At 41.0% G+C, this 115,343-nt stretch carries 74 protein-coding genes (1 of these 74 running past the window's edge); 35 read left to right on the top strand and 39 right to left on the bottom strand.

Features of this window, described 5'->3' with window-relative positions:
- From JWQ54_RS10410 to JWQ54_RS10380, 7 genes are all read left to right on the top strand, one after another.
- A protein-coding gene (locus JWQ54_RS10410) for an ABC transporter permease (protein WP_299584142.1) crosses the window boundary here: on the top strand, positions 1–129 show its end. Its footprint begins 2,274 nt before the window's first position; only the last 129 of its 2,403 coding nucleotides appear in the window; the start codon falls outside the window, past its left edge; its stop codon occupies positions 127–129.
- Positions 130–229: 100 nt separating this feature from the next.
- Positions 230–2,611 (top strand): ABC transporter permease, encoded by a 2,382-nt coding sequence (locus JWQ54_RS10405; protein WP_299584139.1) that lies wholly within the window; start codon positions 230–232, stop codon positions 2,609–2,611.
- A gap of 125 nt (positions 2,612–2,736) precedes the next feature.
- Positions 2,737–5,205: an ABC transporter permease gene (locus tag JWQ54_RS10400; protein ID WP_299584137.1), complete on the top strand. Its 2,469-nt coding sequence runs from the start codon at positions 2,737–2,739 to the stop codon at positions 5,203–5,205.
- Positions 5,206–5,259: 54 nt separating this feature from the next.
- Positions 5,260–5,952: a hypothetical protein gene (locus tag JWQ54_RS10395; protein ID WP_299584134.1), complete on the top strand. Its 693-nt coding sequence runs from the start codon at positions 5,260–5,262 to the stop codon at positions 5,950–5,952.
- 105 nt (positions 5,953–6,057) lie between these two features.
- Complete coding sequence (locus JWQ54_RS10390; RefSeq protein ID WP_299584131.1) at positions 6,058–6,705, top strand: hypothetical protein; 648 nt, start codon at positions 6,058–6,060, stop codon at positions 6,703–6,705.
- Between the two features lie 92 nt (positions 6,706–6,797).
- Positions 6,798–9,206, top strand: a complete 2,409-nt coding sequence (locus JWQ54_RS10385; RefSeq protein ID WP_299584128.1) for an ABC transporter permease — start codon at positions 6,798–6,800, stop codon at positions 9,204–9,206.
- Between the two features lie 187 nt (positions 9,207–9,393).
- Positions 9,394–9,807, top strand: coding sequence for a DUF5655 domain-containing protein (locus JWQ54_RS10380; protein ID WP_299584126.1), 414 nt, complete (start codon positions 9,394–9,396; stop codon positions 9,805–9,807).
- Between the two features lie 57 nt (positions 9,808–9,864).
- Here the strand turns inward: JWQ54_RS10380 and JWQ54_RS10375 are convergent, their stop codons facing one another.
- Both JWQ54_RS10375 and JWQ54_RS10370 read right to left on the bottom strand, forming a co-directional pair.
- The gene (locus JWQ54_RS10375) at positions 9,865–10,173 is read right to left on the bottom strand and encodes a pentapeptide repeat-containing protein (RefSeq protein WP_299584123.1); all 309 of its coding nucleotides are present in this window, start codon (positions 10,171–10,173) and stop codon (positions 9,865–9,867) included.
- Between the two features lie 206 nt (positions 10,174–10,379).
- Positions 10,380–10,937 (bottom strand): arylesterase, encoded by a 558-nt coding sequence (locus tag JWQ54_RS10370; protein WP_299584120.1) that lies wholly within the window; start codon positions 10,935–10,937, stop codon positions 10,380–10,382.
- Positions 10,938–11,114: 177 nt separating this feature from the next.
- Here JWQ54_RS10370 and JWQ54_RS10365 point away from each other — a divergent pair, with 177 nt between their 5' ends.
- Positions 11,115–12,104, top strand: a complete 990-nt coding sequence (locus tag JWQ54_RS10365; RefSeq protein ID WP_299584117.1) for a hypothetical protein — start codon at positions 11,115–11,117, stop codon at positions 12,102–12,104.
- Positions 12,105–12,118: 14 nt separating this feature from the next.
- Here the strand turns inward: JWQ54_RS10365 and JWQ54_RS10360 are convergent, their stop codons facing one another.
- The 4 genes from JWQ54_RS10360 to JWQ54_RS10345 all read right to left on the bottom strand — a co-directional run bounded on the left by JWQ54_RS10360 (position 12,119) and on the right by JWQ54_RS10345 (position 18,070).
- Positions 12,119–12,889, bottom strand: coding sequence for a TlpA disulfide reductase family protein (locus JWQ54_RS10360; protein ID WP_299584114.1), 771 nt, complete (start codon positions 12,887–12,889; stop codon positions 12,119–12,121).
- Between the two features lie 73 nt (positions 12,890–12,962).
- Entirely contained in the window at positions 12,963–13,691 is a 729-nt protein-coding gene (locus tag JWQ54_RS10355) for a c-type cytochrome (protein ID WP_299584112.1), read from the bottom strand.
- Positions 13,692–13,789: 98 nt separating this feature from the next.
- A complete protein-coding gene (locus JWQ54_RS10350; protein ID WP_299584109.1) occupies positions 13,790–15,289 on the bottom strand; it encodes an FAD-dependent oxidoreductase in 1,500 nt (499 codons plus the stop codon).
- Positions 15,290–15,505: 216 nt separating this feature from the next.
- Positions 15,506–18,070 carry a BamA/TamA family outer membrane protein gene (locus JWQ54_RS10345; RefSeq protein ID WP_299584106.1) on the bottom strand — a complete coding sequence of 855 codons (2,565 nt, stop codon included), beginning with the start codon at positions 18,068–18,070 and terminating at the stop codon, positions 15,506–15,508.
- 210 nt (positions 18,071–18,280) lie between these two features.
- On the opposite strand from JWQ54_RS10345, the gene JWQ54_RS10340 reads away from it, so the two are divergent.
- Positions 18,281–19,141 (top strand): AraC family transcriptional regulator, encoded by an 861-nt coding sequence (locus JWQ54_RS10340; protein WP_299584103.1) that lies wholly within the window; start codon positions 18,281–18,283, stop codon positions 19,139–19,141.
- A 68-nt stretch (positions 19,142–19,209) separates the two neighbouring features.
- Complete coding sequence (locus JWQ54_RS10335) at positions 19,210–19,860, top strand: HD domain-containing protein (protein ID WP_299584100.1); 651 nt, start codon at positions 19,210–19,212, stop codon at positions 19,858–19,860.
- A 248-nt stretch (positions 19,861–20,108) separates the two neighbouring features.
- Here JWQ54_RS10335 and rhaM read toward each other — a convergent pair whose 3' ends face one another.
- Entirely contained in the window at positions 20,109–20,423 is a 315-nt protein-coding gene (rhaM, locus tag JWQ54_RS10330; protein ID WP_299584097.1) for an L-rhamnose mutarotase, read from the bottom strand.
- A gap of 187 nt (positions 20,424–20,610) precedes the next feature.
- Entirely contained in the window at positions 20,611–21,492 is an 882-nt protein-coding gene (locus JWQ54_RS10325) for an NAD(P)H-binding protein (protein ID WP_299584094.1), read from the bottom strand.
- A gap of 76 nt (positions 21,493–21,568) precedes the next feature.
- On the opposite strand from JWQ54_RS10325, the gene JWQ54_RS10320 reads away from it, so the two are divergent.
- Complete coding sequence (locus JWQ54_RS10320; RefSeq protein ID WP_299584091.1) at positions 21,569–21,931, top strand: helix-turn-helix domain-containing protein; 363 nt, start codon at positions 21,569–21,571, stop codon at positions 21,929–21,931.
- Here the strand turns inward: JWQ54_RS10320 and JWQ54_RS10315 are convergent.
- The 3 genes from JWQ54_RS10315 to JWQ54_RS10305 all read right to left on the bottom strand — a co-directional run bounded on the left by JWQ54_RS10315 (position 21,928) and on the right by JWQ54_RS10305 (position 24,073).
- A complete protein-coding gene (locus tag JWQ54_RS10315) occupies positions 21,928–22,701 on the bottom strand; it encodes a DNA-formamidopyrimidine glycosylase family protein (RefSeq protein WP_299584088.1) in 774 nt (257 codons plus the stop codon). The genes JWQ54_RS10320 and JWQ54_RS10315 overlap by 4 nt on opposite strands.
- A gap of 13 nt (positions 22,702–22,714) precedes the next feature.
- The gene (locus JWQ54_RS10310) at positions 22,715–23,404 is read right to left on the bottom strand and encodes a hypothetical protein (protein ID WP_299584085.1); all 690 of its coding nucleotides are present in this window, start codon (positions 23,402–23,404) and stop codon (positions 22,715–22,717) included.
- Positions 23,405–23,506: 102 nt separating this feature from the next.
- The gene (locus JWQ54_RS10305) at positions 23,507–24,073 is read right to left on the bottom strand and encodes a dihydrofolate reductase family protein (RefSeq protein ID WP_299584082.1); all 567 of its coding nucleotides are present in this window, start codon (positions 24,071–24,073) and stop codon (positions 23,507–23,509) included.
- A gap of 276 nt (positions 24,074–24,349) precedes the next feature.
- Between JWQ54_RS10305 and JWQ54_RS10300 the strand changes: the two genes are divergently transcribed.
- Complete coding sequence (locus tag JWQ54_RS10300; protein WP_299584080.1) at positions 24,350–25,558, top strand: aminotransferase class V-fold PLP-dependent enzyme; 1,209 nt, start codon at positions 24,350–24,352, stop codon at positions 25,556–25,558.
- Between the two features lie 62 nt (positions 25,559–25,620).
- Here JWQ54_RS10300 and JWQ54_RS10295 read toward each other — a convergent pair whose 3' ends face one another.
- On the bottom strand, positions 25,621–26,691 hold the full coding sequence (locus JWQ54_RS10295) for an aminoglycoside phosphotransferase family protein (protein ID WP_299584078.1): 1,071 nt from the start codon (positions 26,689–26,691) through the stop codon (positions 25,621–25,623).
- A gap of 74 nt (positions 26,692–26,765) precedes the next feature.
- Complete coding sequence (locus JWQ54_RS10290) at positions 26,766–27,809, bottom strand: LacI family DNA-binding transcriptional regulator (protein ID WP_299584076.1); 1,044 nt, start codon at positions 27,807–27,809, stop codon at positions 26,766–26,768.
- A gap of 209 nt (positions 27,810–28,018) precedes the next feature.
- On the opposite strand from JWQ54_RS10290, the gene JWQ54_RS10285 reads away from it, so the two are divergent.
- The 5 genes from JWQ54_RS10285 (at position 28,019) to JWQ54_RS10265 (ending at position 37,198) form a co-directional block, all read left to right on the top strand.
- Entirely contained in the window at positions 28,019–29,086 is a 1,068-nt protein-coding gene (locus tag JWQ54_RS10285) for an aldose epimerase family protein (RefSeq protein WP_299584073.1), read from the top strand.
- Positions 29,087–29,205: 119 nt separating this feature from the next.
- Positions 29,206–30,525 carry a sugar MFS transporter gene (locus JWQ54_RS10280; RefSeq protein ID WP_299584070.1) on the top strand — a complete coding sequence of 440 codons (1,320 nt, stop codon included), beginning with the start codon at positions 29,206–29,208 and terminating at the stop codon, positions 30,523–30,525.
- Positions 30,526–30,546: 21 nt separating this feature from the next.
- Complete coding sequence (locus tag JWQ54_RS10275) at positions 30,547–31,881, top strand: Gfo/Idh/MocA family oxidoreductase (RefSeq protein WP_299584067.1); 1,335 nt, start codon at positions 30,547–30,549, stop codon at positions 31,879–31,881.
- Between the two features lie 831 nt (positions 31,882–32,712).
- Entirely contained in the window at positions 32,713–35,661 is a 2,949-nt protein-coding gene (locus JWQ54_RS10270) for a TonB-dependent receptor (RefSeq protein WP_299584064.1), read from the top strand.
- Between the two features lie 10 nt (positions 35,662–35,671).
- Positions 35,672–37,198, top strand: a complete 1,527-nt coding sequence (locus tag JWQ54_RS10265) for a RagB/SusD family nutrient uptake outer membrane protein (RefSeq protein WP_299584061.1) — start codon at positions 35,672–35,674, stop codon at positions 37,196–37,198.
- Positions 37,199–37,290: 92 nt separating this feature from the next.
- On the opposite strand, the gene JWQ54_RS10260 is transcribed toward JWQ54_RS10265, so the two are convergent.
- Positions 37,291–37,431: a hypothetical protein gene (locus JWQ54_RS10260; RefSeq protein WP_299584058.1), complete on the bottom strand. Its 141-nt coding sequence runs from the start codon at positions 37,429–37,431 to the stop codon at positions 37,291–37,293.
- Here JWQ54_RS10260 and fucP point away from each other — a divergent pair.
- Positions 37,430–38,665, top strand: a complete 1,236-nt coding sequence (gene fucP, locus JWQ54_RS10255) for an L-fucose:H+ symporter permease (RefSeq protein ID WP_299584055.1) — start codon at positions 37,430–37,432, stop codon at positions 38,663–38,665. The two genes, JWQ54_RS10260 and fucP, sit on opposite strands and share 2 nt — an antisense overlap.
- A 242-nt stretch (positions 38,666–38,907) precedes the next feature.
- Here the strand turns inward: fucP and JWQ54_RS10250 are convergent, their stop codons facing one another.
- From JWQ54_RS10250 to JWQ54_RS10210, 9 genes are all read right to left on the bottom strand, one after another.
- Positions 38,908–40,524 (bottom strand): RagB/SusD family nutrient uptake outer membrane protein, encoded by a 1,617-nt coding sequence (locus JWQ54_RS10250; RefSeq protein ID WP_299584053.1) that lies wholly within the window; start codon positions 40,522–40,524, stop codon positions 38,908–38,910.
- A gap of 26 nt (positions 40,525–40,550) precedes the next feature.
- Positions 40,551–43,760, bottom strand: coding sequence for a TonB-dependent receptor (locus JWQ54_RS10245; protein WP_299584050.1), 3,210 nt, complete (start codon positions 43,758–43,760; stop codon positions 40,551–40,553).
- Between the two features lie 548 nt (positions 43,761–44,308).
- Positions 44,309–45,283, bottom strand: a complete 975-nt coding sequence (locus JWQ54_RS10240) for a family 43 glycosylhydrolase (protein WP_299584048.1) — start codon at positions 45,281–45,283, stop codon at positions 44,309–44,311.
- Between the two features lie 13 nt (positions 45,284–45,296).
- Positions 45,297–47,723: a TIM-barrel domain-containing protein gene (locus JWQ54_RS10235; RefSeq protein ID WP_299584045.1), complete on the bottom strand. Its 2,427-nt coding sequence runs from the start codon at positions 47,721–47,723 to the stop codon at positions 45,297–45,299.
- 372 nt (positions 47,724–48,095) lie between these two features.
- Positions 48,096–50,567, bottom strand: a complete 2,472-nt coding sequence (locus JWQ54_RS10230; protein ID WP_299584042.1) for a glycoside hydrolase family 95 protein — start codon at positions 50,565–50,567, stop codon at positions 48,096–48,098.
- A 139-nt stretch (positions 50,568–50,706) separates the two neighbouring features.
- Positions 50,707–52,068 (bottom strand): glycoside hydrolase family 27 protein, encoded by a 1,362-nt coding sequence (locus JWQ54_RS10225; protein WP_299584039.1) that lies wholly within the window; start codon positions 52,066–52,068, stop codon positions 50,707–50,709.
- A 49-nt stretch (positions 52,069–52,117) separates the two neighbouring features.
- Positions 52,118–56,290, bottom strand: coding sequence for a hybrid sensor histidine kinase/response regulator transcription factor (locus tag JWQ54_RS10220; protein WP_299584036.1), 4,173 nt, complete (start codon positions 56,288–56,290; stop codon positions 52,118–52,120).
- A gap of 352 nt (positions 56,291–56,642) precedes the next feature.
- The gene (locus JWQ54_RS10215) at positions 56,643–59,315 is read right to left on the bottom strand and encodes a TonB-dependent receptor (RefSeq protein WP_299584033.1); all 2,673 of its coding nucleotides are present in this window, start codon (positions 59,313–59,315) and stop codon (positions 56,643–56,645) included.
- A complete protein-coding gene (locus tag JWQ54_RS10210; RefSeq protein WP_299584030.1) occupies positions 59,312–60,265 on the bottom strand; it encodes a GLPGLI family protein in 954 nt (317 codons plus the stop codon). The genes JWQ54_RS10215 and JWQ54_RS10210 overlap by 4 nt, the downstream gene beginning before the upstream one ends.
- 199 nt (positions 60,266–60,464) lie before the next feature.
- Between JWQ54_RS10210 and JWQ54_RS10205 the strand changes: the two genes are divergently transcribed.
- The 5 genes from JWQ54_RS10205 to JWQ54_RS10185 all read left to right on the top strand — a co-directional run bounded on the left by JWQ54_RS10205 (position 60,465) and on the right by JWQ54_RS10185 (position 64,602).
- The gene (locus JWQ54_RS10205) at positions 60,465–61,535 is read left to right on the top strand and encodes a sensor histidine kinase (RefSeq protein WP_299584027.1); all 1,071 of its coding nucleotides are present in this window, start codon (positions 60,465–60,467) and stop codon (positions 61,533–61,535) included.
- On the top strand, positions 61,535–62,230 hold the full coding sequence (locus JWQ54_RS10200) for a LytTR family DNA-binding domain-containing protein (protein ID WP_299584024.1): 696 nt from the start codon (positions 61,535–61,537) through the stop codon (positions 62,228–62,230). The genes JWQ54_RS10205 and JWQ54_RS10200 overlap by 1 nt, the downstream gene beginning before the upstream one ends.
- A gap of 127 nt (positions 62,231–62,357) precedes the next feature.
- Entirely contained in the window at positions 62,358–62,948 is a 591-nt protein-coding gene (locus tag JWQ54_RS10195) for a TetR/AcrR family transcriptional regulator (protein WP_299584021.1), read from the top strand.
- 142 nt (positions 62,949–63,090) lie between these two features.
- Entirely contained in the window at positions 63,091–63,315 is a 225-nt protein-coding gene (locus JWQ54_RS10190) for a hypothetical protein (protein ID WP_299584019.1), read from the top strand.
- 6 nt (positions 63,316–63,321) lie between these two features.
- On the top strand, positions 63,322–64,602 hold the full coding sequence (locus tag JWQ54_RS10185) for an MFS transporter (protein ID WP_299584016.1): 1,281 nt from the start codon (positions 63,322–63,324) through the stop codon (positions 64,600–64,602).
- 76 nt (positions 64,603–64,678) lie between these two features.
- Here JWQ54_RS10185 and JWQ54_RS10180 read toward each other — a convergent pair whose 3' ends face one another.
- From JWQ54_RS10180 to JWQ54_RS10135, 10 genes are all read right to left on the bottom strand, one after another.
- On the bottom strand, positions 64,679–67,147 hold the full coding sequence (locus JWQ54_RS10180) for a glutaminase family protein (protein ID WP_299584013.1): 2,469 nt from the start codon (positions 67,145–67,147) through the stop codon (positions 64,679–64,681).
- 169 nt (positions 67,148–67,316) lie between these two features.
- Positions 67,317–69,707 carry a GMC family oxidoreductase N-terminal domain-containing protein gene (locus tag JWQ54_RS10175; protein ID WP_299584010.1) on the bottom strand — a complete coding sequence of 797 codons (2,391 nt, stop codon included), beginning with the start codon at positions 69,705–69,707 and terminating at the stop codon, positions 67,317–67,319.
- A gap of 100 nt (positions 69,708–69,807) precedes the next feature.
- Positions 69,808–70,365, bottom strand: a complete 558-nt coding sequence (locus JWQ54_RS10170) for a hypothetical protein (protein WP_299584007.1) — start codon at positions 70,363–70,365, stop codon at positions 69,808–69,810.
- Between the two features lie 130 nt (positions 70,366–70,495).
- Complete coding sequence (locus JWQ54_RS10165; RefSeq protein WP_299584004.1) at positions 70,496–71,962, bottom strand: metallophosphoesterase; 1,467 nt, start codon at positions 71,960–71,962, stop codon at positions 70,496–70,498.
- A 266-nt stretch (positions 71,963–72,228) separates the two neighbouring features.
- Positions 72,229–72,870, bottom strand: a complete 642-nt coding sequence (locus JWQ54_RS10160) for a response regulator transcription factor (protein WP_299584001.1) — start codon at positions 72,868–72,870, stop codon at positions 72,229–72,231.
- Between the two features lie 12 nt (positions 72,871–72,882).
- A complete protein-coding gene (locus tag JWQ54_RS10155) occupies positions 72,883–74,964 on the bottom strand; it encodes an ATP-binding protein (protein WP_299584000.1) in 2,082 nt (693 codons plus the stop codon).
- A 220-nt stretch (positions 74,965–75,184) separates the two neighbouring features.
- Positions 75,185–82,582 (bottom strand): cadherin-like beta sandwich domain-containing protein, encoded by a 7,398-nt coding sequence (locus tag JWQ54_RS10150; RefSeq protein ID WP_299583997.1) that lies wholly within the window; start codon positions 82,580–82,582, stop codon positions 75,185–75,187.
- Positions 82,583–83,059: 477 nt separating this feature from the next.
- The gene (locus tag JWQ54_RS10145; RefSeq protein WP_299583994.1) at positions 83,060–90,475 is read right to left on the bottom strand and encodes a cadherin-like beta sandwich domain-containing protein; all 7,416 of its coding nucleotides are present in this window, start codon (positions 90,473–90,475) and stop codon (positions 83,060–83,062) included.
- A gap of 281 nt (positions 90,476–90,756) precedes the next feature.
- Complete coding sequence (locus JWQ54_RS10140) at positions 90,757–91,404, bottom strand: response regulator transcription factor (RefSeq protein WP_299583991.1); 648 nt, start codon at positions 91,402–91,404, stop codon at positions 90,757–90,759.
- A 57-nt stretch (positions 91,405–91,461) separates the two neighbouring features.
- Entirely contained in the window at positions 91,462–94,440 is a 2,979-nt protein-coding gene (locus JWQ54_RS10135; protein WP_299583988.1) for a sensor histidine kinase, read from the bottom strand.
- Positions 94,441–94,684: 244 nt separating this feature from the next.
- Here JWQ54_RS10135 and JWQ54_RS10130 point away from each other — a divergent pair, with 244 nt between their 5' ends.
- Positions 94,685–95,278, top strand: a complete 594-nt coding sequence (locus tag JWQ54_RS10130) for a hypothetical protein (RefSeq protein ID WP_299583985.1) — start codon at positions 94,685–94,687, stop codon at positions 95,276–95,278.
- Positions 95,279–95,425: 147 nt separating this feature from the next.
- On the opposite strand, the gene JWQ54_RS10125 is transcribed toward JWQ54_RS10130, so the two are convergent.
- Positions 95,426–95,833: a response regulator gene (locus JWQ54_RS10125; RefSeq protein WP_299583982.1), complete on the bottom strand. Its 408-nt coding sequence runs from the start codon at positions 95,831–95,833 to the stop codon at positions 95,426–95,428.
- A 278-nt stretch (positions 95,834–96,111) separates the two neighbouring features.
- On the opposite strand from JWQ54_RS10125, the gene JWQ54_RS10120 reads away from it, so the two are divergent.
- On the top strand, positions 96,112–96,504 hold the full coding sequence (locus JWQ54_RS10120) for a hypothetical protein (protein ID WP_299583980.1): 393 nt from the start codon (positions 96,112–96,114) through the stop codon (positions 96,502–96,504).
- 148 nt (positions 96,505–96,652) lie between these two features.
- The gene (locus tag JWQ54_RS10115; RefSeq protein ID WP_299583978.1) at positions 96,653–98,779 is read left to right on the top strand and encodes a TonB-dependent receptor plug domain-containing protein; all 2,127 of its coding nucleotides are present in this window, start codon (positions 96,653–96,655) and stop codon (positions 98,777–98,779) included.
- Between the two features lie 222 nt (positions 98,780–99,001).
- Here JWQ54_RS10115 and JWQ54_RS10110 read toward each other — a convergent pair whose 3' ends face one another.
- Both JWQ54_RS10110 and JWQ54_RS10105 read right to left on the bottom strand, forming a co-directional pair.
- The gene (locus tag JWQ54_RS10110) at positions 99,002–99,715 is read right to left on the bottom strand and encodes a LytTR family DNA-binding domain-containing protein (protein WP_299583975.1); all 714 of its coding nucleotides are present in this window, start codon (positions 99,713–99,715) and stop codon (positions 99,002–99,004) included.
- On the bottom strand, positions 99,712–100,722 hold the full coding sequence (locus JWQ54_RS10105; protein ID WP_299583973.1) for a sensor histidine kinase: 1,011 nt from the start codon (positions 100,720–100,722) through the stop codon (positions 99,712–99,714). Before JWQ54_RS10105 ends, JWQ54_RS10110 begins: the two co-directional genes overlap by 4 nt.
- 255 nt (positions 100,723–100,977) lie before the next feature.
- On the opposite strand from JWQ54_RS10105, the gene JWQ54_RS10100 reads away from it, so the two are divergent.
- The 8 genes from JWQ54_RS10100 (at position 100,978) to JWQ54_RS10065 (ending at position 107,998) form a co-directional block, all read left to right on the top strand.
- The gene (locus tag JWQ54_RS10100; RefSeq protein ID WP_299583970.1) at positions 100,978–101,640 is read left to right on the top strand and encodes a DUF4395 domain-containing protein; all 663 of its coding nucleotides are present in this window, start codon (positions 100,978–100,980) and stop codon (positions 101,638–101,640) included.
- Between the two features lie 27 nt (positions 101,641–101,667).
- Complete coding sequence (locus tag JWQ54_RS10095; protein ID WP_299583967.1) at positions 101,668–103,251, top strand: aminotransferase class V-fold PLP-dependent enzyme; 1,584 nt, start codon at positions 101,668–101,670, stop codon at positions 103,249–103,251.
- Between the two features lie 127 nt (positions 103,252–103,378).
- Positions 103,379–104,302, top strand: coding sequence for a trypsin-like peptidase domain-containing protein (locus JWQ54_RS10090; RefSeq protein WP_299583964.1), 924 nt, complete (start codon positions 103,379–103,381; stop codon positions 104,300–104,302).
- 536 nt (positions 104,303–104,838) lie between these two features.
- Entirely contained in the window at positions 104,839–105,417 is a 579-nt protein-coding gene (locus JWQ54_RS10085) for a Crp/Fnr family transcriptional regulator (protein ID WP_299583961.1), read from the top strand.
- Positions 105,418–105,511: 94 nt separating this feature from the next.
- Positions 105,512–106,585, top strand: coding sequence for a nitronate monooxygenase (locus JWQ54_RS10080; RefSeq protein ID WP_299583958.1), 1,074 nt, complete (start codon positions 105,512–105,514; stop codon positions 106,583–106,585).
- 68 nt (positions 106,586–106,653) lie between these two features.
- On the top strand, positions 106,654–106,989 hold the full coding sequence (locus tag JWQ54_RS10075) for an RNA-binding protein (protein WP_299583955.1): 336 nt from the start codon (positions 106,654–106,656) through the stop codon (positions 106,987–106,989).
- Positions 106,990–107,034: 45 nt separating this feature from the next.
- Entirely contained in the window at positions 107,035–107,211 is a 177-nt protein-coding gene (locus JWQ54_RS10070) for a histone H1 (protein ID WP_299583952.1), read from the top strand.
- Between the two features lie 532 nt (positions 107,212–107,743).
- Positions 107,744–107,998, top strand: coding sequence for a hypothetical protein (locus JWQ54_RS10065; RefSeq protein ID WP_299583949.1), 255 nt, complete (start codon positions 107,744–107,746; stop codon positions 107,996–107,998).
- 51 nt (positions 107,999–108,049) lie between these two features.
- Here the strand turns inward: JWQ54_RS10065 and JWQ54_RS10060 are convergent, their stop codons facing one another.
- A complete protein-coding gene (locus tag JWQ54_RS10060; protein WP_299583946.1) occupies positions 108,050–109,141 on the bottom strand; it encodes an SAM-dependent methyltransferase in 1,092 nt (363 codons plus the stop codon).
- 296 nt (positions 109,142–109,437) lie between these two features.
- On the opposite strand from JWQ54_RS10060, the gene JWQ54_RS10055 reads away from it, so the two are divergent.
- A complete protein-coding gene (locus tag JWQ54_RS10055) occupies positions 109,438–110,049 on the top strand; it encodes a hypothetical protein (RefSeq protein WP_299583943.1) in 612 nt (203 codons plus the stop codon).
- A gap of 114 nt (positions 110,050–110,163) precedes the next feature.
- On the opposite strand, the gene JWQ54_RS10050 is transcribed toward JWQ54_RS10055, so the two are convergent.
- Entirely contained in the window at positions 110,164–111,321 is a 1,158-nt protein-coding gene (locus JWQ54_RS10050; protein ID WP_299583940.1) for an ankyrin repeat domain-containing protein, read from the bottom strand.
- Positions 111,322–112,028: 707 nt separating this feature from the next.
- The coding region (locus tag JWQ54_RS10045; RefSeq protein ID WP_299583937.1) for an ABC transporter permease at positions 112,029–115,343 on the bottom strand (3,315 nt) is incomplete at its 5' end.

Here is a 115,343-nt window from a genome sequence, read left to right as displayed (position 1 = left end):
ACCGAAATAAGTGGCTGGGTCTTCGCTATCGCAGCAATTGGCGCAATGGTAATTACCCTGTTAACAGTTAGCTACCAAAGTATAAAAGCAGCATTGGCAAATCCGGTGAGAAGCTTGAAGAGTGAATAGTCATTGGTCATTGTGTCATTAGTCATTTGGATAACCACTACAAATAGCTAATGCCCAATGACACAATGACTAATGACGTAATGACTAATGACCAACAACAATGATAAAGAATTATTTAAAAATCGCGTTCCGCAATCTTGTTAAAAACAAGGTACATTCCTTCATTAACATTGCGGGGTTATCTGTTGGTATGGCGGTAGCTATGCTGATAGGATTATGGATCTGGGATGAGCTATCATTCGACAAAAACTTTAAAAACTACAGCAGTCTTGCGCAGGTGAGGCAAAACTTTAACATTAACGGCGAAACCGGCACAGGCACAAGTGTACCCTGGCCTATAGGCGCCGAAATCTTTAAAAACTATGGCAGCAATTTTAAGGCTGTCAGCATGGCCTCGTTTACCTATAACCACATACTTACGCTTGGTGATAAGAAGTTAACCAAAAGCGGTACATTTTTGGAGCCCCAGGCGCTTGATATGTTTTCGGTAAATATGCTGAAAGGCAGCAAAACTGCCCTTAATGACCCTTCATCCGTTATTCTCTCCGCGTCAACAGCCAAAATCTACTTTGGCGATGCCGACCCGATGAATAAGGTAATGAAGATTGATAATAACCTGGTGGTAAAAGTAACCGGTGTTTACCAGGATTTTCCTTATAGCTCAACTTTTGCCGATGTAAACTTCATTGCGCCGTGGGAGCTTTTATCGACCGTGCAGGGAATGAAGCAGCAAAAGGATACCTGGCGGTGCAACTGCTACCTGGCTTTTGCACAGGTTGCCGATAACGTTGATATGAAAACGGCTTCGGCAAGAATAAAAGATGTAAAGCTTAGCAAAGTAGATAAAAGCGAACTGAAACAGAAACCGCAGATTTTCCTCGATCCGATGAAGAACTGGCATCTGTACTCGGATTTTAAAAACGGCAAAATTGTAGGCGGGCGCATCCAGTATGTTTGGCTGTTTGGCATTATCGGTGTTTTTGTGCTGCTGCTGGCCTGCATCAATTTCATGAACCTGAGCACCGCCCGGTCTGAAAAACGGGCAAAAGAGGTAGGCATCCGCAAGGCTATAGGCTCCTTACGTGTGCAGCTCATTTACCAGTTTTTAAGCGAATCGTTGTTGGTGGTTGTTTTTGCCTTTGCGCTGGCTCTCCTGTTTGTACAGCTTGGGCTTCCATTTTTTAATGATGTGTCCGGTAAAAAAATGTCTATCCCCTGGGGCAGTCCTTTGTTCTGGCTAATGGGGATTGGTTTTAGTTTGATAACAGGGCTTATTTCCGGAAGTTACCCGGCGTTGTATCTGTCATCATTTCAGCCGGCAAAGGTATTGAAAGGCACTTTTAAGGTAGGCCGCCTGGCAGCTATTCCCCGCAAAGTATTGGTGGTAACACAATTCACTGTTTCAGTTACTTTAATTATTGGCACCATTATAGTTTACCGGCAAATTCAATTCGCCAAAAACCGTCCCGTTGGTTATACAAGGGATGGCCTTGTAATGCTGCCAATGGTTACGGGCGACGTACATAAACAGTTTGCTGCGGTTAAAGATGAGCTATTTAAATCCGGTACTATTACCAGCATAGCCGAAACCGGCAGCCCTACAACCGGTGTGTATTCAACAAATGCCGGTTTTGACTGGAAGGGCAAAGATCCATCGCTCGCCGTTGATTTCCCCAATATTGATGTATCGCCCGATTACGGCAAAACCGTAGGCTGGCAGTTTAAAGACGGACGCGATTTCTCTGCGCAATTTTTAACCGACTCTGTTGCTTTTGTTATTAATGAAACGGCTGCAAAATTTATGGGACTTAAAAAACCGGTAGGCGAAACCATCCATTGGGATGGTGTACCGTTTAAAGTAATCGGAGTAATTAAAGATATGGTTGTTGAATCACCATATGAGCCGGTGAGACCCATGCTTTATCACATGGCAAAAGGAGGTGAAGATTTTGTGATCCTCAAAATAAATTCAAAAATAAGTGCAAGCGAGGCTATTGATAAAATAGGCCGGGTGTTTAAAAAATATAATCCTGCCCAGCCATTTGATTATCAGTTCGCAGATACTGAGTATGCCAAAAAATTCGGCAACGAGGAGCGGATAGGCAAGCTGGCTAGCGCTTTTGCAGGCCTGGCTATATTTATCAGCTGCCTGGGGCTGTTCGGCATGGCATCGTTTATGGCCGAGCAACGCATAAAGGAAATTGGTGTGCGCAAAGTATTGGGTGCAACCGTATTTAACCTCTGGCGTTTGTTATCAAAAGACTTTGTGGTACTGATCGCTATTTCACTACTGATTGCAACACCAACCGCTTATTATTTTATGCATAGCTGGCTGCAAGGCTATACTTACCGGTCGGAGATAACCTGGTGGATCTTTGCCATAACCGCACTTGGCGCAATGGCAATAACATTATTAACGGTTAGCTATCAAAGTATAAAAGCAGCGCTTATGAACCCGGTGAAGAGTTTGAAGAGTGAGTGATTAGAGATTAGAGACCAGAGATTAGTTAAGAATTGATCCGGCTATCGTCATGAATCAAAAGACACTAATGACTCAATGGCCAACAAACTCCGGCTATGAACCATGAACTATTAACCATGAACTAAATGATATCAAACTATTTTAAAATCGCGTGGCGCATTCTGATCCGCCAAAAACTTTTTTCGCTCATTAATATAATGGGACTGGCCATTGGTATGGCAGCATGCCTGCTTATTGTGCAGTATATAAGCTTTGAATTAAGCTATGATAACTTCCATAAAAACGGTGCTAACATCTACCGCATAAAGCATCAAAACTATAGCCAGGGAAACCTGGTAGAAAATATGCCTAAAACCTACTCAGCAGTAGGTCCTGCTTTAAAATCCAGCTTTGCGGAGGTGCAGGAGTTTACCAGGATTTCAAAACTTGATGGGTTGGTAACTACCCAGCAACCCAATGGTTCTGTAATAGCTTTTAACGAAAGTAAAGTGTACCAGGCTGATGCTTCATTTCTGCGGCTATTCTCCTTCCCAATGGTGAAAGGCACAACTACGGCACTTAATGATCCAAATACGGTTGTTATTAGCGAAAGCACGGCAAAAAAATATTTTCCCGGCCAGGAAGCGACCGGTAAAACTATTCGTATCCAGCAGCAGATATCGGGCACTGATATTAAGGTTGTGGTTACGGGCGTTTGTAAGGATGTTCCTTCAAATTCGCACCTGCAGTTTGATTTCCTGGTATCTGGCGATGCAAAGGCAGGCGATTGGGTATATCCGGATTCATATACCTATGTTTCTTTATCGCCACAAACAAATCCTAAAACCTTTGAGGCAAGACTGCCGGCTTTTATAAAAAAATACGCCACTCAAAGCGGGCAGAATGCATCAAGTCCAACACAAGGAAAAACCAATATCAATAGCATTACGCTTTCCTTACAGCCGCTGCGCGATATCCATTTATACTCCAACCTCTCAAACGAGATCAGCAATGGCGGTAATGGCAATTTGGTTTGGTATTTGGGCCTCATTGCAGTGCTTATCCTGCTCATTGCTTATATCAACTATGTAAATCTTTCAACCGCCAAGGTAATTGAGCGGGCAAAAGAGGTTGGCATCCGTAAGGTACTGGGCTCACAACGCGCTCAGCTTATAAAGCAGTTTTTGTTTGAATCGTTGCTGCTGAATGTTATCAGCGTTGCTGTGGCTGTATTTATTGTACTGCTTTGTATGCCATGGTTCAGCGCGCTTTGCGGCGTGCAGATAGGTTTTACCTTATGGAAAGACCCTTATTTTGCATTTGGGTTTATTGGGCTTTTAACAGCAGGCATTTTATTATCGGCCACCTATCCAGCTCTTATCCTGTCAGATTACAAACCTGTACAGATCTTAAAAGGCAAATTCATGAACAATGCCCAAAGTATCCCACTACGGAAGGCCCTGGTTGTTTTCCAGTTTGTTGCCACCATTGCTTTTATGATGGGCACATTGGTAGTTTACCGCCAGGTTAACTATATGAAAAACTCAAACAGCGGGATGGATATGAAACAAACCCTGGTTGTTTTAGCGCCGCAAAACATAAGGGCTACAGACCAGGATGCCATGAATTTCGCAGCGAAGGACAGTGTTTTTCAGAATGAGCTTTTGCGCGATCCACGGATTAAAAATGTCACCTCATCATCCAGCATTCCGGGTGAGAGTATCGGCTACATTATGTCATACACCCGCCATACACAAGCAGGCGAAAAAAGCCTGAGGCTATCAACCCTTGAGATCGGTAACAGGTTCCTGGACCAATTTAAAGTAAAAGTAATTGCAGGTGAAAAAATTACGGCAAGAACCAATTTTTCAAAAAGCCCCATGATGCTTAACGAGGCAGCCGTTATTTCCCTTGGTTTTAAAAACGCACAGGACGCCGTTGGTAAATTTGTAGAAACAAAAAACGGCCGTGGCCGGGTGTTTGAGAATGAGGTGATAGGTGTAATCCAAAATTTCCATCAAACCTCATTAAAAGATGATTATACCCCGCTTGTTGTTCGCGCGATAGACCCTTCAAGTGTAACGCATTACGAGGTAAAGTTTAACAGCAGCAATTTGCCGCAAACTATTGCACAGATAGAAAAAACGTATAAAAATGTATTCCCAGAGGCTGCATTCCAATATTTCTTTTTAGATGAATTTTTTGATCAGCAATATAAGGTTGAGCAACATTTTGGCCAGGTATTCAGCCTGTTTTCGGGCTTTGCAATTTTTGTTGCCTGTCTTGGCCTCTTCGGTTTAACATTGATCACCATAACACAACGTATTAAAGAAATAGGCATTCGCAAAGTATTGGGTGCATCGGTATCAAATATATTGCTGCTCATTTCAAAAGACTTTATAGGACTGATCCTTATTGCCAACGCGATAGCCTTGCCGCTGGCTTACTGGGGTTGCTACAAATGGCTGCAGAACTATAAGTTCCGCATTGATTTTAGCGCCTGGTTTTTTATAATGCCAATGGTTATGGTGTTTTTAATTGCCATACTAACGGTAAGCTATCAAAGCATAAGGGCTGCGCTGGCTAATCCGGTGAGGAGTTTGAGGAGTGAGTGATTAGAGGTTAGGTAAGAAATTCAATTCGGCTATGAACCATAAACCATGATACCAATGAACAGATACCTAAAAACAGCGTGGAAATTCCTTATTAGTAATAAGGGATTCTCTTTAATTATCGTTTTGGCAAATTGCAATACGCCGGCTTATAGTCAGCAGGCAAAATCGTATGACCTGGGGAAGATGCTTACCGAAAAGCAACTTGTAATATACCCGGGTAAGAAAACCGCGCCAATAAAAGATGGCAGCAAAAATGGTATTACCACAAACGGTATCACCTGGTTAAAGGACATTGATTTTAGTACGGGCACAATTGAGCTTGATTTACGTGGCCGGAATGAATTTTTGAAAAGTTTTTTGGGGATTGCCTATCATGGAGCAGATACCCTTAACTATGAAACGATTTACTTTAGGCCGTTTAATTTTCAATATCCCGATACAGCCCGAAGAAAATGGTCGGTGCAGTACATGAGCATGCCTGATTATCCTTACGACCGCTTAAGAAAAGAGCAGACGGGTAAGTTTGAAAACGATATTCGACCCTATCCTAAACCTGAAGACTGGCTGCATGCACGCATAGTTATCACTAAGGATAGCACTATAGTGTACGTAAATGGTAATACAAAACCTTCGTTAAGTATAAAAAACATCAGCAAAAAAACTAACGGGCTCATTGGCTTATGGGCAGGGAGCGGCCCGGTTATGAGTGATTTTGCAAATTTGGTTGTGACAAAAGATAGAGATTAAAAGATAGAGACTAGAGATCAGAGATTAGTTAAGACAGAAGTCGGAAAGACATGCTCCGGCTATGAATTATTAATCATGAACAATTGAACCAATAAACTACCAGGAATGAAAACATACATTATAACCTTATTAAGCATTACAACCACTTGCTTGTTTGCACAGCAAAAGCAGGTGGTGCATAATTACACGCTAATTAAACCATCAGAATGGGTAATACCCAAAACCGATACCCTTGATTATGCTTTTGATTCCTATTCGGGTGCAAAAGCATTGTTGCTGAAACGGAAATTCGGAAACGCTAAAGGAGCCAGTGTTGCTTATCCAAAAGCCTTGAACTTTAAGGATGGTACAATCGAAATGGATCTGGCATCACCAGGCGGAAAGCATGGCTTTGTGGGTTTTGCATTCCGGATAAAGGATGCTCATCATTATGAAACGCTTTACTTCAGGCCGGGCTCTTCGGGCACTATCAACGCAGTGCAATACATGCCCGAAAAGAAAGCAGAATTTAACTGGTGGGATTATGAAGCTGATAAATACCAGGCAAAAGCAATCCTGCCGCTAACAGCCTGGTTTCATGTAAAAGCCATTGTTAAAGGCCGTGAGATAAGTGTTTTTGTAAACAATCAGCCTAAACCTGTAATGTTCTATAAAGATCTTGATCCTGCACTAAAAACCGGGTCGGTAGGCTTCTGGCTGGGAAACTGCTCATTAGGGGCATATAAGAATTTGGTAGTAAATAGTAGTGATTAGAGATTGAAAATCAGAAACGTCAATTAGATATAATCCGGCTGGAAGCTATTAGCTAAGCCACTAATAAACAAGTGAATTAATAAACCAATATCATGATAAAAAACTTTTTTAAGATCGGCTGGCGGAACATCATTCGCCATAAAACCCACACCGCAATAAATGTGGTTGGGCTTGCTTTAGGCATGACCTGTTGCCTGTTTATTTACCTGTGGGTACAGGACGAGCAAAGCATCGATAATTTTCACGCTAACGGGAATAGTTTGTACACCGTTTATAAAACGGTTGCTGCAAACGGGCAATTAACGGGCAGTTATGAAACCCCCTCATATATGAGTAATCAAAACGTCTTTGTTTTGGAGAATCTTAAAACTGCTATCTCCGAAGTAAAGAACGTCGCGTTATATACTACCGGTTATGAGCTACCCTGGGGGCATTTGGAAACGCTGCAGGCGGGCGAAAAGAAAATGAAGCTGGAGGGCTCGCGTGCCGGGGAAGATTTCTTCAAGATGTTTAGCTATAAGTTGGCAGCCGGTAACCCGCAAACCATTTTGAAAGACATGAAGGGGATTGCCATATCCCGCAAACTGGCCGAAATATTTTTTGGAAGTCCTCAAAAAGCCATGGGTCAAAGCATGCGTTTTGAAAACAAGCTAACCTTTTTAGTGACCGGCGTTTTTGAAAATATCACGGCGAAAAGCTCCTTACAATTTGATTTTCTTTTAAACTGGGAAGCCCAGAAAAAACTGCTCGACTTTCCTTCATCCAATATCCGGACTTTTGTCCAGCTTTCAGAAACGGCTGATGTTGCAAAAACTGAAGCTAGGATCAACAGCTACATGCAAACCAGCCTTTTTCAAAATCAGAATATTAAAACCAAGGTTGGCCTACAGCGTTTTGGTAACCAATATCTGCACAATATTTTCGTAAATGGTAAACCTGCAGGCGGCAGAATTGAATATGTAAACATCTTTAACGAGGTAGCTATTTTTATACTGATAATAGCCTGCATCAATTTCATGAACCTGGCAACCGCCCGGTCTGTAAAGCGCGCAAAAGAGGTTGGCGTACGCAAGGTTGCTGGTTCAACCCGCGGCAACCTCATTGCTCAATTCTTTGGCGAATCGCTGTTATTTTCTTTTTTGGCGATGCTGCTATCCGTGGTGCTGTTGTACGCACTTCTACCAGCATTTAATAATTTCACGGGTAAACAGTTTGAGTTTCCCGCAGGGCAGGTATCCTTTTGGGCTGCATTAACGGGATTAATGATAATTACCGGGCTTATTGCCGGCAGTTATCCGGCGCTTTACCTGTCATCATTAAAACCGGCAAGCGTTTTAAAAGGTGTTTTGCGTTTTACACAGGGGGCTGTTTGGTTTCGCAAAGGGCTAACGGTTTTTCAGTTTGCACTTTCCATCATATTGCTGATTGCTACTATTGTAATTACCCGGCAAACAAACTATGTTCAAAATGCACACCTGGGTTATAATCGCGAAAACCTCATTTATATACGTGTGGAAGGCAATCTTATTGATAAAAACAAATACTTATTATTTAAGGAACAGGCGATGAAGATGCCGGGCATTACAATGGTTGACCGCAGTTCAGAGGCCCCTCATGCTATGGATTTTGTGGTTAACTGGGATGCTATTAAATGGCAGGGTAAAGAAAAAAATGCAGTTGTCAGCATCAAGCCTGCCTCAGTTGGGTTTGATTTTGTTAAAGTGATGGGGCTGCAGATTGTACAGGGCCGCGATTTTTCGCATACTTTCCCAACTGATTCAATCGATGCATTTTTGGTGAATGAAGCCGCCGTAAAGCAGATGGGAATGAAAAACCCTATCGGTCAATGGGTATCTGCCTGGGATAAAAAGGGTCACATTATTGGCGTGCTAAAAGATTATCACACCCAATCACTCCATGAGGCTATTTTACCGGTAATGATAGATGTTAAGGAGGGCGAAAATTTTGGCGTTTTCCTGATCCGCACAAAACCAGGGCAAACCAAACAAGCATTGCAAAGCTTGGAGACGCTTTACAAAAGTGCCAACCCGGATTATCCCTTCTCGTACCAGTTTGTTGACGAGGAATATAAAAAACTTTACAGCAGCGAGTTGATCATTTCGCAGTTGTCAATCATATTTGCAGCAGTGGCAATTATTATTTCCTGCCTGGGCTTACTTGGGTTAGTTATGTTCTCGGCTGAGCAGCGCATCAAAGAGTTAGGGGTTCGCAAAGTATTAGGCGCATCAGTAAACCAATTGGTGGCCCTTTTTGCACAGGACTTTTTAAAACTAATTTTAATTGCCTTTTTAATTGCTTCGCCGCTTGCCTGGTTTGCTATGAATAGATGGATGCAGAGCTTTGCTTATAAAACCGAAATCTCCTGGTGGATCTTTGCATTATCAGGTTCCATATCGTTAATAATTGCTTTTGTAATTATGAGCTATGAGGCATTTAAAGCGGCGCTTACAAATCCGGTGAAAAGTTTGCGAAGCGAGTGATCAACGGGTTGGGGATTAGTGATTAGTCCCGAAAATTTATTCTATGAACTATCAACCATGAACCATCGCTATAAAGAGCTTAGATCTGCACACATGTGATCTGAGGTTTAGTTGAAAGCGTTCCGGGGTGAGATCCGGGACGCATTTTTTATATATTTGGCTAACTGAACTCTAACCTCCTACCGCCATGTGGATCTGTCCTTTATGCTCACAGGAATTTGTAAATACCAACCAGGTGCACTCGTGCAGGGATAAGGACCTTGCTGATTTCCTGAACGGCAAAACACAGCATACCATTGATCTTTTTGATCACCTGGTAAACGAATACAAACAAATTGGCAATGTGCGGCTGCATCCTGCAAAGTCAATGATCAGCTTTGCTGCGCGAAAAAGATTTGCGTATATTATACAGCTTGGTAAAAACTTTGTAGATGTTGTATTCCCCTTTAAACAGGCTTATGAAGATAATTTATGCTTTAACAAAATAAAGCCCGTACCCGGCAGCGACGATTACAATCATCATTTCCGCATGTATTTTAAAGATGATATTAACGATGAAGTGAAAATGTACATGAAGATAGCTTATGAAAGCGGATGTTGATCGGATCGTTTGGATATAGCTTTAAAGTTTAAAACTTTAACCTTGTGAAATTCTGGTTCAAATCTTTTTCAGCAGATCTTCCACCAAAATCCCGTTTATCTTCATTCCCGTTAAATTACACTCGGTAATATTTACATTGCTGAGATCACAATTTATTATGTTGCTGCCATTAAGATCGCAATTCTCAAACTTTAAGGGCCTTTGTTTGGCGGCAGGGTCATAAGCGGGGTGACCTTCAGGAGGCATTCCGATATTATGGATATAGGCGCCGCCAAGTTGTGCGCCTTCAATTTCCAGGTCGCTTAAATTGGCGTCCATTATTTTTACGCCTGTTGCACTTACGTCTTCAATACTTGCATTGTTCATGCAGAACTCTTTAAATTTTGAATCGTCAGATTTGACCATTTTACATTCAGTATCTTCCTGGCTTCAAGGATTTCCAAATGTTCATTAGCTGGTTCCGTTTGTGGTGATTTGCTTTCCATAACTTTTTGATTTTATCAAAAATAGCAACAAAATCTACGTCAGTAGAAGTGCTATAATGCCTTTATAGCGGTGTGTTTGTGCCATGTTTATATCATAAATTTTTGAATAACCGGCCATACATTGTCTGCAATAACCTTATAGCCTTCGGCATTGGGGTGCAGGCGGTCGGACAGGTTTAGGTTGAGCTTTCCGGCGACACCATCCAAAAAGGAAGGCACAAGACTCATTTTATTGGAATTTGCCAGGCTATGGAAAAGATCTCTAAACTGTGTTGCCACCGGACTATGGATAAAAGCCGGAATTTGCATCCCCATTAAGGCAATTTTAACCTGCGGATACTTGGCCTTAACTTTATCTGCTATTGCCTGTAAGTTTTTTAAAGTTGTTGACGGTGCTATACCACGAATAATATCATTAATGCCCAATTCAAGCACAAAAATACTTACTGGCTGGCTCAGCCAGTAATCAATTCTCCGCAGACCGCCTGCAGATGCGTCACCGTTTAAGCCAGCATTTATAATTTTATAATCAAGCTTTGCCGCTTCAATTTTTTGCCCAATAAGCGCCGGGAACGATTCTATTGCTGCATTGCGCAGACCATAGCCGGCGGTAAGGCTATCGCCAAAAAACAAAATATTTTGCATAAGGGTTTAACCTTGATCAAGGAGCTTATGTTCTGAACTAAAAAATTTATTTTTAAAACCGCGGACTCTTACCTTACGTCAGATACCCTTAAAAGGTTGACAAATATCAATTCCTTCTATTATATACGTTTCAAATAATCGCAAATTGGCTGCAGACTATTATCTTTAGACCCTAATATGAAGCACTATAAACCTTACCTTAAGTTACCTGTTTTTTTGTTGATGTTATTTGTTTTACAAAGCTGTGTAACCAAGCCCGGAACCTGGAAGAACGAAAAAATTGAAACCGGCATAAGATCGGATCTTCATGACCTTAGTAACGAGGCATTAACATACCTGAAAGTCAATAATTTTAAACGTTTAAAATTTATGATGTCGAAGGACTTGAAGGAAGACACTTACACAGAGCGGGTAGTAGAGCATATAAGCAATCATTTAAATGATTACAAATACAACCTATTCGACGAATATTATATTATCAATAAATACCATGATGCTGATACCATAAGCCCGGCCGGCAGCGGAATAAAAAGCTATGGCCTTATTTATAAGGGTACTGAAAAAGAAATGTATATAGCTTTCTTTTTGCCCAATAACTCCGAAAATGAATTTTTGATCAGTCTTGTCTTTTCCAAGTTCAACTACGGCTGGAAAATCAGCGGATTAGATGTTGAGCCTTATACCGTTAATGGGAAAACCGGTCCGGAGCTTTTTAAAATGGCTAAAGAGGCCTATAGCAAAAGCTCCCTTATTGATGCGGTAAATACCGCAGCTTTAGCTAATATCTGTAACAAGCCGGTTGACATATGGCAATACCCCGATGAAGCCGATCTTCACTCCTTTTATGAGCAAATTGTAAATGAGGCAAATGAGAAGTATAAGTTTCCCTTCATTCTTAAGGACGTACCTACAAAACCCCGGATAATAAGGATCTTTAATCAAACAGATGAGAAAGGCAGTTTCCCTATGGTCCAGTACTTATCTGCCATTAATTTAAAAGATACAACTGCAATTAAAAACGAGAATATGCAGATCAGGAAAGTGATAGGCAAAGTGATGCCCGGACTCGACAAGAATAAAAAATATGTGTTCTATGCTGCATTTAACAAAAAGCCATCGAGCCGAAAAGAAGTTGACCGTTTTGAAATGACCGATAAGCTTCAATAAAAATTATCAGTTGGTTATTTTGAAGCCTCGTTTTTTAACGCAATGGATAGTTCATCCGCATTGCCAACTACCTTGGCAATTAGGCCTCGTTTATTAACCAGATAATGGGTGGGGTATTCATTTGTACCAAGATCTTTTTCTATATATGATTCTTTAACATGAACAAGGGCATACTTAAAAACATGTGCTTTCATAAAGGCTTTTAGCTTGTCTTCAGGATCAAAAGCCAGGCTCACAAAAACTATGTCTTTACGATTTTTATATTGATCAACAACTTGGTTTAATGCAGGGATCTCTTCATTACAAGCCTGGCAATGTAAAAACCAGCATTTTATTACTACAATTTTCCCTTTTGTATTTTCATGATTATAAACTTTGCCATTAATATCTTTATAATTTAAACCCGGAAACTCTTTGCCTTCCATTTTATAATGCGCATAGCCTGTTTTTCCATAATATGCGAGCGTTGACCAAACATGATCTCTTACTTTAAGGCTTACCTTATATAGCTGATAACTATTACCCGATCCTGACAGCCGCATGGGGAGATAGCTGCCAGTAGCAAAAAGCTGGAAAAATTTCTTTTTACTTATTGCTTTTGACGAGGCATCGAAAGCAGTAAAATCCTCAGTGGTTTTTAAGTAGTCCCGGTTATAATAGGCCAGGCTTAAACCATCTTTTAAAATTTTGCCGGGGTCGCCAAGCGGTTTCCCGGGAAGTAAGCTTTGGGCGAAAACTGTATTAATTATAAAAAACAAAGGGAGGCAATAAAATATTTTCTTCATAGCTAAGGAATTGGTTAATTAAATATAGCGCTTATAAATTTAAATCCATCAATAGCTTTTTTCGTATCGCGAGTTATCTTAATACCACTACATCCTGCCCTTTTAAATGCTTAACCATTTTCAATCCATGGTCCATATAACTGGCAGTAAGCATATAAACACCTTTTTTGCCGGCCGCAGCAGATAATTTTGTACGAAAGGTACCCGTGGTGCCAACGTAATAACTTACATCTGTATCCTTCGCGTATTTAAAGATCCACTGAACAGTACGTTTCACTTCTTCTGCCGATAGTTCCGGGTGAGTTGGCATAGTTTCCTTGCCCCAAATACCTGTTGAGCCTTCCCGGATGTGTTTTACCAGCAGATCAACATTTGACGCAGTTGTAGTGTACTTAACAGCAATCTCGTTAAAAGATGGACCAATAGCCTTGCTATTAAAGTTATGACAATTAAAACAATTGGATGTTCGTAACACAGCCAAACCCGGCGGGTCATTTTGAACTCCTTTATTTAGTATAGCCTGCACTTTGGCTTTATTGCCGGCATATCTTACTTCCAGCAAAACTTCCTTAGCATTTAGCTCATCATATTTTGTATCACCATCTTCTTTGTCAGCAACACTAATCTCGTAATTAACCTGTGTATCCCAATCAAACGTACTGTTGTTTTTAGGGTTAATGATCTTCACTACGGGCAGATGATTTTCCTGCCGGATTATGGAAGTTGCAGAAAAATTTATTGCTACAAATAATGTTAACGGAACTAAAATATTCAAATAGACCAGTTTGGATCCTTTTTTCATTATTGTTCTTTAAAATTCAAAACCAAATAATTCCGAAATCGGCATTCCAACTTCCGCATTGAAAAACATTCCGACTTCCGCATTAAGCAAATCCGACATCAGACTGCATTTATCTCCTTAACCACCCTTTGCGCCGACCGGATACATGATTCCATCCCACGACTCATGTTGTCGGCATAGGTGCCGGCAAAATAGATCCTGCCTTCTGGCATCATCAGCTGCGGCCAAAATTTGTGCATTTCACCTATCGGGAAGGATTCCATTTCACATGCGGGGGCATACTTATCTTTTGTCCAGTCTTTTGTTAAGGCTTGCTCAATGGTATCATGCTTGCCAGGGTAAACTTCTCTGAAAGCCGCTAATACCCGCTGTGGACTTAAGCCGCCCGGTCCGTAAGCCTTTAAAATAATTCGCTTTGTATCCACCTTATTTGTTTCCTCCCATATGGAAGATATATCCGGGTGCTCAAATTCCATATTGATACTTTTTATGCCTTCATCAAGCCAAAACCGGCTGCTGGCCTCAAACACATAAAAGGGGTGGGATGAGTAGCGCATGTTATCCACTACGTATTGTTTTTCGGGTGATAAAGCAGGTGTAACCGGGATATTTTTAAAAATGGGCAGGGTGATGCAGTTAACCAAAAAATCAGCGGATATTTCCTTTTCTTCGTCAAAACCAAAAGCCTTATACTTTACAGCAATGCCATTTTTATCATGCTTAATAGAAGTTATAGGATGATTTAGTTTAACCCGCACTCCAAGGCGTTTGGCAAAGGCCATTGGGAGCTGCTCGTTGCCATCTTTTAAATGATATGTATCACCCTCCGACATCGGAATGCTACGAAAATCCATTATAGCCTCCCGCCACAAATAATAAAGTGCGGACGTATGTCCTCCGCCCAAAAACTTCAGCGCAGCAGCCGAAGCACCCTCCTTTTTAAAAACATCCGCAATAGGGATCTTATCCAGGTCGTCAAGCCCAACGCCAAAAGGCTTATAAGGGTCTGTAAACTTACTTGTGTAAGGCTTAATATATAATGAGCTTAAAGCATAAAATGGATTTTGCGAAAGGAATTTTACCTCTTTTTCATTAAAACCAAACTTGGTGAGTACAACAGGATCTCTCAGCATATCAACAGTATAAAACTTGCCGCCAATCATTTTTTGTGCATTCCCATCATGTGCAGCCTCCGAGCCCTCTGCATTTGGATATGGGATTGCCTCCAGCTTAAACTCATCACCGTACTCAAAAAACTTTTCGTAGCCTGGTTTGGTAATATGGTCTGCACCATAATCAGCATACAATCCATCCGAAAGGCCATCCCTGCCCGTAAACACATGACCACCATACCTGCCCGATGCTTCAAGCACTGTTACGTCATGTCCGCTTTTCATTAATTCATAAGCACAGCACAAGCCGGTAATCCCGGCACCGGCAACAATTACCTTCTTACCTGTTACCAGGTATGATCTGTCAGCCGGGGTAGCATTTTGAGTTAGTGTTTCATGTGCCTGTAAAACTTGCGGCACCAACGCGGCACCTGCCCCCGCAATTAGCGTGTTTTTAATAAATGCTCTTCTTTTAATACCACTCATATTTTTAGCGTACAGGTTTTAAAATGATAGGGTTAAGAAATTTCCGTTATGCAATATAAATAATTAGGTGATGAATCTACACCGACTGGTGAAACTTACCGGGATGGTTTTTTTGAGGATGATAAGGGAGAAGGAGATTTAAGGATTGCCACGACTCGTCAATTTAAAGGATCAGGAAATCCAAAAATCAATCAATCATGGTTCAAAAAAAATTTCCTAAAACCTAAACCCAACAGATATATACGGCAACGAACCCTCTTTTGAAAAACCTACAGCAGCCTGGATCAGTACCAGCTCGGCCGGGATAACATAAATACCGCCGCCATAACCATCATGCCAGGCGTTGGAACTATCCGTTGCCGACCATACCCTGCCGATATCATTAAACCCGATAATCCCCACGCTGCCCGGTAGCAGGTACGAGGTAAAATCCAATACTTTTAATCGCAACTCAAGGTTATTGTAAAGCATGCTGCGCCCGGTAAACCGCCAGGTATGGTATCCCCTTAAAGTTTGCGGGCCACCGAGTTTGATCTGCTGAAAATAATCGGCATTGCCAAAGTAAGTGCCTCCGCCTGTACGGTTAGCGATGATGAGTACAGAATCTCTATCAGGATTAAGATAAAAACTAAATTCCGATAGCACCTGCGTATAGGCATTGTGCGATCCGTTTAGTGCTTTCATTGAAGTTACCGTGGTGTTCCAATAAACACCGCTGCTGGTAATAGTACCTTTATTGCGGGTATCATATGCAGCGCCGGCCACTAAACCAGCCGACCATTTTGTAGAAAATACATCTTCACCCGGATGTGCTGCATCATAATCATTCAGGAACCTAAGCGTATTATTATCCGCCTTGCTGTTATAAAACTGCCCGCCTATTCCTGCATTTAAAAGCCAGTTACCGTATCTGTGATATAATGAAACATCGGTAGTAACCAGGTCATAGCGGTTGCGGTAATACCTAATATCTTTATCCCCCTCATTTACAAATGGTGTTCCGTTACCTATCCCAAAAAAGTTACTCACGTTATTTGGCCCTCGTGACAGCGCGTTGATGCGGATATCATTATTACCAATAGCGTTTTTAAAATCGGCCATATAGGTAAACAAAAGCGACTTACGCGAAAGCGAATAATTGGTCAGGAATTCCTCCCTGAATGAATACGGCTCACCCCTGAAGCCATGCTTTTCGTACGAAAAGCCACCTATCAGCAAAATGCCGATATCTGTATTATAATTAGCCAGTACAATTGGTTCAAACCGGTCATATTTAAAACTGGTTTTGTTATAACTGTTTACACTTGTATCTGTGCTGGTTCTTAACCTTGCCTCAGATGATAGAGGAATAATATTGGTTGAGTCCGACCTATCATAAACATACAGTTTGCCCCTGTTGTTCAGTTTTTTATCTACATAAAAACTATCCACGCCCGCACCGCCAATCATCCGTACTTTTATAGGCGATGGGGTGTCGCCGCTTACCGAAAAAACATCATTGCCATCAAAACCATAAAGTCGCACCTCTTTGGTAATATCGGGTTTAAACACGCGGTGATAGGTGGTTTTATCCAGGTCTCCGCCCTTATTTATTTTTTTAACAGTTACTTCCAGTTCTCCGCCTTTTTGCTCATTAATGCTGAAATTATCGCGTTTATCGGTAGCCGGCACCTCAACATAAATGGAAATAAAACGATAATATTCCAATGCCTGCTTCATCAGGTTATTACGCCTGGCTTTCATTTTGGTAATTATCTGGTTGCCTGAAAGTTTAAAAATTGGATCGGGCATCAATTTGATCGCTGCAGTTATCAAACTGTCAGTCAGTGTTTTTTGAACATAGGTTATCTGTTGCCGCCAGTCATCCTCACTCAACTGGTTTAAAAAATAGCGATCGAAATATCGCGCATTAAAGTTCCAGCCATCAATGTCCCTTATCTCATCACCATACCCCTGGAACTTTGATTTTAGCCATTGGTGTGATACTATCCACGGGAACACGCCTGATGTTCTATAATATACCTGGTCACGGTCGCGTGGTACCGGTTCATACAGATTCCCTTTTTTTTCGTCTATTTTCTCCCAACGCCATTGGTCTTCATGACGGTCCCAGTCGCCAAGCACCATATCCAGCAGGCGTGCTTTCAGTACTGTTTTTTGATCAACACGGTTATCATTATCTTCCTTTAGCTTGCGCTGCACCTTTTCTGTATTATCGGTCTTATCAGCATCCAGTGGTTCACGCTCCTCAAACAAAAAAACTTTATTGGCAAAATCTTTAGCATACTTTCCCAATGCCGGATCATCTTTTACATACACTATCTGCGGGTTTGAATGCGGAATACCCAAAGCCTGGGCCAGTGGCGGCACTGTAAGCGCAGCAAAAGGATGCGCTGCCGATACCTGGTCCTGTAAAATATCTTTAGCTACTGTTGGGCGCAGTTTTGGCGGCAGACCCCGCTCCGGGTATTTCTGGATGGTACGCAACACCCATTGCTGTCCTGTTGAATCCTGCAGTCGTAACGACATGGTTTGTAAGCCGCCGCCCTTTTGCAAGATCTTTAAACCACCCTTTTCATCTCCCAGCCTGAATACACGCAATTTTACCGGCGCGGCCCATAAGGCCCGGTAGTTTTCACCCAAAAACAAGCGATGTGTTTTGCTAACATGGTTATATTCAGGTTCAACAGCTATGCGGATGCTGTCGTTCTTTACCTGTTGTGCATGGCTTACGGTATAAGCAAGTGATAAACCTAATAATAACGTAAAGCTTTTTTTCATAGTAGCGCGATAATCGTAACGAATGAGCTGTTTGTTTCCAAGCAAGATCAGGGGTTATCTGTTGAATTTTTTCTGTGTCATCACTTAGCAATAAATATACGTCAATAATTTTTAGTGTGTAAAAAAGCGGTAATTTTTCGATTGTTATATAACCCACTTTAGAATGCCAGTTTAAAAATGAGTTATTTTGTAAACTTTTAACATATCAAAATGGAAGAAAGTTTTTTAAATACGTCGCTGGATAAAGAAATAAAAGATTCTTTTTCAATTATTAATTATAACGAACAGAAGTTTAACTCCCAGTCGCCGTGCCGGATCACTTATAATCGCATTTTTTTGATAAGTAATGGAAGTGGCTCTATCCTGGTCGATGACGAAACGTACCCTGTTTCGGGCAATGAATTATTTTTATTAGCAAAAGGGCAGGTATATTCTTTTTATCAGCATTCAATTATTTCTGGCTATGAGCTTTGTTTTGGTGATTGTTTTTGGGAAAAAACACCGGCAAGCGCCAGTAATTGTAAGGCGGTATTGTTCAACAATGCTGCTGCAAACCAACATTTAGCTATAGATGCAACAAGTTTTTCAGAATTAGATACACTGTTCCGCGTGCTTTATTCTGAATATATTGGAGAAGATTATATTAACAAACCAGATGCGCTGGCTGCCTATTTAAAGATAATTATGATAAAAATCGCCAATGTAAACGCATCTTTAGTTAATGGGTATGATAGCTTTGAAAACCAGTTATACCGCCAATTTTTAGAGCTGGTGAGCAATCAATATCAAACAACACATGAAGTTACTGACTTTGCCAATCAGCTGGGCATCTCTGCAAGAAAGCTTTCTGACCTCTGCCGGCGATGCAGCGGAAAAGGCGCTAAAGATATAATAAACGGACAACTCATCGCAGAAGCCAAGCGTTCACTTCAGTTTTCATCAAAGCCGGTAAAAGAAATAGCATTTCAGCTTAACTTCCTGGCTCCCGATCAGTTCAGTCATTTTTTTAAAAAAAACACACAGGTCTCTCCTAATGATTATCGTAATCATTTTGTACATATTGGCATGTGATTGGCGGTTTTTAACATTCCACAGGCCGGTTAGTCAATCTACATTTGTTGATAACAAAATCAACAAATATGTCAGTAAATAAATTAAAATCAGTAGCCGGGATCAATATTCCCGATAGCGCCATTGCCACCCAGGCCACAGAGCTTTTATTAACACATGGAACAGAATTCATTTATAATCATTCGTTAAGGGTCTTTCTTTTTGCATCGCTCAATGGCAAACGTAATAATTTGCAATATGATGCTGAGTTGCTTTATGTAAGTTCTGTATTTCATGACCTTGGTTTAACCAAAAAGTACAGCAGCCCCGATCTTCGTTTTGAAGTTGATGGAGCAAACGCCGCCCGCGATTTTCTTAAAAGCCATGGCATGCCAAAAGAATCATTGCAGTTGGTATGGGACACCATCGCCCTGCACACCACCATCGGCATAGCTGAGCATAAAGAGCCCGAGGTTGCCCTGATGTACTCGGGCGTTGGCCTTGATGTAATGGGAGAAGGATATGAAAACCTGGGCGACGAAGACAGAATAGAGATCATCAGCGCTTTTCCGCGTAATGATTTTAAGAAAAAGATTATACCTACGTTTTTTAGCGGCTTTGAGCATAAAACCGAAACCACCTTTGGCAATATAAAGGCTGATGTTTGCGCTTTTATGATCCCTAATTTTCAGCGTAAAAATTTCTGCGATTGTATCCTGTGCTCACCATGGAGCGAATAAACTAATCAATCTATAACCACAAATTCAGCGCAGGACTTCGCCCTGCGCTGATGTATTTAGCCTCGAATACAGGGCTTTTTGTTTTTCCAGGTTATATTCTTCGGGCTCTGAAAGGGTTTTCTGCTAACGCAGGCTTCGCCCTGCGTTAGCAGAAAACACCTGTTCTATCGTTTCAAAATTAAATTTTATATTGCTGTTGGATGACAAATAGAAAAAGTTGATTTATTAAGCTGCCGCGAAAATGTTTATTATTCCAAATGAAAAACCTTTTCAAGATTTACCACCACCGGCGAGTTATCTTCATTAACATCCATTAGATCGGCCATATAATTCCACCATTTTTTTACAATAGCCTCATTACCCAAGTTTTGTGATGAAGCTTCACTGTTGAGTTTTTGTACAGCAAACAAAATATTGGTTTCCTCATCAAAAAAAATACTGTAATCGCTTACGCCATTTTCTTTTAGCAGCAATTGCAGTTCCGGCCAAATTTCATCGTGCCGTTTTTTGTATTCGTCCTTAAAGCCGGGCTTCAATTTCATTTTAAAAGCTATTTTTTTCATTGTGTTTTTAGTGCAGGTTTATAAATATCTTCTATCATATATTGGTTAGTGCTCGTTACACTGAATGGTGACAGGCACAACGAGCCCTGACTTTAACAGCGGCGACTTTTCCTCATAAAAATCATAAGTGGCAAAGATTAACCAGAAACAAATGCGCCCCGTGTAACACGGAATGCATTTTTAAAACTTACCCATTATACTTCTCTGCAAACTCCTTTGCAAATTCTTCAAATTTTCTATTTCCTAAAACAGGTTTGTGCTTATCATAATCTTCCCATAATGTCCTGCTTTTCATTGCTGTACCCATTTCTGTTAAATTTTTGGATACATCTTCCGATAAGCCTCCCTGCTGCATCCCGGCAACAGATTGTTCATCGCTAAATTCAACCCATGGAAGCTCAGGCTTGCCTATGGCCGAACCTAAAATAGCTGTTACCTCACCTGCTGTTTTTTCATCACTGGAAATATAGCGGATAGTGGTACCAGTAAATGGCTGAGTAATTTCCTCAAATGCAGCATCAGCAATATCTTTAGGATGAACTAAAACCAACCGGGTGCCTGCCGGATAGTTTGCACCAAGTATGCCCATGTGCTTTATCATATCAATATTGTGGTTGAAATTGTAATAAAAAGATGCAGGGCGAAGATGTTTGATATTTACTCCGTCTAGTTTATTTAAGATCTCTTCCACATCATGCATGCCGGCAATTGGCCCGGTCCCTGCCGGTAAATGAGCCCCAATACTGCTTAAATTCACCACTTTTGTTATGCCCGCTGCTTTAAGTGCGTTTGCGTAATTTTGGCCAATCTTCCTGATGAAGGCTTTATAGTCATTTGATTGTGCCTGCTGCGGTACCATTGTGTAAACAACATCGGCACCGGTAAATACTTTAGTTAAAAAGTCGACATCCTCTACCGAGCCGATTGCAGCCTTAGCCCCAAGCGCCTCAATGTCTTCCTTTTTATTTTCATTGCTGCTTATTACAGTTATTTGGTGGCCCGCTTTAACTAGCTGTGCAGTTAAAGGGCCGCTAATATTTCCTAATGATCCTGTGATTATAATTTTCATTTTATGTTTTATTTGTTGGGAACAAAGTTATATTTGCACTTACTTTTTTACAAGTACTTACCCCAAAGTATGTATTATGACGCAGATCAAAGAAAGCTCAACCCGGAATTTTAATAAAGCTACCTCAACATGCCCGGTTACTTATGCCATCAATAAAATTGGTGGTCATTGGAAGCCCATTATATTGTACCAACTAATGAGCGGACCGAAACGCTATAGTGAATTAAAACGCGCTATCCCAGCTGTTACTGAAAAAATGCTAATCCAGCATTTAAAGCAATTACAGGAAGATAACCTTGTGATAAGAAAGGCTGAAAACGTAGTTCCGCCATTTGTAACTTACTTTTTGAGTGAAGCAGGTGAAGACCTAACCATCGTATTAAATGCAATGGCCGAATGGGGCATCCGCGACAGCCAAAGACATTTGAAGTCGGCTTAACCGAACAACTCCTGCACATCCGTATAATATGTTTTTCTGGAGCCCACGGGTTTCTGATGAATAATTTCGCCCGCCTGTGTTTGTTTCTTTTTGGGCTGATGAACCTGCATAAAATCCCTGAACTCTCCGCTGATAATGTCCGGGTTATTTTTTAAAATCTGTTTTTCTGCATCCTCTAAAACGTTTTTAATTGATTTTGCCAGCTGTTTTACTTTGCTCACCGGAATTTTGTTTGATGGCGAAAACGGTGATAATCTGGCATCATACAAGATCTCATCTGCATAAGCATTACCAATACCACGCAATACTTTTTGATCCATCAATACGGTTTTAACCGGGGTGCGCGTAGCGCCCAGCTTAGTTTCAAGATATTTCTCATCAACATCCAAAGCATCGGGCGTATCTGATTTTTCGGGATCAAGGGTCGGTGTTGCAGCTTTCTGAAAATCGGTAAGTGCGAGGCCCTTATCTCCTTCAAAAAGCATCTCAACAATAGTAAATTTATGGTCGTTAGTTTTATCAAATAATTGCAGTTGCCCATGCAGCATCAGGTGGGTAGCAAAAATATGATCATTATCAAACTCAAATTGCAGTTCCTTCCCCACACGGATTACTGTAGAAAGCGTTTGTCCTTCCAATGTATCGCGCACTTTCTTTTCAGGCACATTAAGCTTCTGGGCTACTTTAATGTCTATCTTTTCAAGCTTTTTTCCTTTAAACAGTTTAGTGAGATTGTGGCTAAAAACCTGCAGATCGGGCAATTCGGGCATGGCGTTTTATTTTTTATTCAAAGTACAAAAATATTTCATTACCAATGGCATCAATTAATCCCTGCTCAACTCTGTCCATTTTCCAGCCGCTTTTGGCGCAGCGAATAATGCCAAGGTACTCGTCATTAAGTGTAATTTCAACTTCATAGCAAACATCAGGCGTACAGGTTTCTGTAATAGGAACACCCTCACCTTTGTAAGCTTTACCGTTATATTCAAATTCAAGGGGAATAGGTTCTTTTTCCAGCTGTGCTATAACATCCTTTAAAAACTGAATAAGGTGTTTGCGTTGGGTAGGCGTCTTAGTGTTCCATAATGCCTTATCTGCGCGCTTATGTGCCAGTTTAAATTTAATACCACTCATTTCGGTAGAGTAATCATTGGCGTTTAGCTTTTTCACATGCTGGTGCGACAGAATATACCATTGGTATTCTGTACCAACTGGTACACCTGAATTTTCTGGTGCGTGCCCAACTCTGCGCTTGGTAACAGCATATGAGATTTCCCAAAGGTCAGGTGTTATTTTGGTTTCCTTCCAATCGCCCTCATCATAATGCCAGTGATGACCATGACCGATCTGCATCCCGGTGTATTGTTGACCACCAAACTCTTTGTATTTGTTATAGCTCGCAGAAATATTTTTCTTTCCGGCCTTTTTTGTTGTTTTAACCTGCTTACTTTTTTTAACAGTTTTTGTTTCCATAATCCTGCCTCCTCACAAAAGAAAACCAATAAAATACAGTTTGGTTTTCTTTATAATTAAAAGCGGATAGCCTTTATATTTTTATCCGCTTTTAATAGTTTTTTAAGCAATTGCCTCATAGCTTAAAAATATCTTACCATTATTAAATGTTCTTGATTTAATAAGCTTAAGAGATAACATTTGGGGCAGCCCTTCAAACAAGGTTCGGCCTTTTCCAAGCGCAACCGGATTAATTACCATTTGGTAATTATCTATTAAACCTGCTGCCGCTAATTGGGCAACAATACTGCCGCTCCCCAGTATCACCATATCCGGCCCTTCCTCGTCCTTCATTTTTTTAACTTCCTCTGCCAGGTCGCCTCTTACAAGTTTAGTATTGTTCCATGAAGCTTCAGCCAAGGTTTTGGAGAACACTACCTTTCGGCCGCTGTTCATTTTTTCGGCAACAATGGGTGCCTGCTGACTGGCAGCAGGGGTTGGCCAATAGCCAGCCATCATCTCATAGGTCACTCTTCCAAATAACAGCTCGGATTCGCCGCTGGCATTGCCGGCCACAAATGCCTGGTATTCGGCATCATCATTGCCTTTATGAGCCCAGCTCATATCGCCGTTTTCGCCTGCAAAATATCCATCAAGCGTTACGTGGTTAAATGCATTTAATTTTCTCATCACTTTTTATTTTAACGGGTTGTTTAATTAATGAACCAACTACATATCAAATGAGTTTTATAAAATTGGACATGGGTTTTTAAATTATTTAAGAAAAGATTCGTGGTAAGAATAAATCTTTAAAACGAGATAACTATCAAAATGGATGAATACCGGGACCTCGAAATATCATCAGCCTCCGTACAATCTGTTATGGTCAAAATAAATAAAACTGCATCTGTTTTATTATTGCTGTAAGGCTTTAATTTGTTTTTAATAATTAATTAGATGATTACCATGAAAATTAGGCCGCTAAGCGATCAAGAAGTACAACAATTAAGAGCAGAAACCGGGGGAACAGCCAAAAGGATCCACTTTAATAATGCGGGTGCTTCTCTCCCACCAGATATAGTAGTTGATACTGTTATAAACTATTTAAATGAAGAGGCAATTTATGGCGGATACGAAACTGAGTATAAATACAGGGAACTATTAGACGACACTTATACTCAAATTGCCCGCCTGATAAATGCTGATACAGATGAGATTGCCATTGTAGAAAATGCAAGCGCCGCCTGGGGTATGGCATTCAATGGGATCGATTTTAAAAAGGGTGATGTGGTTATTACATCAGAAATGGAGTATGTAACTAATTTAATAGGATTTTTGAATGCTCAAAAAACGTATGGTATTGAATTTAAGGTAATTTCTAACGATGAACATGGCAATTTTTCGCTGGCTGCTTTGAAAAATGCAATCTCTCCGCAAACAAAGCTAATAGCTATTACCCACATCTCATCTACGGCAGGGGCCATGGTGCCAATTATTGAAATTGGTAAAATAGCCCGTAAGCATAATATTTTATACCTGGTTGATGCCTGCCAAAGCGCAGGGCAGGTACCGGTAGACGTAAAAGAAATTGATTGCGACATGCTGTCAGTAACCGGGCGCAAATACCTGCGTGCGCCAAGGGGAACAGGCTTTTTATATGTTAGGAAAGAGGTACAGGATAAATTGAAGCTTATTTTTATGGATGGCTTTTCCGCACCATGGGTTAGTCAAACCGACTACAAAGTAAGGAACGATGCCCGGCGGTTTGAGCTTTATGAAAAGAACCGTGCACTCACCCTTGGTTTAAGTAAAGCAGTTGGGTATGCTTTGAACATAGGGATTGAAAGGATCTGGCAGCGGATAAGGCATTTAGCCGGCCTGATGCGCAGGCAGCTTGAAGACATTGAAGGGATAACGGTACACGATAGCGGCGATCAACAATGCGGCATTGTAACCTTTTCGGTAAATGGAATGGATAGTGTTTTGGTAAAAAGCGAGCTTGCGGCAAATCAAATTAATGTATCGGTTGGCAAAGCCATCTCAACCCTTATCTACATGAATAAAAACCAGCTCAGCAGTATTGTAAGGGCATCAGTTCATTATTACAATACCGAAGAAGAAATAAAGGCCATGTGTAATACTTTAATAACTATAATTAAGAGTTATAGGCCCTAAAGAGTTACAGTTAATAACATTTGCTGTCTTGGTCTTACAAAGTTGGGCTTTTGAACATTTTTTTATATCGGGCTAAAGGCTGCTTTCTCCATCTGCTTAATATATTCATTAAACTTGTTTTCTGATTGAAGATATCTTTCAAGCAAAGTTAATTGATTTTGTGCCCTTACCAGGTTATGCCCGGCATATTGGGTATGGTAATAAATATCGCCATTCAAAAAGTCGGTTAAAAAACGGATTGCCTGCATATAGATCATGAACTTACCCGAATAAATGAACAGGTCTTTTTCTGCAGTAGTTAAAGTTCCTCCCATTTCCTCCATGTAACCTTTGTATACAGCAATAAAATAATCGTCGTTTATTTGCACTTTACTTAAATCCCGCTCTTCTTCATTAGCGGGCGAAAGATAGGTACGCATCATATCGCCAACATCGCTAATAAAATAGCCCGGCATTACAGTGTCGAGGTCTATTACGCACAGGCCGCAATTGTTATCATCAAATAGTATATTATTGATCTTGGTATCGTGGTGGATAACCCTCATAGGGATCTTCTTCCCATTCACCAATTGCTTATAGATCCGGGCAATATCAATATTGGCCTCAACCTGCAAAATTTCAGCTGCGGCGTTCTTTAATCTTTCTTTATCTGCATTAGCAAGGGCTGTTTTAAATTGTTCAACCCGCAGCGTTAAATTATGAAAATCAGGCAGTGTATATTTTAATTTTTTCAGATCAAAACCCTTTAGCAGCCGGGTGAATTTGCCGAATTGTTTAGCCGCCTCATATGCTTGTTTGCTTTGCTCAATAAAATCAACAGTATGCGAGTTTTTAATGAATGGCGATAACCGGTAATAATTGCCTCCATCTTCAACTAAGTACTTACCGTGTATGGATGGTAAGGGTGCCGCAAAAAGATATTCAGGAGCAGTTTGCTTCAGATAGTTTTCTAATTCAACCAAATTATTAGCAATATCCTGTGGTGCCTTAAATACATTTTTATTAATTTGTTGTAATATGTATTGATGATTTGTTCCGGAAACTTTCCAGGTGTGATTAATTAAACCCGAACCAAAAGATGCTGTTTGAAAGTTATTTGGCTTTAAGCCGAAAGAATTAAGGATATTATCCATTATAAGTATTAGTAAAGCTCAAACTTACTCAATAGCTAACTTACCACAATGCGCAAACGTTTGTTCGTTTTTATTTATTTTTTAATATCTGCAGTGCTGCGGTTTTCTACCAGCTGCGATTCTATAATAATTTTGTAATAGGCAGTCTGTTCAGCAACTCCCTGGTGTTTATGCGCAAGAAGGTCAAGTAATATATCGGCTGCTTTCTGGCCCTGCAGATATGGAAATTGCTCAACTGAAGCTGCCGGGATATTTTTCATATAATTAATCAGGGGTAAATTGGCATAGCTTACAAATTCAAGGTCCTGGTTTATTTTTAAGTTTAAATCGCGGGCATGCTTAATAGCAAATAGTGCCACATAATCATTAAATGTTACAATGGCCGTAGGTTTTCTTTTGCTGGCCAGCAACTCGTTTAATGCATTCCGGGTTCCGCTCTCAGTTAAATCACATGATACAATTAGCGAGGGATCAAATTTCAGCCGGTTCTTTATCATTGCTTTAATATAGCCTTCCTTTCTTTCTCCGCTGGCAAATAAAGTGCCGGGGCCATTGATCATACCTATAGACCGATGACCTTTCTTTAACAAGTAACTTACCGCCTCAATGGTGCCAATTTCCATATTGCAAGCCACGTAATGAATGTTTTGCATAACCGGGATCCGGTCAAAGAAAACAATAGGGATATTGTATTGCTTCAGGTTTTCGAAATGCTGATAGGAGGATGTGTTTTTACTAACAGAAACCAAAAGCCCGTCGACCCGGTGATTTTTCATTTTTTCGACCAGTTGTTTTTCCTTTTGCTCATCATCATGTGATTGTGCAAGCAAAACAGTGTAATTTCTTTTATAGGCGCTATCCTCTATTGCGCTTATGGCTGATGAAAAAAACGATTCAGAAAGCTCAGGCAATATTACGCCGATTGTAAGCGTGCGCCCCTGTTGTAAAAAAATAGCAGTTTGGTTGGGCTCATAATTGAGCTCAACGGCCAATTTTTTTACTTTTTGCCGGGTAGTTAGCCCAATGCTCGGATGATCATGCAATGCCCTGGAAACTGTTGATACAGATATATTTAATAACTGTGCAATTTCCTTTATAGTAGCTGGCTTTGATCGCATCTGCAAATGTATTTGATTATGAATTGAGTAAATTTAAGATTAATATTATTAACCCTTGAGTTTAAGCAAACGTTTGCGTACAGTTTGTGCAGGTGGGCATTTCTATTGTAACAAAAAAATTAGTCAAACGTTTGCGTGATGTAAAATACTATTCCGTGCATCATAATCTCTAAATTCAAAAAATGAAATCGGCCGATTGAACGAAAAATATGGATAAAATTAAACCCGTTTTACAACATTGGGGCAATATAAATGACCAGGATATTTACCTGTATCATTTGCAAAATGCAAGCGGTATTAAGGTTGATATCACCAATTTTGGAGCAACAGTAACAGCAATTACAACACCAGACAGGGATGGTAATTTTGTTGACATTGCTTTTGGGTATGATAATTTACAAGGCTATATAAATGATAACCATTATATAGGTGCAATTGTTGGCCGTTATGCAAACAGGATAGCAGGTGGTTTAGTTGAGCTGGATGGAAAATTTCATCAGTTAACAGTTAAGCCGGGCGGATACCACCATCATGGCGGGATAGTTGGATTTAATAAAAAAGTATGGAAATCAAATCCATTTATAAACAATGGTTTCCCCGCTGTAAAAATGGAATATTTAAGCCCCGACGGTGAAGAGGGCTTCCCGGGAAATTTATTGGTAACGGTAACCTATACTTTGAATGACCAAAACCAGCTGATTGTTGATTTTTTTGCAAAGACGGATAAAACCACCCTGCTTAATTTAACACAGCATACGTATTTTAACCTGGCCGGGCATGCAAGCGGCAGCATACTTAACCACGAGCTGATGATGCCCTTAAACAGTTATTTGCCTGTAAATAAAAGCCAGGTGCCGAGTGGCGAAATTGCACCGGTAAACGGGACTCCTTTTGATTTTAAAAGCCCAAAAGCTATTGGTAAAGATATTGATGCTGATAACGAGCAACTATTTTTAAGCGATGGGTATGACCATAGCTGGGTAATTAAAAGTGAAAACTCTGACGAGCTAAAACTGGCAGCACAGGTAACAGATGCAGGCAGCGGCCGGGTTTTAACGGTGTATACTACTGAACCTGCTGTTCATCTGTATCCCGGTAACGCATTGGATGGCACTAGTGGCAAAGATGGTGCTGTATATACCCGCAGAAGCGGCTTTTGCCTTGAAACACAGCAATATCCTGATTCGCCCAATCAACGGCATTTTCCAAATACGGTTTTAAGGAACGGCGAGGTATTTAAAAGCAAAACAATTTTTGAATTTGGTATAAATAAATAAATGACATTCATTATCAAACGTTTGCATAGGGTTAACTACACCGGGATAGTATTTTTTCGGATAGTATTCATAAATTCATCATTATAAATTAATTAAAAAACATTTAAACTTTTAAAAAGATGAATAAAACTCCGTTACTAGCCACTGCCGAAAGTATCCAACCCGCTAAAGGCATCAGCCCTATTTACATAATTGGCGCATTGTTTTTTGTTTTTGGCTTTGTTACATGGCTAAATTCAGTATTGATCCTTTATTTAAAGATTGCTTGTCAGCTTAATAATTTTGAATCGTACCTGGTGGTGTTTGCCTTTTACATTGCCTACCTGGTTATGGGTGTACCGGCATCGCGGGTATTAGCCAAAACAGGTTTTAAAAACGGTATGGCGGTCGGCCTGCTTATTATGGCAGTCGGCGCACTGATCTTTATCCCTGCTGCCTTAACCCGGATGTACCCGCTTTTTTTAACCGGCTTATTTGTATTGGGTACAGGGCTTACCATACTTCAAACGGCATCAAACCCCTATATAACTATTTTAGGGCCAATTGAAAGCGCAGCCAAGCGCATCAGTATTATGGGTATCTTTAATAAGATAGCAGGCGCTATAGCGCCAATTATACTGGGGGCACTTATATTAACAGATGCGGATGGAATAAAAGCACGATTGCTTACCATGACAACGGCTCAAAAAGAAATTGAGCTTAACATGCTTAGCCACCGGGTTATTTTACCTTATGTGGTTATATTAATTGTGCTGGTGCTTCTGGCTGTATCTGTTTATTACTCAAGCCTGCCCGAAGTTGATGCTAAAGAAGATGAAGATACTGTTACTCCGGCTGAGAGCCAGCAAACCAGCATATTTCAATTTCCGCATTTACTGGTTGGCGTGCTGGCCTTGTTCGTATATGTGGGTGTTGAAGTTATGGCCGGCGACTCTGTTATCAGTTACGCATCCAGCCAGGGCATTCCTTTAACAGTAGCTAAATATTTTACCACCTGCACGTTGTTTTGTATGATAGCCGGTTACATTGTGGGCATTATATGTATACCCAAATACTTTACACAGGAGAAGGCTTTGAAGGTATCGGCGTTTATTGGCATAGTATGCTCTTTCGGGGCAATTTTTACTTCAGGCTATGCCTCTGTATTATTTGTATCATTACTGGGTATTGCCAATGCATTAATGTGGCCCGCCTTATGGCCGCTTGCCATAAACGGCTTAGGCAAGTTCACTAAGATCGGCTCGTCATTGCTGATCATGGGGATCGCGGGTGGCGCGGTTATTCCTTTATTGTACGGTTTTATTGTTGACCGGCTGGTTACCGCCGGGCATATAAAAAGCATAGCCGCTACCGAAGGTTACTGGATCCTGGTACCCTGTTACCTGGTAATTGCCTATTATGCTATTGCCGGGCATAAATTAAAACCAAAAAACAGCTAACAACTAAATAACTATTAACATATGGAAAGAAGAGAATTTATCAAAGCAGGCGCAATAGCAGCAGCAGGATTTACAATTTTACCATCAGGCAGTCTTTTCGCTAACTCAAACGGAAAAGTACGGTTGGGTTACATAGGTGTAGGCGCCCGTGGAATGAGCCATATATCAGAAGGTTTATTACGTGACGATGTAGAGATTGTAGCCATTTGCGATATCCAGGAAAGATCATTAAAAAGATGCCGCGAGTATATTGCCAAAAAAGGCAAACCTGCGGCAAAAGAATACACCGGCGGATTAGATGCTTATAAAGGATTACTTGACAGAAAAGATATTGATGCCGTAATTATTGCCACACCATGGCAGTTCCACCACCCCCAGTCTATTGATGCTATGAAGGCCGGTAAATATGTGGGGTGCGAGGTAATAGCCGGTTTAACAGTTGATGAACATTGGGATATTGTACATACATCTGAAAAAACAGGCATCCCTTACATGACCTTAGAGAATGTTTGCTACCGCCGCGATGTAATGGCTGCTTTAAATATGTCGAGACAGGGTTTATTTGGCGAACTTTTACATGTTGAAGGCGGCTACCAGCATAACCTGCGCGGTGTTTTATTTAATGGCCCTGACGGCGTTACATTCGGACCAGATGCAACAAGCGAGGCACAATGGCGCACCCAGTTTAATATTGACATGGATGGCGACCTGTATCCAACCCATGGCGTGGGGCCGTGCATGCACTATGTTAATATCAACAGCGGAAACCGTTTTACCAGCATGTCATCATTCAGCTCAAAGGCAAGGGGCCTTGCTGCTTACGTAGAGGAAAAAGCACCCGGCAATAAAAATGCAAAGATCAATTATAAAGAGGGTGATATTGTACAAACCATGATCAATTGCGCCAATGGTGAAACTGTAATGCTAACTCACGATACCCATTTACCTCGTCCATATTCATTAGGTTTCAGGGTGCAGGGTACTAAAGGGCTTTGGATGGATGTTGCCAAAGGTGTTTATATCGAGCATCAAACAAAAGAGAATGAAAGCTGGGACCCGGCACAGCAATGGTTTGAAAAGTATGACCACCCGCTATGGAAGAAATACGAGACGTTTGCCGAAGGCGCTGGCCATGGTGGTATGGATTGGTTTGTTTTTAATGCCTTTATTGAATCGGTTAAACAAAAGAAACAAACGCCCATTGATGTTTATGATTCTATGACCATGAGCGTGATACTTCCACTATCTTCAAAATCAATAAAAGAAGGTAACGCGGTACAGGAGTTCCCTGATTTTACAAAAGGTAAATGGAAGGAACGTAAAAGTACTTTCGCGCTTGATGATAGCGGGTTTTAATAATTTACAAAGAGAGTTGATTTAGATTGATTGAGGTTACCTTGTGTAACACACCCGGAGGATTACCCACCTCCGGGATTTTTTTTATTTATCTGCTATCTTTATAGCAGCCTTTTAAAACCTGGTTTGTAACTCTAAAGCACCTTTTACCACAGCGTTGGGCTGGAGTACCTGTTCACAAAAGAAAACCGGCAGCAAACAGATGCACCTTTTTGAATTAAAGTACGGTTTGCTGCAATTACAGAAAATCAGTTTAGAAAAAATGGATTCAAAAAAGGTACCGGGCATTTCCGTAATGACGGACGGGACAAAAAATTTTCGCAGATTTTATACAACAAGGCACAACTATTTCTATAACACTGCTAAAGTTTGTAAACGTCCAAACCAATAAACCGCTGGTTGTTTCAATTTAATTGCCACAACAAACTTCTGCATAAATGTAATGGATAGCAGTCTGAACTCATGTATACTACTTGAGTGTGGCTTTTTTGCTTGGTAAAATATCCAACAAAATACACTAACCCTCCTTTTCTATCCTTATAAATTCCTTTGCAATGCCTTTTTAACTTATAAGCAAACGTTTGCGTAATATTTATTCAGGCATCAATCCAAATCAATTTCAACTTCCTTGTTTTAAAATAATGATACACTTGTTATCAAGTATTTACATTACAAACTATCAATTTTTACGCAAATCCAAAACAAACGTTTGCGTTGAGTTAAAGGCCCTAATAATTAGGCATTGCTTTAACACCTTCTTAACTTGAGATCGAATTAGCAGGTGCTGATTTATGTTATTTCACCTCTTTTAATCAACCAAATTTATACACTATGAACAAATTTTACAAAAGACAAGTGTTTTTAACCAGCTTGTTGTTAATGTTCTCAATAATGGCTTTAGCCCAGGTAAGGGTTACAGGTGTTGTGAAGGAAACAGATGGGCAGCCAATGCCCGCGGTTACTGTTACTATAAAAGGTACCACCAATGCCGTAAGTACTTCAGTTGACGGTAAATTTAGCATTAGTGCGCCAACCAATGGCGTTTTAACATTTTCGTTTATTGGTTACACTACAAAAGATGTTAGCATTAGTGGTAAAACCAGTTTAGAAGTGGTATTATCAACGGCATCAAAAACTTTAAACGAAGTTGTGGTTGTAGGCTATAGTTCTAAACAATTATCGCAATTATCCAGTTCGGTATCAGTTATCAGTGGTGATAAACTGCGGGATGTAACTTCTAATGATGTGGTAAGCCTGCTGCAAGGCAAGGCCCCGGGCGTGGTAGTTTCCTCGGCATCCGGCGATCCTACATCAACCTCAAGCATCCTTATCCGCGGAGCCAGCAGTATCAATGCCAGTACCAGCCCCTTAATTGTTGTTGATGGTAACATTGGCGGCACTTATAATGCTTCAGATGTAGAGTCGGTAACGGTTTTAAAGGACGCCGCTGCAACAGGCCTGTATGGCTCAAGGGCTGCTAACGGCGTTATTATCATAACCACCAAAATGGGCAAAGCCGGTCAAACAAAAATCGATGTAAGCTCTGTTGTTGGCTTTAATACAAAAACCACCGGTAATTTTCACCTGATGGACTCACAGCAATTGTATGATTATCAAAAAACTTTTATAAATCCTGATCCGTCTGTATTAAAGAACAATACAAACTGGTTCAACCTGGCATTCAGAACAGGTGTTACACAAAATCATACTTTATCTGTATCAGGGGGTACTGATAAAACACAGTATTATATTTCTGGCAACTACTATAATGAGCAGGGAACTTTAATTGATAATGGTAACAGAAATTATAACTTCCGCACAAATATTACTACTAAATTAAATGATAAGTTAAAGCTTAGCGTATTATTGAATACCATATATACCCAGCAAACTTATCCGACTGATAATTTACTTTACGATGCTTATTTAAACCTGCCTTACGACCCGGCATTTAATGCAGACGGCACCCCAACTGATGGCCGTACCTATCCCGGATGGCAGGGTCGCGACAAGGAAAACCCTTTGCAGGGATTGCAGTATAATTTTTCGAATAGCAGAAGCCTTAGCAACAACGGCGACTTAAACCTTGATTATAACATAACCAAACATTTAAGCTTTGCTACTTATAACAGGATAACGTTATATAATGATAAGTATATAACCTATTATGATGCCCGTACCAAATCGGGGGGCGCAAATTCAGGTGAGCTATACAACCAGGACGATTACAACAGCACGCTGTTAACTTCAAACAGGTTAAAGTATGATAATAGCTTCGGCCAGCATAATTTAAGCCTGTTGGCTGTAGGCGAAGGTCAGACCTATCATTCTGACAATGCATTGCTAAACGGTAAAGGCCTGCCTCCAGGGCGCCCGGTTATGTCAACAGCAACTGATATTATAAGTGCTCCAAGCGGAAGTACCAATGATTATAATTTTAGAAAATACCTGGGCCAGGCCGATTATAACTATGCCGGTAAATACTTTCTTGTAGGTTCATACGTGCATGAGTATTCATCACGTTTCGGGAGCAATAACCCGAGTGGTAACTTTTTTCAGGCTGGTACTTCATGGATCTTAACCAAAGAATCTTTCATGGATAATATTAAGCCCGTTAGCTTTTTAAAATTACGCGCCAGCTATGGTACAACGGGTAACGCCGAAATTGGTAATTACCAGGCATTAGGTTTATACTCCATTGATCAGTCTGCCAATTACGGCGGCATACCGGGAGCTTATCCTAACCAAAAGGCCAATCCGAATTTAACCTGGGAAAAAATAAAGACAGCCAACATCGGGCTCGACTTTGGTTTATTTAACCGAATTAATGTAAGCCTTGATGTTTATCAGAAAACATCCAGCGCATTATTATTCCAGGTTCCGCTGCCGGCAACCTCGGGCTATGATTACGAATTTGAAAACTTAGGCTCAGTTCGTAACAGGGGGCTCGAGATCAACGTAACCTCAAAAAACCTGGTGGGCGAATTTAAATGGGAAACCAATTTTAACATAGCCTTCAATCGTAATAAAGTAACTTCGCTTAACGCAGGTAAATCCGAGGTTAACCCCGCCGGGCCACTGCCAATTGCGGTCGGGCATGATATGAATGACTGGTATATGCCTATATGGGCCGGTGTTAACCCTGCAAACGGCGACCCCCAATGGGAGCAATTAGTTACTGACGCCAATGGCAAGGTTACTAAACAATTAACAAATTCATACGCCAATGCAACCAAACAATTTACCGGAACTTCTGCCTCGCCAAAATTTACAGGTGGGATAACCAATACCTTCGCCTATAAAGGATTCTCTTTAAGTACATTCTTTAATTTTGTTTACGGAAACAAAGTATACAATGATAGCCGGGTATATTTTGATAATGATGGGTTGTATGACAGCTACAATGCCATGGTTGCCCCAAGCGGATGGACACGCTGGCAAAAACCAGGTGATATAGCTACTGAACCTAAAGCGGTACAGGGAGGTAATAATAATTCAAACCAGCAGTCATCGCGCTATCTTGAAAACGGCAGCTACCTGCGCCTGCGTAATGTAACATTGGGATACCAATTACCAACAAACTGGATCAGCAGTTTAAAAATCAGAAGTGCCAGGATCTTTGTAAGCGGCGATAATTTGGTAACGTTCACAAAGTTCTCAGGGGTTGACCCCGAGGTTGATCTCAGTCCTGTTGTTGGTAATCGTGGAGCTGAAGGGTTATCAAGTTTTAAATACCCTATAAGCAGGAAGATATTATTTGGTATAAATGTTGGATTTTAATTAAAGAGCCATGAAAAATATAAAATATATAAAAATATTAATTACGATAGGCATTATGACCACACTGTTTGGTTCATGTAAAAAAGTTGAGCCTTCTACAGCAATTGATGAACAGTCGGCATTAACTAATCCTGCAGATATTTATACTTCCACAATAGGGAATTATTCTGAATTAAGAGATCCTAGTTATACCAGGAGCGGGCATTTCCTGATGGAGTACCCAAGTGATGATGTTGCACAGGGACAGCCTTCATCTGATGATCTTTCCAGGTGCTACAGGTATGTTACACAAATTCCTACAGGTGCTCACGCTACTGCTTTCTGGACAAAAGGTTATCACCTGATCTATGCTGCCAATAGAATTATAGGAGCCATATCCGATAACTCAACTTCTGATCTGAAGCTGTTAAAAGGTGAAAACTTATATATCAGGGCAATGGTTGATTTTAATTTAGTTCGGATTTTTGGCAGGCCATATCCCCAGGGCGACGGCAGCAATCCGGGTGTTCCGTTACTGACTGAAAATAGTACAGATACCTCGCCGGCCAGAAGCTCGGTAAAAGATGTATATGCCGCTGTTATTGCTGATCTTTTAAAAGCAGCCGACCTGATGACCCTTCCGGCAAACACCAATCCTAAAAGCAATATTTTTGCATCAAAAGAGGTTGCTTACGCGCTGTTATCACGTGTTTATTTGTACATGAATGATAATGCAAATGCTATTAAATATGCCGGCCTGGTGATTAATTCAGGCCGTTATACTTTATTACAGGGAAGCGCATACCAAAACTATTTTAGCAGCGTACCTGAGAATAATACCGAAACTATATTCTGTATCAGGCATACGAAAACACAAGACCAGGGCTTTGCCGCCATTGGTTCAATGTATTACAGCGGCCTTGGTCCTGATGGAACCAGCTCATTAACCACTCCGGGCGGACAAGGAAATACCGGCTGGGCAGAGATCTATGCTTCGCAAGCCTATGTAGCGGATCTTGATAAAAATCCGGCAGATCTTCGTCACAGTTTTATAGCCCCTTATACCATTAACGGCATTTTACAAATGAATAAAAAGCTTACACCCAATACCCCAATGTACTATATTACCAAGTACAGCTTCCAGGAAGGGATAGTAACACTAAGTTCGCCGGTTTACCTGCGCCTTGCAGAAATGTATCTGAACAGGGCTGAAGCTAATGCAAAGCTTGGAAACAGCCAGCTGGCATTGGATGATGTTAACGTTATCCGCACCCGTGCCGGCATTCCAACCCTTACCCTTTCTGGTGTAGGTACTGGAAATGTACTTGGTGCAGTGCTCGAAGAACGCAGGTTAGAGTTTGCCTTTGAAGGGCAGCGGTCGTATGATCTGTACAGGAATAATTTGCCTTTGATAAGAAATTATCCTGGTACACATTCATTGAACAATGTGCCAACAACAAATATTATGCAAACTATTTTACCTGCTGATCCAAGGGTTGTGTTTTATATTCCGCAAACAGAAATAGCCATAAATCCAAAACTTACCCAAAATCCATAATAATTTAATAATTTGTTTTTTCCAGGCCGCCTCATAAATAATATGGGGCGGCTTTTTATTTTCTCGATTTTAATTGTCATACCACGAATGGGTTAGCGCTGATTTGGCGCAGGCACTTTAACGGGCGTATTCAAACCAACAGGAAGCGTTTGATTTGAAAGAAAACTTATCCCATCCCTGTTTTTAAATAATATTTCGCTTAAATTCACCGCACCATTATAAAAATCTATCATGCAGCAAAAAGCAGCCTTTACCGAGAAGAAATTCGTTATAACCTTCATTTTTGTAACCTCCCTGTTTTTGATGTGGGGATTACTGCACTCCATGAGCGATGTGCTGAATAAGCATTTTCAAAATGTGCTCAATCTCTCCAAATCTCAATCAGGCTTAATCCAGTTCTCCGTTTTCGGGGCTTATTTTATTATGAGTATCCCTGCGGGTTATTTCTTAAAGAAGTTTGGTTATAAACCGGGTGTAATTCTGGGGTTGATTTTATTTGCCTCGGGTTTATTCTTGTTTGTACCTGCTGCCAACGCGGCCTCATTCACTTTTTTCAGGATAGCCTTGTTTATTATGGGTTGTGGCATGGCTACATTAGAAACTGTAGCGCATCCCTTTGCGGCCGCATTAGGTGATCAGCGCCGAAGCGACCAGCGGGTAAATTTTGCACAAACCTTTAATGCCGTGGGTACTATGATTGGTCCCGCTATTGGATCCTATTTCCTGCTGAGTTCTGATACCGTGCGCTCAACCGACCTTACCTCCGTAAAAACGCTATATGTAGCCATCGGCTGCGTAATTATCCTCATAGCGGTTGCCTTTATGTTTTTAAAAATCCCCGCTTTAACAGACCCGCATATCGAAGCCTCTGCAACAGATTTGGATGCTGTTAATGTAGATGCGGCACCGTCAAAAAAACTATACCAGCATTCACATTTTGTATGGGCGGTAGCAGCGCAGTTTTTTAATGTGGCGGCACAGGCGGGCACTTGGGCGTATTTCATTAACTATGGTGTTGATATTATGCATTTCAGCAATGAAAAGGCCGGGTACTTTATGATTGTTTTTATGGGGATGATGGCCTTAGGCCGTATTGTAGGTACTTCGTTAATGACCTATATTGCGCCAAATAAATTGCTGGCAGCATTTGCATGCGGCAGTATTTTAATGTGTTTAATAGTAGCACAAAGCTTAGGCTGGGCATCGTACATCGCCCTGCTCATGATCAACTTCTTTTTCAGCATTATGTTTCCTACTATTTTCAGTTTGGGAATCAAAAACCTGGGCAGTCATACACAGCAAGCTTCGTCCTTTATAGCCATGGGGGTAGTAGGCGGCGCGGTATTCCCAATATTGATGGGGCAAATAGCTAATCATGATGTAGCTAAAGCCTATTACTTACCTATAATTTGTTACTTGGTTATTTTCTTTTTTGGCTACAAGTTCTATAAAGTAAAAACAGCATAACAACCATTTGAATTTGTTGCCATAAAATAAAAAACGCTCCGGAATCTCACCCGGAGCGCTAAGTTACGAAAGTAACTATCAACGAAGCCGCAATCAAATATTACCGTATGAATGAAGCGGATCTTACTATTTAAAATAGTTAAAAAAGCGTATTTTCTGTATAATATATGTGCGCGCAATGGGCACAAAATTAAAATGCCCCCAAAACTAAAGTCAGGGGGCATTTTCTACACTATTATAAATTAATTGCCATAAGCCGGGTTTTGCGTTAAGTTTGGATTAAGGCCCCGCTCAATCTGTGGAATAGGATACAGATCGCGACCGGCAGGTATTGTTACACCATAAGTAGCCTTAACAAAATCAATAGCAACTCCAGCTCGCCTTAAGTCGTAAAAAGTAGAGTACTCACCCGAAAGTTCGTGCCTGTACTCGCTATATACCATCGGCAGTGGGTCAGTTATAGGGGTGGTTTTATCGCCATCAACCATAACAGCTGGTGCTACCCCACCCCATGCACGGTCTCTAACTAACTTCAACGATGCCAATCCTCCGGCAACATCTCCTGTCCTTATCTGGCATTCAGCTTTACTTAACAGGATTTCTGCATAACGTAACAAGATCTGGTTCTGTGCACCAAAAATTGTTGAATTGCCTGAATTTGCATCAAGCGTTGGGTCGCGCCACATTTTTTCACAGTAATAACCTGTGCGCAATTGTGTATTGTCTGATCCCAACCAAGGTTTGGTTTTGGTTCCACACGTGTTAATGATCTTTCCATCATCACCTATATAACGCGGATCACCTGCAGCAAAACCAGCTTTAACCAATGGGTAGCCCGCAATGCCACCTCTGCCAATAATACCGGGGCTTATATTGGGGTCGCCGGGGCCAATAACAGTAGCCAGTTTGCGCTTATCGCCGGCCTGGTAAGACGTATATAATTCAGGGCTTGCATAATCATAGCCAAAGTTTGATATTTCTTCGGGCCAGCTAAAATCAGAGATCCAGGCTACTTCGTTACCTGCACCCCAGCTCTGGGTTCCTGCAACGTCAAACTGAACTTCAAATATAGATTCAGGACTGTTCTGATGATCATATTCGTTAACATCAATAAAATTTGGCAGCAACGTATACTTTCCGTTTATCTGGTTAAAAGATGCTAAAGCTGCTGCATAATCCTTAACCCACATTTCAGCAGCGCCTTCAAAACTATATGCCGCGCCCTTTGTGGCCCGGCCCAATTCACTGGCAGGCAGGCCTTCTTTCCATGGCAATAAGCTTGCGGCGGCTTTCATGTCTGATATCACCTGTTTAAATACCTCATCCTGCGTATTCCTGGGCCTTAAACCAAGGTTAGCCCCGGTTGTTAGCTCTAAAGGTACCGCGCCAAAACTTGCACCAAGATAATAATAGGTCATTCCGCGTAAAAAATAAGTTTCCCCGGTCAGGCGGTTTGCCAAATCTGTAGTAAGTACCCCCCTGGCTTTCATATCTGCAATAATTGGCAGTGCTGAGTTTGCGCGCGCTATACCAACATAAGCACGTGTCCAAAAGGTTTCGATCGCTGAAAAATCCGCTGGAATTGCATAGGTATTATAAAACCGGTCATTCCCCCAGTTAAAAAAATCGTGCGATTGAAAATTGGCATAATACCAAATCGACTTCTTTAACAAATCAGCGTTCTGGTAAGTATCATAAATTGAATTTATCAGCGCTACCCCATCAGCCGCTTTATTAAAAAAAGCATCTGCAGTAGTCTGCTGCGTGTTTGTTTGATCCAGAAAGTTCTTTTTACAGGCCAGCGGGACCATCAATGCCGCTATCAGGACGAGTAATGAATATTTTATATTTAGTTTCATATCTTTAAGTTTTATCTATCTCTTTATTAAAACGTTACATTTATTCCCAGTGTGTAAAATTTAGATGAAGGATACGTGCCTTCGTCTACACCTGATGCGGTTGCACTTGCCTGGGAAGAACCGGTTTGCGGGTTTGTACCTGTTGCATTTCCAATTTCAGGATCAAGACCGCCGTATTTTGTAATAGTGAACAGGTTTTGCGCAGAAAAGTATAACCTTATTTTTGTTACCGCAATTTTTTTCACCAGGTCTGCCGGTAAAGCATACCCTAGTGTTATATTTCTTAATCGCAGGTAACTGCCATTTTCAACATACTGACTTGATGCAACGTTATTACCACTAACATCATCATTGTATGTAACCCGTGCATAACGGTTTGAAGGGTTAGCGGGTGTCCAATGGTTCAGGTAATAATCTAACCCCACGTTTTCAACTCCAACAAAACCCGGAGCCTGGAAACTTTCAAGGTTTCTTTGCTGGTAGTTAAATATTTTATTGCCATAAGTACCGTAGAAATATGCGTTAAAATCAAATGCCTTGTAAGATAGGTCCAGGTTTAAACCACCATAAAATTTGGGGATGGGGCTACCCAAACTTGTCCTGTCAGACGGGGTTATCTGGCCATCGCCATTTGTGTCTTCGTAATAACGATCACCCGGCTGAGTTGTTGCTTTCTGATAATAAGGGGTGCTTGGATGCTGAGCTGCTGCCTTTGCATTTAATGCATCAATCTGGCCCTGCGACTGGAAAATGCCAAGAGATTTATATCCGAAAAATTCGCCAACAGGCTGCCCTATATTTGTTTCACTAAAGGTGCTCCAGCCATCAGCTGTTAAACCGCCCAATGTAACAAGGTTATTTATAAAACTGGTGTTTTTGTTGATGCTCAAAAGCTTATTAGTAACAGTTGTAACAGACAAGCCTGCACCATATCTAAAATCCTTTGCGCTATGGTTATAATTTAAGGCAAATTCAAAACCTTTATTATCAATGCTGCCAACATTTTGAGTTGCATAGGCAAATCCTGTTTGAGTAGCTGTAGGAAGAGTTAACAAGAAATCTTTAGATTTTTTGTTATAATAATCAACCGTAAACGTAAGATCGCCATGTAAAAAGGCTATGTCCATGCCTATATCGGTTTGTTTGTCAGTTTCCCATTTCAGGTTTGGGTTCTCCAATTGAGTAAGGGCAATTCCCGGCTGATAAATCTTATTAAATGCATAACCTACGTTATTGCCCGAGCTGGCCGGACCGCCTGATGTATAGAGCGCTGCATATTGAAACAGACCAATTGAACCCTGGTTACCTACCTCACCGTAACTACCTCTGAACTTTAGATCAGAAATCCAATCGACGCTTTTTAAGAATGATTCTTCCTTGGCTTTCCAGGCTATAGCACCCGATGGAAATACGCCATATTGATGGCCCTTATCAAACTTTGAAGATCCGTCCCTTCTTACAGTACCGGTTATAAGATACCTATCATTAAACTTATAGCTTAACCTTGCAAATTGTGATGCAAGTGAATAGGTTTGCTGGTTACCAAAGGCGGTAAGGTTTTGAACCTGGCCTAAATCTCTGATAGCATTATTAGGCAAATTATTTCCGCTGCCGCCTACCTGCCTGAAGGTGTTTTCCTGCTCAGAAACACCACCTACAAAATCTATATTGTGTTTGCCAAAAGTTTTGTTGTATGATATGGTGTTTTCCCACAACCATTCAAAGGTATTATTGGCACTTTGAGAATAAACACTCAGCTGATTTGCCCCGCCCAGACCATATTGATCATTTGAACGATTATCCTGAGGCTGAAAATAATAACCTGAAAAATCGCTGGTGTTTACACCTGCGTTGGTCTTAATTTTAAGGCCGTCAATAATAGTGGCTTCCAGTGAAGAGTTTGCCAAAAAGTAATTATTTAAGTTTTTGTAATCATTAGTTTCGATATTATAAACCGGGTTACCCCAGCTTTTGGTATATATGTTTACGGGGTTATAAAAGCCATAATTACCATTAGCATCTTTAATTTGATTGGTAAATTTATTACCTGTGATAGTAGGGATCAGTTCCGTCAACTGCTGTAATGAACCTGTTCCATACGGGTTATTTTGATCCTGCCGTGAATATTTAGCACTTGATGAAGACTTAAGCCAACTATTAATGCTGTAATCTACATTCATACCCAGGTTAAGCCTTTTAAAATATGAACCCAAAACTATACCCTTTTGGTTATAATAGCCGGCTGAAAATGCTGTCTGAACTTTATCATTCCCTCCACGGATAGCCAGGTTATAATTTTGTTTTAACCCATTGCGATAAACCGCATTCTGCCAATCAACATTAGTAAGTGATGCCGGATCGCTCCACTCGGGCAATTCATTAAAACCGCCTTCTACTGCATGGTCTTCGTTAGCCAGTGTGGCCCATTGATTAGCATTAAGTACCTTATATTGCTTCGGTTTAGTTTGTAATGATGCATATGCATCAAGAGAAACCTGCACGCCGTTTTTCCGGCCTTTTTTGGTAGTAACGATCACTACACCATTTGCCGCCCTTACACCATAAATAGCAGTGGCTGATGCATCTTTCAATACATCAATGGTAGCAATGTCATTAGGGTTGATATTATTAAGCCCGCCAGATATCGGGTAACCATCAACAACGTATAAAGGGTCATTATTGGCGAGGCTGCCAACACCGCGGATTACTACGCTAACGCTATTGCCCGGAGCACCGTCATTATTGGTAACCTGCACGCCTGCAGCACGGCCCTGTAAAGCCTGATCTAACGACGTAACGGGTATTTTCGCGATAGTTTCAGCATTAACTGAACTGATAGAACCTGTCAGATCCTTACGCTTGGTTGTACCGTAACCTACTGATACTACTACCACCTCATTTAAATTGCTTACAGTAGCTGCCAACTTAACATTGTAAACACTACCGCTGCCTACCGGAATCTCCTGGGATAAATAACCGACGAAACTAAAAACCAGCGTTGAGTTATCCGGAACTGATAATTTAAAGGAACCATTAACATCAGTAACCACACCGATTGACGTTCCTTTAACCTTAACACTTGCGCCCGGGATGGCGAGGCCATCTGCCGTGGTTACACTACCTGTAATCTGCCGTGTTTGGGCAACGACTGCATAACAGGTAAATAAAGTCAGCAAAAAAACGAGGAGCGCCTTTTTGCAACTATTGAGTTTGTAAAACAGTAAATCTTTCTTCATTTTGGTTCATTTAAGATTAAATTTTAATTATAAAGGTTGGTTATCACCGTATTATAATGCTGCAGGCTTACGAGTTTATTTAAATCGAAAACCATAGGTATGACAAATTTTAACTATGTGGATTTCTAATCCTCGCCTACTTCAAATAGTAGCCCGCATTTATATAATTGGTTATTTTATAAATTTATACAGGATAGGATAAAAGGGATAACACTATTGATAACGATTATAGCACAAATGTTAATCAGATTTAATATGACTGATAATCAATTAATTACATGAATTTTTATCAAAATTTCATTACTAAATGCTATAATAATCATAACTTAATTTATCATTATTGGCATAGTAAATAATAGTATGGCTATGTTGATATTATAGGTTATCGTTCTGCGGCGAAGCTGGTTAATTTATGTTGAACCGGATATCGGGAATTAAATCCCAGTTAAAACGAAGAAGATTTGCACTAAAGGCACTATTATATTTGTGAGGTGTTGAGCGTGGCCTGGCATCTAAACAATAAAATCAAACTCACATTGTTTATTCCATTAAAAGCTTTTTATGCCTGTTGGTTTAACTTTTAAAATATTCCCTTGCGGGTCAAAGTTCAAACTATCCAGGCATAGCTCTCGCAATACATATTCTTTTTTTTGCGGATGGATGCGATGGTACAAAATGTAGTATTGTCCATTTTTTTTAAAAACGCTATGGTGGCCAGGCCCTACGGTTGTGCTATCTGAACTGCTTGAAAGTATTGGATCATTTTTTCCTTCGGTCCATGGGCCAAAAGGGGTTTTGCTTACCGAATACCTGATTTGATAAGTAGCATCTATTGCCTTGCCGTATGAGTACATTAAATAATATAAGCTGTTTCGCTTAACCATATGTGGTGCTTCGAAATAATGGGGCGGGGTAATATCTGCAGGTTCCCCATCAAATGTTACCATGTCTTTTTTCAACTTCACCGCCATGCAATGCCCGTTCACCCAGTTAAAACCCGACCCCCAATATAGATAAGCCTGTCCATCCTGATCAATAAAACAATCCGGATCGATATTATGAACTCCCGGGTATTTGTTCCCTGCCACTAAAGGGGTATTATCGGCCTTTGCATTTTTCCATGGACCAAGTGGTTTGTCACTTACTCCCACCCAAACCTCACTGCCTACTGCAACATACATATAAAATTTGCCGTTTGCTGCCTTTCTTACAGATGGCGCCCATACCATAGATCCATTGGAAGTTGCACTTGTGCAGGCTTCTTTTGTTGGCCAGTTGATATGTTTGGTTTCAAAATTTATAAAGTCCCTGGTTACCAGAACGCCCAGTTCATTGCCGCCCCAGGGATCAATTGTAGCATAGATATAGAAAGTACCCTTATCTTTTATTATTGCAGGATCAGCATAATAGCCTTTAACTATTGGATTATTGATAAGTTCTTTTTGAGCGTATGCTATTTGCGAAAAATTAAAAACCAGGACAATTATTATAGATTTTATTATATGATTTTTAATGACGCTCATAAACTTCAATTTGCTATAACTTAACAATCATTGCCTTGCCAATATAGCTAATACTTTTATCTGCTTTATTACTGATCCCGATATTTTCGCCATGCCCTTCTTTTACCAAAACGATATTGAAAGTATGCTTTTTTACCATACCCGGAAAACTACCTTTACGGTCAGTGATGGTTAACTGACGCGTTTTATCATTCCATTTAAAACTGAACGTTGATGAATTACCTTTTTCGTAATTATAGTTATCGTTCTCATCTTCATAAAACTTAAACTCTCCGTTAGCACCGGGGTAAATCCGCAGCTCAATTGCACCGGCCGGTTTTTCGGTAGCATATTCAACATTTGGCCCCATAGGCACTACAGAACCTGCTTTAACATAAAGCGGCATGGTTTCTATTGGCGCATCAGCATCAATGGTTTGGCCGCCATTTAGCATTTCACCTGTCCAAAAATTAAACCACTTGTTTCCTTTTGGCAAATACACTTTTCTGGTTTTTGTTTGAGCACTTGCATTATTGCTTGAGTAAAATTGCTGAGTTACCGGGTTAACCAAAAAAGCGGGACCAAACATGTACTGATCAGGAATGTTATAAACGTTTTTATCGTTTCTGAAATCAAAGGCAAGGGAACGCATTATGGTATAATTTTCGTTGGTAACCTTAGCGGCCAGCGAGTAGGTATATGGCAGCAAACGATACCGCAGCTTATCATAATTTAGCAGGATGGCTTTGGTTTTATCATCCCAGTTTTTTGAAAATAAAGCCCTTTCACCTTTACCATGGATGCGCATTATCGGGCTAAATGTTCCGAACTGGAACCAGCGCGTAAACAGCTCACGGTATTTTGGAAGCGACCAATCAGGAATACCATCTTTATCTACTCTTGACAGATAGCCTCCGATATCTGAGGTCCAGTAAGGAATCCCGGATACGCAGGCATTAATGCCCTGCGGGATTTGATTTCGTAAGGAAGCGAAAGTACAGGTGATATCAGACGACCATAATGTAGCCGCATTACGTTGCTCGCCGGCAAATGACTGACGGATAAGCAAAACAGCACGTTTGCCCGGAATATCCTTACGCCACCCTTTGTAAAGCCCTTTAGAATGCTCCAATGAATAGGTATTGAAATAATCTATCCCCTTACCTACAGAAAAGTCAGCTTTACGGCGCACATCAAGTAAGCTGCCATTGTCAGGTTCACATTGGTCAACCCACCATGCATCCCAGCCATAGCGTTTTACAACGCTGTCACGGGCTTGCTCCCAGTACCTGTCTCTTGCTTTAGGATTATGAGCATCGTAATAAGTATCAAAAGTATGAGTAACAAAATTGTCCCATGTAATGCTGGTTAAAAAGCCTTTGCTTTTTAAGTCATCGAAATCTTTAGTACCGCTTCCAAATACCGGCCAGATAGAGATCATGGCATGCATGTTTGCTTTATGCAATTCATCTATCATTGCCTTCGGATCAGGGTATCTTTCAGGGCTCATGACATGAGACCCGATTGGCAACGGCGACCACCAGTACCAATCCTGCACTATCGCATCAACAGGGATATGGTTTTTACGATAATTATCTTTAACACCAAGGATCTCCCCTTGCCTGGTGTACTTATCTTGCGATTGAAATAATCCGAACGACCATTTTGGATACATTGGGGCCTTGCCTGTGGCGGTTCTGTACAGATCAATAATATGATCGAAATCAGGCCCGTAAAAAAAGTAATAGTCTACCATTTTACCACTTTCTGATATGTATTTATATTGGGTGTTATCAGCCTCGGCACCATAAAAATTTGATGCAGCATAATTGTCCCATAACAAACCATAGCCTTTGTTTGATAACATAACCGGAATTGCTCCCGTCATGTATTTTATTAGCATTTCCTGGTTGCGCCCTTTGTAGTTGATAGAGAGCGAATCTTCAGGATGGCAGCCTAAGCCAAAAAGCGCTTCATCGGCCGGTGAGTTAAATTTAGTAGTGCAATTATAGGTGGCGATCCCAGCTATGGTTGCCGGTTCCATGCTTTTGTTTTCAACACCTTCTGAGGTTATAACTACTCCACTTTTGTCGCTATAAGTTATAGCATTCGTGGTTTTATTAATTGTGATATTAAGTTTTGATGTGGAAACAATGATTTGTCCACCGCGCTCTGAAATAGTGAATGAGGCTTTCTCTTTCCATGTATTATTCACAACCAAAGAGTTTTTTTGAGGGAAGGCATCAAGAATAGTGTACTTAACTTCTATGATATCCGCTTTACAAACCCGTATATCCATTAAACCCTTGTCCAGCTTAAAAACAACGCCATTCGCATTTTTAGTGTAAGAAATTACCGAGGCTTTAGTTGAATGTGAGGCTGCCAGGCTAATTATTAAAAGTGCGGCTAATTTTAAAAGTAGTGTTTTAGTTGAATGTCTTTTCATTTGTATCCTATTCATATTTACAAGCTGTGCATTTTTAAATTTCTGCTTTACCCAGAGGCTAAAACTACTGCCGTTTTTTAAAAACAAATAACAACATTGATAATATGTATAATACAAATGTTTACTAAAGGCAAAATTTTGTTGTTAAACAGTGCGCTTATGCATTTATAAATATCATTGGTTAAAATATCACCTGATAAACTTCAGTTTTTTACTTACGTGCTTTATCCACTCCCAGGCAAATAATTCATGCCCGTTGGCATTGGATGAATCCCATCCCACAGCCAATATTCTACAGGCGGATTCTTTTCTGCCGCTTTATTGAAACTATCCTGTAATGGAACATATATGGCATTAAATTCAGCGGCAAGACATAGCGTTGTGTTATTAACTTTTTGCGCCGGTGATATTATATTTCAATCCCTTTTTTGTGTTAAAGCTTGTCACATAACCGTTAGTGGTTTTTTTGGAGATTACCCGCATACCTGTAATTTTCAAAGGTTCGTTGCTCCGGATAACGCATTTGCCGCCAACTACAGCCAAAATGGATGCGGTTGTTATTTTTTTGTTTTTCCAGTTCATGCTCACCTCAAAATTACCTCTGGCTTTTAAGCCGGAAATTTCCCCGGTGGCCCAGGCATCAGGAAGAGCAGGCAATAATTGGATTTCATTGTTCTGACTTTGTAAAAGCATTTCGGCCATGCCGGATACGCCTCCAAAGTTCCCGTCTATCTGAAAAGGCGGGTGAGCATCAAACAGGTTAATATATGAGCCACCACCACCCGAGTAATTTGTTCCGGCTACATTGGTTGCCCGTAACAGGTCTTTTAACATTTTATAGCTGTGGTTTCCGTCAAGCAACCTTGCCCAAAAATTAATTTTCCATGCAAGGCTCCAGCCGGTGCCTTCATCACCCCGCAATTCGAGCGTCTTTTTTGCAGCAGCCGTTAGCTCCGGCGTATTTACGGGCGAGATCTGGTTGCCGGGGAAAAGGCCGAATAAGTGTGATACATGGCGGTGATGCGGCTCAGGGTCTTCCCAATCCTTATACCACTCCTGCAGGTTACCTTTTTTACCAATATGGAAAGGGTATAATTTAGCCTTTTTAGCAATGATGGTGTCGCGGAACACTTTATCTTCCCCCAGCTCATTCGAGGCATCTATCACATTTGTAAACAGGTCACGGATAATTGACATATCCATTGTTGTGGCTATTGATACACTGGCCCTTTTGCCTTTGTCATCAAAAAAAGCATTCTCCGGCGATACTGATGGCGCCGTTACCAGGTATCCGTCTTTATCCTCAACCAGCCAGTCCTCACAAAATTCAGCAGCGCTTTTCATTATCGGATAGGCCACCTCTTTCAAATATTTTTTATCTTTTGTAAACTGGTAATGCCACCACAAGTGCTGCGAAAGCCAGGGCGATCCCATTGTCCAGTTAGCCCATGTAGGGTCGCCGTTGCCTTTATCGCCAACCGGGTTTGACAATGCCCAAATATCACTGTTATGATGCAATGCCCAGCCTTTTGCATGGTAAAACTCCTTAGCCGTAATCTTACCTGTAACGGCCACATTTTTTATAAAATCAATAAATGGCATGTGCATTTCTGAAAGATTGGCCACTTCGGCAGGCCAGTAATTCATTTGCACATTTATATTGGTGGTATAGTTTGAGCTCCAGGGCGGGCGCAATTCTTTATTCCAGATTCCTTGCAGATTGGCAGGCACACCACTGGTACGCGAGCTTGAAATAAGCAGATAACGGCCATACTGAAAGTAAAGCGTTTCCAGTTCCGGGTCTTTCGCTCCTTTGGTGTATGATATTAGCCGCTCATCGGTAGGTAATTTGGCATTGGTGTTATCAGCCGGGGTTGCAAGTTTAAACGATAGGCGGTTAAAGTAATGGTGGTAATCAGCATAGTGCCGGGTTAATAATGCCGGCCAACTTTTTATTGAAGCTTTGTTAAGGTATTGCGTTGCTATCTTATTTTCATCTTTTCCTTCAGAAACAGGGCACTTATCAAAACCATTAAAACTGGCTGCAGCCGAAAGAAAAATAGTTACATCGGTAGCATTTTTCACGGTTATACCACTGGTATCAGCACTTATCCGCCCATCTTTACTTAATGCTTTTACCTGCAGCTCAAAGCGCATGCCCTTGCAGCCAGCGCTATCATCATAGGTAATTGGGTTGGCAGAGTCAATGTAGTTCGGCTGTGCATGTGCGGGCGCTTTTCCTTTCAAAGCTATCTCATTGGCTGATACCGCAACTGTATGGTATTTTAAAAGACTTGAAGCACCAACTTTAAAATTTAATTGACCGGCCTTACTTGCAGTAAGGTGTATCACAATCACTTGGTCGGGCGCAGAGCTGATTACCTGCCTGGTGTAGGTTGTTCCGTTAATTGTATAACGGGTGGTTGAAATAGCATCCCGGATATTGAGGTCGCGGTAATACGATGAAGGTATAGTGTCCTTTAAATCCTGGGTAATGATAAGATCACCCAGCGGCAAATATGACTCTGAATAATAACCCTGCATTTTCTTTGCGTAATTATAGGCTTTTGCATAGTCATCTTCTTTGAAAAGCGCTTCCCTGGCCAGTAATAAATTAGCATAAGCATCGGGGTTTACATTTGTACGCACAGGGCCACCAGTCCACAAAGTAGCTTCATTTAATTGAATAAGCTCGCGCTTAACGCCTCCAAACACCATAGCACCCAAGCGACCATTACCTATAGGCAAAGCATCCGTCCAAACTTTTGCCGGCTTTTTGTACCAAAGCTTTAAATTATCCTGGCATAACGCATGAAACGGAATTATACAGATTAGCAAGATGAGGAGTTTTTTTATCATAAAGGTCGTTGTTGCGGAGGTAGGAATTTGGCGTCAAGGATCAGGAAAAAAAAATGATATTCAAGGATTATTTTAAATTTTAAAATTGTTCCTTCTGTTTTCCTGACGCTTGATTTTTAACTCTTGATTCTTCTTACAGTTACTGGGCAGAAAATTTAAATAACGCCGCCCCATGCTTATTAATTTGCTGGTGAAAACTTTGCTTAAACACTCCCAGGTCCTGCTTTTTCCACAGATCCCTCACCGCTATTTTTTTTATAAGGCCCACAGATGCAAAAGACAGATCAATATCCTGGGGTTGCTCGCTTAAATTAAACATAGCCACATACACATCCTTACCGCCTTGGGCATGTGAATACCATATCATTTTTCCATCCTTTTCATATAGTTGCCGCGGGTTTTCTCCTTGCTGGTTCACTGCCAAAACTTCGCTATTGGTAAATAAGCTTAACTCAAAAGGCCTGTTTTCGGGAAGGTTGCCACCAAGCATCAGCGGCGAGCGGAAGATGCTCCAAAAGGTCATGTGTGTGTATTCTTCATCTTCGGTAAACCTGCTGTACCTTTCTTCGCCAACAGGGCCGCGTTTTGATAGCTTACCAATCTGAATCATATCACAATCCGGCCAATGGCCAGGGTTGCTCACTCCTACCCACTGTTTTGCATAGTTCATCATCCCTGTTATCTCTTTCCAATTGTCCCAAAAGTCATCGGCCATACGCCACATGTTTGCATATTGAACAGCGTGATCTGCCTCTGCTACAGGCGTAGCACCCGGTGATAAGCTCAATACTATCGGCCTGCCGCAATGTGCAATTGCCTTGCTGTAGCCTTCAACTTCCGGCTCACTATATGGCCTCGAAAGATCATCCACCTTAATAAAATCAACACCCCAGTCGGCGTACAGCTCTAAAAGCGAATTTAAATATTCCTGTGCGCCTGGCTTCTTCATATCAAGCCCGTACATGTGGTTCATCCAGGGGCATTTTGAATTGGTGTCAGCAACCATATCTGCCGTTATTCCATTAGTTCCCTTAACCGGCGACTTGGCCCACACGGCCTGGCGTGGAATGCCCCGCATTACATGAATCCCAAATTTCAAACCCAGGGAATGTACATATGTCGCCAGCGGCCCAAACCCCTTACCGCCAAACGCTGAAGGGAACTTGGTTGGTTGCGGGTTTAGCCTGCCCCATTGATCCATTGTTAACCAGGGGATGTATGAACCATCCTGCAACCTTGATTGAAATGGGTTGCCGATGTTGCTTCCCGGAGGGTTATCATACGACCATAAAAAATCAACCACTACATATTGCCAGCCGTATTGTTTCAGGTTTTTGGCCATATAATCCGCATTTGCTTTTACTTCATCCTCATGCACGGCAGACCCAAAACAGTTATAACTGTTCCAGCCCATTGGCGGTGTTTGTGCCACCGTTTGTGCGGACGAGGAATTAAAAAAAGATATAAAAGCGGCAATAATAAAAGTATGTATATATTTCATTGGGATTTCAAATTCGATCAAATGTTTTAATTAACGCTTTATTCCGCAATTAAGCAAAGTTTTCTTCTTTTTCTTTACTCCGCATCTCAATAATATATTCTGATGGGAGCATTCCAAATTCTTCTTTAAATACTTTGGCAAAATATGCGGCATTATTAAAGCCTACCTCATAAGCAACATTGGCAATGCTCAGCTTGCTTTTCTCTAACAATTGCACCGCTCTTTTTAAACGAATGGTCCTTATGCAATCAACAGGGGTTTTACCGGTAAGCGTTAATAATTTTTTATAAAGTGATACCCTGCTCAGGTTTAAATTCCTGCTTAACTCTTCAACAGAAAAATTGGGATTGGTGATATTCTTCTCAATGCTGGCAAAGGCATTTTTTAAAAATTTCTCATCTTCTGATACCACAACTATATCCCTGGCCTCTACATCTACCTGCTTTTGATACGTTTTCTTCATTGTTTGCTGGATCCTTAACAGGCCGTGGATTTTTGACAGCAAGATCTCAAAGTTAAAAGGTTTTACAATATAGTCATTAGCACCACTGTCTATACCGGCAAGCTGATCGTTTTGCCCTGTTAGCGCAGTTAATAAAATAATAGGGATCTGGGCAGTCCTACTATCTCCTTTTATTTTTTTACACAGGTCCAAACCATTCATTTCTGGCATATTAACATCACTTACAATAAGTTTGGGATGTAACGCAAGTGCTTTTTGCCAGCCGTCTTTACCGTTTACCGCTTCTATTATATGAAAGCTGTGTTTTAAATTGTCTTTCAGATAAAATCTTAAATCATCATTATCCTCTATCAATAAAACAGTTGATTTTTTAGCTAAACCATTTATATTATCTATATTTTGTAAACCAGGATCTGATATTTTCTCCGGCTTAGGCACAGCAACCGGCTGTTCTTCATGCAAATCCCCAACAGGAAGCTCTATAATAAAACAGGTGCCATAGTCGGGTTCGCTTTCTATTTTTATCGTCCCGCTATGCATTTTTATAAATTCCTTTGTGATAGATAAACCTATCCCGCTACCCTGGTTCAGCAAGCTTTCGGGCATATTATCCTGAAAAAAGCGCTCAAAGATCTTTTCCTGGTTTTCTACAGGTATGCCAATGCCGGTATCAATCACCTTTATCACGAGTATTTTTTGATCTTTTGCAAACTCATCCGGAGCCGATAAATTTAGCATAACACTAATGTAACCGCCCGATGCTGTAAATTTAAAGGCATTGGAGAGCAGGTTAAACAGGATCCTTTCTATCTTATCATGATCGAAATTGGTGACAAACGAATTCACTTCGCTCTCAAAAAGGTATTGAATTTGCTTTTGATGAGCAACATCTGTAAACGAAGAACAAACATCCCTTATAAATTGTATGATATCGCCCTTTTTTAAACAAAGCTTTAGCTCATTATATTCCATTTTACGAAAATCAAGCAGCTGGTTAACCAGGTTAAGCAAGCGCTTCCCATTTCTTTTTATCATTACAAGGTGTTGTTGCTGCTCGGGTTTGTCTGTTGTTTTAATCAGATCATCAATTGGCGATATTATCAATGATAAAGGAGTGCGGAACTCGTGGCTTACATTGGTAAAAAACTTAATTTTCATCAAATCAAGCTGATGCATCCGGCGCGCCTCTTCACGTTCATTTTCAATTTTTCGCTCTTCTTCCAGTTTATCCTGTTTTATCCTGAATTCATTTTTTAGTTTAAGGATCCCTTTATGGCGTACATAAAATAAAAGGAAAACTACACTTATAAAATAAAGCAGGTAAGCCAATGGCGATTTCCAAAACGGTGGCAATACCCTGATGTTAAGCGTTATGGTATTTGTATTTTCAGGATCGTTTATATTGCCGGCTCTAACTTTAAATATATAGTCACCTGCATCTAAATTTGTATATGTTGCCTTACGGGTGCTATTAGGGGCCGAAAGCCATTGTTTGTCAAATCCTTCCAACTTATACTGGTAAACAACTTTGTCGGGATTAAAATACTCGCAGGCTGCAAACTCAATGCTAAAGTCGTTCTCATTATGGTTCAATGTTAAATTTTTAGTATCTGTAATTGAACTTTTAAGTACCACATTACCCTTTATGGTATCGCCAACAGTAACACTTTTGTTAAATAACTGAAAATCGGTAAATAATAATTTGGGTTTGTTTTTAGTAATATTTATATTCTGCGGGTTAAACAGGTTAAATCCGTGTGCCCCACCAAATATCAATTGCCCTTGCCGGGTTTTAAATGCCGAATAGGCATTAAATTCGCGGCCCTGCAAGCCGTCAAACTCATCAAACTTATTGATCAGGAACCTGATATTGTTACCTGCTTTAACAGGCTTAATACTAGCCAGCCCGTTTGCTGTGCTTATCCAAATTTTACCATTGTCATCCTCCAAAACTTTTAAAACATCATTACCCGGTATTCCATTTGCTTCATTAAGATTATAGAACTTATTAGTTTGTGCGTTTAAAATACTTAAACCATCCTTTGTGCCTATCCACATCATCCCTTTACTATCCTGGATAATGCTGTTTACATCATTACCTATCAAACTGTTAGGATTATTCGGCTGATTTACATAATGTTTGGCTAAACTTTTACCTTTTCCAATAAAATCAACCCCTTTATCCCGGCCTATCCAAATATTTTTTTGTTTATCCTCATAAATAACTGCAGTATAGCTGGAGAGCATTTGATAATTGGGATGTAAAAAGCTGTTTGAGGCCCTGTCAAAAATATTGGTACTGCCGGCAAACGTTCCCACCCAAAGTTTTAATGAAGAGTCTTCCATAACACTATAAACACGGTCGTCGGATATACTCGATGGAATATTATCATTATGCCGATAATGGATAAATTTTTTTCCGTCAAAACAATCCAGCCCTCCAAAATAGGTGCCTATCCAAAGCTTGTGTTCATGATCAATACATAAGCTGATTACTATGTTATTGGCTAAGCTATTAGGATCGTTAGGATCGTGTTTATATTGGATATATTTTTTTGTGACCGAATTATAGTTAAGCAGCCCGCCTCCGTTTGTGCCTATCCATAAATTCCCTTTGGCATCATCGGCAAAACAATCAACATCTTCATAAGGCAGGCTTTTACTGTCAGAAACATAGTGCCGGATAAGCGGGAACCGGATTATACTTTTATGATAATAGCTGATCCCCTGTTTAAAAGTACCAGCCCAAATTATGCCGGTATTATCTTTATAAAGCACCACACTATTACCTTGTAAAGACTTGGGATCATCTTCCCTGTTTAAAAGATATTGAATGCTGTTGTTTATGGGGTCTACCAGGTTAATACCGCCATGGTCGGTTCCTATCCAAATTTTGTTGTCATCGCCGAGTATAATATTGTTTATAACATTATAGTTAAGCCTTATATTACCCGTTTCAGTGCTAAAATGATCAAGAGCTTTTGTTTTTACATGATAGCGGTAAATGCCAACAGAACTGCCTGCGGCAAATAGCCATAAATTATCGTTATTATCAAACGTTGCCGAATAAAGCTCTGGCCTGTAATTGTTAACCTTAGCCAGGCTGTTTGACCTGGAAATAATGGTATTGGTACGGGGATCTAATTTTTCAATTTCGCCATCGGTGTAAATCAGCCACATAAAGTTATGGCTATCCTCAACAACATCTGTAACCACGTTTGAATGCAATATTGAAATTGACTTGTTATTAGTGCTGCTGAAGAAATTGGTGGTATTGCTTTTAGGATGATAGCAGTATAACCCTTCATTATTTGTTAAAAACCAAAAATTACCTTGTCGGTCTTTCTTAATTGTAGTTAGCTGATCTGTAAAAACATTATACCTTTCAAGTTCCTGTGAAACATCGTTTAAAAACTTTTCGGCAGTGGAATTATAAATACTAAAGCCGCTATGTGTTTTTATCCAGAGCTTCTTTCCTGGTCCTTCAAAAATACTTGCAACCGAATTTTCAGCTAATGAATTGGGATCATTTGCTGAATGTTTAAACACCCTGAACTTATACCCATCATACCTGTTTAGCCCGGAAATAGTACCGAACCACATAAATCCGTTGGCATCTTTAAAAACGCTGCTTACCTGGTTAATTGAAAGCCCGTTGGTAATATCCAAATGCGAGAACTGATACGCCGTATTTTGAGCATACAAGCATTGCTGCGTTATACTAAACAGTAAAACATATATGTAAACTTTAAAGCGCATAATATTAGTTACAGGTATTATTGGCACTACCTAAAAAAGCATATTACAATGCTAATGTACTGAATAATTGTAAATATAACACTAATTAGCATTTAGCCGTATAGCCGGTTAACTTAATTATTCCATTAATTATTTTTTTAATGCAAATCCAACCTTATTTGCTGAACGTAATAGGTTTAATTTTGGTTGATAAGAATGTACCTTGTAAAGGTACCTATTTAGAGGAATAACAGGATGCCGCAAATTTCCTTTTGTAAAACTATAGCATTATAATTTTTTACATTCCACAAAAGTTAATGTTTAATATAAAAAATATTAACTAAAGGGTTATAGGCGGCTGAATTACCAAAATTTACAGATTAAAAGTAGCCTTAATTAACATGATGCGACCCGGAATGGTGTACGTATTGGATGTAAATGTATTTGCCGATAAATAAAGCGCATTATATTTTTTTGTGTTAAAAAGATTATTGGCGCTTAGCTCAACATCTGTATTGATCTTGTTAAACCTGTACCTTACCGATGCATCTGCAAAAATGTACTTTTGGTTATTAAGCTGATCCTGGTGGTTATAATAATCATCTCCCGATAACTTAATGAACAGGTTAACCAGCGGGTTATAACTTATGGATGCCTGCTGGTAAATACTTTTTATAGCTGTACCTGAAGTCGAAACCGGCGACTTGCTGCTGAGCTGGTTATAAATTACTTTATAGCTGATATTCAGCACATCGGTTATTTTTGTTTCGGCGCTTGCACTTTCAGTTGCCGATATGGTTTTATAGGGTAAAAGAATGTTATTTTGAAGCTGGTTTGAACTGTTTGACTGCCATGACACGCCCCCGCTGATGGTTGTGCGTAAAGCAAACACATACTTGCTGATGTAGCCATTAAGCATCCATGAGTTTGTATGGTTAACATATGGCAGCACTATGTTTTGCTCAATGTTGTTATTGATAATGCTTGAGGTAATGTTATTGGCGGTTATATGATTGTATGATGCTGTAATGCTAAAAAAGAAAAGCGTGATGGCTTTGCGGTAATTAAAGCCAAGTGCTGCGGTTTGGTCCTTTTGCTCTGTAAGGTCGGAATTATTGGCATTTAGTGTACGGTAATCTTTTAAAACATATCCGCGATAGATATCCTGGATGCTGCCTATCCTGTTTTTAAGATCATAAACCAGGCTGAAATAATTTTCAACGCCGCTTTGATATTTTATAAACAACCTGGGTGTAAAATATAAATGGGTTGATTGTTTATCAAAAGCAAACAGGTTATCGGTATAATGGATCTGTTGCAGGCTTAATGGCAGGGTTAGGTTTACTTTAAGTATTTTGCCCGGGAAATCATAACCTGCCTCGGCATACAGTTTTTGCCGCGACCAGTTTAAATTGTTCTGTGTACTGTCTGTTACCAAATTAACAGCATTATTGGTTTGTACCGCGCTTAAAGCCGATCCCAACTTTTGCTGCTGCAGGCTAAAACCAACCTTGTAGCTTTGTGTAACATAATCTGAAGGCAGCTTATAAGCAAAGTAATTATTTGTAAACCAGGTTGGCACGTTAACTTTTTGATTTAACTGACTGTAAGGATTGCCGTTATTAAAGATTGCAGGGTTTAAACCGGGAGTAATGGATAAGCTTTCCGGTTCGGCAATATGGTTCAGGTACGAATAAACTTCAATAATGTTATTTGTTTTAAAGGTTTTCATGAGATTAAACTCATTAGAGAAATCAGCAATATTGTCCTTAAAAACCTGGTTCACCGGAGTTCCGTTAGTAACCAATGCCGAATAATTGGTATTGTGATTATAATCAGCTGTTAAAGCATCGTTCAAATAATATTTATCCTTGTTAATGTTTAAGGTAAGCTGGCCATGCAAAATATCGGGGCGACGTTTGTTATGCTGTATTTCCGAGTAACGTACCGTATCATTTGGTAAGTAGATAGCTGCCTGTTTTTGATAATCCTGCAGTTGTGTATCGTGCAGGTAATAGAGGTTGGCTTTTAGCTGAACATCCTTTTGCAGGTGTACCAGGTTATTCAGGTTTATTATGCTCGACTGGTTAAACAAATACCGATTTCGCGGCAGGTCTGGATCGGCAGCAGTTCCTGTTGAAAGCAGGGTACCAGGTTTATTATTATCTATTCGTTGCAGGTAGTCTGATAAATTATGCGATACCAGGTCATTCTGAACATCAAACCCGGTATTGTTGCCTTTAAGGTAATTGATCGCTTTAAAGTTATCCTTAAACATCATTGCGTTAAGGTCTTCATCATATTTACCGGGTGTGCCGCCGCCTATTGTTTCCTGTCCTATCAGCTGTAGCTTTGCATCTTTTTTAAAAGTAAGGTTCAGAGCAACATCCTCGCTCACCACTTTGTCTTTAAGCATTTTAACAGGCTGATGGTTTTCTATTACCTGCACCTGGTCAACTACGCCATGCGGAATACTGCCGGTGGCGATGTTATATTTATCATCAAGCAGGTTATCGCCTCCAATATAAAGGTTGGAAATCCCCTTTCCATTGTAGGAGATCTTCCCATCAGAAGCAACCTGGATGCCCGGCAGTTTTTTAATTACATCTCCTATAACCCTATCCTGCGGATTGCTAAAATCCGACACCTTGTAGCTTAACGTATCACCATTGGTTTTAAGAAAAGGTCTTTTATCTTTTACAATTACAGTTTGCAGCTGATTGGTTGCTACCGGCAATATAAAATTGTACGGCGCTGTCAAATCCGTTACTGTATTGGTTTGTTTTATAAAACCAATACAGCTTGCTTCAGCCGTTAGGCCACTTTTTGGGGCATCCGCGGGTAAATGCAGGGTAAATTCTCCCTTATTATTACTTACAGTATAACTTAAAATTGCACTACCGGCGCCTCTTAAATTTATTGTTGCAAAGGAGATTCCTTTACCAGTACTGTCTTTAACGGTACCTTTTAAATTTTGCGCAAAGTTACTTAGGGAGAGCATCATGCCGAAAAGGAAGATCGCTGCAAATTTGCTGAATCTGATCATTTCTTTTCGGGAAGCTCTATCGGGTTATTAATTAAGGGGCCGTCTCCAATCTTTAATTTGATATTTTGCTGAGGGCCGGAACGATTGAACTGCATGTTTCCGCCTGACCCACCCATTGCAGAATGTACAAAAGCATCCGGGTCCTTCTTCATGGCCTCCCTTAAATTAACAAACTCCTTTTCGGTGGTTTTTATCCCGCCGGATGGTAATTGAATTACATTAGGATCGCCTTCATCATCCATATCGAAAAGCCTTATTTCGCGACCGCTTCCGGCGGGTTGCTGATCCGCGCTGGCAACAGGACTAGCTTTGGGGGCCTTACTCAAATCTTCAATTCCGTCAAACTTAAATTCTACTTCTTTTTTTGCATCATAAGCTTCAAGGATCACGCCGGGTAAGCCGTTTAATTTCCACGGGCCGCTATGAAAAGGCAGATCGGGGCAAAACCATGCGGTATAGTCACGCCCCCTGAAATGAGCCGTTGCTTTTTGACAGTGCAGGCCAGCAAAGCTGGTTGTATCATTGCTGATCTTCCAGTCAATTGCTGCCATGGGTTCTTCAATCAGGTAACTATTAATAAGCTTCTCTTTTCTTACCAATTTCCCTTCAGCCGGGAACTGGTAGTATTCAGTACTTGAGCCTGAGCCCTTTCCCCTCATAATTTTTACCGGGCCATTCGGATTAGCAGCTATTTGCTCCTGCACTTGTTTTTTTATTAAAGCATCGGCTATTTTTTTGTCGTAGCTTTTATAGGCACTTGAATTTTTGCCCAGGAAAAGGATCATTTTTTCATTATAAATATCATTCCTTTTGGTAGTATCCCTCAGGTGTGAGAATTTATAATGAACAACAGCTTCTGCTGTCTCGGGTTGGCTTTGTTGTGCTTTGCCTGAAATTGATAACAGGCTAAAAGCAACACACAGAACTAAAATTGAACGTAATGTTTTCATGATCATAATTTTATTTAAAGTAATAGTAGGGCAACCATCTGGCTTTTTAAAAACTCAGGTGTAAACAGAAGTTTTACAGGGATGAAATGCCGGATATTTGTTATCCGGCATTTCAAAAAAGAGGCGTTCAGCTAACTATTTCTGTAATTGGTAACATAAATTTTAAAGCTGCTGTAATTAAAATTACCTTAGATTGTATATGCAGGGAATCAGAAAAAAACACCTCCTTGAAATTTTGCTGCACCTATTGTTTTGGGTGGGCATTTTTTATGTGGAACAAAATTTTTCCAGTCTTTATCAATTTTTACGGAAGGACATTAACGGGCAGTTTGAACAACATATCATATTAAAATCTGCCTACCCAATTTCCATAATAACATTAGGGCTGTCAATGACGCTTTTTTATACCAATGCTTTTTGGTTATTAAAAACGATAGTTAGATATAAAAATAAAATCGGCCGGGTTGTCATTGTTATTGGGTGGATGGCCTTTCTCATTTTAACTAATTACTTTTCAGGTCTTCTTTTTATTCGCTTTACCAGCATCAATGCGCATGAGTGGCGGCGCTTCCAGTTTAATATTTCGCTGGTCTTTCTTTTTGTGCTTGGACTTTCAACCGCTTACTTTTTTTCGAAAGAATGGATAAAGAATGAACTGCTTCGTAAACAGCTGGAAGCTTACCAGCTAACCACCGAAATAAAGTTTCTCAAATCGCAGATAAACCCGCATTTCCTTTTTAATACGCTGAACAACCTTTTTTCAATGGCCCAGGAGAAGGGGAATGATGAACTGGCAGATGGCATTTCAAAACTTTCAGGCATGATGCGTTACATGATCTATGAAAGTAATGCCGATACGGTACCCTTAAAAAATGAGATTGAATATATTAAAAGCTGTGTAGCGTTAAACAAGCTGAGGTATGCCGATGAAGAAGCCCTTGTTAATTTTCACTATAGTGAACAAGTGCCTGCTGTATTCATCGCCCCAATGATATTTATTCCTTTTATTGAAAATGCCTTTAAGCATGGCGTGCTTATTAATGATACCTCACTCATTGATATTTCTATAGTTGTTAATGATAAGGCACTATTGTTTACCTGTGAAAACAAAAACTATAGTTTTGTTAAAAAAATGGAAAATGATAAAAGCGGGATTGGTTTAGAAAATGTAAAAAGAAGGCTGGATCTGGTATATCCCGGTAAGCATGAGCTAATAATTAAAAACGATGAAAACCTGTTCCATGTGGAGCTCAAAATAGATTTAAGCTGATGAACTGCATTGCAATTGATGATGAGCCACGGGCGTTGGAGGTAATAGAACGGTATTGCACTAAAAGCGGGATACTGAACTTACAGGCATCATTCCGCGAGCCGCTAAAGGCCATTGAATTTTTGAACTGCGAAAGTACAGAACTTGTTTTTTTGGATATTAACATGCCGGGGATCAATGGTATTGAACTGCTTTCAACACTTGCTGTTAAGCCAATGGTTATATTCACAACTGCCTATAGCGATTACGCTGTAGAAAGCTATCATCTTAATGCGATAGATTATTTGCTGAAACCAATAACATTTGAGCGTTTTTTAACCGCCACCAACAAAGCGCTGAATTTACATTTGATGAAAAGTAATGTTCAGCGTAAAGATGATTTTGGAGATTATGCATTTGTTAAAAGCGGGGCGCAAACCTACCAGGTAAAAATCAGTGAGATCCTGTATTTAGAAAAGGATGGTAATTATATTTCTATTGTATTAAAGGATAAAAAAATCCTCATCCGCCAAAACATGGCTGATATTTTTGAAGTGATCCCCGTGCAGAATTTTGTTAGGGTACATAAATCATTTGTGGTGGCCATAAGGCACATTGCCATGGTTGAAAATCACCAGTTGATAATTAATGGTGATAAAATACCCATTGGCAGCACCTATCGGGATGAATTAAAAACAAGGTTGGGATTGGTTTAATTTCGCAGGATATTTGTTCCTATTTGGGTTATTATAAAACAGTTAAAGGGTACACCCGAGCTAAAAAGTTAAAATAAATTTTATAACTAAATGAATATTCATTTATATTTGTATCGATATATAAGCTATGCGCACAAGAGATATTGATAAAGAACAGCTGGTAAAGCAAAAGGCTATTGAATGTATTGTAAAAGATGGTTTAGAAGGCTTTAGCATGAACAAGCTGGCAAAAGCCTGCAAGATCTCGGTAGCTACGCTGTACATCTATTATAAGGATCGCGATGATCTGATCATAAAAATAGCCCAGGAGGAGGGCCTGCGGATGGCTGAAGCCATGCTGAAGGATTTTGATGTGGAAGCTTCATTTGAAGATGGGATGCGGGTACAGTGGAAGAACCGTTATAAACATATGATGGATAATCCATTCATAGGCGTGTTTTTTGACCAGTTGAGAAGCTCAAGCTACCACGCACAGTTTATGGAAACCTTTAAAAAGAATTTTGAAGTATCCATTAGCAAGTTTATGCACAATGCGCTGGAAAGAGGCGAAATTAACGAGATGCCCCTTGAAGTTTACTGGTCAGTTGCGTATGCGCCGCTTTACTCCCTGATCCGTTTTCATAACGAGGGACATAGCATAGGCGGAAGCCCCTTTCAAATTTCAGATGAAATATTGTGGGCAACGTTCGACCTAGTTATTAAAGCGTTGAGGAACTAGTGTTAAGTCATAAGTCTTTAGTCGTAAGTCTAAAGTCAAATTTTGCCTTTTTCTGACTTAGAACTAAAGACTTTTGACTCAAGACTAAGCGTCAGGCTTAACATTTTTCTGCTTAGTTAAATAAGTGAATATTTATTTATAAATGGAAGACTTTAATCACATACTATTGTTTAAAACCAACTGCGAAACCGCTGCAGATAAGGTGGCGCTGCAATTATTATTGGGAAAGCAGGATGGCATTGAAGAGTGGAATCTTGACCAGGAGGATTGTGATTGTGTTTTAAGAATAATAACTTATACCGTAAATTACACTTGCATAATTAAATTACTAAACCATCATGGCTACGAGTGCTGTGAATTAATATAAAACACAATGAAACAACAAGAAATTATACCTTTTACCGGCTACCAAAAATTGGTGATATTTATTTTAGCCCTTACACAATTTACGGTGATCCTTGATTTTATGATCATGTCGCCATTAGGGGATATGCTAATGAAGTCAATGAGCCTTAAGCCATCGGCATTCGGCATTGCCGTGTCCGCCTACGCATTTAGCGCTGGTATTTCCGGCTTGCTTACTGCCGGCTTTGCCGATAAATTCGACCGTAAAAAACTATTGCTGTTCTTTTACCTGGGCTTTATTGCCGGCACTGTATTATGCGGAATGTCGCATACTTACCCTTTACTGTTAGCCGCGCGGATCATTACCGGCTTGTTTGGCGGTGTTATCGGCTCCATCTCTATGGCCATTATTACAGATCTTTTTGCCCTGCAGCAACGCGGGCGTGTAATGGGTTTTATCCAGATGGGTTTTGGCGCGAGCCAGGTGCTCGGTGTGCCAATTGGCTTATACCTTGCAAACCATTTTGGCTGGGAAATGCCTTTCTTTTTAACAGCTGCATTAGCCGGAATTATTGCCGTAGTTATAGTGCTGCAATTAAAACCTGTTACCGCCCATTTACTGGTGCAACATGACCGTTCAGCATTTGTTCATTTATTACATACAGTTGCCAAACGCGATTATCGCATTGGTTTTGCGGCTACGGCATTGCTATCAATAGGTGGTTTTATGATGATGCCTTTTGGCAGTGCTTTCGCTATAAATAACCTGCATGTAACCTATCAGCAGCTGCCTGTATTATTTATGATCGCGGGTATTAGCTCGCTTATTGTTATGCCATTGATAGGGCGTTTAAGCGACAAGGTCAGCAAGTTTAAAATATTCACCGCAGCAACGGTTTGGATGATGGTGATGTGCGTGCTGTACACCAACTTATCGGTAACGCCATTCTGGCTGGTGGTTATATTTAATATCCTGATGATGATGGGCGTCATGAGCCGCATGGTTCCTTCCTCTGCCCTTACCAGCGCAGTGCCCGATATGGAAGATCGCGGTGCCTTTATGAGCATAAACGCGTCTATGCAGCAAATTGCAGGTGGTGTTGCTGCGGCGGCGGCCGGGATGATTGTGGTTCAGCAAAGTAAAGGCAGTCCGCTGCATCATTATGATACCGTGGGCTATGTGATCGTTGGTATTTCGGTGTGCAGTATATTTTTGATGGGCCGCGTAAATAGTATGATCAACAGAAAAATAAAAGACAAACCCGCTGCCGTTAAACTGGATGATGTGGTTATAAGCGAAGGGTTTTAAACTTGGGTGTTCAAAACCTTAAACACACTACAACCGTCATGCCGATTTATTTCAGCATGACGTACTTTTGTAGAACCTATTTCTTCACCCACTTTTGCTCCAGCATCTTTATAAAATATCCTCCCACTACGCTTCGCGCCTGGAAACCTGTTTGTTTTCCATTGGTTGTTTCGTGCCAATCGCTTAATGGTACACGGGTTGGGGTTTCTGTAGCAAATTTATAAACCGGGGCTGCCAAAGCTTCAAAATCAGTCCGGTTTTTCGCTAAGGTAGCAGTCCACATTATCCAGTCGCTTTTGGTATAGGTTTTACGACTATCCAAAGGCAGGCCGAATTCATTTTGTTTGGTTAGATAGAATTTAACTTCTTTATTATAAACAGACTGCGGGAACAGCTTCAGCCCTAAAATTTTATCCCATACCATATTATATTTTTGGCTCCAGCTGCCTTTGTTTGCAAATGTTAAGGTATAATGGTCGTTATCACCGGCTAATTGTGCCCACTTTACGGCCATATCCTTCGCAATTTTGCCGTACTTTTTTGCTGCTCCTGCTTCACCCATCTGCCCTGCCAGCTTTGCATAACAGGCAATCCCTACGATAGCCTTTACTGATAAATTTGCGTTGCGTGCCAGGTGCCCGGCAAAATCATCCGTACATAACTGGTTTTTGGGGTCAAAACCTTCGTTCACCAAATAGGTTACCCATTTACCCAGTGTTATCCAATGCTGCTTAGCGTAAGCCGGGCTGCCCTCTGCCTTTGCAATTGCTGCCGCAAGTATGATCATATTGCCCGATTCTTCTACCGGCATGCCTTCCCCATATTGCTGACCATTTGCTAACGGGTAAGTTCCAAGGTCATGCGCGGCATAACCCCTTTGAAACTTGCCGCTTTCGCTGAAATAGAAGATCCCGTTTAGCATCCCTTCTAATAATTTCGGGTTGTACAAAAGATATAACGGCGCTGATGGATAGGTAACATCAACCGTATTTATAAACCCACCGCTATAATTTTCTTTGGAGAGCCACAATAATTTACCCTGCGGACTTTTCACCAGCGTATGAGCAGCTATGCTTTGCCGGTAGGCCATTACACACAGCTTAGCATACTTTTCGCTGCCTGCCTTTACTGCATCCTTGTACATTGTGGCGTTAAACAACTCACATTTTTTTAATAAAGCGGGATAATCAACAGCAGCCTTTGCCAGCGCCTGTTCAATGGTTTTGGTTTGGGCATTTTGCCACCATGGTTTTAAATTTGTATGAAAATACTGTATGGGGTTAATATCATCATAACCCAGCTCAACAAATTTTTCGACAGATGTTTTGCCAACCATGCCAAATGGGATCACCGTATTTAAAACAAGATCCGTTCCCTTTGTTTCTGTTGATTTACTTTCTCCTTTAAAAAAGGAATTAACCGCTTCCTCATCTGTACTTACATATTGCTGGGAATTAAAAGATATTGGCACAGCTACATACATATACCCCCAATCGATGCGCAGGTCGTCACCCTTTTTTTGCAGGATGGGTTGCTCAACGGTACCCGCTTTTAAAACAGATAAATTACCTGCAATGTATTTTTTAGTAGTAACAGCCTGCGTTGTTGTATTGCGTGCCACATCAGCCGATGCGCTGAAATATACCTTTACGTTATGCTCCTTGCCGTCGTTTGATTTTACTTTATAGCTAATATATGATACCGGCCTTGACAGGACACTCAGGTCATTCATTAGCAGCGGCGAAGTAAAAGTTAACTGCAGATCAGTATTACCGCATTTAAAATTGTAAATGGTTTGTGTTGCATTAAGCTTAACCCCGGTTTGTTTTGCAATCTTTAGCTCGGCATGATCTTTTGGTTTTAATTCATCAGCAAAGCCGGCATCCAGCCAGGCGGCGCCACCTGTATTGGTGCAATGCATGGCCAATACGTTTTCGCCCTCGTTTAATTTATTTACCACATCATCATTAAGCGGAAAATATTGCAGATCGCCATTGGCGCCGCTGCCCGTATATATTTTCTCGCCGTTCAAGTAGACCTCAACGTCGTCATCATGATGCAGTTTCAAGTAAAGCTTATTGATATTTGTTTTACTATAGTTAAAAATCCGGCGAACCCAAATTTCTTTGCCCGTCCACATGGTTCCCGCCCTTTCCTTATCATCACTAAAGGGAGCCGTTCCTGTTTTCCAGGCGCTATCGTCATAATTAGTGGTTGTCCATCCTTCTCCGGGAATCAACTCATTGAATTTACAGCTATACGGTTTTTCATCGGCAGCGGGTACTATCGTTTTGTAAGATACAGGCTCTTTTCCCATAAAGCGATAAACTTCATCATCAACTTTTATCAAACCAATTAAGGACTGATCTTTACCCGTCCAGTGATGTGTTGTTGACTGGTTAAGCTCATCAGTAAACGACCAGATGCTGAAATAAGGGTTATGAGTTATTAAAGGATATGCAGGTGCTTTTGTAGCTTGTGCAAATCCCGAGTAACCCGCCAGTAAAAAGGAAAGCAGGCAAATGCAGTTAGTAAATTTGTTCATAATAGGATGTAATATTGAATTGGTAATTGTCAAAGCTACATATAAAAAGCGTTCCCAATAACCGGAAACGCTAATTTTATCAACCAAATGCTTGAATTACCCAACCTGGCGGAGGTATCGGCGCAGGCCTGAAGTGCTGTTCTGTAAAAAAGTTTCCTTACATGCCGTACTAATTTCGAGCAATATAAGGTGCAGCATAATGAGCTAATGCCATAACGGTAACCTGCGGATTAACACCCAAACTGGTTGGGAATACACTGGCATCGCAAACAAATAAATTGTCGTATCCAAACACTTTGAAATTTTCATTTACTACCCCGGTTTTGGGGTCATTGCTCATCACATTGCCGCCCTGCGGGTGACCAGTGCCGGTAGAAATATCAGGTGATGCTTTTACATTTTTACGCAGGTTTTCCTTTAATTCTTTTACCGTTTTATATTCATAATAATTGAATGTATTGGGCATTACCCGCTCTGCACCACCGGTTAGATATATTTCTGCTGCTTTTTCCAATCCATCCATCAGGCTATCAAAATCGTCTTCGGTTGGCTCATAATTAATATCGCGGCCAAATAGGCCGGCAATTTTCACTTCGGCATTTGAGGCCGTACCAACTAATACGCCTGTACATGCCATATTACTGTAATGCTGCATATTGTAAAAATGCTGATCAAACCAGCCAGGCATAGCCGTAGATTGAAACATGGGCGGATTAAACCAAGTTTCCATAACATACCTGCGGTCGTTGGTTCTCAGGAAATGAGAAATCTGCAGCCCGTCGAATGAATTAACCTGTTGTTTATAAGCAGCAGTTATTGGAGAGCCCAGGTTAAATGCCAGCTTTTTACCCGCGTTAACTATCCCCAGTTTTGATTTTAGCAGCAAAATACTGGACGAAATTGCCCCCGCCGATGATACAAAGGTTTTTCCTTTGATAGTTATCTGCCGGCCGCTTTTAAACTTCCCGGTGAGGGAAACGATCTTTGATCCTGCCCGGTTGAAACTAACGGCTTCGCAATTTGCTATTATCTGCAACGAACCAGGATTTGCCAATTGCGTCTGCGGCAAAATGGTGTCCAGCATGGAAAGCTTTTTTCCAAATTTGCAGCCAATATTGCAATAACCAGATCCCAGGCAGCCATTTATATTTGCCATTACAGAATCCAGCTCGGGTTTGTCATATCCCATTTTTTTACATGCGTCTGCAAAAAGCCTTCCGCCGGGGTTTAAAAATCTGTCATCGGTCATCAGCGGTGTATGGCTTATGTTCATCAGTTTATAAATGGCGGCAATTGAACTTTCATATCTTGCCCGGTCAATACCTATACCCATTTCATTTATCCACCTATCCAGAATATAACCTGGTGTTTCGAAGCAAACCGCATTGTTAACCACGGTTGAGCCCCCAACGCAGCTGCCCTGGAATACCTGGAAACGAAAGTCGCGCGAAAGCTGCAAAGCGCCGTTGGCATAAAGCCTGCTAACCATGTCCACTTCATCTTCGGTGAAAGATGCCGTCTGCTCAAATCCGCCACGTTCCACCAATAATACCTGTCTGCCTGCCTGCACCAACTGATGGGCTAAAATGGATGCCGCCGCGCCTGAACCCACAATTACTACATCTGCAGTTATTTCGCTTGCAGTTATGTCGGATTCTTCCTGTACTTTCAATAAAGCAGACTGGGAATGACTGCCCGGAAACTCCCTATCCCGGTCATCAATATCCTTTCTTTTTGAATACCGCACATAGCCTATACTTTCATACACTGCAGGGTCGCTATAGTATCCCATAAAGCAGATTTGCTTGGTCATTCTGATTGCGGCCTGCACTATTTCCCCGTACCAGCGGGGAACATTTTGAAATTCAAGATCGGTTAAAAATCTTTTTTTGAGAAATGCCAGCCGTGCTGCGGGCTGCATCAGGCTGAGCAGCGGATGGAGCGACAACAGCGGATATACCTCCATGGCTGTCAGCACCAGTTTCATAACCCATTTATTTGTAGCTTCAAATCTTGCCAGGTAGTTATCCACGTTCTTTGCCACTTTTACCGGTTCAATCTGTAGCTTATATTTATCGGTATCGCCTGATATGCACACCTCTGCCATTGCCTGCAGTGTTTGAAATTGCTGAATAGATAAATACTTTAGATTGTACCGTGCTATGCCGGCTGCTCTGAATAGGATCCAAAGTATAGCAAAGGCCAATGTATAAGTAATTAACTCCCATAAATGAGTTGTACCGGCAGTAGCCTCTTTGCCACGGATCCACTGTATAGCTGTCCATATTACAGCCAAAGCCAATATCCATTTAAACAAACGGATCAATGGACTGAAACGGCGTACATCACCAATGGCCAATGCAAGCAAAAGAACAATTAAAAAGCCTTGCAATACAGAATTTCCGGATAAAACAGGATAAGCGTTTCTTTCCGCCGGTTGTAAAAATGCAGGTGTTAATTTTGGGAAAAAATGAAAGAAAAGCGTAAGAAATGAAAGAACAAGAAGTAATTTTAAAAACGACTTCATGTATTTTTCTGCTGGAACCAATTCGCTGTTCATAATATCAGAGTTTTAAATAAAATATTATTTGTTTGGGGAAAATCAGAGGGATGTATTTAGCATGCTTTGTTTTTTTACAACAGGCATTCTTGAAGCTTCTTTACCAGGGCAGGTATTGTATTTCCTGCGGATGGCCCAGCAAAAAATAGCAGTAAAAAATATTCAGGTTTTCGCCAAAGGTGAGGTAAGCCTTGCACAGCATTAAACTATGATCTCCTTCGTTTGGTAATACTACAAAATCCCGGATCACTCTAAAAAAGCTAAGAGTAAACTTGTGAAATGGTATATCGTAATTAAAATGCGCCAGGTGTAAATATGGCTGGTAGAGTTTGTGATATGGCTCATCTTTTACATATGATGTCCTGAAATAGCCTAACTGGTTTGGCCGTACTTTGTGTAACCCTACTTCCCATTGTCCCAGGTATTTTTGATGGTCCTGTATTACAGTTTCGTTATATCCGTAATTAGCGCCGTTTCTTTTGTAAAAACCTTTTTTAAACTTTTCACCTGATATTTTTCCGATCGGTTCATGGTTCCATCCGCAATATATATATCCGTTCAGTTTTTCTAAATCAGGGGGTGTGCCATTCAGCAATATTTTTTCTAATGTGGCCTTGTCGCATTGGGCAAGGGTTTCGAAAGTCCATTTTTGTGACATAGCTTTAAGTTTTTAGATTAAGCGTTTTATACAGTTAAAATTCTTACTTCATATTACATTATTAGTTGTTATTTAAGCAGTTAGCAAACCCGATAGTCGGGCCGGTGTTAACAAGATAAACCTGAGCTATTTAGCTTTTTTCAATTAACGCTAACTCGTCATCACGTAAAGCATCATCGTTCCAGCGTTGTAAAGGATGAATTATCAATTCCCCGGCGCTATCGTAATCAAAGTGCAGAAACGTGTAAGTTTTATCTATGCGCACATCGGCAGAAGATGCTTCAAAAATGGGCATCCATGTGCCTGTGTTTAAATACCATTTTCCGCTATTATTTTTTTGTTCCGGGTTATGTGTATGTCCAAAAGTCACTACTTGTAATGCGTTATTTTTATTGAAAATGTTTTCAGCGTACGAAACAAAACTGGCCGGTGGATTTAGTTTTACCAGCGTCATAATTCTGCCGAAGAGATAGGAGAGTAAAAGGAAGCCGAGGTTTTGACCTATGTTCAATATTTGCTGTAAAATCCAGGAGGTATCCTGCGGATGTGATTCATGCGGAAGGCTTTTATAAATTGCATAACCGGTAATGGCGATCGGTAGAATAATAATCAGGAAAAAAGTAATGGCATATTTAAAAACCGGCCACCACATTTTCTTCGGGATTAACAAAATTGTAAAAGGCACGTAGTAAAAGATCATTTTCAGGGCCAGCGGAAACCGTTCCCGGAATAATACAAGCAGGATGTTTTCCCGCGGTCTTACATTATCTATAAAAGGGTAAACCAGTTCAATTTTATTAACTAAATACCGGTTAAAAAAAGAAGCGAACGGCAGGTTTAACTCCTGTTGATTATCACTAAGAACAGCACCTTGCACAGCGGTTGAGTTTTCATAACAATGGCCGTGTTCAATATAAATTTTTTTATCTATGATGATTGAATGATCTGCAAATGTTGTCAGGCTGATAATTACTGACAGCGTGGTTACGATAGGCAATTGTAATTTTTGCGAAAGGAGCTTTGCCAGGAAATATTGCAGGTAGTTTTGAACAGGTCTCCAATACCACTCCAGGTCGTGGTTGCCTTTGGTAATAATTAATTCATTGCCGTTATGCACCCATAAAGCCAGCCGCTCAAATAGATCTTTGTGCCCCGAGATGCACACATGGAGTTTCCATACAGATTTATAATCATTTGTGCGCAGACCGAATGTTTTCTCTTTTTTTACAATTGAGTCACGAAGCTCCTTTTGTGATTTGGTGATCCCAACGATTTGGAGCATTTCCTCCCAATCTGAAAAGTCCTGATCGGCATCAGGAAAGTTGCAGATTCGTAAAAAATCGATAAAATCACCATTTATTACGAGTAATGCTTTACCTGCGGGATCCTTTTTTTCCAGGTGATCTATAAACCGGACGAATGACTGATCAGCAAAGAAATTTTCAGTTCCTTCATAATTGCTGCTTTTATTTATTCCGGCTGCCAGGTGCAGGTCGCTGATCACAAATATAGTCTTGCCGCCAGAGTTGATCTCTACCAGTGGCGCTCCATAAGCGTCCTGTGAAAAAAAGATTTCGCTGTTGCCGGACTTCTGCATAGCGGTGTAAGGTATTAAATAGATATTCGTTAAACACGCATGGAAAAAATTGGACTTCTGACTAGTTATTTAGGAATTGATAATCAGCAATATATAAAATGATTTTAATATTTGCAACAAGGATCCGTAAAAAGTTAGATTAAGGTCAGGTTCCATTTAAATGAACGCTGAAAAACGAAACTCCCCAACCCGGCATGAGGCAGCGCAGGCTTAAACACAAACCCGTAACCCACACATTTGCAGGCCAGGCATTCAATTTAGCTAACCTAATTTATTTTTGATGCCAATAATATAGCTATGGCTTCTTTGCCGCAATTTACATGGAGCTTTCTATAAGTGTTTCGTAAATGTGAACGGGCAGTATCATAGGCTATATTCATTTCGTGCGCTATTAGCTTTACGCTATACCCTTTGGTTAGGAGTTGAAGTATTTCGGTTTCCCTGTTTGTAAGTTCGTATTTTACCTGCAAATTATTGTTTTGCTTTGTGGTTTTAAAAGAATCGATGACTTTTTTTGCGATCAACGGCGACATAGGTGCCCCCCCGTTTAAAACTTCTTTTATGGCATCAAAAAATTTCTCGGGAGATGTTTTTTTAAGGATATAGCCATCAGCGCCTGCACAAATGCTCCTGAATAAACGGTCATCATCTTCAAATTGGGTGTACATAATAATAATGGTTCCGGGCCGCATCTCTTTTATCTCTCCTACTCCGGTTATACCATCCTTGCCCGGCATATCAATATCCATTATCACCAGGTCGGGCTGTTTAAGGGCTATCTGCTCTTTTACATTGTTCACATTATTAAAATCGCCCACCACTTCATAACCGTTCTGCGCATTTAAAAGATACACCAGTGAGTTCCTTAACGCCTCATTATCCTCATATATCACTAATTTTTGGTCCATATACTTGTTGTATTATGCCTTACGGAATAAAGAAATGCTTTTTCCTTCAAGGGGGATAGAAACGCTTACAAATGTGCCATTCGCGGAGGTCATCTCTAACGTTCCGCCCCATTTTTCAACCCTGCTTTTAATATTCTTCAACCCGTTGCGGCCTTTATTTATTTGCCCGGGGTCAAAGCCTTTTCCGTCATCTTTAATTTCAAAGCAAAACCTGTCCTTATTTGTTGCCAGGTCTATCGTTACATATTTGGCGCAGGCATGTTTCCTGATATTATTAAGGATCTCCCTGAACATTAAAAAAATATCCCTTTGTTTTTCGTGCGAAATTGAGTGATCTGAAAACTCTTCATTAACATTCATATGGTAATCCACATCGTTGTTATCGAAAATGTCTCCGGCATATCTCCTCATTCTTACCGGGAGAGTTCCCTGGTCATCGGGCTTGGTTTTCATGTTCCATACGATTTCATCAAGCGCCTCTGTTGAAGCAAGCAGTTCTTCGCGGATATCGGTTATATGATCTTTTTCGGTACGCGCGCCTGTTATTGGCTGTTGCCTCAACAGTTCCGTTAAAAACTGGATATTTGTTAGCCTTGAGCCAATATCATCATGCAGATCCCGGGCAATAGATGTCCGCATTTTATCCATCTCAATAATGGCCTTTGCCTTTTGCAATGTACGGGTGCGGTAAGCTGCAATTACTATTATCATCAACAAGAGAACACCAACTGTTATTTCTGAATATTTGAGCGTCCGCTGTTTTTCAAGAGAGGTTTTATTTATTTTTTGATCTTTTTTTAATAGTATGATCTCTTGTTCCTTTCGCTTAACAGAAAATTGTTCTTCGAGCCTTTTTACCTGCAGCGTTAATTCAGTATTTTGAATACTGTTAACCGCTTCATGATATTTTTCGCTGTATGTTAGTGATTTTTCGAAATCCTTTTGATCTGAATAAAATTTAGCGAGGTATTTGTAATTATTTAACTCCTGCTGTTTATCACCATTTTTTATAGACTCATCAATAGCTTTAAGCATTTTCTTTTCTGCACGCTGTTTTTCCTGGTAGCCTGATTGTAAAAAAGCGATCCTTGCATCTATTTTAGTAATTGCAGCGTTATCTCCGGCTTTTCCTGCTATATATCTTGCTTTAATAAAGTAAGCAGCAGCCTCTTTAGGCTTATTCATTTCGGTATAGGTGTTCCCTATTTCAGTTAAAACTTCGGCCTCTTCAGACAAAAGACTCATATCCTGATCTACCTGCAACGCTATATTAAACTGATCTAAAGCTACATTATATTTTTTAAGCCCCCTGTAAATAGTGCCAAGGCCAATTCCTGCTGTTGAGATGCCGCGCTTATCATTAATGGTTTTTTTAAGCGATTGGGCACGCAGTGCATAAGGCAGGGCCTGCTGAAAAAGATGCAGGTGTATAAAATCGTTCGCTATTGCCTGGTAGCAAAATGACTCGCCTTTTTGGCCACCTATTTTTAAAAAAAGATTAAGCGATTTTAAATGATAGGTTAACGCTGTTTTATAATCGCCAAGCTCAATATAAGTGTTTCCAATATTTAAGGATTGACCAGCAGTAGATTCAATATTATTTTTATTAGTTTGATCAAGCTTGCTACATAAATTGAGTGCAATTAATTGGTGGGGTAAGGCTGTTTTGTAATTGCCTTCCATTTTATATAATAAACCTGCAGCACCGTGATAATTTAATTTCATTTTTATCCCTTCAGTGTCATTGTCGCTGGCTTTATCAGCCATTAATTTAGTTTCATTTAAAAAGAACCGGGAACTATCCAGCATACCTGTATTAAAATAAATACTTACTAATTGCGCATAAGCATTACTCAAGATACGTGGGTTATTAAAGCGGGAGCTCATTTTGATGGCCCTATACGAATAATACTTGGCTAAATTCATATCGTACCTTGTTAACAGGCTTGCCAATCTATTTATGGTAATGCTCTCTTCCTCATTATTGCGGTGTAACGCTATGATCTTCTTTAAACTATCAATAGCCGAATTTTGTGCATTTAGTTTAAAAGAAAAAGCTAATGATACAAATACAACGATTTTAAAAAAACGCATGTGTAAGGTTTTTAAGGGATTATATTTCCCCCTAAATCTACTATTTTATTAAAATAATATGCCACTCTAAATCTTTAAATAATAAATAATAATAACAGTAACCTAAATAATATGTCACCTGGCTGGTTGTATTTGGTTTATTTGTTATCTGTTAACACTGCCACGGCAGGCAAATAAAATTGCCCAGCCGTGCGTGTTTCTCCCTAACTAATAATTCATCTTAATATTTTAATAAAATATAACCTGTTTTATATTTTGTTTTGCCTTTGTCGGTGTATTCAAGCTGGTAAAAATAGGTACCCGGCTTTTGCATCGTCATGGTTTTATTTGAATGCCCGTCGAATACTTTATTAGCATTATCATAGCCTGATGCCCGGTAGATCTCAATACCGCCTGCATTCATAATGGTTAGCTTATTATCCGGGTATTTTGTTAAGCCGTCTATCGTAAGCACATCATTTTTGCCGTCGCCATTTGGCGAAACTGCCTGGTGCACTACAATGCCATCATCTGCAACCTTCAAACTATCGGCAGGGTTTTCAACGTATTTAAGAGCCATGCTGGCTGGCGCGCGGGTGGCGGTAATAATGTAGGCATTAGTGGTTGTACCATCCTGTGCAGTTACTGTTACATTGACTACGTTACTGCCCACAACAAGCGGTATTGCCGGTGATGCTGCCCCTGATGCGACCGCTGTTCCATTTACTTTTATCGTTGCGGTTGCATCCTGAACTATAGCGGTTACCTGCAGGCTGGTTTCGCTATTGGGTATAGCTGAGGTATAATTTTTAAACCCAGGCCCGCTAACGGTTACCAGTGGTGTGGCGGGAGTTAATTTCAAACTGGTTAAAAGCGCATTGGCTGATAATGCTGACGGCCTAGTTACCGTTAGTGTATAAGTTTTTGTAGTAATACCATCCTGTGCTGTTACCACAGTGGTTATTGTATTTGTACCTACCGCTAACGGTATGCTTGCTGAGGCTGCACCCGAGGCTGCTATTGTACCGTTAACTTTTACAATGGCACCGGCGGCACTAATGGTTGGCGTTACGGTTATTGATGCTATGGCACTGCCTACGCTTGCTGTGTAGCTGCTTGTGGCTGATGCGAAAACCGGGCTTAATGTGCCGCTGCTAATGGCAAAGTTTGCAAGGGTGGCAATTGCCGATGGTGCACGGGTTGCGGTTATAATATAACTATTAGTTGTCAGGCCATCCTGTGCTGTTACTACCGTATTGATTACATTATTACCTACATTAAGTGGTATTACCTGTGATGCTACGCCCGATGCTGATATTACACCATTTACTTTTATAGTTGCGGTCGCATCCTGAACTACAGCAATAACCTGCAAGCTGGCCTCACTGTTTGGCACCGCTGTTGTATAATTCCTGAAGGCAGGACCGGGTACTGCTGCCAGCGCTGTAACCGGACTTACCTTTATAGAGGTTAACAGCGCGTTGGTTGATACCGAATTTGCCCTGGTTATTGTAAGTGTATAGGTTTTAATGGTTGTACCATTCTGTGCAGTTACTACAGTGGTTATGGTATTTATACCTACTACCAAAGGTTGTGCTGCTGATGCTGCTCCTGAGGTTACGGCTGTACCGTTAACTTTTACAGAAGCTGTGGCATCGCCTGTTGCAGGTGTTACTGTTATTGAGCTTACAGCATTAACTACAATTGCCGTATAGCTGGTTGTTGCCGCTGTAAAAACCGGGCTTAATGTGCCGCTGCTAATCTTAAAGCTTGCAAGGTTAGCGTTTGATGATTGTGCACGGGTGGCAGAAATTATATAAGTTTTGGTGCTTGCACCATCCTGTGCTGTTACTACTACATTGATAACATTATTGCCCACAATAAGAGGTATTGCCGGTGATGCCACATTTGATGCTACCGTTATACCATTTACTTTTATAGTTGCTGTTGCATCCTGAAGTATTGAAGTAACCGCCAGGCTGGTTTCGCTGTTGGGTACATCGGTTGTATAATTCTTAAATCCCGGGCCGCTTACCGTTACCAGTGTTGTAACCGGGTTTATTTTGATTGAGGTTAACAGCGCATTGGTTGATAACCCCGAAGCCGCCCTGGTTACCGTTACCGTATAGGTTTTGGTAGTAGTACCATCTGATGCGGTTACTATAGTGGTGATGGCATTAGTACCTACTACTAATGGCAGGCTTGCCGAGGCTGCGCCCGGGGCTACTGTTGTACCGTTTACCTTTATGGTGGCGTTTACATCGCCGGCGATGGGGGTTATTTTTATGGAGGTTGTTGCATTTGGTACAATGGCCGTATAACTTATAGTTGCCGCTGCAAATACCGGGCTTAATGTCCCGCTGCTTGGTATAAGGGCGCTAAGAGTTGCATTACTGGTGGCTACTATTGTTTTTATGTTTACTGTCGCTGCACTGCCGCCACTGCTGTTATATGCGGTTATTGTATAACTGGTTGCAGGGCTGGCTACTGTTGGCGTGCCGCTGATGATGCCTGTATTATTATCAAAATTCAAGCCCGCGGGTAAAACAGGGTTAATATAATAACCACCGGTACGTCCCAGCTTACTAATTTTTTGGCTTCCTATATCGGATACATAAATGTTTCCGAATGCGTCTAAGGCCATTCCTATTGGATGAACAAAGTCAGAGGCTAAAATAATGGGGACGCCACCGCCAGCTGGAATCTCCTTAATGGTAGTCGTGGAATAATCAGCAAGAAATACATTACCAAAATTATCCGCGGCGACGCCGAAAACCTGATTAAGGCCTGATCCAATGGTAACTGAAGGGCTGCCATCAGCAGGAAATTTTTTAATAATACTTAACGAGAAGCCCGCGATATATACGTTGCCTACACCGTCTAAAGCAATGCCGGTAGGAGTACCTATGGTAGCTATTTTTACCTGGGCGCCGCCGCCCGCCGGGATCTTGTATGCAGATGAACCATTATAATCAGCCACAAATATATTTCCTGCAGCGTCTGCCGCAACGCCATATGGATTAGAAAAACCAGAGCCTACAGCAACCTGGGCGCCACCGCCGACAGGGATCATCTTTATCGAACTGCTATTTAAATCAGCCACATAAACGTTTCCGGCAGCATCTACAGCTACACCATTTGGAGTTGTAAAGCCTGAGCCTACAATAACCGGCGAGCCACCATTAGCAGGAATTTTTTTTATTGTGTTATCGGCATGATCTGCCATATATATATTACCTGCCGCATCAACCGTAAGTGCGTTTGGTGTACCCACAGAACTTATTACAGAGGGTGTACTGCTAAAACCCGGCGCTGTTACTCCACTGCTTACCGGAGCCAGCGGTGTAATAACTTTACCTGTTTTATAAACTTGAGGGCCACTATAGCTAACGGTAGGCGGCGGTAAAAGGTTAACAGTTATATTCAATTTTGCTGAACTGCTTGCGCTAATATTATAACCGGTAACTGTATAATCAGTAGCCGGGCTTACAACTACCGGCGTACCGCTAATTACGCCTGTATTATTATCGAAATTTAAACCCTGGGGTAAGGCAGGCCCTATAAAATAGCCGCCAACCGGTATTATTTTTTTTACTGCATTGTTCAAATAATCGCTTGTATATACATTGCCCGATGCATCAACAGCTACCCCATAAGGATGGTTAAATCCTGAGCCTATGGAAACTGTAGCACCACCGCCTGCAGGGATGATCTTTACTGCGTTATTATTAAAATCACCCACATATACATTGCCCCCGGCATCTACAGCTACCCCAAGCGGCTGGTTAAAACCCGAACCTATTGTAACCGGAGCGCCACCGCCTGCAGGAATTTTCTTTATGGCATTATTGCCGGCATCAGCCACATAAACATTACCGGAAACATCCACTGTTACACCTGCCGGGCTGCTAAAACCTGAACCTATGGTTACAATGGCACTTCCGTCAAAAGGAATTTTCTTTATGGCATTACCGCCATTATCAGCTACATATATGTTGCCGGTAGAATCTATCGCTATACCTGCAGGGCTGCTGAACCCTGTACCTATTACTACAGTTGCACCACCGTCAACCGGTACTTTATAAACTTTATTTTTAACATTATCTGCTACGTAAACATTCCCTGCGCCATCAACCGTTACACCGCTCGGGTCATTAAATCCAGAGCCAATATTGGTAATAGCCCCGCCCACTTTTGCAATCTTTTTTAACAAGCCATTTCCTTTATCGGCTACATACACATTGCCTTTAGCATCTACTGCAACACCAACCGGAAGGGCAAAACCGGAGCCCATGGTAGCCGGGCTGTTGTTATAACCAACTACAGATACATTTGTGCTGACCGGCACCAGCGGGGTAATTGCAATATTTTTTGTGAATGACTTTGGCGTACTATAACCAATTGCCGGAGGCGGTAAAAGATCAACCTGGATAGGCACAACATGAAATCCGCTGTCCCCTGTATTATTATAAGCTAAAACATAATAATATTGATAGGGCGATTGCACCAATGGCGTACCGCTGATGATGCCGGTAACATTATCAATAATTAAACCTGCCGGCAGCGGTGTATTTACATAGTAGCCTCCAACCGGCTTAATTTCCAGTATCCTGCTATTGAGGTTATCAACAACATATAAAACCCCTTTTTCATTTATGGCTATACCTAACGGATGGACGATTGCTGTGCTTATCACAACAGGGGTGCCTCCACCAGCAGGCATCTTTTCTATTGTATTATTTCCTGTATCTGCAATATAAATATAACCTGAGGCATCTACGGCCACACCATTGGGCTGGCTAAAACCCGAACCCAGTATAATCGGGCTTCCACCGCCAACAGGGATCATTTTTATGGCATTATTGCCATAATCGGCAACATAAACATTACCGGCAGCATCGACAGCTACGCCCGAAGGCTGGTTGAATCCGGAACCTATAGTAATAATGGCCCCGCCGCCAACAGGGATCTTCTTTATCGCGTTGTTGCCTTTATCGGCTACGTAAACATTCCCAAGGGCATCAACTGCTACGGCACATGGATTATTGAACCCTGACCCTATTATAACAGAACTTCCACCATTTTTATTATTCTTCTTTATTACGTTGTTAAGTTGGTCGGCTACATACATATTGATGCCATCTACAGCTACCCCGCCCGGATAATTGTAACCGGAGCCGGCTGTAAATGTATTGTTATTGCCGGGAGCAGCTGATCTTATCATATTAATACCCGCTTCAGCAAAAAAAACACGGCCTGTATTGTCGACAGCTACGGCTAGAGGATTATTTAAGCCCGATCTAAAAGCAAAGGGGCTGGTGCTATAACCAGGCGCCGCCACACCGCTGCTTTGGGGAGGCATAGGCGTAATAGCATTGTTTACAGCATAAGGTTTGGAAGAAGATATATAATTTATTACTGGTAATGGAAGAAGATCAACCTTAATATTTACTGCGGCTGCATTGCTTCCAAAGCTATTATAGGCGGTTACAAAATAATCTGTTGCAGGGCTTGCTACTGCGGGTGTACCGCTTATTATACCCGTTGCATTATCAAAATTTAATCCTGCAGGCAGGGCGTTTATATAATAGCCGCCCGTAGGTTTTATTTTTTTAACTGCATTGTTTAAATAATCTGCCACGTATAAATTACCGGCCGCATCCGTAATAACACTCGCTGGAAAATTAAAGCCGGAACTGATTGGAACCAGTGTATTGCCAAGTGCAGGAAGTTCGAGTATGGTTGTGATGCTTGCGTCAGCAACAAATAAATTGCCTGCTGCGTCTACTGCTAAACCTAAAGGATTGGTAAAGCCTGAAGCAATAATGAACGGGAGGCCGCCGGCTACAGGTAATTTATAGATCACCCCGTTTGACTTCTCAGCAAAATAAACATTCCCGGCTGCGTCTGTTGCTACACCGAGCAGGTTTGTGTAAGTGCCTAAATTAATAACAGCGCCTCCGGCAACCGGAATCTTTTTCATAGCCTGATTGCCGTTATCAGCCACAAATATATTGCCGGCACCATCTACAGCTACTCCATTAGGATGGAGGAAGCCGGAGCCTACAGTAACTATGGCGCCGCCGCCAGCCGGGATCTTTCTTATCGCGTTGCCATTATAATCAGCAACATATATATTGCCCGCTGTATCTAAAGCAATTCCAACTGGGGTTCCAACGCCGGAAGCTATGAGCACAGGGGCGCCACCGCCTGCAGGGATTTTTTTTATTGAATTGCTTCCATAATCGGCTACATAAATATTGCCCATCGCATCCATAGCTAAACTGCGTGGCTTATTAAACACGGACCCTATGTTTACCGGACTATTGCTATACCCGGCAGCAGTCACGCCGCTGCCTGTTGGCGCAAGCGGAGCAATAGTGGTAGTCGTTATATAGGTTTGTGGGTTGTTGTAACTAAAATTAACTGCATTAACTTTAATATTAACCGTTGTCTGGCTGCTTCCTGAACCGTTAAAAGCGGTAACAATGTAGTTTGTTGCCGGGCTGCTTATGGTTGGTGTACCACTAATAACACCTGTAGCGCTATCAAAAGTTAAGCCTGCGGGCAGTGCCTTATTTATATGATAGCCCCCAACTACGCTGATTTTATTTACTGTTTTACCACCAAATTCCGAAACGTATAAATTGCCGCTTGCATCTATTGCTACACCCGTCATGGTATCAGAACCTGAGCCTATCATAACCGGGGCGCCGCCGCCAGCAGGAATTTTCTTTACCAGGTTGCTGATCCCATCCGCAATATAAATATTACCTGCGCCATCAACAGTTATACCGTAAGGTGAAGCCGGGCCAGAGCCTATTACAACTTTGGCGCCACCGCCTGCCGGAATTTCATATATTGCATGATCGCCTGAATCACCGGCATAAACATTGCCGGCAGCATCAACTGTTACACAGGCCACATTATTAAAACCCGAACCTATAATAACCGGAGTGCCCCCTGCTGCGGGGATCATTTTTACTACCTTGTTACCATAGTCCGCAACATACAGATTACCTGAAAGATCAATTGCTATTCCAAATGGATTACTAAAGCCCGTTGCTATTATAACCGGAACGCCACCGCCAACCGGGATCATTTTTATATCGGTACTGCCTAAATCGGCTACATAAACGTTGCCTGCAGGGTCAACAGCTACGCCCATCGGGTGACTAAAACCTGAACCAAGGATAACCGGAGCGCCACCGCCAACGGGGATCTTTTTTACCTGGCCGCCAAGGTAATCAGCAACATACACATTGCCTGCTACATCAACAGCTAAACCACGGGGGCCTATAAGCCCGGTACTTATGTTTACAAGTACATTATCATATGCTACTGCAGCCACACCGCTGCTCGTGGGTGATAATGCCGTAATGGCTGTGCCTGCAGTATAAACCTGGGGACCACTGTAGCTTATAGTGGGTACAACCAGGCCGCTTGCCAGGTTATCCTTTGGCAAATTAGAGCCGACTTTTTTTATATGCCTGTTAAAATGTTTGTTTTTATTGGGGTTAACACCTGCGTACAGACTGATGCTAAAGCAAAATAAAAGGGTAGAAATAAATACCAATAATTTTCCAATAATGGCAGCTTTCGCAAACTTATTATGTAATGCTGGTAAGATTGTTTTCATGGTTGATTTGTGATGATAAGGCAAAGCTTAATTTTAATTTATTTAAGATCAGATACTTCTATCCGATCATGCATCAAAGCTAAGGAGGAGGAATTACATAAAATATCGTCTTTTAGGGTGATATTTTATCACTGGGTGAGGTAGTTAATGTTGATATGCGCATTATACGCAGATGCGTTATCAATTTGTGTTATACCTGATTTAAAAACATGCAGTTGTATGTGATGAAAATTCACCTTTTCAGACTAACGATATTAGCCTACGACTTAAAAAGGAATTAACGTAAGATGGCCTGCTGATGAACCAGCTTATTTCATATTCTTAAATTCACAAAAAAGCGGACAACTTTTTAATTATCCGCTTAATATTTTATTTCTTCTAATACCTGACAAATCAGGAATCAATTTGTTAACACTGTCACGGCCGGGCAAATAAATTGCCCAACCGTGTGTGTTTCTCCCTAACTAATAGCTCATCCTAATATTTTAATAAAATATAACCTGTTTTATATTTTGTTTTGCCATGGTTGTTATACTCAAGCTTGTAAAAATAGGTGCCAGGTTTTTGCATCGCCATGGTTTTATTTGAATGCCCGTCGAATACTTTATCAGCATTGTCATATCCCGATACCTGGAATATTTCAATACCACCTGCATTCATGATGGTTAGTTTATTATCTGGATATTTGGTTAATCCCTCTATAGTAAGCACATCATTTTTGCCGTCGCCATTTGGCGAAACTCCCTGGTGTATCACAATGCCATCACTTGCAGCCTGTAAACTGTCGGCAGGGTCTTGAATAAATTGAGCGGCCATACTGGCAGCAGCGCGGGTTGCGGTGATGACATAGTTTTTTGTGGTTATGCCATCCTGCGCTGTTATTATGGTAGTTATCGTATTATCTCCCACGCTCAACGGTATTACCTGCGATGCCGCGCCCGATGCCACTGTTGTGCCATTTACCTTTATTGTAGCTGTTGCATCCTGAACAATTGAGGTAACCTGCAGGCTGGTTTCGCTATTTGGTATGGCTGTTGTATAATTCCTGAAAGCCATCCCGGTTACTGTTACAAGCGCTGTACTTGGGCTTACTTTTATAGAAGTTAGCAAAGCATTGGTTGATAGCGAATTTGCCCTGGTTACTGTTAACGTGTAGGTTTTGGTAGTAGTGCCATCCTGTGCTGTTACAACAGTGGTTATCACATTTGTACCTACGGCTAATGGCAAGTTTGCCGAAGCCGTACCCGAGGTTACTGCTATACCGTTAACCTTTACAGTGGCACCTGGGTCACTTATAGTTGGTGTTACGGTTATTGTGCTTACTGCATTAGCTACGCTTGCTGTGTAACTTAATGTTGCTGCTGCAAATACCGGTGTTAAGGTTCCGGCGCTGACCTTAAAGTTTGAAAGAGTTGCAATAGTTGATGGTGCGCGGGTAGCCGTAATAATGTAAGAGTTTGTGGTTGTACCATCCTGTGCTGTTACTACAGTGGTAATAACATTATTACCCACACCCAACGGTATTACCTGCGATGCCGCGCCTGATACCACTGTTGTACCATTTACCTTTATAGTTGCGGTTGCATCCTGAACTATTGAGGTAACCTGCAGGCTGGTTTCGCTATTTGGTACGGCTGTTGTATAGTTCCTGAAACCTGGCCCGGTTACTGTTACCAGCGCTGTAGCAGGACTTACCTTTATAGAAGTTAACAGTGCATTGGTTGATAACGAACTTGCCCTGGTTGCTGTTAAAGTGTAGGTTTTGGTAGTAGTGCCATCCTGTGCTGTTACAACAGTGGTTATCACATTTGTACCTACGGCTAATGGCAGGTTTGCCGAAGCTGTACCCGAAATTACTGCTATACCGTTAACCTTTACGGTTGCACCCGTGGCACTTATAGTTGGTGTTACGGTTATTGTGCTTACTGCATTAGCTACGCTTGCTGTGTAACTTAATGTTGCTGCTGCAAATACCGGTGTCAATATGCCTGAGCTAAGTGTAAGGCTTGAAAGAGTTGCTATGGCTGATGGAGCACGGGTAGCAGTAATAATATAAGAATTAGTTGTTACACCATCCTGTGCGGTTACTGTTGTAGTAATTACATTATTGCCTACATTAAGCGGTATTACCTGCGACGCAGCGCCCGATGCCACTGTTGTACCGTTTACCTTTATAGTTGCGGTTGCATCCTGAACTATTGAGGTAATCTGCAGGCTGGTTTCGCTATTTGGTATAGCTGTTGTATAGTTCCTGAAACCTGGCCCGGTTACTGTAGCCAGTGTTGTATTTGGGTTTGCTTTTATAGAAGTTAACAGTGCATTGGTTGATAAACCGGCCGCTGCCCTGGTTACTGTAAGGGTGTAGGTTTTGGTGGTTGTACCATCAGATGCGGTTACAATAGTGGTGATGGCATTTGTACCTACTGTTAATGGCAAGCTTGCCGATGCTGCGCCCGAGGCGACAGTTGTGCCGTTAACTTTTATAGTTGCATTTACATCACCGGCTGCTGGTATTATTTTTATGGATGATATTGCATTAGAAACGCCTGCTGTATAACTGATTGTTGTTGCTGCAAATACCGGGCTTAATGTGCCGGAACTAATGGAAAAGCCTGAAAGGGTGGCATTATTAGTGCTTACTATTGTTTTAATATTTACAGCTGCTGTGCTGCTGCCTGTGGCATTATATGCCGTAACTAAATAATTTGTTGCCGGGCTAGCTATTGTTGGCATGCCACTGATAACACCTGTAGTGTTGCTAAATGCTAATCCTGCTGGTAAAGCAAGGTTGAAATAATAACCACCCACAGGATTGATCTTTTTAACCAGGCTGTTTAAATAATCAGCCACAAATACATTACCGGCGCCGTCAACCGCTACACCGAATGGCCTGCTAAATCCAGAGCCGATTGAAACCGGCGCACCACCGCCTGCCGGGATCTCTTTTATTGCATTGTTCAAATTGTCAGCTACATATACATTGCCCATGGCATCAACCGCAACATCAGCCGGGCTACTAAAACCTGAGCCTATAGTAACCGGCACACCGCCGCCAACCGGAATCTTCTTCACTGCGTTATTGCCATAATCAGCCACAAACACATTACCTGCGGCATCAACTGCTACACCAACTGGGTTACTAAAACCAGAACCTATAATAACCGGAACATTACTGCCAACGGGGATCTTCTTTACTGCGTTGTTACCATAATCAGCCACATATAAATTCCCCGCAGCATCAATTGCCAGGCCAAACGGATTATTAAATCCGGAGCCTAAATTAACAATAGCGCCACCACCAACCGGGATCTTTTTTACGAGACTGTTGCCTTCATCGCCCACATATACATTTCCTGCAGCATCTACCGCTATGCCTGCCGGATTATTGAAGCCTGACCCTAAAACTACAGGAGCACCGCCGCCAACCGGGATTTTTTTTACTAAATTATTTGCCCTGTCTGCCACGTATATATTGCCGGCAGTATCTATCGCCACATCAGTTGGAAAAGAAAAACCTGAACCTAAGATTAAGGGATTGCTATTATAAGCAGGAGCAGATACCGGGCCGCCGCTGTTAGCAGGGGTTAATGGTGTAATGGCTATAGTTAACGCATAAGTTTTGGGGCTGTTGTAACTGATAACGGGTGCGGGGAATTGATTAACTGTTATATTAACCGTTGCCGAGCTGCTACCGCCGTAATTAAAACCGGTAATGGTATAATTTTTTGATGGACTTACTGCTGTTGGCGTACCGCTGATTACGCCTGTATTTTTATTAAAGCTTAAACCGGCAGGTAAAACAGGGTTGATATAAAAGCCGCCCACCAGCTTAATTTCTTTTGCCGCATTATCAAAATAATCTGCCACATACAAATTACCACTGGCATCCAGCGCTACGCCATATGGCGAGTTAAAGTTGGAACCTAAGGTAAACCAGGCACCCCCGCCTGCGGGGATCTCATCTACAGCGTTATTATCCCGTTCGGCCACAAATATATTGCCATTTACATCAACAGCCACACCATATGGCCCCAGCAAACCGGTTGCAAGCGAAACCACGGTGCCATTGCCAACCGGGATCATTTTTATTGCGCCATTAAAAGAATCGGCTACATACACATTGCCTGCAATATCAACTGCCACACCGTTTGGATGATTAAACCCGGAGCCTAAGGTAATAGTTGAGCCATTGGAAGCAAGTATTTCTTTTACCGCGCTGTTGTTAAAATCGGCCACATAAACGTTGCCTGCGGCATCAACCGCTACACCTGTTGGCCCGCTAAAGCCCGTGCCTATAATTATAGGAGCGCCACCACCGGCGGGGATCTTTTTTACTGCATTGTTTGAAAAATCGCCCACATATATATTACCGGATGCATCAATCGCCACACCACCGGGATTTATAAATCCGGTCCCCACAAATGATGGAGCTCCGCCACCTGCAGGGATCTTTTGTACCGCACTGCTGCCGCTATTACTAACATAAGTATTGCCTGCTGCATCTACTGCAATACTGTTAGGTCTGTTGAGGGCAGCAGTTAGGGTAAATGGCGTTGTGTTATAGGCAAAAGCAGGGATGGTACCACCAACTGTTGGGTTTAGTGGTGTAATAGCATGATTCATAATATAACTTTGCGGGTTATTATAAGCTATGGTTGGCGCTGCCGGGAGATTAACAGTAATATTTACATTCGCAGAATTATTACCGAAGCTATTATAAGCTGTAACTGTATAATTTGTTGGAGGATTTGCTGCCGTTGGGGTACCGGAAATAATGCCTGTAGCATTGTCAAACTTTAAACCCGCAGGTAAGGCATTGATAAAATATCCCCCCACCGGCATTATTTGTTTAATTGCATGATTGTTGTAATCGGCAACATACAAATTGCCCTTTGTATCTATTGTTATGCCCTGTTGGTTATTGAAACCTGTAGCTAACGTTATTGTGCCGCTATTACCGGCAAGTATTTCTTTTATAGTGCCGCTATTACTACTGCTCCCCTGCTCAGATACGTATATGTTGCCTGCGGCATCAACTACAATTCCTGCCGGGTTAGTAAAGCTCGTCCCCAATGAAACTATAGCACCGCCCCCTGCAGGGATCATTTTTATAGGCCCGGTTCCTGTAGTACCCATATAAACATTGCCGGCAGGATCTGTAGTCACGCAAACCGGGGGGCCATAATTTGACCCATAATTTGATGTGAACGCAGCGCCAGGGGCTAGTTTTTTAACCCAGCCGCTTCCTTTGTCAGCTATAAAAATATTTCCGGAAGCATCGATTGCTAAACCGTATGGCTGGTTCAGACCTGTAATTAAGGTTTGAGGGGGGCCGATTCCAGCAGGAAATTTTTTAATGGCATTGTTGGCATAGTCTAAAACATATAAATTACCCGCAGCATCGAGTGATAAACCCGACGTATTAATTGAGCTGCTTACGGTAACCGCTGCACCACCTCCTGCCGGAAATTTCTTTACTGTACTGTTGCCGGCATCGCTTACATACATATCCCCGGCAGCATTAAATGCAACGCTATTTGGCCCGCTTAACCCGGAGCCAAAAGTTACCGGGCCACTGTAGCCTGGGGCAGCTACAGCAGCGCTTGTTGGTGTTAGCGGAGCCGGAGTAACGCCTGCAACATAAGTTACAGGGCTGGCCGGATAACTTATAGTAAGTGCACTAACTTTAAGATTAAGTGTGGCTGTGTTATTACCTAAATTATTATAAGCGGTAATAGTGTAATTTGTTGCCGGGCTTAATACTGTTGGTGTTCCGCTTACAACACCGGTATTATTGTTAAAATTGAGGCCCAAAGGCAAAGCATTAATATAATAGCCACCAACCGGCTTAATCTGATTAACGGATGGACTGTTGTAATCAGCCGTGTACAGCCCCCCATCAGGGCCTACCGCTACGCCCGTTAGTATTCCAAAACTGGTAGCTACCGAAATAGTTGCACCACCGCCAACAGGGATCTCTTTTAATGTACTGTGATTATAGTCAGCTACAAACACGTTACCGGATGGATCTACTGCTACTCCGTATGGATTACTAAAGCCAGTGCCTAAGGTTACTGGTGCCCCACCCCCAACGGGAATCTTTTGTATCAAACTGCTGCCAAAATCAGCCACAAATACATTACCTGCAGCATCAACAGCTACACCTGCCGGGTTGGTAAATCCTGAGCCTATAATTACTGTGGGGCTGCCATCTGCCGGTATTTTCTTTACTGCGTGGTTGTTATAATCTGCAACATATACATTGCCCGCAGCATCTGCCGCTACACCGTACGGGTTAGCGAAACCAGTCCCAATGCTTGTAATTGCACCTCCGCCAAAAGGAATTTTCTTTATCGCGTTATTATTATAATCAGATACATACACATTACCAAAGCCATCAACCGCTACGCCGTCAGGCCCATTAAAGCCCGAACCGATAATAACCGGACTACCACCTCCTGCCGGGATCTTTTTTACCTGGCTATTTACAAAATCTGCCACATAAATATTACCTGCTGCATCTGTTGCAACCCCCCTTACAGAACTAAACCCCGATGCCACACTTATCTTGCTGCTGCTATAGGCTGCTGCTGCCACACCAAAGCTTGATGGCGTAAGCGGACTAATAGCATTACCTGCATTATAAACATATGTTGGGGGAGCCCCGGTATAACTAAAGGAAAGCGGGACAATCCTGATATTTTGGATAGCTGTAACACTACCTTCACTATTGTAAGCTGTAATGGTATAATTTGTGGCCGGGCCTACAGCTGTGGGCGTACCGCTGATAACACCTGTAACATTATTAAAGCTTAAGCCCGCAGGCAAGGCAGGGGTTACATAATACCCCCCTACAGGTGTCATTTGCTTTATTGCATTGTTGCCAAAATCAGCAACGTAAATATTGCCCACTGCATCTGCCGATACACCATAAGGATTGGTGAACCCGGTGCCAGTGGCAAAGGGTACGCCACCGCCAACCGGGATCATTTTTACTGCATTATTACCAGAATCGGCAACATATACATTCCCCAAAACATCAACCGCAACACCATTTGGGCCATTAAAACCTGAAGCTAAGGTTGTGGTAGTGCCCCCAACTGCGGCAATTTTCTTTATCGCATTATTGTTATGATCGGCTACGTATACGTTGCCTGCCTTATCAACTGCTACGGCGTATGGATTATTAAAACCAGTGCCGATAGATAGAGGCACACCTCCACCAACCGGGATCTTAAACACTTTATTGAGAACCTGATCTGCAACGTAAACATTACCTGCAACATCTGTAGCTAAACCCGCCGGGCTATCAAAGCCTGATCCTATAGTAGTTACGTTACTGGTACCCTTGGCTATTTCATATACCAAAGAACTACCATTATCGGTTATAAATAAATTACCTGTCGTATCTATCGCGATCCCTACAGGGTGTACAAAACCCGCGCTTATATTAACAGAAGCCCCCCCGCCGGCAGGCATTTTTTTTATCAAACCGTTACCATAATCGGTAACATATATGTTGCCTGCTTTATCAATTGCTGTGGAAGTTGGCGTACTGAAACCGGAGCCAAGATTAGTCGGCGTACCCGTGTACCCAAATGTGCCAACGCCGCTGCTTGTGGGTGTCAGTGAGCCGATGTTATTACCTACGGCATAATTTTGCGGAAAACCATAACCCAGGGTTGGCACAGCAAATTGTTTTGATCTTTTTGAAAGCTTACTTGTTTTTTGACCTATTTTGGCCACATGGCCGTTTTTAGATTTTGCCGAAGAGTAACCTGCAGCATAAAGGATGTTAAAACAAAACAACATCCATAATATTAACATGGATAACAGGCCAGCAAAGGCTATTTTAGGAAATAATTTTTTTGATGAGGGTAAAGATGTTTTCATAATAATGTGGAGGGGTAATAGCTTTTGATAGTGATAGATAACAGGTTGATCATTATATTTTTGACCACACAAAAATCCGGCATATGCCGTTATGCGTCAATCATATAAGCTTATGATTTTGGAGACAGAAGCAAGAAGTCAAGAGTCAGGAAAAGAGAGTCAAGAGATCAAGAGTCAGGAATCAGGAGGAAGAACCTAACTTGTTTATTTTTATATCCCGGATTTTATTTCTTGATTCCTGACTCTTGATCTCTTGACTCTTTACCCTTGTATCTTAATTCTCAACCCTGATCGTTTATCAGGCGTTCGCGGATTGCTTTTGCCACTGCTTCAGATTTTGAGTTAACATGAAGCTTTTTATAAATATTGCAAATGTGGGTACATACGGTACCCATGCTGATAAAGCAATGGCTTGCTATCATTTTATAACTATCACCTTTTACCAGGCAGCGGAGCACATCTTTCTCACGCAAGGAAAGATCATAGCCGTTTTCTGTAATATTTTTCTTTTCACTAAAAAACTCCAGCACTTTGCGGGCAATACTGGCATTCATTGGTGCACCACCCTGGCTTACTTCGGTAATGGCATCCAATATTTTGGCGGGTGTGGTTTTTTTTAGCAGATAGCCTGTTGCACCTGATTGAAGGGCATCAAAAATTTTCGTGCTATCATCATAGGATGTAAGTATAAGTACATTTATACCCGGAAAGTGACTTTTTATTAATGCCGTAGCTTCAATGCCATTAAGGCCCGGCATATCAATATCCATCAAAATAACATCAGCAGCATCCTGGCGTAAATGCTCAAGCACCTGGTTACAATCGGGATATACACCGGCAACAACAAAACCCGGCGTGCCCGAAATAAGATAGTATAAACTGTCACGTAAAGCATTGTTGTCGTCAAATACCGAAACCCTTATATCCAATTGATTTATGTTAACGTGTAAATATAACCCGGCATAGTTACTTGTTCAATAATATAATTATATGATATTAACCAGCAACCGGGTAATAGTTCCGGTTCCGGGCTGTGTTGTTACCTGTATTGTACCTTTAATTTCAGTTGCACGTTTATGCATATTTTTGAGCCCGTTACGATTATGTTTTGTATTGATATCAAAACCTTTGCCATTATCACTTATGATAAGCTCAAGCTGGCTATTCAATTTATTTACGGCTACTTTCATGGCAGAACAACCGGAGTGTTTAAGTATATTATTAATACATTCTTTAAAAATTAAAAATATATTTTTCCGGGCATCCATTTTTAGACGGGCATTAAGAATGTCCTCCTGCATGTTTATGTCAAACTTTATGTTCCTGGCTTCAAGCAGCGGAATAGCAAATTCACGCATTCTTACTGCCAAATCATTAAAGTGATCATTTTGCGGATTTACCGCCCAAATAATATCGTCCATCGCATCAAGCATGGCACGTGAATGAAAAGAAATATGACTGATGATCTCCCTTGTTTGTTCGGGTGGCAGCTGTTGTTTCAATTGCTTATCAGCCACCTCGCTAAAAATGGAAATACTGCTTAGTGCCGATCCAATATCATCGTGAAAATCAGAGGCTATCCGTTCTCTTATCCGTTCAATTGCCAAAATATGGTTTATCTTATACCTGTATAAGCGGTATAAGATAAATGCAATTGCCAGTACCACTAATATTCTAAACCACCAGGCAGCCCAATACGGCGGTTTAATTATAAAATTAAAAGATGCCAGGTGCTTATTCCAAACACCATTTTTATTACCACATTGAACATAAAATGTATAATCGCCGGGCGGGAGCTGTGCATAGTTAGCGCTGCGCTGATCGTCTGTATATTGCCACCTGGAGTCGGCCCCACTAAGCTGGTAACGAAAATTTATATGATCGGGGTCGGAATATAGAAAAGATGTAAATGCTATATTTATGGAATTATCCGTATGATTAAAAATCAACTCCCGGGTGTTTTTTTGGGCAGAAAAATGCTGTAAAACGGGTTGATTGTTTACAGATACCCTTTCAATCACCGGATTGGAAGGAGCTAAATTATTTTTCAGATCATGGGTAAAATAAGCGTATCCGTTACCAAAACCAAAAACAATATCATTACCAATAGGAGTAAAAGGTGAGCTTGGAAAAATTTGCATCATTGAAGTTTCATGTTCGGCCCTGGATGATCTGTCGGTATTAAGGCTATAATTCAATATCCCAACTTCCGAGCCTATCCAAACCATATTATTTACACTCAACACGCTTTCACATGCCGGTTTATATAAATTAGCTATGGTATTTATAACCTTAAAACTTTTTGTTTGCTTGTTAAAAATAGTTATGCCGCTACCCGCGGCGCAAACAATTTGATTATTAACAGCGTTGGTAATACCAAAGAAAAAATAATCAGGTTTTCCACCTTTCCCTCTGTAAACAACGGTGTTATGTGTTGAAGTATTATAACTAAACAAGCCATCACGGGATGCTATCCAAAGTATCCCCTTATCATAAAACCCATTTAGCAGTATATATTTAAGCCGGTCGTCTGATCTATCAGCCATGTTATTGTTTGAAGCAACATTAATTTTGTGGGTGACAAGATCATATCTAAACAGGCCTTTACTGGTGGTAATAAAATACGTGTTGGCATCTGCCATAATTATTCCGCGGATATTACACACAAGCGAAAGAGAATCAGGGATGGGCAATTTTTTTTGCGATAGAACCCCCAATTGCGGATCCCATTCAATAATTTCTTTTTGAGTAGCTATGAGCCATTTCTTTTTCGATAGCTGGACAAAGTCATAGATCCTCTGTGTTTGCGGATTTGTATTTAAAATCTTTTCAATTTCCTTGGTTTTCCAGTTAACACAAATCAATCCCCGGTTGTATGATGACATCCAAACCTTTGTACTATCATATTTATCCCTGGCAATTTTATTTATGCCCAACTCCACCGTATTCTTATCCAGGAACCTCATTTTTAATTGCTGATTAAATACATCAAGCATACCTATTCCTAAAACTGTACTTAACCATAGCCGCCCTTTTTTATCGGCAAAAAACCTGGTAACTATATTATTGGGCAGGCTATATGGGTTATTATCATCATGAACGTAAGTAAAAGCTATCTTTTTTAATTCAGTATTGTATACTATTATGCCTCTGCCCTCTGTAGCTAAAAAAAGATATTTTTTCTCTTTATCCACAAGAAGAAATGTCAGGTCATTTATTAAAACATCTTTTATCTGGTTACTTACCAGGGAAATATCCTTTAAATTATTAAAAGAGAATAAGCCATAGCTTGTACCTAAAAGAATGTCGTTCCCGCTTTTGTTTACAGCAAAAACCTTAAGCAGGGTATGGTTATAAATTAAGGTAGTAGTGGTGTATGTGTTTGTGTTTATGTTGTAGATATATACTTTTTCCCGGCTTGATACCAGTAACGTATTTTCATCTAACAAATAAGTACATAGCGGATCGGTTATGTTGGTAAGGGATGTATATGACACTTTTAAGGATTGCAGATCCAGTTTTACTAAACCATATTCACAAACAAACCATAAGTAATTTTTTTGAATACAAAGGGAATTAACCGTGTTGATGTTACGCTTTGAATCCGGCTTAATATAAATAAACTTGCCGCTTGCATCGTCATAATAACACAAACCTGAAGAGCTTATCCAAACCTTGCCGTTATTATCAGCTATGGCGCTTGTATAGTTGCCCCTTAATGCGCCTTTTGCCTGGTTAAAGCTGTTAAAATCAATCGTTTTATACCCGTCAAACCTTTGTACGCCATCGCTGCATGTCCATACATAGCCATTTTTATCCATGGTTATATCAGCTATACCGCGGCTAATAAAATGATTTTGACTATTAAAGTTCTCAAAGCGCCAGTCAGGGTTTGGTGTAAATGCCTGGGCCCAAAGATCAATCGGTAAAAGTAACAGCAGTAAACTTAATTTAAACTTGATCATATAATTTAAACAGTCGAAACCAGGGGACTAATAAGGCTTAAGTAATAATATTTTAACTTATTTTAAATTTAGTATAATTATAAGTGATTGATTATAAAATAATAAACTTTTTATTCAAAACCTGTGGTGATACACGGCATTACCGGCAATTAATGAAGCAGTTTATTGATGAGGGGCTTAAAAATAATATTTATTTAATATAGATGTATTACTTTTATGCACAGATCTAAACCCCTTCCACAATATGCACCGGACGTACCGACAGCTCCTTTTTGCCTTACTCAGCATCATATCACTAGCCATAACCTGTAATAAATGCCGGCAAACAAAAACCAGGCAAGAGTGGACCCCGCAACTGGAAACACAGATGTATGATGTTTTTTATCAGCAGTCGGCAAGCTTTACAACTGATGAAAATGCCAAAAAGGAGTATGCGGATTGCTGTCTCGCCAAAATAAAGCAGCTATTCCCGAAAGGGATTTCAAACATGGAATCTCAAATGAGCGATAGTGTAAAAATTGTTATAATGAAGATGGGGTCAGAATGTGCCCTATCATTTAAAAGTCATATAAATATTTGGCAACCGGAAGTTATACAACAGCTAAAGCTTCAGTTTTATTCGTATGCAGAAACTAAACTACTGCCTGAAAATATTAAAAAGGAATATGTTGATTGTATTGCTTTTAAAGTAATGACCAAATTTCCCAATGGGTTTGAGGGCAATAACAATAAGGATACATTAAAAAATGTTATTCAAAAGGCCCGGAAAGATTGCCTTAAATTAATTATAAATAAATTTCAAAAACTTAAGCAACAAAGGCTTAAAGACACCAACTAAGGGTTTATTTTTATTGCCATAGTTAAGGGTTTGAAGAGAGAATATAAAATAGTTTTTTTAACGCATTATATTACAGCTTTAAATAGCAATATTTTAACCATCAGCCATTTTGAATGGCTTTATATACAAAGTGCCCCCTTAAATTGTTTATTGAACTAAATTGAAAATTTTACAAATTTTGTCTGAAAATAAAGGCTTTAATATATAATCCTTTACAAATGGGTAAGCACTTGCTCTTTGCAAATCCTCTGCATGAACTGATGATGTTAAAAGAAAAACATTACACTTTTCTTTGGTATCCATTTTTAAATAAGCGTAGTTATCTAAAAACTGCCAGCCATTCATTACCGGCATATTTAAATCGAGCAAAATATAATCATAAATAAATCCGGGCTGGTTAGCTTTTTTATCTGTAATTAAATCTATTGCTATTTTTCCATTTAAACACGACGTAATATTAGAATTAGCAAAGTACTTTTTGATGTACTTTGTAGAAATTAAATTATTAAGGTCGTCGTCATCAATTAATAAAACGTTTATGCAATTATTTTCCATGTTTACCGGATTGATTTTTAAGTTGTTATACAGAAAAAGTATTACTGTTGTAAAATACAATTAAATTTTACCAATTAGTGTGCAACTATAAAGATTTTATTAGCAATCCAGCAATATATTCACCAAAGGACAGATCATCGAAGTATTTAGAAAACTCCCTTGAAAGGTAAGCCGGATTTATTTCCAGTTCACTCGACACTTGCTGCAAGCTCACGGGTTATCCATTTCATATTTATATCAAAGTTAAGATTTGAAGCTTATCTTTGTGGTTCATGCGCATGAAAATCATTTGTTGTTTTTTGGCGTGCTTGTTTTTAATAAGCGGCGTACTATTGCCTTTAGGTGATTTTACCTTACTGCGGGATATACCGGACATGTACAGGAATTATACGAAAATTACTTCGGCTGAAGAATTAAGTGTGATTGATTTTATAGGTGATTATCTGATGCATGGCAGGGAGCTTTTTGGGAATAACGAGCATGATAAAGTACCGGCTAATGGTAACAGTGTGCAATTTCAGCACCGGGCCAACCCTTTAAGTATAATTGTAATACATCTGCCCGTTACTTTGCTCGCTGTACCAGGATCAAGTATAGTACATCCGCAGTATCATCAATCATTCAGCACATCTGATTACCGGAACAAGTTGTTCAGGCCGCCCCTCGCCTGACTGATTAAACACTCAAAATTTAATTAGTTCATTTATTTAACCGTCCCATCATAGTGTTGCCTTTGCATAGCTAATGATAGGCTCTATTTATAGATCCATGAAAAGAATTTTCATGCTCATACCGTGTATGCTGTTATCTTGTTTGATAATGGCCCAGAACACTTTTAAAGCAAAAGTTACGAACGATCAAACCAAAGGGATCTTAAAAGGCGCGAACGCCACCATACCTGATCTGAAAATATCGGTTAGCGCCGATACGAGCGGATTGATCACAATAAGTAATCTTCCTAACGGTAAGTTTGAAATTGAAATTACTTATGTTGGTTTTAGTAAAAGCAAAAAGATTTATAGTTTTCCATTAAAGAACCCGGATCAAATCTTTGAGATCAGCCTTGAACCATCGACAGGGGAGCTTGCGGAGGTAACTATTCAAACCACCCGCACCAACCAGAGCCTGCGGGATATCCCTACCCGGATTGAAGCTTTACCTTACGAAGAACTGGACGAAAAAAGCACGATGCGGCCGGGCGATATTAAAATGCTGTTGGGCGAAACAACCGGGATCCATGTGCAGCAAACGTCTGCAGTAAGCGCAAATGCCAGTTTCCGGATCCAGGGCCTGGACAGCCGTTACACCCAATTGCTGCAAGACGGGATGCCGCTTTATTCCGGATTTTCAGGTAATTTAAGTTTGCTGCAGATCAGTCCGCTTGACTTAAAGCAGGTGGAATTCATTAAAGGGTCGGCATCAACTCTTTATGGCGGCAGCGCCATTGCCGGTTTAGTAAACCTGATCAGCAAAACACCCGGAAAAACGCCGGAACTTACGTTTTTGCTAAACGGAACCAGCGCAAAAGGAACGGATGCCAGCGGATACTATAGTCAAAAATGGCAGCACACCGGTACCACCATATTTGGTGCTTATAACCATAATGGCGCTTATGACCCATCAAGTACAGGATTAACCGCTATCCCTCAAAGTACCCGCTTTACCGTCAATCCCAAAGTATTTTTGGATTTGGATGAGCATAATTCAGGCTGGTTCGGCGTGAACACCACTTATGAAAGCCGCTATGGAGGAGACATGCAAGTATTAGCCGGGAAAGCGGATAACATTCATCAATATTTTGAACGTAACAAAACCTTTCGTTTTTCTACCCAATTATCCTTTACCCATAAATTAGACGAAGAAAGCCAGATCAATTTTAAAAATACTATCGGCTATTTTGACAGGCAGCTGGACCAGCCGGGGTTTGACTTTAAAGGCAATCAGCTCTCGTCATTTAGCGAAGTTAACTATGTGCGAAATGGCGAAAAAGCTTCATGGGTAGCAGGAGCTAACCTGATTACCGATAATTTTACGGCAGAGCCACCACAAAGCAGTTTAAACTATAGCCTGACCACAATAGGTGCATTTGTGCAAAACACTTATAGAGCAACAGACTGGTTTTCGCTGGAAAGTGGCCTAAGGCTGGACGATAATACGCCTGCCCCAAACAAACCTTCAAACGGGATTTTTATCTTGCCCAGGGTAAATGCCCTGTTTAAATTAAGCCGGCACTTAACCAGCCGAATTGGCGGAGGATTAGGTTATAAAATGCCAACATTATTTAATGACGAAAGTGAACAGGATGGCTACCAAAACATTAAGCCTCTAAATATTGGGAACACGCAAGCTGAACAATCCTATGGAATGAACGGCGATCTGAACTATCGCAGTGCACTGAGTGACGAAACCATTATCAATATTAATCAACTATTTTTTTACACTTATGTAGACAGGCCGTTGATCTTACAAAATAATGCCTTCATTAATGCAGCCGGACACCTGGCTACACGGGGAACAGAAACAAATATTAAACTGGTTATGGACGAGTTGGTATTTTACCTGGGCTATACTTATACCGATACCAAACAGCATTTTAACGGTCAAAGCACTATACAGCCTTTAACTCCCAAAAATCAGCTGAGCTTTGACGCTACCTATGAGATTGAGGGGAGTTATCGTTTTGGCGTGGAAAGTTTTTATACAGGCCCGCAATTGCTGAATAACGGTAATACAGGAAGAGGTTATACTACTTTCGGTTTATTGGTCCAAAAAATGTGGAAACACCTGGATGTTTTCATTAATGCAGAAAATCTGACAGACCGGCGGCAAACCCGTTGGAGCAATATTTATACAGGCAGCATTACCAGTCCGAACTTCCTGGATATTTATGCACCCTTGGATGGCGTGGTGGTTAATGCCGGGATCAGGATCAAGCTATTAAACTGAGCGCGACAGAAAGCTAACAGACCCCGCTAATAATCCTGCAATTCCTCTAAAGAACTAAAAAGCCTTCAGCGAAAGCTGGAAGCTTTTTTTGTTGGAAGTACTTTGGGTAGATACAATCTGCAGGCATTGTAATTCGAAGTTACAAACTTCGAAAAGGAGGTCGCTTGTTTACACTTCCAAGCGAAGAAACGTTATTTCACGCTAATTCACCACCGTTTTTTTTCATCTTTTTAATAACCGCTGGTGTTTGATATTCATCACTATTTCCCGGTTATTGCGACTCATTGGCAATGACCTGCTTCCAATCTTAATTTCGTTACCCTCTATAGCATCGATTTTGGAGGCGTTGACCAGGTACGACTGATGGATCTTGATAAACTCGTTTAATGGTAGCTGAGATTCCAGGCTTTTCATAGTGAGATAGGCCAGTACCTTTTTGCCTGCGGTGTGGATGGACACATAGTTACCTATACATTCGGCATAAAGAATATCATTGAGTTCAATTTTTTCGATCCTCTTATCGCTTTTAATAAAGATATAAGAGGGTTGCAGGGTGGCAGTCGCCAGATGCTTCAGTCCGTAATAGTCCTTTGCCTTTTGCACAGCTTTAAGGAAACGACTAAAGGCAAAAGGTTTTAAAAGATAATCGATAATATCCAGTTCATACCCTTCCAGGGCATATTGAGGAAAAGCCGTGGTCAGTATCACAATGGATTCAATGTGCATTTTTTGCAATAACTGCAGGCCTGAAACCTTTGGCATTTCAATATCAAGGAAAATAATGTCGACGATATTATTCTTCAAAAATGCTTCCGCCTTCATTGCATTCTCAAATTTGCCTTGCATGTCCATAAAAGGTACCTGCTCCACAAATTCATGCAATATTTTACGGGCAACGGGTTCATCATCCACAATAATACAGCTGAGTTTCTTCATAGCGAGAGCGTTAAATGCACGTGATAAATGTTCTGCTCTTTTTTAATATCAAGCCTGTAATGATCTTTATATAATAGTTCCAGTCTCCTTTCTGCATTGTTGAGACCAATCCCGCCCGAGACGGGTTCCGCTTCATCATAAGAATTATCACAGGTGAAATCGATTTGGCCGGCTTCCTCATTCAACCCGATGGTGATGCTATTGATGCCATTATCGCCTCTTGAGACATACTTAAAAGCGTTCTCTACAAAAGCCATGAAAATGAGCGGAGCAATTTTGACACCGCTGTTTTGATAGTTTACCTTTAATGTAACCTGTATATTATCGTTGCTCCGGGCTTTTTGCAGGGCAACATAGTTTTTCAGGTATTTCACTTCCTTCTCCAGTTCTATCATTTCCACATCCCCTTCATACAAATTATATCTCAGGAGATCTGAAAATTGCACCACCATATCTCTCGCCTGACGATTACTCATGTCGATAGAGCCGTAAATAGTATTGAGGCCATTAAACAGGAAATGCGGGTTAATTTGCGAACGCAGGTATTTCAACTCCGTTTGCAGTTGGTTGATCTGGATATTTTTAACTTGCTCCTCACGTTCCGACCATTTCTGCGTTACATACAACATTGATGCAATTACGCTGCAGCAAAGGCCATATACAAAATTATCCCAGAAACCAGAGCTTGTTTCGATAGGCTTATCATGAAAAAGAACGCCATGGATAAATTGATTATAATTACTGGTGAAGAATGTATACAACGAAACTAAAACGATGAGGCCTGCAACATACCAGCTGAACAGTTTCTTTTCCAGAAGGTATGATATTATAAAAGCATTATTGGCCCATATCAAAAACGCAAACACAGAAAAGTGTACGATGACAGTAAACAGGTAAGAAAAACAGGCTTGCACACTGTCTACTGAATACGTTGGTTTTTCGATTACCAGGGCTCCGATATACGCAAGAAAAAAGAGTATATAATTTGTATATTTTTTGAAAAACATGGCCAGTCCTTCGTCTTTTAATAATATAAATATATCCTATTGATTTGATAATCAGAAATATCTATTCCATCAGGAAGCTGGTTTTCACGGAAAATTGTGCAGTTATCCTGCCAGACGCGCATCATGTCACATAAATTTTTTTATGCCGGCCACCCAATATAATTTTATGAAAAGATAGATGGTTTTATATTGATTTCTGTAACAAAAAACACTGTAAATCATCCAATTATAAGCAAAACAATAAAGCTATAAACAATGAAAAAAGTTATACAATTCGGAGAAACCGTAGAAGGATATAACATTCCTGTTTTAAATGAACGGGAAATAAGGGCATCAGCAGGGATACTATTTTTAGCTATACTTTTTGCATTGATGCTCATCCTGTTCAAAAATGATTTTTTGTTCGCAAAATATGCTATAACTATATTCCTTACTGATTTTGTTATACGTGTGTTTGTTAATCCTAAATTTTCTCCTTCATTGATCATCGGGCGTTTAATCGTCAGGAACCAGGCGCCTGAATATGTTGGGGCTAAACAAAAAAAGTTTGCATGGATAATTGGTGTGATTTTGTCTGGCACGATGTTCATTTTCATGGTGGTAGTAAATTCATACAGCCCGATAACGGGTATTGTCTGCCTGATGTGCCTGATTTTCTTATTCTTTGAATCGGCGTTTGGTATTTGCCTGGCATGTAAACTTTATAGTTTTGTTTACCAGGAAAAAGCGCAATACTGCCCCGGCGAAGTTTGTGATGTAAAATCAAAACAGGATATCCAAAAAACATCTATAGCCCAACTGCTTATAGTTTTTGGATTTATAGCCTACATTGTCCTGGCAGTCTTTTTATTTAATGATCAGTTTAGTAAAAAGCCATATGACTTGTTTGGAATTAATAGTTCTGCACGAGTAAAATAAAAGATCTTTTAACCAAAAATGTATTCCATGTACGATGACCAGACCATGCTGATGACGCCAAAAAGTGCATTGGAAAATTTTTTCTCCGCGTTCCGAAGGAATGTCATCGGCAATCAGCAAACTTTTGAGTCGCCTTTTGGAGAAAAAGAAATAATTTATGCAGACTGGACTGCAAGCGGCAGGGCTTACCGGCCTATTGAAGAACGCATACAGAAAGAGATAATGCCTTTTGTGGCAAATACACATACAGAGACTACAATTACAGGGACATTGATGTCCAAAGCTTATGCAAAGGCTAAGATCATTGTTAAGCACCATGTTCACGCAAATAAGGATGATGTATTTGTTTTTTGCGGCAGCGGAATGACAAGCGCTGTAAATAAACTGCAAAGGATATTAGGGCTGAGGGTACCGGAGCGGATGGGGGATTACATGAAAAAGGGAGGCGCTCAATTGGATGAGGTGCTGAAACCCATCGTTTTTGTAACACATATGGAACACTACAGCAACCATATCACCTGGCTCGAAACTATTGCAGATGTTGAACTTATTGGTTCCGGTGAAAATGGGAATGTTGATTTAGAATGCTTCAGGAACTTGTTAGAACAATTCAAGCACCGGAAAAACATAATAGCCGCAATTACGGCCTGTTCTAACGTAACTGGAATTCAAACCCCATATCATGAAATTGCAAAAATGGTCCATCAATACGGTGGTTTATGTTTTGTTGACTTTGCCTGCTCTGCCCCTTATATCGACATTAATATGCATCCCCGGGAAAAAGACACGCATTTAGATGCTATTTATTTTTCGCCCCATAAATTTTTGGGTGGGCCGGGCACATCGGGGGTTTTGATCTTCAATAAAAGAATTTATAAAAGCACGATTCCCGATCAGCCCGGAGGAGGTACTATATTGTACAGCAATCCATGGAAGGTTCATGAATACATCACAGATATAGAACAGCGGGAAGATGGCGGAACTCCTCCATTTCTGCAAGGGATAAAAGTAGCGATGTGCGTTCGGTTGAAGGAAGAAATGGGAGTTGAAAATATATTAAAGAGGGAAGAGGAAATATTGCATATCATTTTTGAACGATTCTCAAAAATGAAAAATGTTGAAATCTTTGAGGGGAATATTAAAAAAAGGCTGGGTGTCATTTCATTTATTGTAAATGGGGCACATCATAATTTGATCGCCAAGATCTTGAATGACAGATTTGGAGTTCAGACAAGAGGCGGCTGCTCTTGTGCCGGAACTTATGGACACATGCTGCTGCATGTTGATGAGACCAGGTCTTATGAAATACTGAATTCGATCCATTCAGGAGATCTGTTGTGCAAACCGGGTTGGATCAGATTATCTGTGCATCCAATTATGACCAATGCAGAAATTGATTTTATTATGGACGCGATTGAATTGACTGCATCTCATTTTCAGGAGTGGATGAAAGATTACAGATATGATCGGGGATCCGGCGAATATTCTTTCAAAGGGGCTGAGGCAAAAGAACATTGCAAGATTGAAGATTGGTTTAATCTCTCCGGTTGGGATAAACCCCTCGCCTTAAGGCAAAACACAAGAGTCGATAACAGGTTAACCAGTGTGTAAAAGTCTTAACCTGACACTTTAACATCCTTTACTTCCATAATCAGCCATTTTATCCTGATCTGAGGTTTGAGATGGTATGATAAGTTAATAGGAACGTGTTTTGTGAGCCTACATTGAAAGGATTCTTATGGATAGCTATTCAGCTACAATTATCGATGCTGTCGAAAAAGTTAAAACAGCAGTAGTTAAAATCGAAATATTCAATAACACCAATAAAAAAGAGCAACTGTCAGGTACAGGTTCAGGCTTTCTGTTCTCATCTGATGGTTATTTGTTCACTAATAGTCATGTGGTACATAACTCCACAAACATCAAAGTTAAATTACATGATGGCGCTTGCAGGCAGGCTACATTGATAGGTGAAGATCCGGACACAGATCTGGCGATTCTGAAAATATCTGACGCAGATTTTACCCCGGTAAAACTCGGCGATGCTGACCAGCTTAGAATCGGACAACTGGTGATAGCCATTGGTAATCCATTGGGCTTTCATCACACGGTCACTGCCGGTGTTGTAAGCGCCCTGGGAAGAATGCTTGAAAGCCAGAATGGAAGAATGATGGATAGCATGATTCAGACAGATGCCGCTTTAAATCCAGGCAACTCGGGCGGGCCGCTTATTAATGCAGATGGTGAAGTAATCGGCGTAAACACCGCTGCAATCCGCGGAGCACAGGGCCTTTGTTTTGCAATTAACATTAATACCGCAAAAGAAATTGCCAGCCAGCTGATTCGGTTTGGAAAGGTAAAAAGAGCCTACCTGGGTATTGTTATGCAGCAGATAGAATTGGTACCTAAGCTGAGGGCCATGCATGCCCTTCCAAATAAACAGGCACTGTTTATTTCAGATGTTGCCACCGGTAGTCCGGCTGAAAAAGCCGGCATTCTTAGTGGAGATATCATACACTCCTTTAATAATAGGATGATTGAAACATCCGACAACCTTTTCAAACAGCTTACAGAAGACAAAATCGGTCAGTTTCATTTTATTGGAATTCTAAGGAGTAATCTGAAAAAAGAGTTTAGGATAACCCCTGTGCAAAGAAACTAATGGAACATTTTCTGACTGATTTGAGGGGAATATTTTCTGTTAATTAACCTGTTCTAATCGGGCAATAGGTTGCCCCCAGTGACTTTTTTTAATGTAGCTTCTTATTTGGCAAAGCTATTTATACTTTGCTTGAGGATGACTTATCTGATGATTACCAGCCGGGCAAAGCTCAAAAAGAGGAATTGGATAAGAGGTTGTGGCGAATCACCAAATACGTTAAGCGGACTAAGTTGATCTTGAACTAGTCATTTTTAAACCTGAAATTTTTTTAATTAAGCAGCGTTCTATATTCCTTCGCCTCTTCGACCGGTTTATTATAAATATGCAATTGGCATGCTGCCATGTCAGCTTGGGAAGCAGATCGCTCAATTTATGGACAATTAAAGTTACAAATTATTGAGAAACTAAAAATTTAAAACCAGGTTCGCCGGCCTTCCATGGTCTTCTCTAATTCAGGAAGACCATAAATATTAATCAAAGAATGAATAATTTTGGGATCATTCCGGTATAGTAAACAAACCTATCAAACCACACAAATGGAAGCGAAAGAAATATTAAAACAACATATCGCCAAAACAGCCACATTGACCGATGAGCAGTTCGATTATTTTTTTTCTCATTTCAAACCGCAATCCTACAAAAAAGGGCAGGCAGTGATCAGTGAGGGTGAGAAGGTAGACCATGAATACTTTGTAATTTCCGGCTGCTTAAAAGCCTTTTTCATCAATGATGAGATCAAAATGTACATCCTGCAGTTTGCTATGCCTACCTGGTGGACCTCTGATTACGGCGCCTTATACAATCAAACCGGGGCCACTATCAATATAGATTGTATCACCGATGCAGAAGTGCTTTGCCTTTCCAATCACGACCGCGAAAAAATATGCAGCGAGTTACACCAGGCCGAACATTTTTTCCGCTGGCGGACCAACAGAGGGTACCTGGCTTCCCAAAAAAGGTTATTGTCATTTATGAATAACGATACCAGAGCCCGTTATGAAGAACTGCTGGCATTATATCCCCAGCTTTATAACATGGTCCCCAAACACCTCATAGCCGCTTACCTCGGCGTTTCAAGGGAAACGCTCAGCAGGCTTTACAATGCCCATAAATAACACCGCGCGAATGTGATATACATCACATAAGTACCTTAAATTTCCTGCCGTCCTTTGTGCTATCAAATTATTAACCAATGTAAATGTTTAAACCATGTGGAACCAAACCAAAATAACCGCACTTTTAGGCATCAAATATCCCATACTGTTAGGCCCAATGGGCGGCGGCTTTTCAACGCCTGAGCTTTTGGCCGCAGTATCGAATGCGGGCGGTCTGGGCAGCTTTGGGGCCTACACTCTTAGCCCCGAACAGATACTGGAAGCTAACAGCGTCATAAAGGCGAAAACAGATAAGCCCTATAATATCAATCTCTGGGTTTCAGACGTCGATGACAGCTTAGCTGATTATCCTGCTGAAAGCCTGGAGAACGTGAAGGAGCTGTTTAAACCATATTTTGATGAGCTGAGCATTCCGCTGCCTGATCTTGATACCAGGATCCCTTCAAAATTTCTGAAACAGGTTGAAGCCATCTTTGAGATCAGGCCTGCAGTGTTCAGTTTTATATTTGGTATACCATCCAGGGAGATACTGGACGAATGCCGCAGGCTTGGCATTAAAACTGTTGGGGCAGCTACAACGCTTGATGAAGCTTTGGCTTTGGAAGAAGCAAAGGTTGACGCTATTGTTGCTGCCGGGTTTGAGGCGGGCGGCCACAGGCCATCATTCATCAGGCCTGCACATGATTCTTTAACAGGAATATTTGCTTTGATCCAGCAGTTAAAAGCCAAAGTAAAAACCCCTGTGATTGCGGCAGGAGGCATTGCTGACGCTAAGGGCATCGCAGCCGCACTAACCTTGGGTGCAGATGCCGTACAGTTAGGAACAGCTTTTTTAGTTACTGATGAATCAAATGCTACACCGGTTCATAAAGCCGCGCTTTTTTCTGATGAATCAAAATACACCGTACTCTCCAAGTCGTTGACCGGCCGTATGGGCAGGATGATCCGCAACCGTATTTCAGAAGAAGTTAAATATGAAACCGGGGTGCTGCCATTTCCACTGCAAACCCGGCTAATGGGGCCACTAAGAGCTGCTGCGCTAGACCAGGGAAAAACTGATATGATTAATTTCTGGTCGGGGCAAAACGCAGTTAATTTAAAACATACCAAAGCAACGGAGTTAATGCAGGCCCTGGTAACCGAAACGCAGCATATATTTCATCGTTAACCGATTCTAAAACTGATCTTAAATAATTCTGCGATAGCTTCTTATATTTGCATTTGAAAAAGATCAGCATGACCAAACTATTTATTGTAGGGATCCCGCGGGATATGGACGAAATTGAGCTCATGGAACTTTTTAGTTCCCACGGGCTTGTTGGTATGGTAACAATTGTTACTGATAAGGGATCCGGGGAAAGCAAAGGATTTGGTTTTGTGCATATGGATGATCAGGCAGGAGCAGATCGGGCCATTGCCGCGCTGGATGGCGCTGAGATCGATGACCGGAAAATCAGCGTAAGGATTGCTGAAAACAGCCCGGCTCCCATAGCCAACCAGGTGCAGGCAGCTAAAAAGGTAAATAGCACTCAAAAGCCCTTCAAAAAGAAACGCCCAAGAATAGGCAGTTAAAAAGATTTTTATAATTTCGCGGGCTTAAATAAAAATTATAGCAACATGCAAAAATTCACAGCACTTAAAGAACTTATTGAAACAACAGAACAAGATGCAGCCGCATTTTACGAAAAGGGCAACAAAGCAGCAGGGACCCGTTTACGCAATGCTATGCAACAGCTAAAAGTTACCGCAACAGATATCCGCAAGGAAGTAACTGAAAAGAAAAACGCAAAATAATCTGTATTAAATTATTGCAGGAGCCTGGCAAAAGCCGGGCTTTTTGCTATTTTGAATGTGAAAAGAAAACAATGCAGATATCTGCCCGGGAGGATCTTTATAACCGTATCTGCTATGTCGAAAAGAAGCTTCATCCACATGAATAATACCAGGATCAGGGATTAATCTCAATAGCTCCCATGTTTTTTGCCATCTCCGCATACATTCTTACAATCTTTTTAGCTTCTATTACTTATAATCAATCATTAACAAATATTTTTTTGTGATTGCCTGCTGATTCATTATAAAAAAGCCCCTCCGCTATTTGTTTTATTTCGATCTGGTGGCCGGTTTATCCGGGGATGATAATTTTTTATAATAACAAACGAAAATAATTAAAACTATAGTTAATCAGGGTTGTTCTTTGTTTAAATTTCAAGCAATAAATTAAGCCAATTATTAACTCGTCAATTCTGTAAAACATGACCCGGGAATCGTATTAAAAGGGATAAAGAATATAAGGAAAGCAGAACAAAAAAAGGGATAAAGAATAATGGAAATATTAAATGTAAACATTGCAGAAGTAGTAAAAAGGGAATGTGCCTTTGATTGCACGATTTCACCTCATCCGGGCCAGGTGGTCGTACAGATCAGCAATGATGACTTTGCCCGGCGCATGGGTAACCTGATCCTGCAACTGCAAAAAGTTATTGACCGGCATTATCCCGAAAGGGAAGAAAATTTATTCCTGGTCATCCGGGCCCCAAATGAAAAGGAAAACGTATTTAAAATATGGAAATCCGTTTAGGGTCAGGAAACCTTAAGTAGTCCGAACTTTGTCTTTTCCTGCTTAATTTCGTTAAGAAAGTTTTAGGCCCGACAGTTGTTCTGTCCCCGCCATTCCTTTTTGCTGGATGAGTACTTTAAATTTGCTTCCCATATCTACTAACAAGGTATGTGTCAGCATGACCTCATCCATAGCCAGTTGCATAATATTACCGGTTTGGGCCGCTGTCGTTCTCAAATATTCTTTAAAACCGAGTGCCAGCAGGAACTGGGCCTGGCTGGTTAAGCCGCAGCAGGTCAATCCGCTCCTGAGCCCCCAATGGCATAAAGCCGAAAAATTGACATGTGCGGTGATATCCTGTTTACCCACATGCTGATATGGCTGATCGTTGACCTGGTGATGGTGATAACAAAGCAGGGTACCCTGGCTTCTGCAAGGCTTGTATAAATCTTCGGCAGCATAACCGTAATCTATAGTCATGACATAACCTTTTTTTAAGGATGCTGCAATTGCTGCTATCCATTGGGTAGCTTCCAGGTTAACTTCTGCCCGGAACCCCTGGGGCAAAATCACGTTCAGATCTGAAAGATAAGCTTTGATCTCTTCCGGTGCAGGCTTGAGCAATTCTACAAAACCATTCCGATAGTCCACAAAAACCTCCATCAGTTCATCTTCCATCATTACCTGGTGAACCGGGAAGTTATCGACCAGCTCATTGGATATGATGCAGCCGGTAATATCAGGAAGATCCTGAATGGAATCATACCAGTCGACCTTTTCATGCAAATGCATTTTTTCCTTTTCGCGCATGGCCGGGCTTTTTTCAATAATGGCGTAATGAAGCTGATTATATAATTGGAGATTATTTTTCAGATAATCTAAAATATCATGGCAGAGAACGCCGGTCCCTGCGCCATATTCAACGACGGTAAATTCGTTTTCACCTGTTAAATGCCACATTTCTTCCAGTTGCCGGCCTATCATGGCCCCAAATACCGGCCCAAGGTTTGAACTGGTATAGAAATCCCCGCTCTTGCCAATTTTATCCTGAGCTGCCATATAATATCCCTGTTCAGGGTGGTATAAGGCCATTTCCATGAAATCATGAAAAGAAACCGGACCTTCTTTCCTGATCCGTTGCCGGATGATTTCGGTGAGTTCCATAGTTTACATGTAAATAATAAAGAAATTAAACCAGGCAAGAAGCTTCAATAATAATACCATATAATTGGTAACAATAGTTGCCTGAACGTTAAGGGGCGGAATTTTAGGTAAATTTGACCTAACGGTATCACGGTAAACATGGGGGAGACATTTATCACAGAAAGCAAAATATGATAAAAACAGGTGAAAATCCCTCATTAGGAAGATAAGCAAGCAATAAACATTGCCGCTTATTGAATGCAGGAACAAGCAAAAGCAATTTTATATAGACAAGTATCTCAAAACGCTTAATGACTATGTTACAGAATAGAGTAGATCCATTCGGAAAAATTATCAGGACCCCCGAGCGCGGGGCCTGGCTTGGAAACCGGGGTGTATTGCACAACCATCAGCAGGAAATTATCCGCCCCTATAAAGTAAAGGCATGGATCACCTGCGTTCTGGAGTTTAGGGGCAGACATCGGGAGGTAATGCAGCCTGACCGCTGGACAGAGCTCTTTTTCCTGGATGAGGCCACCGCATTTTCGGCCGGGCACCGGCCCTGCGCCCAGTGCCGGCACGCAGACAATCAACATTTCAAGCGACTTTGGATAAAAGGTAATCCGCAATATGGCTTTCATATGAAAACAACTGTCGCGCTGATCGATGAAATTATCCAGGCAGAAAGGATAGCAGCGGACAAATCAAAGGTGACCTACGAAGAAGATCTGCGTGCACTTCCCAACGGCACCTTTGTGTCTTATATGGATAAATCTTATTTGGTGAAGGATAATCAATTATATTTATGGTTGCCTGGCGGATATGAAAAGCCTATCGACTTCCCGGAGATTAAGAAATTACCCGTACTGACTCCACGGTCTATTGTAAATATGTTTAGTGTAGGATATGTGCCACAAATAGCTGTCTAATAATGCATTTGATGGCTTTCCTATTATCACAACGGCTTCAGACCTGGCAAAATTTGATAGTGAACTTTATAATGAAGGCACATAGCTACGATTGCTCGTGGAAGTGGGTTTGTATCACGTTTTACTTCGTATATCGTTGATATAAACCTGCCAATCATCTTTCACCTGCGCCCCGGCGGCGATCAGGGTTTCCATGATTTCCGGATGGGCGGGTTTGCGGTTATTGTAGAACGCCCAAATGGTGGTTCCAAGTACAGTGCCATCGTAGGCGTTGAGGGCTTCCATTGCTGCGCCCTTTTCCAGCAGCAGGCGAACAATGGCCGTCTGCCCGCCGAAAGCCGCGGAGTGCAACGGGGTGGTGCCATTCCAGCTGGTATTCACGTTCATACCGGTACCTAACAAATAATGGACGATAGGAAGGTGCCCGTATTCACAGGCCCACATCAGGCAGCCGTCCCGTTTGGGTTCCATTTTCTGATCGGTCAGCCGGCCACCGCTAAAATACGATTTTACCTTTTCCAGGTCGCCGACGCCCCCGGCCCCTTCCAGGTCTACTTCAGCGCCTTTTCCAGCGAGGTATTTAACAGGCTCGCCCCTTCCATTGTGCAGGCAGGCCAGGATCAGGTTACCGTCCGTATAATCCGGCGCTACCGCATGGTTTGGGTCAGCTCCATGCCGGATGAGGAGATCCATCAGTTCTTTCTGCACGCCGGTGATAACGGGGTGGACGCTGGTCGCCACCAGTCCAAGCGTGGATGCGCCCCGGTACATATCCCCCCAGGCATCCACTTCAGCGCCTGCAGCTAAAAGTATTTCTGCTATTTCCATCGCGTTTTTGGGCGTCTTTTGCCGGTAACCTTCAAAGCCGTTGGCACCCACATAGTTTAACAGCGTAGAATGATGGTTACGCACCGAACGTGCCGTAATCAGTTCCGGGTTTTGTTCCAGCAAGGCTTTCAGAGTGGCGGTATCACCGGAAAAGATGGCATCTGCAGCCTGTTCAAAATGCCGGAGCGCAAGATCGTTCTGCAGGTGCGTTTGAAATCTTTCATATTCAGCCCAGGTATTGAAATAATGGGTATGCGCTATGATCCGTTTTGCGTTGTCCTCATTGCCGTTTTCCGGGTTAAAACCCGCCGCACTGTAATGTTGCCTCAGATCCGGGTGATCATGATACTGTTTCAAAAAATGCTCCAGGGCAGCTACATCGCCCTGAACAGCTGCCTGCCCGGCGGCTTCTTTTTGCGGGATCGGAATGTCTTGTACGGCCATACTGTTAAAACGTTTGGTAAAATAGATGATATCATTAATCAAAAATACAAATCAGGACACCAAATTAAACTAAAGCAGAACGGAACTATACAAGTTTATGTACTATAAATTTAGGTTAGAATATGCTGTATTTGTTAATATGAGTCATTGGGCCTACGTTTCAATAAAGGATTAAATTGCCACAATTTGTCATTTCTGATTTTGTTCCAACTCCACTAATTACAAATTCTCAATTGCCCTGGAAGTCGCAATATACAGAAGAGATTTTCAGCGCGAAGATATTGAAGCTTATTTTTCTCTTCTTCTGAATTGAAATTATAGTAGAGTTTCGGGCTTGTTCGATTATTAACATCAGCTAAAAAAACGCTTTTAAATTGTCCGGATAATAGCATTATCGGCAATTGTTACGCCTTGTTTTTAAGTACCACATATATTTTTCCTTAACTCTAAACTGCTTGCAATTGGTGATTGCCGAATCAGTACCCCAAAGCGTCCTATCTCTGCTCTTAGAAGCAAAAAAGCCGTTTTCCTCGCGGAGAAACGGCTTTTTTATTGAAGTGCACCCACCTGGTCCCGAACCAATACACCGGGTTAAATTCCCTCTGATACCGATTTGGATATGAATCCATCCTGCATTTTAACCCGGAAAGCATCTTTATTGCGTTTCAACTAACTCCCAAATCTCATGTTAATGCTCTGGCAAATTGCTATTCACTCCTCAAACTCTTCACCGGGTTTGCTTTTGCTGCTTTTATTGCCTGGAAACTTATCGTTGCAAGTGCAATAATTATGGCAGCAAGTCCGCCTGCAGCAATTAACCACCAACTGATAGTGATACGATAAGCATAAGCTTGCAACCATTGGTGCATGTAATACCATGCAATGGGTGTAGCAATCGCAAAGGCAATTGCAATGAGTATGATAAATTCTTTTGAAAACAAATAAACAATACTGCCTGCAGTAGCACCAAGTACTTTACGGATACCAACTTCTTTTATCCGCTGCACTGCCATGAATGAGGCTAAACCATACAACCCAAGACAGCTAAGGAATATGGCGATGGCTGCAAAAATTTTATACAAAGCCGATAACTGGTTTTCCTGTTTGTAAAAACTTGCAATTTTATCATCAAGAAACTTGTATTCATAAACAAAATCCGGAAATGTTCGATCAAATATTTTCTTAACAGCTAACATTGTAGAAGAAATGTTTGTCGTTGCAAGTTTTATCCCAACCTGGTTGTACATGGCGACGTCTTGGGTAATAACCAATGGCGCAAGATTATTGCGGAAAGACCTGTCATTAAAATCTTTCACCACACCAACAACCGGGCATTTTATATTGTCGCTCCATATGCTTATTTCTTTGTTCAATATATCCTCCGGTTTTTTAAGCCCTAAACTTTCCACGAGGGATTCATTCACCAAAAATTCTTTTGTCATTTTGGAAGGCTGCAAATTTCTACCGGCTATCAGCTGTAATTTATAAGCCGGCACGTAGCCCTCGTCGGCGAATTTGGTAATAGCTTTAAAATCTGTTTCTTTTATCGCGTGGTTAAATCTTATTGCGCTCCAGGTATCATTAGCATCTTCAACCGGCGTGTTTGAACTGTAGCTTACTGCCTGCACGCCATTTACTGATAATAACTGGTTCTTTAAATATTCCAGCCTGGCGATGCGAAGACTATCTACCCGGAACGGAACGTTTACAATTGCATCTTTATCAAAGCCCAAGGGTTGATCCATGAAATAATCCATTTGCTTTACAATGATGAGTGTCCCGATGATGAGTGCCTGTGCAATGATGAATTGAAAAACCACCAATCCTCTTCGTAATGAAATTCCCTTTGCAGGGCTTGCTGTAAGTTTACTCTTTAAAGCATTAACAGGATTAAAACGTGATAAAACAATAGCAGGATAAAAACCGGCAAGTGCGGTTACAACAATTGTTACCGTTAAAAGGAATAAAATAATTGCAGGATTATTCAATATGTCGAATGAAAGCGAAAGTTCTAATAATTTACTTACATAAGGTAATGCCAAAATTGTAATAACTGCTGCAAGCATTACGGCACCTGTAACTATCAAAAATGCTTCAACGATGAATTGAATTTGCAGTTGAGATTTATTACTCCCCAAAACTTTTCTTACACCAACCTCCTTTGCACGGTTAACAGCTTGCGCCGTAGAGAGGTTGACAAAGTTTACGCAAGCAATTAACAGAATGAATGCCGCAATCAGCCACAATACATTGAGCAGTTGATGACTGATTGTTTTGTTGCTGTAATTACCGGCTTCTGCGTCATAATGCACCGCACTTAATGATTGTATGATATGACTATCCTTATTGCCGGAAGATTCCGCCTTTCGTGAGTATGCTCTTAGTTGTTGATTAAAATTGTCGACAGCAATATTCGGCGGCAACAAAACATAACAACCAAAGTCAGGTACCGTTTCAGCCCAATCTGCAGATTTTGCCAGGTAATCTCCGGTAAAGCCTGTTCCAAAGGCCACAACAAGTTTTAGCTGAAAGTCGGTATTTGCAGGTATGGCGGCAAGGATGCCCGAAACTTTCAATACGTCGGTACCGTGCTCAAATATAAAGCCGCCTGCTTGCAGTTTAATGGTTTTGCCCATCGCTGTTTTCCAGTCGCCGAAATATTTTTCCGCAATCTCTTTGGTGAGGAATACATTGTTAGGGTCCTTTAACGAGTTATATGAACCAGCAAGCAGCGGAAAATCAAATATTTTAAAGAACGAAGGCCCTGCGTAAAATACACCCCTCTGCTCTTTAAATACTTTTACAGGCGTCCCATTATTATCAGGTATCAGCAACTGATCATCGTGGCTTGCAAAAATTGGAGCTACCTGTTCTATTTGGGGAAAAGCCGTTTTCAATCCTAAGGGCATTGGAAAAGGGACGTCTTTCCCATAAGAAATACTTGCTGATTCTGCGTGGTGATATTCGGTTAACACGCGATAGATGCGATCTTTTTTTGAGTGAAAATTATCGAAACTTGTTTGAAATTGTATAATGATAAAGATCACCATACAAACGGCAATACCGACAGCCAGACCAGTAACATTAATAGCGGCATAGCTTTTATTGCGTACCAGGTTGCGCCGTGCTATTTTGAAATAATTTTTAAACATATAATTGCGATTTGATTTGTCATGAGACCACCTGTGAGTGGCTTCCTGAAACGAAATTACCTTCACAAACCCGGGATAACGCCCCAAATTATAAGATGGGCGCTCTTTTTTCAGATCATTTTTATATTCAGCCGGGCTTTTCCCGGTCATTTGTTTGAAAGTGCGGTTAAAAGTAGTTTTGGAATTGAATCCCGATTCAAATGCAATACCCAGCAAGGTGATATGGTCAGATGCGGAGTCCTGCATTTTCTGAACGACGTCCGCAACGCGATATTCATTAATGAAATCATTGAAGCTTTTTTTGAGCACTGTATTGATTATGCGCGATAGTTCATGGGTAGTCAGCTCAAGCTTTTCAGCCAGCGAGCTTAAACTTAATTCCGGATCCTGGTAATACAGCTTGGCTTTCACCGTCTTTTTCAGCCAGATACCCCTTTGCTTTAGCTCCGCAGGCAGCGGTGGCTTTAAAAACGGAGGGGTCTCAACCAGCACGCCAGCCTCCAGTCTTAAAAAAGCCATGGCTGCCATCCAGATGGCCATTACCGCTAAAAGGAGATATAAAGGATAATAAGCATATATACTTAATTGGTAATGGTAATAAAAATAGTCTGCGGCTGTAAAAGGTATCCACAATAGCCATAACAGGCCGAAACCTATCACTAAATTTTGCAGCCACCGCAATTCGTACCGGTACCGGTCTCCCAGGTTAAATTTCAGGCCCCGGTAAAAGCCCTCTATCAGCCTATAGGACGCGTACAGGTAGGCGCCGACCGAAATAAACGTTAGCAATTGTAATATAGGGTTCAGTAAATGAAAGGTCGGCGTTTCATAAGTGGCTGTGCCTGTTTTTATACAATCACTAACTTCCAA

The organism is Mucilaginibacter sp., from assembly GCF_028288225.1.
GTDB lineage: Bacteria > Bacteroidota > Bacteroidia > Sphingobacteriales > Sphingobacteriaceae > Mucilaginibacter.
This window is presented reverse-complemented; position numbering and strand designations above follow the sequence as displayed.

Coding starts and splice junctions, on each gene's coding strand:
- JWQ54_RS10405 (WP_299584139.1), top strand. CDS start 230: ATGATAAAGAATTATTTAAAAATCGCGTTCCGCAATCTTGTTAAAAAC.
- JWQ54_RS10400 (WP_299584137.1), top strand. CDS start 2,737: ATGATATCAAACTATTTTAAAATCGCGTGGCGCATTCTGATCCGCCAA.
- JWQ54_RS10395 (WP_299584134.1), top strand. CDS start 5,260: ATGAACAGATACCTAAAAACAGCGTGGAAATTCCTTATTAGTAATAAG.
- JWQ54_RS10390 (WP_299584131.1), top strand. CDS start 6,058: ATGAAAACATACATTATAACCTTATTAAGCATTACAACCACTTGCTTG.
- JWQ54_RS10385 (WP_299584128.1), top strand. CDS start 6,798: ATGATAAAAAACTTTTTTAAGATCGGCTGGCGGAACATCATTCGCCAT.
- JWQ54_RS10380 (WP_299584126.1), top strand. CDS start 9,394: ATGTGGATCTGTCCTTTATGCTCACAGGAATTTGTAAATACCAACCAG.
- JWQ54_RS10375 (WP_299584123.1), bottom strand. CDS start 10,173: ATGAACAATGCAAGTATTGAAGACGTAAGTGCAACAGGCGTAAAAATA.
- JWQ54_RS10370 (WP_299584120.1), bottom strand. CDS start 10,937: ATGCAAAATATTTTGTTTTTTGGCGATAGCCTTACCGCCGGCTATGGT.
- JWQ54_RS10365 (WP_299584117.1), top strand. CDS start 11,115: ATGAAGCACTATAAACCTTACCTTAAGTTACCTGTTTTTTTGTTGATG.
- JWQ54_RS10360 (WP_299584114.1), bottom strand. CDS start 12,889: ATGAAGAAAATATTTTATTGCCTCCCTTTGTTTTTTATAATTAATACA.
- JWQ54_RS10355 (WP_299584112.1), bottom strand. CDS start 13,691: ATGAAAAAAGGATCCAAACTGGTCTATTTGAATATTTTAGTTCCGTTA.
- JWQ54_RS10350 (WP_299584109.1), bottom strand. CDS start 15,289: ATGAGTGGTATTAAAAGAAGAGCATTTATTAAAAACACGCTAATTGCG.
- JWQ54_RS10345 (WP_299584106.1), bottom strand. CDS start 18,070: ATGAAAAAAAGCTTTACGTTATTATTAGGTTTATCACTTGCTTATACC.
- JWQ54_RS10340 (WP_299584103.1), top strand. CDS start 18,281: ATGGAAGAAAGTTTTTTAAATACGTCGCTGGATAAAGAAATAAAAGAT.
- JWQ54_RS10335 (WP_299584100.1), top strand. CDS start 19,210: ATGTCAGTAAATAAATTAAAATCAGTAGCCGGGATCAATATTCCCGAT.
- rhaM (WP_299584097.1), bottom strand. CDS start 20,423: ATGAAAAAAATAGCTTTTAAAATGAAATTGAAGCCCGGCTTTAAGGAC.
- JWQ54_RS10325 (WP_299584094.1), bottom strand. CDS start 21,492: ATGAAAATTATAATCACAGGATCATTAGGAAATATTAGCGGCCCTTTA.
- JWQ54_RS10320 (WP_299584091.1), top strand. CDS start 21,569: ATGACGCAGATCAAAGAAAGCTCAACCCGGAATTTTAATAAAGCTACC.
- JWQ54_RS10315 (WP_299584088.1), bottom strand. CDS start 22,701: ATGCCCGAATTGCCCGATCTGCAGGTTTTTAGCCACAATCTCACTAAA.
- JWQ54_RS10310 (WP_299584085.1), bottom strand. CDS start 23,404: ATGGAAACAAAAACTGTTAAAAAAAGTAAGCAGGTTAAAACAACAAAA.
- JWQ54_RS10305 (WP_299584082.1), bottom strand. CDS start 24,073: ATGAGAAAATTAAATGCATTTAACCACGTAACGCTTGATGGATATTTT.
- JWQ54_RS10300 (WP_299584080.1), top strand. CDS start 24,350: ATGAAAATTAGGCCGCTAAGCGATCAAGAAGTACAACAATTAAGAGCA.
- JWQ54_RS10295 (WP_299584078.1), bottom strand. CDS start 26,691: ATGGATAATATCCTTAATTCTTTCGGCTTAAAGCCAAATAACTTTCAA.
- JWQ54_RS10290 (WP_299584076.1), bottom strand. CDS start 27,809: ATGCGATCAAAGCCAGCTACTATAAAGGAAATTGCACAGTTATTAAAT.
- JWQ54_RS10285 (WP_299584073.1), top strand. CDS start 28,019: ATGGATAAAATTAAACCCGTTTTACAACATTGGGGCAATATAAATGAC.
- JWQ54_RS10280 (WP_299584070.1), top strand. CDS start 29,206: ATGAATAAAACTCCGTTACTAGCCACTGCCGAAAGTATCCAACCCGCT.
- JWQ54_RS10275 (WP_299584067.1), top strand. CDS start 30,547: ATGGAAAGAAGAGAATTTATCAAAGCAGGCGCAATAGCAGCAGCAGGA.
- JWQ54_RS10270 (WP_299584064.1), top strand. CDS start 32,713: ATGAACAAATTTTACAAAAGACAAGTGTTTTTAACCAGCTTGTTGTTA.
- JWQ54_RS10265 (WP_299584061.1), top strand. CDS start 35,672: ATGAAAAATATAAAATATATAAAAATATTAATTACGATAGGCATTATG.
- fucP (WP_299584055.1), top strand. CDS start 37,430: ATGCAGCAAAAAGCAGCCTTTACCGAGAAGAAATTCGTTATAACCTTC.
- JWQ54_RS10260 (WP_299584058.1), bottom strand. CDS start 37,431: ATGATAGATTTTTATAATGGTGCGGTGAATTTAAGCGAAATATTATTT.
- JWQ54_RS10250 (WP_299584053.1), bottom strand. CDS start 40,524: ATGAAACTAAATATAAAATATTCATTACTCGTCCTGATAGCGGCATTG.
- JWQ54_RS10245 (WP_299584050.1), bottom strand. CDS start 43,760: ATGAAGAAAGATTTACTGTTTTACAAACTCAATAGTTGCAAAAAGGCG.
- JWQ54_RS10240 (WP_299584048.1), bottom strand. CDS start 45,283: ATGAGCGTCATTAAAAATCATATAATAAAATCTATAATAATTGTCCTG.
- JWQ54_RS10235 (WP_299584045.1), bottom strand. CDS start 47,723: ATGAATAGGATACAAATGAAAAGACATTCAACTAAAACACTACTTTTA.
- JWQ54_RS10230 (WP_299584042.1), bottom strand. CDS start 50,567: ATGATAAAAAAACTCCTCATCTTGCTAATCTGTATAATTCCGTTTCAT.
- JWQ54_RS10225 (WP_299584039.1), bottom strand. CDS start 52,068: ATGAAATATATACATACTTTTATTATTGCCGCTTTTATATCTTTTTTT.
- JWQ54_RS10220 (WP_299584036.1), bottom strand. CDS start 56,290: ATGCGCTTTAAAGTTTACATATATGTTTTACTGTTTAGTATAACGCAG.
- JWQ54_RS10215 (WP_299584033.1), bottom strand. CDS start 59,315: ATGATCAGATTCAGCAAATTTGCAGCGATCTTCCTTTTCGGCATGATG.
- JWQ54_RS10210 (WP_299584030.1), bottom strand. CDS start 60,265: ATGAAAACATTACGTTCAATTTTAGTTCTGTGTGTTGCTTTTAGCCTG.
- JWQ54_RS10205 (WP_299584027.1), top strand. CDS start 60,465: ATGCAGGGAATCAGAAAAAAACACCTCCTTGAAATTTTGCTGCACCTA.
- JWQ54_RS10200 (WP_299584024.1), top strand. CDS start 61,535: ATGAACTGCATTGCAATTGATGATGAGCCACGGGCGTTGGAGGTAATA.
- JWQ54_RS10195 (WP_299584021.1), top strand. CDS start 62,358: ATGCGCACAAGAGATATTGATAAAGAACAGCTGGTAAAGCAAAAGGCT.
- JWQ54_RS10190 (WP_299584019.1), top strand. CDS start 63,091: ATGGAAGACTTTAATCACATACTATTGTTTAAAACCAACTGCGAAACC.
- JWQ54_RS10185 (WP_299584016.1), top strand. CDS start 63,322: ATGAAACAACAAGAAATTATACCTTTTACCGGCTACCAAAAATTGGTG.
- JWQ54_RS10180 (WP_299584013.1), bottom strand. CDS start 67,147: ATGAACAAATTTACTAACTGCATTTGCCTGCTTTCCTTTTTACTGGCG.
- JWQ54_RS10175 (WP_299584010.1), bottom strand. CDS start 69,707: ATGAACAGCGAATTGGTTCCAGCAGAAAAATACATGAAGTCGTTTTTA.
- JWQ54_RS10170 (WP_299584007.1), bottom strand. CDS start 70,365: ATGTCACAAAAATGGACTTTCGAAACCCTTGCCCAATGCGACAAGGCC.
- JWQ54_RS10165 (WP_299584004.1), bottom strand. CDS start 71,962: ATGCAGAAGTCCGGCAACAGCGAAATCTTTTTTTCACAGGACGCTTAT.
- JWQ54_RS10160 (WP_299584001.1), bottom strand. CDS start 72,870: ATGGACCAAAAATTAGTGATATATGAGGATAATGAGGCGTTAAGGAAC.
- JWQ54_RS10155 (WP_299584000.1), bottom strand. CDS start 74,964: ATGCGTTTTTTTAAAATCGTTGTATTTGTATCATTAGCTTTTTCTTTT.
- JWQ54_RS10150 (WP_299583997.1), bottom strand. CDS start 82,582: ATGAAAACAATCTTACCAGCATTACATAATAAGTTTGCGAAAGCTGCC.
- JWQ54_RS10145 (WP_299583994.1), bottom strand. CDS start 90,475: ATGAAAACATCTTTACCCTCATCAAAAAAATTATTTCCTAAAATAGCC.
- JWQ54_RS10135 (WP_299583988.1), bottom strand. CDS start 94,440: ATGATCAAGTTTAAATTAAGTTTACTGCTGTTACTTTTACCGATTGAT.
- JWQ54_RS10130 (WP_299583985.1), top strand. CDS start 94,685: ATGCACCGGACGTACCGACAGCTCCTTTTTGCCTTACTCAGCATCATA.
- JWQ54_RS10125 (WP_299583982.1), bottom strand. CDS start 95,833: ATGGAAAATAATTGCATAAACGTTTTATTAATTGATGACGACGACCTT.
- JWQ54_RS10120 (WP_299583980.1), top strand. CDS start 96,112: ATGAAAATCATTTGTTGTTTTTTGGCGTGCTTGTTTTTAATAAGCGGC.
- JWQ54_RS10115 (WP_299583978.1), top strand. CDS start 96,653: ATGGCCCAGAACACTTTTAAAGCAAAAGTTACGAACGATCAAACCAAA.
- JWQ54_RS10110 (WP_299583975.1), bottom strand. CDS start 99,715: ATGAAGAAACTCAGCTGTATTATTGTGGATGATGAACCCGTTGCCCGT.
- JWQ54_RS10105 (WP_299583973.1), bottom strand. CDS start 100,722: ATGTTTTTCAAAAAATATACAAATTATATACTCTTTTTTCTTGCGTAT.
- JWQ54_RS10100 (WP_299583970.1), top strand. CDS start 100,978: ATGAAAAAAGTTATACAATTCGGAGAAACCGTAGAAGGATATAACATT.
- JWQ54_RS10095 (WP_299583967.1), top strand. CDS start 101,668: ATGTACGATGACCAGACCATGCTGATGACGCCAAAAAGTGCATTGGAA.
- JWQ54_RS10090 (WP_299583964.1), top strand. CDS start 103,379: ATGGATAGCTATTCAGCTACAATTATCGATGCTGTCGAAAAAGTTAAA.
- JWQ54_RS10085 (WP_299583961.1), top strand. CDS start 104,839: ATGGAAGCGAAAGAAATATTAAAACAACATATCGCCAAAACAGCCACA.
- JWQ54_RS10080 (WP_299583958.1), top strand. CDS start 105,512: ATGTGGAACCAAACCAAAATAACCGCACTTTTAGGCATCAAATATCCC.
- JWQ54_RS10075 (WP_299583955.1), top strand. CDS start 106,654: ATGACCAAACTATTTATTGTAGGGATCCCGCGGGATATGGACGAAATT.
- JWQ54_RS10070 (WP_299583952.1), top strand. CDS start 107,035: ATGCAAAAATTCACAGCACTTAAAGAACTTATTGAAACAACAGAACAA.
- JWQ54_RS10065 (WP_299583949.1), top strand. CDS start 107,744: ATGGAAATATTAAATGTAAACATTGCAGAAGTAGTAAAAAGGGAATGT.
- JWQ54_RS10060 (WP_299583946.1), bottom strand. CDS start 109,141: ATGGAACTCACCGAAATCATCCGGCAACGGATCAGGAAAGAAGGTCCG.
- JWQ54_RS10055 (WP_299583943.1), top strand. CDS start 109,438: ATGTTACAGAATAGAGTAGATCCATTCGGAAAAATTATCAGGACCCCC.
- JWQ54_RS10050 (WP_299583940.1), bottom strand. CDS start 111,321: ATGGCCGTACAAGACATTCCGATCCCGCAAAAAGAAGCCGCCGGGCAG.